The sequence below is a fragment of the Luteimonas sp. S4-F44 genome (genome assembly GCF_022637415.1).
Taxonomy (GTDB): Bacteria; Pseudomonadota; Gammaproteobacteria; order Xanthomonadales; family Xanthomonadaceae; genus Luteimonas.
Window position 1 is genome coordinate 3,286,439 of record NZ_CP093340.1, and the last position, 93,562, is coordinate 3,380,000.

89 protein-coding genes, 1 tRNA gene and 2 rRNA genes (2 of these 92 cut by a window edge) are annotated in these 93,562 nt (G+C 66.4%); 47 read left to right on the plus strand and 45 right to left on the minus strand.

Translation table 11 applies throughout. The features are described 5' to 3' along the window. Positions 1–832, plus strand: the 3' portion of a protein-coding gene (locus MNO14_RS14765) for a peptidoglycan DD-metalloendopeptidase family protein (protein ID WP_241944445.1). 644 nt of this gene lie to the left of the window's left edge; 832 of the gene's 1,476 nt are visible here — the last part of the coding sequence; its start codon lies off the left edge, out of view; it ends in the stop codon at positions 830–832. Positions 833–863: 31 nt separating this feature from the next. Next, positions 864–2,024, plus strand: coding sequence for an anhydro-N-acetylmuramic acid kinase (locus MNO14_RS14770; RefSeq protein ID WP_241944446.1), 1,161 nt, complete (start codon positions 864–866; stop codon positions 2,022–2,024). A 17-nt stretch (positions 2,025–2,041) separates the two neighbouring features. Here MNO14_RS14770 and MNO14_RS14775 read toward each other — a convergent pair whose 3' ends face one another. The 5 genes from MNO14_RS14775 to MNO14_RS14795 all read right to left on the minus strand — a co-directional run bounded on the left by MNO14_RS14775 (position 2,042) and on the right by MNO14_RS14795 (position 6,494). Then, a complete protein-coding gene (locus MNO14_RS14775) occupies positions 2,042–2,860 on the minus strand; it encodes a hypothetical protein (RefSeq protein ID WP_241944447.1) in 819 nt (272 codons plus the stop codon). A 176-nt stretch (positions 2,861–3,036) separates the two neighbouring features. Beyond that, positions 3,037–3,975 carry a heme o synthase gene (locus MNO14_RS14780; protein WP_241944448.1) on the minus strand — a complete coding sequence of 313 codons (939 nt, stop codon included), beginning with the start codon at positions 3,973–3,975 and terminating at the stop codon, positions 3,037–3,039. A 1-nt stretch (position 3,976) separates the two neighbouring features. After that, positions 3,977–5,176 (minus strand): COX15/CtaA family protein, encoded by a 1,200-nt coding sequence (locus MNO14_RS14785; protein WP_241944449.1) that lies wholly within the window; start codon positions 5,174–5,176, stop codon positions 3,977–3,979. Further along, entirely contained in the window at positions 5,176–5,760 is a 585-nt protein-coding gene (locus MNO14_RS14790) for a hypothetical protein (RefSeq protein ID WP_241944450.1), read from the minus strand. Before MNO14_RS14790 ends, MNO14_RS14785 begins: the two co-directional genes overlap by 1 nt. Continuing rightward, complete coding sequence (locus MNO14_RS14795) at positions 5,757–6,494, minus strand: SURF1 family protein (protein WP_241944451.1); 738 nt, start codon at positions 6,492–6,494, stop codon at positions 5,757–5,759. Before MNO14_RS14795 ends, MNO14_RS14790 begins: the two co-directional genes overlap by 4 nt. A 65-nt stretch (positions 6,495–6,559) precedes the next feature. Between MNO14_RS14795 and MNO14_RS14800 the strand changes: the two genes are divergently transcribed. Further along, positions 6,560–6,778 carry a twin transmembrane helix small protein gene (locus MNO14_RS14800; protein WP_183427272.1) on the plus strand — a complete coding sequence of 73 codons (219 nt, stop codon included), beginning with the start codon at positions 6,560–6,562 and terminating at the stop codon, positions 6,776–6,778. A gap of 109 nt (positions 6,779–6,887) precedes the next feature. Here MNO14_RS14800 and MNO14_RS14805 read toward each other — a convergent pair whose 3' ends face one another. Genes MNO14_RS14805 through coxB form a run of 5 tightly spaced genes read right to left on the minus strand, consistent with a single transcriptional unit; the run spans position 6,888 to position 11,099 of the window. Further along, on the minus strand, positions 6,888–7,772 hold the full coding sequence (locus MNO14_RS14805) for a cytochrome c oxidase subunit 3 (protein WP_241944452.1): 885 nt from the start codon (positions 7,770–7,772) through the stop codon (positions 6,888–6,890). Between the two features lie 47 nt (positions 7,773–7,819). Then, positions 7,820–8,404 carry a cytochrome c oxidase assembly protein gene (locus tag MNO14_RS14810; protein ID WP_241944453.1) on the minus strand — a complete coding sequence of 195 codons (585 nt, stop codon included), beginning with the start codon at positions 8,402–8,404 and terminating at the stop codon, positions 7,820–7,822. Continuing rightward, complete coding sequence (locus MNO14_RS16650) at positions 8,401–8,532, minus strand: hypothetical protein (RefSeq protein WP_256451828.1); 132 nt, start codon at positions 8,530–8,532, stop codon at positions 8,401–8,403. The genes MNO14_RS14810 and MNO14_RS16650 overlap by 4 nt, the downstream gene beginning before the upstream one ends. A gap of 22 nt (positions 8,533–8,554) precedes the next feature. Further along, positions 8,555–10,177 carry a cytochrome c oxidase subunit I gene (gene ctaD / locus MNO14_RS14815; protein WP_241944454.1) on the minus strand — a complete coding sequence of 541 codons (1,623 nt, stop codon included), beginning with the start codon at positions 10,175–10,177 and terminating at the stop codon, positions 8,555–8,557. Between the two features lie 19 nt (positions 10,178–10,196). After that, positions 10,197–11,099, minus strand: coding sequence for a cytochrome c oxidase subunit II (coxB, locus tag MNO14_RS14820; RefSeq protein ID WP_241946358.1), 903 nt, complete (start codon positions 11,097–11,099; stop codon positions 10,197–10,199). Positions 11,100–11,700: 601 nt separating this feature from the next. On the opposite strand from coxB, the gene putA reads away from it, so the two are divergent. Then, positions 11,701–14,895: a bifunctional proline dehydrogenase/L-glutamate gamma-semialdehyde dehydrogenase PutA gene (gene putA / locus MNO14_RS14825; protein WP_241944455.1), complete on the plus strand. Its 3,195-nt coding sequence runs from the start codon at positions 11,701–11,703 to the stop codon at positions 14,893–14,895. Between the two features lie 289 nt (positions 14,896–15,184). Here putA and MNO14_RS14830 read toward each other — a convergent pair whose 3' ends face one another. After that, positions 15,185–15,982 carry a polysaccharide deacetylase family protein gene (locus tag MNO14_RS14830; protein ID WP_241944456.1) on the minus strand — a complete coding sequence of 266 codons (798 nt, stop codon included), beginning with the start codon at positions 15,980–15,982 and terminating at the stop codon, positions 15,185–15,187. A gap of 129 nt (positions 15,983–16,111) precedes the next feature. Here MNO14_RS14830 and grxD point away from each other — a divergent pair, with 129 nt between their 5' ends. The 4 genes from grxD (at position 16,112) to MNO14_RS14850 (ending at position 22,961) form a co-directional block, all read left to right on the plus strand. Then, a complete protein-coding gene (gene grxD, locus MNO14_RS14835; RefSeq protein ID WP_241944457.1) occupies positions 16,112–17,041 on the plus strand; it encodes a Grx4 family monothiol glutaredoxin in 930 nt (309 codons plus the stop codon). Between the two features lie 338 nt (positions 17,042–17,379). Further along, positions 17,380–18,888 (plus strand): GGDEF domain-containing protein, encoded by a 1,509-nt coding sequence (locus MNO14_RS14840; RefSeq protein ID WP_241944458.1) that lies wholly within the window; start codon positions 17,380–17,382, stop codon positions 18,886–18,888. A 61-nt stretch (positions 18,889–18,949) separates the two neighbouring features. After that, entirely contained in the window at positions 18,950–22,420 is a 3,471-nt protein-coding gene (locus tag MNO14_RS14845) for a PAS domain-containing hybrid sensor histidine kinase/response regulator (RefSeq protein WP_241944459.1), read from the plus strand. Positions 22,421–22,619: 199 nt separating this feature from the next. Continuing rightward, a complete protein-coding gene (locus MNO14_RS14850; protein ID WP_241944460.1) occupies positions 22,620–22,961 on the plus strand; it encodes a hypothetical protein in 342 nt (113 codons plus the stop codon). Between the two features lie 121 nt (positions 22,962–23,082). Here MNO14_RS14850 and ubiA read toward each other — a convergent pair whose 3' ends face one another. From ubiA to MNO14_RS14865, 3 genes are all read right to left on the minus strand, one after another. Then, a complete protein-coding gene (gene ubiA, locus MNO14_RS14855) occupies positions 23,083–24,000 on the minus strand; it encodes a 4-hydroxybenzoate octaprenyltransferase (protein ID WP_241944461.1) in 918 nt (305 codons plus the stop codon). Positions 24,001–24,312: 312 nt separating this feature from the next. After that, positions 24,313–26,553, minus strand: coding sequence for a polysaccharide biosynthesis tyrosine autokinase (locus MNO14_RS14860; RefSeq protein ID WP_241944462.1), 2,241 nt, complete (start codon positions 26,551–26,553; stop codon positions 24,313–24,315). 70 nt (positions 26,554–26,623) lie between these two features. Further along, positions 26,624–27,061, minus strand: coding sequence for a low molecular weight protein-tyrosine-phosphatase (locus MNO14_RS14865; protein WP_241946359.1), 438 nt, complete (start codon positions 27,059–27,061; stop codon positions 26,624–26,626). Between the two features lie 219 nt (positions 27,062–27,280). On the opposite strand from MNO14_RS14865, the gene MNO14_RS14870 reads away from it, so the two are divergent. The 19 genes from MNO14_RS14870 (at position 27,281) to MNO14_RS14960 (ending at position 47,015) form a co-directional block, all read left to right on the plus strand. Beyond that, the gene (locus MNO14_RS14870) at positions 27,281–27,616 is read left to right on the plus strand and encodes a hypothetical protein (protein ID WP_241946383.1); all 336 of its coding nucleotides are present in this window, start codon (positions 27,281–27,283) and stop codon (positions 27,614–27,616) included. 118 nt (positions 27,617–27,734) lie between these two features. Further along, positions 27,735–28,838, plus strand: coding sequence for a polysaccharide biosynthesis/export family protein (locus tag MNO14_RS14875; RefSeq protein WP_241944463.1), 1,104 nt, complete (start codon positions 27,735–27,737; stop codon positions 28,836–28,838). After that, entirely contained in the window at positions 28,838–29,515 is a 678-nt protein-coding gene (locus MNO14_RS14880; protein WP_241944464.1) for a YjbF family lipoprotein, read from the plus strand. Before MNO14_RS14875 ends, MNO14_RS14880 begins: the two co-directional genes overlap by 1 nt. Beyond that, positions 29,512–30,315, plus strand: a complete 804-nt coding sequence (locus tag MNO14_RS14885; RefSeq protein WP_241944465.1) for a capsule biosynthesis GfcC family protein — start codon at positions 29,512–29,514, stop codon at positions 30,313–30,315. Before MNO14_RS14880 ends, MNO14_RS14885 begins: the two co-directional genes overlap by 4 nt. Next, complete coding sequence (locus tag MNO14_RS14890; protein WP_241944466.1) at positions 30,312–32,498, plus strand: YjbH domain-containing protein; 2,187 nt, start codon at positions 30,312–30,314, stop codon at positions 32,496–32,498. Before MNO14_RS14885 ends, MNO14_RS14890 begins: the two co-directional genes overlap by 4 nt. A 369-nt stretch (positions 32,499–32,867) precedes the next feature. Then, positions 32,868–34,301 carry an undecaprenyl-phosphate glucose phosphotransferase gene (locus tag MNO14_RS14895; RefSeq protein WP_241944467.1) on the plus strand — a complete coding sequence of 478 codons (1,434 nt, stop codon included), beginning with the start codon at positions 32,868–32,870 and terminating at the stop codon, positions 34,299–34,301. Positions 34,302–34,445: 144 nt separating this feature from the next. After that, on the plus strand, positions 34,446–35,612 hold the full coding sequence (locus MNO14_RS14900) for a nucleotide sugar dehydrogenase (RefSeq protein ID WP_241944468.1): 1,167 nt from the start codon (positions 34,446–34,448) through the stop codon (positions 35,610–35,612). A 24-nt stretch (positions 35,613–35,636) separates the two neighbouring features. Continuing rightward, positions 35,637–36,620: an NAD-dependent epimerase gene (locus MNO14_RS14905; protein WP_241944469.1), complete on the plus strand. Its 984-nt coding sequence runs from the start codon at positions 35,637–35,639 to the stop codon at positions 36,618–36,620. Positions 36,621–36,743: 123 nt separating this feature from the next. Further along, positions 36,744–37,970 (plus strand): oligosaccharide flippase family protein, encoded by a 1,227-nt coding sequence (locus MNO14_RS14910; RefSeq protein WP_241944470.1) that lies wholly within the window; start codon positions 36,744–36,746, stop codon positions 37,968–37,970. Then, the gene (locus tag MNO14_RS14915; RefSeq protein WP_241944471.1) at positions 37,967–38,479 is read left to right on the plus strand and encodes a hypothetical protein; all 513 of its coding nucleotides are present in this window, start codon (positions 37,967–37,969) and stop codon (positions 38,477–38,479) included. The genes MNO14_RS14910 and MNO14_RS14915 overlap by 4 nt, the downstream gene beginning before the upstream one ends. Continuing rightward, complete coding sequence (locus MNO14_RS14920) at positions 38,476–39,735, plus strand: UDP-N-acetylglucosamine 1-carboxyvinyltransferase (RefSeq protein WP_241944472.1); 1,260 nt, start codon at positions 38,476–38,478, stop codon at positions 39,733–39,735. The genes MNO14_RS14915 and MNO14_RS14920 overlap by 4 nt, the downstream gene beginning before the upstream one ends. Then, positions 39,732–40,673, plus strand: a complete 942-nt coding sequence (gene murB, locus MNO14_RS14925) for a UDP-N-acetylmuramate dehydrogenase (RefSeq protein ID WP_241944473.1) — start codon at positions 39,732–39,734, stop codon at positions 40,671–40,673. The genes MNO14_RS14920 and murB overlap by 4 nt, the downstream gene beginning before the upstream one ends. Then, entirely contained in the window at positions 40,673–41,677 is a 1,005-nt protein-coding gene (locus MNO14_RS14930) for a glycosyltransferase family A protein (protein WP_241944474.1), read from the plus strand. Before murB ends, MNO14_RS14930 begins: the two co-directional genes overlap by 1 nt. Before the next feature lie 27 nt (positions 41,678–41,704). Then, the gene (locus MNO14_RS14935; protein WP_241944475.1) at positions 41,705–42,148 is read left to right on the plus strand and encodes a hypothetical protein; all 444 of its coding nucleotides are present in this window, start codon (positions 41,705–41,707) and stop codon (positions 42,146–42,148) included. Further along, complete coding sequence (locus MNO14_RS14940; protein WP_241944476.1) at positions 42,145–42,642, plus strand: glycosyltransferase; 498 nt, start codon at positions 42,145–42,147, stop codon at positions 42,640–42,642. The genes MNO14_RS14935 and MNO14_RS14940 overlap by 4 nt, the downstream gene beginning before the upstream one ends. Continuing rightward, the gene (locus tag MNO14_RS14945; protein WP_241944477.1) at positions 42,639–43,820 is read left to right on the plus strand and encodes a hypothetical protein; all 1,182 of its coding nucleotides are present in this window, start codon (positions 42,639–42,641) and stop codon (positions 43,818–43,820) included. Before MNO14_RS14940 ends, MNO14_RS14945 begins: the two co-directional genes overlap by 4 nt. Then, positions 43,817–44,680 carry a glycosyltransferase family A protein gene (locus MNO14_RS14950; RefSeq protein ID WP_241944478.1) on the plus strand — a complete coding sequence of 288 codons (864 nt, stop codon included), beginning with the start codon at positions 43,817–43,819 and terminating at the stop codon, positions 44,678–44,680. The genes MNO14_RS14945 and MNO14_RS14950 overlap by 4 nt, the downstream gene beginning before the upstream one ends. A 22-nt stretch (positions 44,681–44,702) precedes the next feature. Next, entirely contained in the window at positions 44,703–45,854 is a 1,152-nt protein-coding gene (locus MNO14_RS14955) for an acyltransferase (RefSeq protein ID WP_241944479.1), read from the plus strand. A gap of 162 nt (positions 45,855–46,016) precedes the next feature. Further along, positions 46,017–47,015, plus strand: a complete 999-nt coding sequence (locus MNO14_RS14960; RefSeq protein ID WP_241944480.1) for an alginate lyase family protein — start codon at positions 46,017–46,019, stop codon at positions 47,013–47,015. A gap of 96 nt (positions 47,016–47,111) precedes the next feature. Here MNO14_RS14960 and MNO14_RS14965 read toward each other — a convergent pair whose 3' ends face one another. Then, positions 47,112–47,738: a phosphatase PAP2 family protein gene (locus tag MNO14_RS14965; RefSeq protein WP_241944481.1), complete on the minus strand. Its 627-nt coding sequence runs from the start codon at positions 47,736–47,738 to the stop codon at positions 47,112–47,114. Between the two features lie 227 nt (positions 47,739–47,965). Between MNO14_RS14965 and MNO14_RS14970 the strand changes: the two genes are divergently transcribed. The 3 genes from MNO14_RS14970 to MNO14_RS14980 all read left to right on the plus strand — a co-directional run bounded on the left by MNO14_RS14970 (position 47,966) and on the right by MNO14_RS14980 (position 48,753). Then, positions 47,966–48,042 (plus strand) — tRNA-Arg (locus MNO14_RS14970). 115 nt (positions 48,043–48,157) lie between these two features. Next, the gene (locus MNO14_RS14975) at positions 48,158–48,379 is read left to right on the plus strand and encodes a hypothetical protein (protein ID WP_241944482.1); all 222 of its coding nucleotides are present in this window, start codon (positions 48,158–48,160) and stop codon (positions 48,377–48,379) included. 134 nt (positions 48,380–48,513) lie between these two features. Beyond that, on the plus strand, positions 48,514–48,753 hold the full coding sequence (locus MNO14_RS14980; RefSeq protein WP_241944483.1) for a hypothetical protein: 240 nt from the start codon (positions 48,514–48,516) through the stop codon (positions 48,751–48,753). Positions 48,754–48,938: 185 nt separating this feature from the next. Here MNO14_RS14980 and MNO14_RS14985 read toward each other — a convergent pair whose 3' ends face one another. The 9 genes from MNO14_RS14985 to MNO14_RS15025 all read right to left on the minus strand — a co-directional run bounded on the left by MNO14_RS14985 (position 48,939) and on the right by MNO14_RS15025 (position 58,365). Continuing rightward, entirely contained in the window at positions 48,939–49,952 is a 1,014-nt protein-coding gene (locus MNO14_RS14985; RefSeq protein WP_241944484.1) for a porin, read from the minus strand. Between the two features lie 100 nt (positions 49,953–50,052). Then, entirely contained in the window at positions 50,053–50,439 is a 387-nt protein-coding gene (gene pcaC / locus MNO14_RS14990; protein WP_241944485.1) for a 4-carboxymuconolactone decarboxylase, read from the minus strand. Continuing rightward, on the minus strand, positions 50,436–51,893 hold the full coding sequence (locus MNO14_RS14995) for an NAD-dependent succinate-semialdehyde dehydrogenase (protein WP_241944486.1): 1,458 nt from the start codon (positions 51,891–51,893) through the stop codon (positions 50,436–50,438). The genes pcaC and MNO14_RS14995 overlap by 4 nt, the downstream gene beginning before the upstream one ends. Before the next feature lie 63 nt (positions 51,894–51,956). Next, positions 51,957–53,366 (minus strand): cytosine permease, encoded by a 1,410-nt coding sequence (locus tag MNO14_RS15000; protein WP_241944487.1) that lies wholly within the window; start codon positions 53,364–53,366, stop codon positions 51,957–51,959. A 165-nt stretch (positions 53,367–53,531) separates the two neighbouring features. After that, a complete protein-coding gene (locus MNO14_RS15005; protein WP_241944488.1) occupies positions 53,532–55,001 on the minus strand; it encodes an aldehyde dehydrogenase in 1,470 nt (489 codons plus the stop codon). Between the two features lie 9 nt (positions 55,002–55,010). Further along, positions 55,011–56,075, minus strand: coding sequence for an LLM class flavin-dependent oxidoreductase (locus MNO14_RS15010; protein ID WP_241944489.1), 1,065 nt, complete (start codon positions 56,073–56,075; stop codon positions 55,011–55,013). Next, positions 56,050–56,967: a flavin reductase gene (locus MNO14_RS15015; RefSeq protein ID WP_241944490.1), complete on the minus strand. Its 918-nt coding sequence runs from the start codon at positions 56,965–56,967 to the stop codon at positions 56,050–56,052. Before MNO14_RS15015 ends, MNO14_RS15010 begins: the two co-directional genes overlap by 26 nt. A 35-nt stretch (positions 56,968–57,002) precedes the next feature. Continuing rightward, entirely contained in the window at positions 57,003–57,794 is a 792-nt protein-coding gene (locus MNO14_RS15020; protein WP_241944491.1) for an alpha/beta hydrolase, read from the minus strand. Next, the gene (locus MNO14_RS15025; protein ID WP_241944492.1) at positions 57,766–58,365 is read right to left on the minus strand and encodes an amino acid synthesis family protein; all 600 of its coding nucleotides are present in this window, start codon (positions 58,363–58,365) and stop codon (positions 57,766–57,768) included. The genes MNO14_RS15020 and MNO14_RS15025 overlap by 29 nt, the downstream gene beginning before the upstream one ends. Before the next feature lie 260 nt (positions 58,366–58,625). On the opposite strand from MNO14_RS15025, the gene MNO14_RS15030 reads away from it, so the two are divergent. After that, positions 58,626–59,300: a GntR family transcriptional regulator gene (locus MNO14_RS15030; protein WP_241944493.1), complete on the plus strand. Its 675-nt coding sequence runs from the start codon at positions 58,626–58,628 to the stop codon at positions 59,298–59,300. After that, complete coding sequence (locus tag MNO14_RS15035) at positions 59,300–59,596, plus strand: DUF1330 domain-containing protein (RefSeq protein WP_241944494.1); 297 nt, start codon at positions 59,300–59,302, stop codon at positions 59,594–59,596. The genes MNO14_RS15030 and MNO14_RS15035 overlap by 1 nt, the downstream gene beginning before the upstream one ends. A gap of 149 nt (positions 59,597–59,745) precedes the next feature. Here MNO14_RS15035 and MNO14_RS15040 read toward each other — a convergent pair whose 3' ends face one another. The 4 genes from MNO14_RS15040 to MNO14_RS15055 form a co-directional block, all read right to left on the minus strand. Then, positions 59,746–61,245 carry a S41 family peptidase gene (locus MNO14_RS15040; protein WP_241944495.1) on the minus strand — a complete coding sequence of 500 codons (1,500 nt, stop codon included), beginning with the start codon at positions 61,243–61,245 and terminating at the stop codon, positions 59,746–59,748. Positions 61,246–61,375: 130 nt separating this feature from the next. Then, complete coding sequence (locus MNO14_RS15045; RefSeq protein ID WP_241944496.1) at positions 61,376–61,906, minus strand: DUF411 domain-containing protein; 531 nt, start codon at positions 61,904–61,906, stop codon at positions 61,376–61,378. Between the two features lie 171 nt (positions 61,907–62,077). Continuing rightward, positions 62,078–62,254, minus strand: coding sequence for a CsbD family protein (locus MNO14_RS15050; protein WP_241944497.1), 177 nt, complete (start codon positions 62,252–62,254; stop codon positions 62,078–62,080). Between the two features lie 87 nt (positions 62,255–62,341). Continuing rightward, positions 62,342–63,181, minus strand: coding sequence for an SDR family oxidoreductase (locus tag MNO14_RS15055; protein WP_241944498.1), 840 nt, complete (start codon positions 63,179–63,181; stop codon positions 62,342–62,344). Positions 63,182–63,490: 309 nt separating this feature from the next. On the opposite strand from MNO14_RS15055, the gene MNO14_RS15060 reads away from it, so the two are divergent. The 4 genes from MNO14_RS15060 (at position 63,491) to treA (ending at position 70,115) form a co-directional block, all read left to right on the plus strand. Further along, positions 63,491–66,130 (plus strand): TonB-dependent receptor, encoded by a 2,640-nt coding sequence (locus MNO14_RS15060; RefSeq protein ID WP_241944499.1) that lies wholly within the window; start codon positions 63,491–63,493, stop codon positions 66,128–66,130. Positions 66,131–66,345: 215 nt separating this feature from the next. Beyond that, complete coding sequence (locus MNO14_RS15065; protein WP_241944500.1) at positions 66,346–67,542, plus strand: winged helix-turn-helix domain-containing protein; 1,197 nt, start codon at positions 66,346–66,348, stop codon at positions 67,540–67,542. Between the two features lie 96 nt (positions 67,543–67,638). Then, a complete protein-coding gene (locus tag MNO14_RS15070; protein WP_241944501.1) occupies positions 67,639–68,421 on the plus strand; it encodes a transglutaminase family protein in 783 nt (260 codons plus the stop codon). Positions 68,422–68,471: 50 nt separating this feature from the next. Beyond that, a complete protein-coding gene (gene treA / locus MNO14_RS15075) occupies positions 68,472–70,115 on the plus strand; it encodes an alpha,alpha-trehalase TreA (protein ID WP_343226401.1) in 1,644 nt (547 codons plus the stop codon). 9 nt (positions 70,116–70,124) lie between these two features. Here the strand turns inward: treA and MNO14_RS15080 are convergent, their stop codons facing one another. Both MNO14_RS15080 and MNO14_RS15085 read right to left on the minus strand, forming a co-directional pair. After that, a complete protein-coding gene (locus tag MNO14_RS15080; RefSeq protein WP_241944502.1) occupies positions 70,125–71,240 on the minus strand; it encodes a catalase family protein in 1,116 nt (371 codons plus the stop codon). Between the two features lie 45 nt (positions 71,241–71,285). Further along, complete coding sequence (locus tag MNO14_RS15085; protein WP_241944503.1) at positions 71,286–72,110, minus strand: alpha/beta hydrolase; 825 nt, start codon at positions 72,108–72,110, stop codon at positions 71,286–71,288. 179 nt (positions 72,111–72,289) lie between these two features. On the opposite strand from MNO14_RS15085, the gene MNO14_RS15090 reads away from it, so the two are divergent. Beyond that, the gene (locus tag MNO14_RS15090) at positions 72,290–72,823 is read left to right on the plus strand and encodes a hypothetical protein (RefSeq protein ID WP_241944504.1); all 534 of its coding nucleotides are present in this window, start codon (positions 72,290–72,292) and stop codon (positions 72,821–72,823) included. A gap of 23 nt (positions 72,824–72,846) precedes the next feature. Here the strand turns inward: MNO14_RS15090 and MNO14_RS15095 are convergent, their stop codons facing one another. Continuing rightward, a complete protein-coding gene (locus MNO14_RS15095; RefSeq protein ID WP_241944505.1) occupies positions 72,847–73,359 on the minus strand; it encodes a hypothetical protein in 513 nt (170 codons plus the stop codon). A gap of 96 nt (positions 73,360–73,455) precedes the next feature. Between MNO14_RS15095 and MNO14_RS15100 the strand changes: the two genes are divergently transcribed. Continuing rightward, positions 73,456–73,746: a helix-turn-helix transcriptional regulator gene (locus tag MNO14_RS15100; RefSeq protein ID WP_241944506.1), complete on the plus strand. Its 291-nt coding sequence runs from the start codon at positions 73,456–73,458 to the stop codon at positions 73,744–73,746. Positions 73,747–73,925: 179 nt separating this feature from the next. Further along, on the plus strand, positions 73,926–74,195 hold the full coding sequence (locus tag MNO14_RS15105) for a hypothetical protein (RefSeq protein WP_241944507.1): 270 nt from the start codon (positions 73,926–73,928) through the stop codon (positions 74,193–74,195). Positions 74,196–74,292: 97 nt separating this feature from the next. Here the strand turns inward: MNO14_RS15105 and MNO14_RS15110 are convergent, their stop codons facing one another. Further along, positions 74,293–75,003, minus strand: a complete 711-nt coding sequence (locus MNO14_RS15110) for an outer membrane beta-barrel protein (RefSeq protein ID WP_241944508.1) — start codon at positions 75,001–75,003, stop codon at positions 74,293–74,295. A 280-nt stretch (positions 75,004–75,283) separates the two neighbouring features. Between MNO14_RS15110 and MNO14_RS15115 the strand changes: the two genes are divergently transcribed. Beyond that, the gene (locus tag MNO14_RS15115; protein ID WP_241944509.1) at positions 75,284–76,126 is read left to right on the plus strand and encodes an SAM-dependent methyltransferase; all 843 of its coding nucleotides are present in this window, start codon (positions 75,284–75,286) and stop codon (positions 76,124–76,126) included. Positions 76,127–76,199: 73 nt separating this feature from the next. Here the strand turns inward: MNO14_RS15115 and MNO14_RS15120 are convergent, their stop codons facing one another. Next, positions 76,200–77,252, minus strand: coding sequence for an MBL fold metallo-hydrolase (locus tag MNO14_RS15120; protein WP_241944510.1), 1,053 nt, complete (start codon positions 77,250–77,252; stop codon positions 76,200–76,202). Positions 77,253–77,421: 169 nt separating this feature from the next. Here MNO14_RS15120 and MNO14_RS15125 point away from each other — a divergent pair, with 169 nt between their 5' ends. Further along, positions 77,422–78,036 carry a TetR/AcrR family transcriptional regulator gene (locus tag MNO14_RS15125; protein ID WP_241944511.1) on the plus strand — a complete coding sequence of 205 codons (615 nt, stop codon included), beginning with the start codon at positions 77,422–77,424 and terminating at the stop codon, positions 78,034–78,036. On the opposite strand, the gene MNO14_RS15130 is transcribed toward MNO14_RS15125, so the two are convergent. Both MNO14_RS15130 and MNO14_RS15135 read right to left on the minus strand, forming a co-directional pair. Then, positions 78,027–79,112, minus strand: a complete 1,086-nt coding sequence (locus tag MNO14_RS15130) for a putative zinc-binding peptidase (protein ID WP_241944512.1) — start codon at positions 79,110–79,112, stop codon at positions 78,027–78,029. The two genes, MNO14_RS15125 and MNO14_RS15130, sit on opposite strands and share 10 nt — an antisense overlap. Positions 79,113–79,131: 19 nt before the next feature. Then, positions 79,132–79,491 carry a hypothetical protein gene (locus MNO14_RS15135; protein ID WP_241944513.1) on the minus strand — a complete coding sequence of 120 codons (360 nt, stop codon included), beginning with the start codon at positions 79,489–79,491 and terminating at the stop codon, positions 79,132–79,134. A gap of 133 nt (positions 79,492–79,624) precedes the next feature. On the opposite strand from MNO14_RS15135, the gene MNO14_RS15140 reads away from it, so the two are divergent. Further along, a complete protein-coding gene (locus MNO14_RS15140; protein ID WP_241944514.1) occupies positions 79,625–81,205 on the plus strand; it encodes a glucan biosynthesis protein D in 1,581 nt (526 codons plus the stop codon). Between the two features lie 82 nt (positions 81,206–81,287). On the opposite strand, the gene MNO14_RS15145 is transcribed toward MNO14_RS15140, so the two are convergent. The 4 genes from MNO14_RS15145 to MNO14_RS15160 form a co-directional block, all read right to left on the minus strand. After that, on the minus strand, positions 81,288–81,521 hold the full coding sequence (locus MNO14_RS15145; protein ID WP_241944515.1) for a DUF6289 family protein: 234 nt from the start codon (positions 81,519–81,521) through the stop codon (positions 81,288–81,290). Between the two features lie 103 nt (positions 81,522–81,624). Beyond that, entirely contained in the window at positions 81,625–82,200 is a 576-nt protein-coding gene (locus MNO14_RS15150) for a YiiX/YebB-like N1pC/P60 family cysteine hydrolase (protein ID WP_241944516.1), read from the minus strand. 10 nt (positions 82,201–82,210) lie between these two features. Then, positions 82,211–82,612, minus strand: a complete 402-nt coding sequence (locus tag MNO14_RS15155) for a DUF4878 domain-containing protein (RefSeq protein WP_241944517.1) — start codon at positions 82,610–82,612, stop codon at positions 82,211–82,213. A 140-nt stretch (positions 82,613–82,752) separates the two neighbouring features. Next, positions 82,753–83,097, minus strand: coding sequence for a hypothetical protein (locus MNO14_RS15160; protein ID WP_241944518.1), 345 nt, complete (start codon positions 83,095–83,097; stop codon positions 82,753–82,755). Positions 83,098–83,273: 176 nt separating this feature from the next. Here MNO14_RS15160 and MNO14_RS15165 point away from each other — a divergent pair, with 176 nt between their 5' ends. Next, positions 83,274–83,813, plus strand: coding sequence for a pyridoxamine 5'-phosphate oxidase family protein (locus MNO14_RS15165; protein ID WP_241944519.1), 540 nt, complete (start codon positions 83,274–83,276; stop codon positions 83,811–83,813). Between the two features lie 128 nt (positions 83,814–83,941). Here the strand turns inward: MNO14_RS15165 and MNO14_RS15170 are convergent, their stop codons facing one another. Next, entirely contained in the window at positions 83,942–84,538 is a 597-nt protein-coding gene (locus MNO14_RS15170; RefSeq protein WP_241944520.1) for a hypothetical protein, read from the minus strand. Positions 84,539–84,696: 158 nt separating this feature from the next. Between MNO14_RS15170 and MNO14_RS15175 the strand changes: the two genes are divergently transcribed. Then, entirely contained in the window at positions 84,697–85,050 is a 354-nt protein-coding gene (locus MNO14_RS15175; protein WP_241944521.1) for a hypothetical protein, read from the plus strand. Between the two features lie 62 nt (positions 85,051–85,112). Continuing rightward, a complete protein-coding gene (locus tag MNO14_RS15180) occupies positions 85,113–85,670 on the plus strand; it encodes a hypothetical protein (protein WP_241944522.1) in 558 nt (185 codons plus the stop codon). Between the two features lie 70 nt (positions 85,671–85,740). Here MNO14_RS15180 and gph read toward each other — a convergent pair whose 3' ends face one another. After that, entirely contained in the window at positions 85,741–86,415 is a 675-nt protein-coding gene (gph, locus tag MNO14_RS15185) for a phosphoglycolate phosphatase (protein WP_241944523.1), read from the minus strand. A gap of 156 nt (positions 86,416–86,571) precedes the next feature. Between gph and MNO14_RS15190 the strand changes: the two genes are divergently transcribed. Beyond that, positions 86,572–86,868, plus strand: coding sequence for a DUF2218 domain-containing protein (locus tag MNO14_RS15190; protein ID WP_241944524.1), 297 nt, complete (start codon positions 86,572–86,574; stop codon positions 86,866–86,868). A 21-nt stretch (positions 86,869–86,889) separates the two neighbouring features. Here the strand turns inward: MNO14_RS15190 and dinB are convergent, their stop codons facing one another. Both dinB and MNO14_RS15200 read right to left on the minus strand, forming a co-directional pair. After that, positions 86,890–87,939 carry a DNA polymerase IV gene (dinB, locus tag MNO14_RS15195; RefSeq protein WP_241946360.1) on the minus strand — a complete coding sequence of 350 codons (1,050 nt, stop codon included), beginning with the start codon at positions 87,937–87,939 and terminating at the stop codon, positions 86,890–86,892. A 76-nt stretch (positions 87,940–88,015) separates the two neighbouring features. Next, positions 88,016–90,727 (minus strand): bifunctional acetate--CoA ligase family protein/GNAT family N-acetyltransferase, encoded by a 2,712-nt coding sequence (locus tag MNO14_RS15200; RefSeq protein WP_241946361.1) that lies wholly within the window; start codon positions 90,725–90,727, stop codon positions 88,016–88,018. A 195-nt stretch (positions 90,728–90,922) separates the two neighbouring features. Between MNO14_RS15200 and MNO14_RS15205 the strand changes: the two genes are divergently transcribed. Next, a complete protein-coding gene (locus tag MNO14_RS15205) occupies positions 90,923–91,264 on the plus strand; it encodes a LysR family transcriptional regulator (RefSeq protein ID WP_241944525.1) in 342 nt (113 codons plus the stop codon). A 575-nt stretch (positions 91,265–91,839) separates the two neighbouring features. On the opposite strand, the gene rrf is transcribed toward MNO14_RS15205, so the two are convergent. After that, positions 91,840–91,953: ribosomal RNA gene (gene rrf, locus MNO14_RS15210) — 5S ribosomal RNA — on the minus strand. A 198-nt stretch (positions 91,954–92,151) separates the two neighbouring features. After that, a 23S ribosomal RNA gene (locus tag MNO14_RS15215) occupies positions 92,152–93,562 on the minus strand (it continues 1,468 nt past the right edge of the window).

Here is a 93,562-nt window from a genome sequence, read left to right on the forward strand (position 1 = left end):
CCGGCTGGGCCTGTCGGGCGCGAACATCAACACGCTGACCGACGAAGTCTTCAAGTACGACATCGACTTCAACACCGACGTCACCCAGAACGACCGCTTCAGCGTCGTCGTCGAGCAGGTCTGGCGCGAGGGCGAACTGATCCGCAGCGGCCCGGTGCAGGCGGCGGTGTTCACCGCCAAGGGCAAGCCGTTCTCCGCGTTCCGCTTCGAGCACGACGGCAAGGCCGAGTACTACAACGCCGAAGGCCGCCCGCTGAAGAAGAGCTTCATCCGCATGCCGATCCAGTACGCGCGGCTGAGCTCGCGCTTCGGCAGCCGGCGCCACCCGGTGCTGGGCACGATGCGCATGCACAAGGGCGTGGACTACGCCGCCGCTACCGGCACCCCGATCATGGCCGCAGGCGATGCCCGCGTGCAGTTCAAGGGCACCCAGCGCGGCTACGGCAACGTCGTGATCCTCGACCATGGCCGCGGCCACACCACGCTCTACGCGCACATGTCGCGCTTCGGCAACGTCCGCCAGGGCCAGCGCGTCTCGCAGGGCACGGTGATCGGTTATGTCGGCGCCACGGGCCTTGCGACCGGTCCGCATCTGCACTACGAGTTCCGCGTCAACGGCCAGCACCGCAACCCGCTGCAGCACACGATGCCCGAGCCCGACCCGCTGAGCGGCACGGCGCTGGCGCAGTTCCGCCAGCAGACCGGCCCGGCGCTCGCCCGCATCCGCGAGGTCGAAGACATCATCTACGCCGACGTGCCGGCGCGTCCCGACCCCGAGCGCGCCGACCGCCAGGTCGCCAGCGCCGACGCCGGTCGCAGCACCCGCGGTTGATCCCACGCCCGGCTCCGGCCGGGCGTTTCGCATGTCCCAAGCCCCTGCGCGCGCGCCCATGCCCGACCTGTTCCTCGGCCTGATTTCGGGCACCAGTGCCGACGGCATCGATGCGGCGATCGTCGGCTTTGAGACCGACGCTGCAGGCGGGCTGCAGGCCGATCTGCGCCTGGGCCGCACCTACCCCTGGCCCGACGACCTGCGCACGCAACTGGTGGCGCTGGGACAGCAGGCCGCGCCGCTGACCCTCGACGACTTGGGCGAGCTCGACAGCCGGATCGCCAAGGGCTTCGCGCAGGCGGCCAACCGGGCGCTCGCCGAGGCCGGGCTGACGGCTGCGGACATCATGGCGATCGGCTCGCACGGCCAGACGCTACGCCATCGCCCGCAGGGGCGCCGTGGCGATGGGCAGCACGGCTTCACGCTGCAGCTCGGCGACCCCTCGCACATCGCCGAGCGCACCGGCATCCGCACCGTGGCCGATTTCCGCCGCCGCGACGTCGCTGCCGGCGGCCACGGCGCCCCGCTGCTGCCGGCGCTGCACGCCGCGCTGCTGCACGCGCCCGGCGAGGACCGGGCGGTGCTCAACCTGGGCGGCATCGCCAACCTCACCCTGCTGCCGGCCGACGGCGCCGCGGTGCGCGGCTTCGATACCGGTCCGGCCAACGGGCTGATGGACGCCTGGTGCTTGCGGCACACCGGCCAGCCGTTCGACCGCGACGGTGCGCTGGCGGCCGGCGGTCGAGTCGACCCGACGTTGCTGGCGCGGCTACGTGCGGCGCCCTGGTTCGCGCTGCCGCCGCCCAAGTCTTCGGGCCGCGACCAGTTCCATCTGGACTGGGTCGAGACCGCACTGACCGGCGCCGAAGCCCCGGCCGACGTACAGGCGACGTTGCTGGCGCTGAGCGCGACGACGATCGCCGATGCGCTACGCGCCACTCAGCCGGATACCGTGCGCCTGATCGCCTGCGGCGGTGGCGTCCACAACCCGGCACTGATGGCGGCGGTGGCCGATGCCCTGCCCGGCATCGCCGTGGTGTCGAGCGCGGCGCACGGGCTCGACCCCGACCACGTCGAGGCCATGGGCTTTGCCTGGCTGGCCCGGCAGACCGTACTCGGGCTACCGGGGAATCTGCCGTCGGTGACCGGCGCCGCCGGTCCCCGGGTCCTCGGCGGCATCTACCCGGCCTGAGCGGCCGGGCACGCGCCTCAGACGGAGGCGTTGGGCGAGGCGCCCAGCACCGCGAACGCGGCCTGCCGTTCGGCCTCGGTCAGATCGATGCGCTGCAGCCCCGCATCGAGCAGCAAGGCCGGCCCGCCGGACACAGGACGCAGCGCCAGCGCCTGGCTCTCCCCCATGGGGGTGTCGACCAGCAATGGCGCCTCGTGCTTGCCGAAGCGGACGTTCTGCTTGCCGGCAGCGCGGCCCGGCAACTTGCCGTAGGCGTAGGTCACGACCGTGCCGCCGAATGAAGACTGTGTCGCCTTGACCTCGACCGGTTCGGGCGTCCAGCGCTGCGGCTGCTGCGCGGCGCGGTTGAGGCGGCCGTTGCGCACCCAGGTGACGATCGCCACGACGCCGAGGCCGGCGAAGATCCCGAACAGCACCAGGAAGAACGCCACGCGGTTCCAGAAGCGCTCCAGGCCGATGCTCAGCGCCGCCTTCGACGGATCATCGGCCGCCACCACCAGGCTCGTCGCGTAGTCACCGCGCGAGAACGACAGGAACATCAGCGAAATGTGCTTCTCATAGTCGACGCCATCGACGCGGTAGGCGACATCGGCCTCGCAATCGGTAAACACCGCTTTGCGCGTCGTGCAGCGGCCATCGCGCAGGTCGTAGTCCTCGAGCTCGAGCGGATTGGCGCGGATCTGCATGTCCTGCAGCAGCCCGGGCGCCTGCCACCAGGCGATCGCACCGGCGACCAGGAACATCAACAAGGCAAGCAGTGGACCGCCGCCCATACCGACGGCCTTGCGGGTGAAGCGCAGATCGCGCTGCGGCAGCAGCGCCTGGAGATTCGACATGAGTGTGTCCTGGGGGAGCAGGGAAAGGGGGCAATCCGCGCGGCCGCTTGACTGGCGCCGGCCGGCCCCTGCGGGCACAGGCAGGCGACGGGCATGCCCGCGCGGGCGGCGCTATGTTGCCGCATTCATGAAAACGTTTCCAGCGTTCGCAGACAGGCGGATTCCGAATCGCTTCGTCAGCCCACGCGCTGCCAGTCCATGCCGCCGCCGGTCAGTCCACCCGCCCCCGGCAGCCAGGGCAGCAGCCAGTGGTCGACCAGCAGGAACGCGAACAGCGCCATCAGGTACACCACCGAGTAATTGAACATCCGCATCGCGAAGAACTCGTCCGGCGGATCGAGCAGCCGCCAGGCGTACCAGAGGAACACCAGGCCGAGCACGACCGCACCGCCCAGGTAGAACAGCCCGCTCATGCCGATCGCCACCGGCAGCAGCGTGATCACCACCAGCAGCACGGTATAGATCAGGATCTGCCAGCGCGTGTAGGCCACGCCGTGGGTCACCGGCAGCATCGGCACCAGCGCACGGGCGTAATCCTCGCGGCGGAAGATCGCAAGCGCCCAGAAATGCGGCGGCGTCCACACGAACACGATCAGCACCAGCAGCAGCGCATGCGCCCAGTCCCACTGCCCGGTCATGCCGGTCACCGCCGCCCAGCCCAGCAGCGGCGGCGCGGCGCCGGCAATGCCGCCGATGACGATGTTCTGCGGCGTCGCGCGCTTGAGAAACCCGGTGTAGACGACCGCGTAGCCGATCAGCGAGGCGAAGGTCAGCACCGCGGTCAGCGTGTTGACCAGCAGAATCAGGATCGCCATCGACAACGCGCCGAGCACCAGCGCGAACACGAGCACCTGCCCCGGCCGCAGCGCCCCGGTCGCCAGCGGGCGATGCGCGGTGCGCGCCATGACCTTGTCGATGCGCTGGTCGATCAGGTGGTTGATCGCCGCCGCCGACGCTGCCGCCAGCCAGATGCCGAGCAGGCCGAACACGCTCTCGCGCGCCGGCGGCAGCCCCGGGACGGCGAGGAACATGCCCACCAGCGCGGTGAACACGATCAGCGCGACCACCCGCGGCTTGGTCAGCGTCCAGTACTCGCGTGCCTTGCTGCCGGCCATGTCAGTCGGGCCGCCGTAGCCGCGCCAGCAACGAGACCAGCACGAACAGCAGCAGCGCGGCGCCGCCGTTGTGCAGCACCGCCACCCACAGCGGCAGCGCGAGCTTGACGTTGAGGATGCCCAGCGCGACCTGCGCCAGTGTCAGCGCGCCCAGCGCCGCCGCCCAGCCGCGCAGCCCGGGCGTGCGCGACAGGCGCACGACGAAGGCGAGCAGCGTGACGAACACGACCACCGCCATCGCACGATGCGCCAACTGGATCGCGATGCGCGCCGCGCCGTCGAGCACGCCGCCCTCGTAGTCGACGCCGACGCCGCGCCACAGCACGAAGCCTTCGGCAAAATCGCCCTGCGGCCACCACTGGCCGACGCACTTGGGGAAATCGCCATAGTGATGGACCGCAGTTGTCCAACCACCCGCGCCACAGGCGAGCGCGGCATAGTTGGCGCTGACCCAGCCGCCGAGCGCGATCTGCACCCCGACCACCGCGATCGCCACGAGTGTCCAGCGCCGCAACGTGTGCGCCTGCGCCAGCACGATCGGCTGCATCGTGGCCCGCCAGGCCATCCACAGCAGCAGCGAGAACGTCAGCATGCCGCCGAGCAGGTGGCCCATGACGATCACCGGCTTGAGCAGCAAGGTCACCGTCCACTTGCCCAGCAGCGCCTGGAAGATCACCACCGCCAGCGTCAGCACCGCCGCGCGCGCCAGGTCGATGTTCGACCAGCGCAACGCCGCGAACAGCAGCAGCGCCTCGCCGAGCCCGGCGACCGCGAGCGCGGCCATGGTCTCGCCGCGCATGTACAGCGGGATCGCCAGCGCGACCAACAACGCTGCGCCGATCACCTGCGCCAGGCCGTGACGCCGACGGCGCACCGCCAGCAGCGCCAGGCCGAGCACGAACACGCCCAGCGTTGCCGCCAGGTGGCGGTGGACCTGCTCGCGCCAGGCCTTGTGGGTCTCGAACGGCCGGATCGCGCTCGCGGCGTGGTCGCTGACGTCGGTCGCGGCCTGCGGCCAGGTCGCGCGCCCGTAGCAGGTCGGCCAGTCCGGGCAGCTGAGGCCCGCGTCGGACAGCCGCACGAACGCGCCGAACACGATCACGCACAGCGTCAGCGCCGCCGCGAACCAGGCGATGCGGTGGAAGTGGCGGTGGACGGCCGGGCGGTAGGGCGTGGCGTTCGAGGGCGGGCTGTGGGTCATCAGCGGAGTCTGAGCAGCTTGGCCATATCCGCACGCAGATGCCCCGGATCGAAGCCGGGAGCGTAGCGCAGGATCACGAACCCGTTGGGGTCCACGATGTAGGCCGGGACGCCATTGTCCGCTTCGCCGGGGCCGCCGTCGACGCGGGGTAATGTCGCACGCAGGCCGGGGTCGGCCTGCAGCTCGCGCCACGCCGGGTTGCGCACCGCGCCTTCGGGCACCGGGCCCAGCCACAGGATGTCGACGTGGTCTGCATTGCGGCCGAACAGCTGCCACACCAGATCGAGCTCGCGCGACAGTTCGACGCACGCCTCGGCGCAGTCCGCAGGCGGCGCGACCAGGATCCGCCAGCGGCGTTCCACCGGCTGCCAGGCGTAGGCGCTGCCATCGACCAACCGCGGTGTCCTTGCGCGCAGGTCGGCCGGTGGATCGAGCAACTCGCCGTGGTTCTGCATGCCGGCCGGCCGCCAGCCCGAGAAGCGCAGCGCACCGGCAACGACCGCGCTGCCCAGGAACAGCACCACGATCAGCACCAGCAGCAGGCGGTTGCGGTCGCGCTGCGCGCGCGGGACGGGCGATGTCATCGGCGGGACTTCCGGAAGGTGAGCACCAGGGCGGTGACCAGCACGGTCAACGCCAGGCCGAACCACTGGACGGCGTAGCCCAGGTGCTTTTCGGGCGGCAAGGTGTTGGGCAGGATCTCCAGATCGCGACCATAGCCGACCGGCAGCGCAGGATCGAGCCGCAACACGCGCGGTGGCAGCGTCGGCAGACCGGCGACCGAGGCGATCGCCTGGGCGTCGAACCGGGTCATCAGCCAGGCCGGCCCCGGCCCGATCGCAGGTCCCAGCGCCAGACCGGCCGACGGCGGCGGCGCAAGCAGGCCGTGCAGGTCCAACGTCGGCCCGACCACCCCGTCACCGGCCAGCACCTCGGACGACGGCATCCGCGCGGTGCGCTCGGCGATCGGCACCCAACCCAGGTCCACCAGCAGCGGCGCCGCACCAGTCTCGGGGGCGAACAGACGATAGACGCGCAAGCCCGGACGGCCCGCGTGGATCTGGTTGTCAAGCACGAACGCCGGGGTGTCGAGGAAGCGCCCGCGCCCGGCCGCCCAATCGTAATCGCGCTGACGATGCGGGTCCGCGGCCTGCGCCAGCGGCACGGCTTGGCGGAGTGTCAGTGTCTGCTCGACGGCATCGAGCATCGCCCGCTTGTCGTGCATCCGGCCCAGCTGCCACTGACCGAGCCCGACGAAGGCCAGCGCCAATAGCACTGCCGCCGTCCATCCGACGATGCGTGCGCTGCGCCGACTCACGCAGCGCCGCCCGCGGACTGCAATAATCCGCTCATCCCCTTGGTGCCACGGAGTCCGTGATGGTCATGAACGAGTCGCTCAAGCTGCTGCTGATCATCGGCTTCGTCCTGCTGATTCTGTGGAACCTAGGCGCCGGCCTGTACTACATGCTCAACGACAAGGGCCGCAGCAACCGGACCGTGAACGCCCTGACCCGCCGTATCGGGCTGTCGGTGGCGCTGATCGCGCTGGTGCTGCTGGCGATCTGGATGGGGTGGATCAAGCCGCACGGCGTCTACGGCTGATGCCCGGATGCGTCGTTGGTGATGACGGCGGGGTGATCCGCTCACAGCAGGCATGCAGATGGCCCGCTGTTCCCGATAACGCCCCAGCCCTCGCCGTCGTCCGCTGTCCTTAGACGACGTAGACGAACAGGAACAGGATCAGCCACACCACATCGACGAAGTGCCAGTACCAGGCCACCGCCTCGAAGGCGAAGTGGTTCTCGCTGGTGAAGTGGCCGCGGAAGCAGCGCAGCCAGATCACGATCAGCATGATCGTGCCGAGCGTGACGTGGGCGCCGTGGAAGCCGGTGAGCATGAAGAACGTCGAGCCGTAGATGCCCGACCCCAGGGTCAGGTTGAGGTCGCGGTAGGCGTGGACGTACTCCTCGATCTGGAAGAACAGGAACACGCAGCCCAGCGCGATCGTCGCGCCCAGAAACACCAGCAACCGGGTGCGATGCGCAGCGCGCAGCGCATGGTGGGCGATGGTGATCGTGACGCCCGAGGCCAGCAGGATCAGCGTGTTGATCAGCGGCAGGCCCCAGGCCGGGATGGTCTGGAACACCCCGCCCACGCCGCCGGGGCCAGCGGTCGGCCACGCGGCGCTGTAGCCGTCCCACAGCACCGCGTTGGTCATCGCGCCCGAGCCCTCGCCGCCCAGCCACGGCAGTGCCAGCGTGCGGGCGTAGAACAGCGCGCCGAAGAACGCGGCGAAGAACATGATCTCCGAGAAGATGAACCACACCATCCCCATCCGGAACGACACGTCGACCTGCTTGTTGTAGTAGCCCGACACCGACTCGAGCACGACGTCGGCGAACCACTTGAACAGGATCAGCGCCAGGCCGGCGATGCCGACGAAGAACGTCGTGCGGCCCCAGCTGGCCTCGTTGAACCAGCTGGCCAGGCCCAGCATCGTCACGAACAGCGCGACCGACGCGAACAGCGGCCACTTGCTGTCGTGCGGCACGAAGTAGACGTTGGGATCCTGGTGTTCGGTCTTCACGTGGGCCATGGCGGTATCCGGGTGGCGGCGCGGTGTCGGAAGTGGAGCGGGAACGCTTACGGCGATGCGGCCAGACGCGCGTCGCGCGGCGGGGCAGCATCGGCGACCAGCCGCGAAGTCAGCACATCGTTCTTGAAGAACGTGTACGACAGCGTGACCGTGTTGACGTCCCGCGGCAACGAGGGATCGATGATGAAGCGGACCGGCATGTCGCGGGTTTCGCCGGCCTGGAGCGTCTGTGCGGTGAAGCAGAAGCACTCGGTCTTCTGGAAGAAGCCCGAGGCCCGCGCCGGCGCGACCGACGGCGTGGCGCTGCCGACGATCGGGCGCGTGCTGTCGTTGTGGGCGTAGTACGTGGTCTCGTACTGCTCGCCCACGCGCACGCGCATGCGGGTCTGGTTGGGCCGGAACGACCAGGGCAGGTGCGAGTTGACGCTGGCATCGAACTCCACCGTCACCCAGCGGTCTTCCACACCCGCGGCCGACTGTGCCGGCGCGGCGACCGCGCTGTTCTCCAGGCGGATGCCGAACACCTTCTCGCAGGCGATGCGGTAGAGCGGCACCAGCGAGAAGGTGAACGCGAACGCGGCGACCGAGACCGCCACCAGCTTGCCGATCCCCAGCGAACGCCGCGCGCTCATGCCAGCAACACGCCGCGCAGGATGAAGCCGGCATAGATGCACAGCGCGATCACCGCGATCGTCAGCGCCGTGCGTCGCGCGCGGCGGCGGCGGGCGGCCAAGTCGTCGTGGGCATCGGGCGTGGGCATCGCGGCGCGCAGCTCCCTGGCCTCAGTGGCTGATGTCGTCGTGCGCCAGGTCGCCGGGCTTGAGCACCGGCGGCGTGGCAAAGGTGTGGTGCGGCGCCGGCGACGGCACGGTCCACTCCAGGCCCTTGGCGCCTTCCCACGACCGCGCGGCCGCGGGCGCACCGCGCAGCTTGGAGTGCAGCAGGATCGCGAACATCAGGAACGGCGTGGCGAACATGCCGAACGCGCCGATCGAGCTGACCAGGTTCCAGTCCGCAAACACGACGTTGTAGTCGGGGATGCGGCGCGGCATGCCGGCCAGGCCGAGGAAGTGCTGCGGGAAGAACAGCAGGTTGACGAACACGATGGTCCACCAGAAGTGCACCTTCGCCCAGAACTGGCTGTACATCCGCCCGGTCCACTTCGGCCACCAGTAGTAGGTCGCCGCGATGATCGAGAACAGCGCGCCGGTGACCAGCACGTAGTGGAAGTGTGCGACGACGAAGTAGGTGTCGTGGTACTGGAAGTCGGCCGGCACGATCGCCAGCATCAGACCCGAGAACCCGCCGATGGTGAACAGGATGACGAACGCGACCGCCCACAGCATCGGCGCCTCGAACGTCAGCGAACCCCGCCACATCGTCGAGACCCAGTTGAACACCTTCACGCCGGTCGGGATCGAGATCAGCATCGTGGCGAACATGAAGTAGATCTCGCCGCCCAGCGGCATGCCCACGGTGAACATGTGGTGGGCCCAGACGATGAAGCTCAGGAACGCGATCGCGGCCGTGGCGTACACCATCGCCTGGTAGCCGAACAGCGGCTTGCGGCTGAAGGTCGGAATGATCTCGCTGACGATGCCGAACGCCGGCAGGATCATGATGTAGACCTCGGGATGCCCGAAGAACCAGAAGATGTGCTGGTACATCACCGGGTCGCCGCCGCCGGCGGCATTGAAGAACGAGGTCATGAAGAACTTGTCGGTCAGCAGCATCGTGACCGCACCGGCGAGCACCGGCATCACCGCGATCAGCAGGAACGCGGTGATCAGCCAGGCCCAGCAGAAGATCGGCATCTTCAGCAGGTCCACGCCCGGCGCGCGCATGTTGAGGATCGTGGCGATGACGTTGATTGCGCCCATGATCGAGCTGATGCCCATCATGTGGATCGCGAAGATCGTCAGCGACACGCTGTTGCCGCCCTGCAACGACAGCGGCGGGTAAAGCGTCCAGCCACCGGCCGGGCCACCGCCGGGCATGAACAGCGTCATCAGCAGCAGCGTGAACGCGAACGGCAGGATCCAGAACGACCAGTTGTTCATGCGCGGCAGCGCCATATCCGGCGCACCGATCTGCAGTGGGATCATCCAGTTCGCCAGGCCGACGAACGCGGGCATGACGCCGCCGAAGATCATCACCAGCGCGTGCATGGTGGTCATCTGGTTGAAGAACACCGGGCTGACGTGCTGCAGGCCCGGCGAGGCGAGCTCGGTGCGGATGATCACGCTCATGCCCGCGCCGATGATGAACATCACGAAGGAAAACAGCAGGTACAGCGTGCCGATGTCCTTGTGGTTGGTGGAGAAGAACCAGCGCTGGACGAAACCCTGTCGGTGGGCGTGATCGTCGTGGTGCGCGTCGGCAGTGGCGGTGTGCGTCGTCGACATGGCATTGAACCTCGAGCGATCAGCCGGCCGCGGGTGCGGCGGGGGCGGAAGGGGTCTGTGCGGCGGCCGCGTCGACGGCCTCCGCATCGGCCTGGGCCGGCGCGGGCTCAGGATCGGCGGCGGGCGGCGCGTTGCGCGCCTTCTCGGCGGCCAGCCAGCTGTCGAACTCGGCGCGCGGCACCGCGCGCACGACAATCGGCATGAAGGCGTGGTCCTTGCCGCACAGTTCGGCGCACTGGCCGCGGTAGATGCCCGGCTCGAGGATCTCGGTCCAGGCCTCGTTGACGATGCCGGGGATGGCGTCCTGTTTCCAGCCCAGCGCCGGCACCCACCAGGAGTGGATCACGTCGTCGGCGGTGACCACGAAGCGGACCTTGGTATCGGTCGGCAGCACCAGCGCATTGTCGACGTCGAGCAGGTAATGGCCGTGGGCGTCGAGCTCGGCGCGCGTGGTGCCGCGGTTCTGCCGCAGCCGGTCACTCTCGCGGTCCAGGCGGCTGGTCAGGGTCACGTCCTCGCCCATGTACTCGTACTTCCACATCCACTGCACGCCGGTGACCTTGACCGTCATCTCGGCATCGCGGGTGTCGTACATGGCGATGAGCTTGCGCGTGGCCGGCACCGCCATGATGACCAGCAGCACGATCGGCACCACCGTCCAGATGATCTCGGCGGTGGTGTTGTGGGTGAACTGGGCCGCGACCGCGCCGCGCGACTTGCGGAAACGGAACATCGCGATCGCCATCGCGCCAAACACCAGCACGCCGATGCCCACGCAGATCCACAGCGCGAGCATGTGGGCGTCGTAGGCGTGCTGGGACGAGGCGGTGACCCCGCGCCCCATGTTCAGCTGCCACGGCTTGGGATCGGCGGACTGCGCCCATGCATTCGCGGACAGCGCCATCGTGGCGATCCCGCACATCCACAGCTTGAAACGACCGGCTTGCTTCACATCGAACCCCAATGCCTGAGCTGGCGTTGTCTGGCGGGAACGCGTCCGTCCTCGCCCGGCCCAGGGGGCACCGGAACGACTGCGCAGGAGCGGCGGCGTACTGCGATAACCAATGAATGTTAGCTGTCCGCGTTCACCTGCGGCAACCCGTCGCAGTCCGTGCACGCTTGCCGCGCTGCGTGACCGTCGTCGGCGATCACGACATGGTGCGATGCAACATCCAGTCGGTTCACGCCAATGCCGACAAGGCGCGTCACGCGCCGAGCACCTAGGTGCACGGGCTGCACGCGGCAGACGCCACATTAATATGAATACGCGAACGCGCTCGCCTGTCCGGTCAACCGGCCAGTCCGCACATCGCGTTCCGGGTGCCGGGATGTCGGAGACCGCCAGCGCGTCGAAAGCGCCGGGCGGCGAGGCGGTCACCCCGCTCCTCGACGCGGTCGATGCCGCAGGCAGCAGGTGGGGACAAGCCCCGCCCGGACATGCTGTCAGCCCCGGCCGCCGTCCTTCCCATTTGGCCTATCGTGCGACGAGCGCGCGCCCTAGAATTCAGCTTCTGTTCCCGCCGGTGCGCCTCTTGAACGCCAGTCCGTCCCCCGCCTTCGCGGCGGCTCCTCTCCCGCCGCTGCGCGCGGCGATCACCGACGCCTGGACGCGCGATGAAACCCTGCATGTGCGCGAGCTGCTCGCGCAGGCGCGGCAGCCGGACGCCGACCGCGCCGCGATCCAGGCCACCGCCGCCGATCTGGTCCCCCGGGTGCGCCTGCGCGCTCAGGACCGCGGCGCGATCGAGGCCTTCATGCAGCAGTACGACCTCGGCAGCGAGGAAGGCGTGCTGCTGATGTGCGTGGCCGAGGCGCTGCTGCGCATTCCCGACCAGGACACCGCCGACAAGCTGATCCGCGACAAGCTCGGCGAGGCGGACTGGAAGAAGCACATGGGCCAGTCGGACTCGGTGCTGGTCAACGCCTCGACCTGGGGCCTGATGCTGACCGGCCAGCTGGTCGACCTGGCCGACGAGACCAAGCGCAACGTCCACGGCGCGTTCAAGCGGCTGGTCGGGCGCGTCGGCGAGCCGGTGATCCGGCTGGCGGTGCGCCAGGCGATGCGGATCATGGGCCACCAGTTCGTCATGGGGCGCACCATCGGCGAAGCGCTGACGCGCTCGCGCAAGGGCGCCAACGCCGCCTACCGCTACTCGTTCGACATGCTCGGCGAGGCCGCGCTGACCCAGCGCGACGCCGACCGCTATCTGAAGGCCTACCAGGATGCGATCGACGCGATCGGCCGCTCGGGCCGCTTCAGCGACGAGATCGCCGCGCCGTCGATCTCGGTCAAGCTCTCGGCCCTGCATCCACGCTACGAACACGCCAAGCACGCGCGCGTGCTGGCCGAGCTGGCGCCGCGGCTGGGTGACCTGGCGCAGCGCGCGAAGGGCTATCGCATCGGCCTGACCGTCGACGCGGAAGAAAGCGACCGCCTGGAACTGTCGCTCGATGTCATCGAGGCCGCGCTGCGCACGCCGTCGCTGGCCGGCTGGGACGGCTTCGGCATCGTCGTGCAGGCCTACCAGAAGCGGGCGCCGTTCGTGATCGACTGGATCGCCGCACTCGCCCGCGATCTGGGCCGGCGCATCCCGGTGCGCCTGGTCAAGGGCGCGTACTGGGACAGCGAGGTCAAGCGCGCCCAGGTCGAGGGCCATCCGGGCTACCCGGTGTTCACGCGCAAGCCCAACACCGACGTCAGCTACCAGGCCAACGCGCGCCGCCTGCTGTCGGCGACCGACGCGATCTACCCGATGTTCGCCACCCACAACGCGCAGACCATCGCCGCGGTGCACCGCCTGGCCGGCACGCTGCTGGGCCCGCGCACCGCCGGCACGCCGTACCGCTTCGAGTTCCAGAAGCTGCACGGCATGGGCGACGACCTCTACGCCGAAGTCATTCCGGCCGACCGCCTCGACGTGCCGTGCCGGGTGTACGCCCCGGTCGGCTCGCACGAGGACCTGCTGCCGTACCTGGTGCGCCGCCTGCTCGAGAACGGCGCCAACTCCAGCTTCGTCAACCGGATCAGCGACGAAGACGTCGCGATTGACGACCTGATCCGCGATCCGGTCGAGGTTGTCGCCGGTTTCGCGTCCATTCCCCACCCCCGCATTCCGCTGCCGGTCGATCTCTACCGCAGCCAGTCCTTCGACAGGAGCAACTCCATGGGCGTCAACCTCGCCAACGACGCGCAGCTCGCCACGCTCGCCGAGCAGATCCGCAGCGCGCCGACGTCGTGGTCGGCGACGCCGCTGGTGCCCGGCGCCACGGCGGCCGGCGCCAAGACCGAGGTCACCAACCCCGCCGACCGCCGCGTGCGCGTGGGCGAGTGGATCGCCGCCGACACCGCCACGGTCGAACGCGCGCTGACCAACGCGGTCGCCGCGCAACCAGGCTGGGACGCCACGCCGGTCGCCTCGCGCGCGGCGATCCTCGAACACGCCGCCGACCTGCTCGAGCAGCGCATGCCGCAGTTCATCGCCCTGTGCACCCGCGAGGCCGGCAAGACGATTCCAGACGGCGTCGCCGAAGTCCGCGAGGCGGTGGATTTCCTGCGCTACTACGCCGGCCAGGCGCGCAGTGCATTCGTGCCCGAAGCGCTGCCCGGCCCGACAGGTGAATCGAACGCGCTGCAGCTGTCGGGCCGCGGCGTGTTCGTGTGCATCAGCCCTTGGAACTTCCCGCTGGCGATCTTCGCCGGCCAGATCGCGGCCGCGCTGGCGGCCGGCAACAGCGTGATCGCCAAGCCCGCCGAGCAGACCACGCTGGTCGGCTTCGAGGCGGTGAAGCTGCTGCACGAAGCCGGCATCCCCAAGGACGTGTTGCAGTACCTGCCCGGCGACGGGGCCACCGTCGGCGCGGCGCTGACGTCAGACCCGCGCGTGGCCGGCGTCGCCTTCACCGGCTCGACCGATACTGCGCGCGCGATCAACCGCGCGCTCGCCGCGCGCGATGCCGCGATCGGCGTGCTGATCGCCGAGACCGGCGGCCAGAACGCGCTGATCGCCGACTCCTCGGCGCTGCCCGAGCAGTTGGTCAAGGACGCACTGGCCTCTGCCTTCACCTCCGCCGGCCAGCGCTGCTCGGCCGCGCGCGTGCTGTACGTGCAGGACGACATCGCCGACAAGGTGATCGGCATGATCGCCGGCGCGATGAAGGAACTGACCGTCGGCGACCCGGGGCTGCTGGCGACCGACATCGGCCCGGTGATCGATCCCGACGCGAAGGCGCTGCTCGACGAGCACGCCGCGCGGATGCAGGGCGCGGCCAAGCCGATCGCCGAGGCCCGGCTCGGGCCCGGCACCGAGCACGGCACGTTCTTTGCCCCGCGCGCCTGGGAACTGCAATCGCTGTCCCAGCTCACGCGCGAGAACTTCGGTCCCGCGCTGCACGTGATCCGCTGGAAGGGCGACCAGCTCGACGCGGTCGTCGACGCGATCAACGCGACCGGCTTCGGTCTGACGCTCGGCATCCACTCGCGCATCGACGAGACCGTGGAGCGGATCATCCAGCGCGCGAAGGTCGGCAACATCTACGTCAACCGCAACCAGATCGGCGCCGTCGTCGGTGTGCAGCCGTTCGGCGGCCAGGGCCAGTCGGGCACCGGCCCCAAGGCCGGCGGCCCGCACTACCTGCCGCGCTTTGCGACCGAGAAGACCGTCACCATCAACACCACCGCCGCCGGCGGCAACGCCTCCCTGCTGACGTTGGGTGAGTGAGCGCGTTTACGAAGCACTGCTTCGTGCGCGAAACGAACGCCCGCCGTGCGACGGCGGGCCGGATGAGTAGCCGCGGCTTGCGCGGCATGCCGCGCGCGGCTGCGAACGCCCGCCATGCTTTGGCGGGCCGGATGAATGAAGCGCTGGCCATCGCCGCGCAGCTCACCTCCCCCGCTCGTGGGGGAAGTCGGCGCGCATAGCGCGCCGGGCGGGGGCACGGGCCGTCCAGCAAAAGCCGCACAGCGCGCGCGTCACCTCCCTAACAACGCGGGGAACGCATCAGTCATCCTCACCGCGCGGAGTCGTCGGCCCCATCCGCCGGCGCAGCCGGCAGCACCGTCCGCAGCCCGCGGGCCTGCAGCCGCGCGAGCACCCCGGCGACCATCTCGACGTTACGGCCATGGCGCGCGCCCTCGTGCAGCAACACGATCGCGCCTGGTGCCAGGTCGGCATCGATGCGCGCGACGACCTTCGCCGTGTCGCGCTCCACCGCGTCGAAGCCGCGCGCGCTCCAGGCCACGCGCGCCAGCCCGGCGTCGCGCAATGGGGCATGCACGAACGGATTGGTGTGGCCGACCACCGAGCGAAACCACACCGGCGCCAGCCCGGCGACCGTTGTCAGCGTGCGCTGGCAATCCGCGATTTCGCGCCGCATCCGCGCCGGCCCCAGTGCCCAGAACCGGGTTTGCGGATGCTGCTGGGTGTGGTTGCCGATGCCGTGGCCGCGCGCGACGATCTCGCGCACCAACGCCGGACGCGCGGCCGCGCGTTCGCCCACGAGGAAGAACGTCGCCCGCGCCGCGTGCGCATCGAGCAGGTCGAGCAGCGGCCGGGTGTCGTCCGAGGGACCGTCATCGATGGTCAGCCAGACACCGGTCTCGCCCTCGGGCAGGCGGCGGAGCACCGGCCCGTACAGCGGCGAACCAGGCGCCAGCACACCCCACAGGCACAGCGCATGGCTGGCCAACAGCAGCGGCAAGCCGACCTGCCAGCCCCATTGCCACCACATCCACGCGACCAGCGCCTGGGAGGCGAGCAACAGCGGCAGCCACAGGTGCGGGCGACGGGGCGGACGGTGCGGCGACATGGCGCGCATCATGCCATCGCGGCCGCCGCGCACCGCAGCATTCCGCCGGCGCGACCACCGGTCGCGGGCTTGCGTTGGCGGCCCCGCGCTACCATGTCGGTCTTCCCGCCTGTTCCAGGATGTTCTGCCATGTCCCTCGACCCCGCCCTCCGCACCCGCATCGAGACCCTGCTGCAGGGCAACCGCGCCGTGCTGTTCATGAAGGGCTCGCCGATGGCGCCGCAGTGCGGGTTCTCGGCCAAGGCCGTGTCCGCGCTCGACGCGGTCGGCGTCGACTATGCCCACGTCAATGTGCTGGAAGACGGCGAGATCCGCGAAGGCATCAAGGTCTATGGCGAATGGCCGACGATCCCGCAGCTCTACGTCGACGGCGAACTGGTCGGCGGCAGCGACATCATCGAGCAGATGGCTGGCAGCGGCGAACTGCACGGGCTGTTCGGCGTCGAGGCCCCAGACCGCACGCCGCCGACGATCGCGATCACGCCGGCTGCGCGCGAGATGATCGCCAAGGCGTTGGCCGATGCCGGCGGCGACTACGCACTGCAGATCGACATCGACCGCAATTTCCGCGCCCGCCTGCAGCTGGCACCGCGCAACCCGTCGGCGATCGTCAGCGACGTCGCCGGCCTGCTGGTGCAGTTCGACCTGGCCAGCGCGCGCCGCGCCGAAGGCCTGACGATCGATTTCGCCGACGACATCCGTGGCCGGGGCCTGGTGATCGACAACCCCAACGCGCCCAAGTCGGTCCAGGAGATCGCCCCGACCGAGGCGGACGACCGGATCGCCGCCGGCACGCTCACGCTGGTCGATGTCCGGCCTCCAGAGGAGCGCGCCACGGCCTCGGTCTCGCGTCCGTTCGAAGTCCTCGACGGCGACGGCATCCAGCGGTTGCAAGCACTGCCCAAGGACACCCCGCTGGCGTTCCTGTGCCACCACGGCGGTCGCAGCCTCCAGGCCGCCGAGCACTTCCGCAATCAGGGCTTCACCCACGTCTACAACGTCACCGGCGGCATCGATGCCTGGAGCGACAGCGTCGACGGCGGCGTGCCGAAGTACTGATTCAACAGCGGCGACCGCCTGCGTGAACGCAGGTAAGCGCCGCACATCCGGTGGGCATAGGCCGCGCCGAAGCGCCCCCATCCCAAGCGTCCACCCGTGAAGGGCGCAATGCCCCGCGTTGCGGGGAAGGCGGCAAACGCATCTGGCAGGTGCTGACCTCCTCCGCTTCGCGGGGTGAGGTCAGCGCGCTCAGCGCGCGGGTGCGGGCATGGCCCGCTGCCAGCGGCACGCCACTCAAGCTCGTCGCCGCACGGTCGATATCGCTTGCGATCAGTCGCAGTCCGCCACGGCGCCCCCGGCACGTGACGACCCCGGTTGCCTTTCGATGACGTGCCTCCATGCGGAAACCGTCCAATCCGTCCGATTCCCCCGTGCGTCCGACCGGCGCGCGTGGACGTGAGGGCGCGATCGGCTCGGAGGGACTGGTCGCCTTGTTCGCGCAGGCCCATGCGCCGCATGCGCTGCTGATCGCCTTCGCCGACGGCGTCGCCGGCCTCCACGACGAGCTCGGCAGCCTCGGCCAGTACCTGCAATCAGCCTGCGCCAATAACGACTGGCCGGCCTACGGCCGCGCGATGCGGCAGCTGATCGACAAGTACATCCGCTTCGTCGATCTCGATGCGCCCGCACTGTCGGCCAGCGACCCTTCGACCCGCCTACGCGACCTGTTGCGCCAAACGCTCGGCATCGCCCTCGCGGCGTTGCTGCGCAACGAACCGGCGCTGTCGGAAGAAGCGCTCGCGCTGGCCAAGGCGTTCCGCACCACCGACGCCGGCGCGCCCGATCTCGATCGCCTGTCGCTGCGGCTCACCGACCTGTGCCGTCGCATCGACGTCCACGCCGAGGCTACCGAGGAGCAGGTCGGGCTGCTGATCGGCCTGTTCGACCTGCTGCTCGAGAACATCGGCGAATTGCTCGACGAAAAGAGCTGGCTGCATGGTCAGCTGACGCAGATCCGCGGCCTGCTCGCCGGGCCGCTGGACCGCGGCTCGATCGAGGAAGCGCGCGCAGAACTGCGCGAGGTGATCTACCGGCAGGGCGTTCTCAAACAGGGCATCGAGGCGTCCAAGGTCGCGATGAAGACGATGATGTCGACCTTCGTCGAGCGCCTGGACGGCATGGCCTTGCACACCGGCGAGTACCAGGACCGGTTGGCCGGGCATGCGCAACGGATCCGCGAGGCGCGCAGCATCGCCGGCCTCAGCACCGTCCTTGACCAGGTGCTCGACGACACCAGCCGGATCCAGGCGCAGGCGCTGCGCGCGCGCGACGACCTGATCGCCGCGCGGCGCGAGGTCGAGCAGAGCGAAAAGCGCATCCACCAGTTGGAGCAGAAGCTGCGCGATGCCGCCGGACTGGCGCGTGAGGACGAGCTCACCTCCTGCTTGAACCGGCGCGGCTTCGACGAGGCCTTCGAGCGCGAGGCGCTGCGCGCGCGCGCGGACCGGCCGCTGTGCATGGCGCTGGTGGACCTGGACGACTTCCGCCGCCTCAACGCCACCCACGGCCACCTGGGCGGCGACGCCGCGCTGCGCCATTTCGTCGACGTCGCCCGCCTCACCCTGCGCGACAACGACGTCCTGGGCCGCTTCGGCGGCGAAGAGTTCGTGATCATGATGCCGGCCACGACGCTCGCCCACGCCCTCGCCGCGCTGGCGCGCCTGCGCACCGTGCTCGTGCATCGGCCGGTCGTCCACGACGAGACCCGCATCGTGATCACCTTCAGCGCCGGCGTCGCACTGCGCCGACCGAACGAAACGCTCGAGTCACTGCTCAAGCGTGCCGACCTGGCGATGTACAGCGCCAAGCGCGCCGGCAAGGACCGCGCGATGGCCGCGCAGGTGTGAGCCGCGCGCGCCGCGGCGGGTCGGGAGGCTACACTCCCGCGATCGCGTCGAAGGATGTCGCATGCTGCCGGGCTGGATCCTGCTGCTGGTGTCGCTGGGCTACGCCGCGTTGCTGTTCGCGGTGGCGTGGTATGGCGACCGGCGGCCGCTGTATCCACAGCGGCCGTGGCTGCGCCCGCTGGTCTACAGCCTGGCGCTGGCGGTGTACTGCTCGTCGTGGACCTTCTACGGCGCGGTCGGCACTGCCGCGCGCCAGGGCATCGGTTACCTGCCGATCTACCTCGGCCCGCTGCTCGTGCTGCTGTTCGGCTGGCGCATCCTCGAGCGACTGGCGCTGATCGCGCAGTCGCAGAACACCGTCTCGATCGCCGACTTCATCGCCTCGCGCTACGGCCGCTCGCAGCGGCTGGCGGCGATGGTCGCGGGCATCGCGCTGGTGGCGGCAGTGCCGTACCTGGCGCTGCAGTACAAGGCGGTGGCGATCAGCCTGGGCGTGCTCGGCGGCCCGGATGACGCGGTCACGCCATTCGGCGACCCGGCGTTCTACGTCGCGGTGCTGATGGCACTGTTCGCCATCCTGTTCGGCACCCGCAAGGTCGATGCCACCGAGCACCGGCCCGGCCTGATGCTGGCGGTGGCGCTCGAATCACTGATCAAGCTGCTGGCGTTGGTCACGGTCGGCCTGTTCGCGACGCTGTGGCTGGGCGCGCGCGACCTGCACATGGTCGAGGCCACACGCGCGCTGATCGACAACGCGCCGCCCAGCGGCTTCGTGGCGCAGAGCCTGCTCGCGTTCGCGGCGCTGATCTGTCTGCCGCGCCAGTTCCACGTGGCGGTGGTCGAATGCGGCGACGTGCGCGACATCCGTCGTGCACGCTGGCTGTTCGGCGGCTACCTGATGATCGTCTGCCTGATGGTGCTGCCGATCGCCAGCGCCGGCGTCACGTTGTTCGGCCGCGACGGCCCGGTCGCCCCCGACAGCTTCGTGCTGGCGCTGCCGATGGCCGAGAACGCCAACGTGATCGCGCTGTTCGCCTACATCGGCGGGTTCTCGGCGGCGACCGGCATGGTCATCGTGTCGTCGGTCGCGCTGGCGACGATGCTCAGCAACGACCTGGTGATGCCGCTGCTGCTGCGCCGCGGCTACGCCGAACGCCACGGCGGCAATGTCGGCTCCACCGTGCTGTGGATCCGCCGGGTGGCGATCATCGCGCTGGCCGCATTGGCCTATGGGTACTACCGGGTCAGCGGCTCGGACACCACGCTGGCCGCTTACGGCTTGATGTCGTTCGCGGCGGTGGCGCAGTTCGCGCCGGCGCTGATCGGCGGGCTGTACTGGCGCGGTGCCAGCCGCCGCGGCGTCGAGGCCGGGCTGTTGCTGGGCTTCGCGATCTGGAGCTACACGCTGATGCTGCCCGCGCTGACCGAGTCGGGCTGGATCCAGCCGCAGTGGCTCGATGCCGGCCCGTTCGGCATCGCCTGGCTGCGGCCGCGCGCGCTGTTCGGGCTCGCCGGCTGGGACCCGCTGACCCACGGCACGTTCTGGTCGTTGCTTGGCAACGTCGGCGCGCTGCTGCTGGTGTCGGCGCGCTGGCGGCCCTCGCTCGACGAGCGCCTTCGCGCCGCACCCTTCCTCGACCCATATGCCGAGCGGCGTGCACTCGCATCGGAGGACTGGAGCGGCAACATCCGCGTTGGCGACCTGCTAACGCTGATCGGCCGCATCGTCGGCGACCGCACCGCGCGACGCGCATTCGATGAACACGCGCAGACGCAGGCGCGGCCCTTGGTGCTCAATGCCTCGGCTGACCGGACCTGGCTGCAGTTTACCGAGCGCCAGCTCGCCGCCGCGGTCGGCGCCTCGTCGGCGCGCCTGTTGATGACCAGCGCACTCAAGGGCTCGGGCATGGAGGTCGACGAGGTCGTCGCGATGCTCGACGAGGCCGGCCAGGAACTGCGCTTCAACCGCGAGGTGCTGTCCTCGACACTGGAAAACATCGACCACGGCGTGAGCGTGGTCGACCGCACCATGCGCCTGGTGGCGTGGAATCGCAGCTACCAGCGCCTGTTCGGCTATCCCGACAACATGCTCTACGTCGGCCGTCCGGTCGCCGACCTGATCCGCTACAACGCCGAGCGCGGCGAGCTTGGCCCGCGCGACGCGATCGACATCCAGACCGAGGTCGACAAGCGCATCGCCTACATGCGCGCCGGCTCGCCGCACGTCTCCGAACGCGTGCTCGGCAACGGCCAGGTCATCGAACTGCGAGGTCAGCCGCTGCCCGGCGGTGGCTATGCGACCAGCTACAGCGATGTCACCGACTACAAGCGCGCCGAACGCGAGCTGCGCGAGGTCAACGAAACACTCGAACAACGCGTGGCCGAGCGCACCCGTGAGGCCGAGGCCGCGCAGGAGTCGCGCTCGCGCTTCCTCACCGCGGTCAGCCACGACGTGCTGCAACCGCTCAATGCCGCGCGACTGTTCACCTCCGCGCTGCGCGAGACCCCCGATCCGGGCGAACAGCGCCACCTGGCCGAGCGCATCGACACCTCGCTGCGCGCCGCCGAGGAACTGCTCGACGGCCTGCTCGACGTCTCCCGGCTCGATGCCGGCGCGCTCAAGCCGGACATCGTCGACTTCGACGTCGCCGAACTGCTACGCCAGCTCGCCGGCCAATACGCGCCGATGGCCAAGGCGCGTGGCCTGGACATCCGCCTGCACGCCCCGCCCACGCCCGTACGCAGCGACCGCCGCCTGCTGCGTCGCGTGTTGCAGAACTTCCTGGCCAATGCGCTGCGCTACACCCGCAGCGGCCGCATCGTGCTGGCGGCGCGCCGGCGCGGCGACGAGGTCGCGCTGCAGGTCTGGGACACCGGGCCGGGCATTCCCGAGCACCACATGAGCCAGATCTACGACGAGTTCCACCGCTACGAGCACAGCTTCGACTGGGACGGCCGCGGCCTCGGCCTTGGCCTGTCGATCTGCCAGCGCATCTCGCGTCTGCTGGGGCATACGCTCGACGCGCGCGCGATGGTCGGCCGCGGCAGCATGTTCTCGATCACCGTGCCGCGCAGCGCATCGGCGGCGATCGTCGCTGCACCGGCGCCCGCACCACTGCGCGACGAATCGCTGCGCGGTCTGCGCGTGCTGTGCGTGGACAACGACGACGACATCCTCGCCGGCATGCGCGCCCTGCTGCGGCGCTGGGACGCGCTGCCGCTGTGCGCCAAGACCATCGACGAGGCGATCGCGGCGATGGACGAGGCGCCCGATGTACTGCTCGTCGACTTCCACCTGCACGACCGGCTTGACGGCCTCGACACCCTCGACGCCCTGCGCGGCATGGCGCCCGAGACGCCCGGCGCCCTACTGACCGCCGACGGCAGCGACGCGCTCAAGCAAACCGCCCGCATCCGTGGCTACCGGGTGCTCACCAAGCCCGTCAAACCGGCCTCGATGCGCGCCTTCCTCGCCGCCCAGCGCAGCGCGATGACCGCCCGCCGCGCCCGCGCCGAAGGCCGGCTCGTGTAGGACGGCCGTGCGCCTGCGCCGTAGCAGGTCGCGACGACTGGCCAATGCGTTGCGTGCCGGTGTGGACCGCTCGCGCCTGGCGCTCGGCGCCGCTGCCGGCGGTCGTCGCCTGCCCGCCCTTCGGGGCGCCCGCCCGCGCATGACGATTCCCTAACGCCCTCCATTGCTAGGCTGCAGCCTTTCGCAACGCAGACGCCGCATGAGCACACGCTATCTGATCCGTATCCCCGACGCCGGCAAGGCCCGCGCCTCCGGTGCCTACGCCCTGCAGTCGCAAGGCCCCGAGGGCATCGCCGCCGAACTCCAGGACGCCCTACGCGGCGACGCCCTCTTCGCACGCTGGCGCGCCGACCAGCCCGAGCCCGACGACGTCGACCCGTCGCTGGGCATTACTGACGCTGACGCACGCGTGGTGGGTGAACAGCGCGATCTCGACATCGACCTGACCGTCGACACCTCGATCTCGAGCACCGTCCTCAAGCACCGCCTGCGCCTGCTCGCCGGCAGCGCCTGGGAACTGCGCGACGTCCGCGCGGCCTGAGGCCTGCACCGCGACAGACTGTGATGCCTCTCCCACCCGGTGGGCTGCATGCATTGCCGCTCCCCACGCCCGTCTCTGTGGCGGGCTGGGAACGCTCAAGCGGTCATTGCAGCTGCAGCTCTCAGCCGATCAACCGGGTCAGCGGCGGCAGTGCGTAGTGCGCGGCGATGCCGATGAAGACCGTCATGCCGACCCAGTGGTTGTGCAGGAACGCGCGGAAGCAGGGCCCGCGCTCGCGGTTGCGCGCGATCGAGAACTCCCACAGCACCAGCCCCACCGCGACGGCGAGCGCCAGCCAGTAATAGGGGCCAAGCCCCGCCAGGTGACCGGCGATCGCAAGGGCGGCGAACATCGCCATATAGAGCAGCGCCTGCGCGAGTAGGTCGAAGCGTCCGAACAGGATCGCGGTGGAGCGCGCGCCCGCTCGGATGTCGTCCTCGCGGTCGACCATCGCGTACCAAGTGTCGTACGCGGTCGCCCAGAAGATGTTGGCCACGAACAGCACCCAGCCCACCACCGGCACCGTGTCCTGCACGGCCGCGAAGGCCATCGGGATCGCCCAGCCGAACGACAGGCCCAGGTACACCTGCGGCAGGTGCGTGTAGCGCTTGAGGTAGGGGTAGCTGGCGGCGAGCAAGACGCCGACGACGCTCATCAGCACCGTCAGCCGGTTCATCGTCAGCACCAGCGCGAACGCGACCAGCATCAACCCCGCAAACAACCACAGCGCTTCGCGCCCCCGCACGGCACCGCTTGCCAGCGGTCGATCCTTGGTGCGCTCGACGTGGGGGTCGAGCCAGCGATCGGCATAGTCGTTGATCACGCAGCCGGCCGAGCGCGTCAGCCAAACGCCGGCGCTGAAGACAGCGAGCGTCCAGAGCGGCGGCACACCCTCCGCGGCGATCCAGAGCGCCCACCAGGTCGGCCACAGCAACAGCAACCACCCGATCGGGCGGTCGCCGCGGACCAGTTTCCAGTACAGCGCCAGGCGCTGGCGCCAGCCGGGGGAGCTCAAAGAGGTGGAAAGCGATGCGGGCATGACGGGCGACAGATTAGCGGCGAGGTCCCAGCAGGGCCAGGTGTTTCGGCCCGTGTCGCGCTGCTGACCCCGTACGCCCCCATCCCAGCCTTCCACCCGTGAAGGGCGCAATGCCCCACCCGCGGGGGAAGGAGCGAAGCGGCGCAGCGCACACGTCACCTCCCCCGCCTGCGGGGGAGGTCGATGCCGCCAGGCATCGGGTGGGGGCACGAGCCTGGCGTGGGGCGCCCCCACCCCAGCCTTCCACCCATGAAGGGCGCAATGCCCCGGAAGGCGGGGGAAGGCGCAAAAGCGCGAGAGCAGCGCGGGGGGTCAGGCCTTGTCGGCCGTGTACTCGTAGTAGCCGTAGCTGTAGTAGCCGGTGGTGCGCTTCTCGACCGCGTTGAAGATCACGCCCTTGACCTGCACGCCGTTCTGCTCGAAGCGCTTCTTGGTCAGCAGGATCTCCTTGGGCTGGTTCACGCCGAAGCGCGTCACCAGCAGGCTCGAGCCGGCATGGCGGGCGATCAGCGCGGCGTCGGTGACGGCCAGGATCGGCGGGGTATCGACGATCACCAGGTCGTACTGCTTCGACAATGCCTCCAGCAACTGGCCGAAGCGCGGATGCATCAGCAGTTCCGACGGGTTCGGCGGGATGTCGCCGCGCACCATGTAGTGCATGTTCTCCACGCCATCGGTCGTGTGGATCGCATCGGCCGCCTCCAGCTTGCCGCCGAGCACATCGGATAGACCACCGGTTTGCGGCACACCCAGCACCTTGTGCAGCGTACCCTTGCGCATGTCCGCGTCGATCACCAGCACGCGTTGCCCGACCTGCGCGATCACCGCGGCCAGGTTCGCCGACACAAAGGTCTTGCCCACCGCCGGGCGCGGGCCGGAGATCGCCAGGATGTTGTTCTTGGCCTCGAGCATCGCGAAATGCAGGCTGGTGCGCAGGCTGCGGATCGCCTCGATCGCCAGGTCCGCGGGTGCATTGACCGCGAGCAGGTGCTGCCGCTTGTCGAAGCCTGGATCGCGGCGCACGCGCCCCTTGCGGTTGCGCAGCCGATCCATGATCAGCAAATCGCGCGACTCGCTGAGTGGGATGGAGGCGTAGACCGGAAGCCCGAGTTCCTCGATCTGCGCGGGATCCTCGATGCCGGCGTGCAGCATACGCTGCAGAAACACCAGGCCCACGGCAAGGAATGCGCCCAGGAATGTCCCGATCAGCACGATCAGCGGCTTGCGCGGCTTCACCGGACGCTGGGTATCGACGACCGCCGGATCGACGATCCGCACGTTGCCCACGGTACCGGCGCGTGCAACGTCGAGCTGCTGCGCCTGATTGAGTAGCCCGGTGTAGAGCTCGTTGCTGACCTGCAAGTCACGCGTCAGTGTCAGCAATTCCTGCTGGGTGTCGGGCAACTCGCCAACCTGCTTCTGGAAGCCGGCCTTACGCGCTTCGAGTTCGCCGATCTGCTTGAGCAACGCGCGGTACGCCGGGTGCTCGCGCGTGAAGCTGCGATCCATCTCGGCTTGTTGCAGGCGCAACTGCTGGATGCTGGTCTCGACCGCCACTTCCTGCTGCAGCAGCCCCTGGGTCTGCATCGTGATGTCGACCGAATTCGCGCGGGTCTGGTACGCGTTCATCGCCTTCTGCGCCGCCTCCACCTGGAGACGCACCGTCGGCAACTGCTCGCGCACGAACTCCAGCTGCGCACCGGCTTCGGCCGAGTTGCGCTCGACGTTCTGGCGCACATAAGCGGATGCGACCGCCTGCAGGAAGGTCTCGGCGAACTGCGGATCTGGATGCTCGAACGACAACTGCAGGATGCCGGACTCGCGCCCCTGTTCGGCTGCGCTAACACTCTGCTGAAAACCGGACACGACGTCGAGACGGCGCAGCTTCGTCACCTTGAACCGCGTGCCTGGATTGGCGCGTAGTGCCGCCACCTGCAGCCTGATGCCACCGCCTTCTGCATCGGTGCCGACTGTCCCTTCGAGCAACAACTGGTCGTCCGGCCCGAACAGGCTGAAACGCGAAGCGTCATCGCCCACGCGCAGCGTCAGCGGCTGGTTCTCCCACATCGACGGCACCGTCATGCCGGCGATCTCGACATGCTCGCCGCCCCAGCCGTAACGCGACAGCCCGAACCACGGCGAAGCCACCGCATCAGGCGTCTCGGGCGAGAAACGGCGCGCGAGGAAACCGCCGATCAACGGGAAGCGCACCGGCTCGATGACCACATCGGCATGCGTGCTGTCGACTGCATCGCCGATCACCGTGCGCGACGTGATCAGTGCGACTTCCGTCGTCGCTGCCGCCGACGTGACGCCACCGCCCAGCGACGACAGATCCGGCAGGCCCGGAATGCTGGGCGCCTTCGACTCCACCTGCACCATCGAGCGCGCCTGGTAGATCGGCGTCGCCAGCAGCGCGTAGGCCACGCTGACCACAAAGAACGCCGCCGTGATAACGATGATCCACCACTTTCGGTCAATCAACAGGCCCACGAGTTCGCGCAGATCGATCTCGTCCTCGCCCTTGGCGGACACTCCGGTTTCCTTGCTCATGCAGTGGCTCTGATTTCTATAGGTGGGGGCGCGATGCGCGGGGATGCGGGTGGCCGGGGAGGCCGAGGCGCTAGCGAAGGTAGCGCTGCCAAGCGGCGACCGATTCGTCGACCAGGCGCAATACGTGTTCGAAGGCGGGGCGTTGCTGTCGATACGGATCCGGAATCTCGCGTTCGCCGATCCACTTGCCCAGCAGCATCACCTTACCGCTAGCCTGTGGCACCTCACGGGCGATCCGCGCCTGGTGGGCCCGCTCCATCACCAGTACCAGGTCGGCATCGGCAAGCAGGGCGGGCGTCAACTGGCGGGCGCGATGTTGATCGGTGTCGAGGCCACGTTCCTGCAACAGCAGGCCTGCGGTCGGGTCGATCGGGCGGTCGACCAGCGCCTGCAGCCCGGCCGACGATACGGCGACGCCGGAGGTCCCGAGCACCGATCGCAACACGATCTCCGCGGTTGGGCTGCGGCAGATGTTACCGATGCAGACGAACAAGACCTTCCGAAACACCTGGACGTACTCCACTCCCGGACGCCGCCGGGGGCGGACACAAGCGCGTAGTCTAGCAAGCTCACTCTTGGTGAGCTGCACCCTCCCATTCAGCCTTGTCGAGGCCGCCTCACCAAACTATCCCCACGTGAGAATCCGCCTTGACATGAACGGCTCGCCAGCTATAGCCTCGCTACAGCCTGGACGCATAGCGTCCTTCAACACGCTTGGAGCTCCCCCATGAACATGACCTTTCGCCTGATCGGCACCATCGCCCTCGCCGGCCTGTCCGGCATCGCCTTCGCCGCGCCGCAGGCACAGGATACGGCGGCCTCCAACAACGACGCTCCGCAGGCGAGCGGCATTCCCGGTGGCACCGGCGGTGCAGTGGGCACCGGGCTGACCACCGGCGCGACCGTTGGTATCGTGGCGGGCGTTGTCGCGCTGGCTGCGGTGGCGATGGACAACAGCGGTGACAGCGAAGGCGAGTTCACCGGCGGTGGCGACGGTGGCGGCGGCACCGGCGGTACCGGTGGCACGGGCGGCACCGGCGGCACCGGCGGCACCGGCGGCTGATCGAGCTTCCGCACCTCGCGGTCATACCGATAGATCGACCCCGCCGGTGAACACCGGCGGGGTTTTTTATGGACGGCACCTCCTTATGCCGCCCACTGTAGTCAGGAGAGTTTCGTCCATGCGCGTAACGCTGCGCCCGCTCATCGCCCTCGTCGCCGTCTCCGCCCTGTCAGGGTGCATCTGGAGCCCCGGCCAGCATCTGCGCCCCGGCAGCGCCAACGATGAGGGCATCCGCACGGTCGGTAACGACCAGCTCGACCTGATCCCAATCACCCCCAAGCTGATCGCGATGGAGCGCGCCACCCAGCAGACGACCGGTGGTTTGCCGACTGCACTGGTCGAGTATCAGCCGTCCGCCTACACCATCGGGGTCGGCGATGTGCTCTACATCACGGTCTGGGACCACCCCGAACTCACGGTGCCCGCGGGCGCGCAGCAACAGCTCAACGCCGCCGGCCGCCATGTGCAGACCGACGGCACGCTGTTCTATCCCTATATCGGCAAGGTCCAGGCCGCAGGCCGCACGCCGGCCGAACTGCGCGCGGACATCGCCGGCAAGCTGGCGCGCTACATCGAATCGCCGCAGGTCGACGTCTCGGTGATGAATTACGGCAGCCAGCGCGCCTGGGTCACTGGCGCGACCGCCAATTCGACCGCCGTGCCGCTGACCATGACGCCGATGACGCTCAACGATGCGATCAGCCAGGCCGGCATCAACCCGACGGTCGCCGACCTCTCGGGCGTGCGCCTGACCCGCGACGGCCTCAGCTACACGATCGACCTGGATCGCCAGTCAGGCGATGCGATCTATCTCAAGTCTGGCGACCATCTGTACATCCCGTTCCTCGACGCCAAGGAAGTCTTCGTGGTCGGCGAGGTGACGCAACCCGGCGCGCAGAGCTTCCGCACGGGCAACATCAGCCTGAGCCAGGCGCTGGGCCGCGCGCGCGGCCTGCTGCAGACCACGTCCAACGGCAATGCGGTCTATGTGATCCGCGGGGCACGCGGTCTCGAGGCCGACGCGCCGCCGTCCGTGGTCTACCAGCTCGAAGCCAAGTCTCCGGCGGCATTCGCGGTGGCCAGTCAGTTCCAACTGCAACCCGGCGACGTGGTCTTCGTCGGTGCCGCCGGCATCACCCGGTGGAACCGCTTCATTGCCCAGCTGATTCCCTTCTCGGGCCTGATTCGCAACGCTGCTGGCACCAGCAACGACCTGGAATGATGGCCCGATCCTACCCCGCGTCCGCCATGCGGGCGCTGGCAGCGCTTTGCCTCGTCCTGCTGCTGTCGGTGCTGGCCGGTTGCAGCGGCCTGAGCCGCGGCAGTCTCGATGCCGCCCGCCTTGCGGTTTTCGGCGCCAAGCTCGAGATCACGCCGGAGCAGGTGGCCGCCAACCCGTATGCCCAGATGCTGGTGCGGGGCGACGACTTCGAAGCGTTGATGGTGCTGGGCAACGACGATGCCGGCCGCAGCGCCTGGTACAGCCCCGACCGCAGGATCGTGTTCTTGCGCGACGGTCTGTTGGCCGGGACCGCCGGACTGCCGCAGGATGCCAACGACATTCGCCTGGTGGGCGACAGTCCGTTCTCGCGGCTGGCGACCTTGCAGGGCGCGTCTCCCACGCTGCGACGCTATGACTGGATGCCGGGCTATCGCCATGGTGCGATGGTCGAAGGCGAACTGCGGCGTATCGGCCCGGAGCAGGTGGAGATCCTCGGCACGATGCACACGCTGGTGCGTTTCGATGAAGCGCTGCGCGGCGCCGGTGTCGATGCGACCAACCAGTATTGGGTGGAACCGCAGACCGGCTTCATCCGCAAGAGCCGGCAGCTCGTCGCGCCCGGCCACAGCGTGGATCTGGTGCAGCTCAAGCCGTACCGGCCGGGAGGCGCGCGATGAAGCGGATACCGCTATGTCTGGCCCTGCTGACGGCAAGCGTCGCACAGGCCGAATCCGGGACGTTACAGGTCCGCGTCGACGGCGCCGTGCAACGGCCGGCCGACTACCAGGTTCCGACCGGGACTCGTTTGGCTGACGTCCTGCTGGCAGCGATGCCGACCGATGCGGCCTACACCACCGGCGCCGCGTTGCTGCGCCCATCTGCGCTCGAAGCACAGACCCGGCTCAAGGCGGGCGTGCTGCACGACCTGCAAGCCGTGCAAGCGGGTGCCAATGTGCCGTCGTCCACAATCGCCACCGCCGCCCGACTGGAAACCGAGTTGGCCGCGCTTCCGGTCACCGGGCGCGTCAACAACGAACTCGACGCGCGCGTCGTCGAGGTGCGGCCCGAGGCCAACCTCGTCCTGCGGCCTGGCGACCGGATCACCTATCCAACGCGTCCCGCGGACGTACGCGTCACCGGCGCGGTGGTTGCCACATGCACCCTGCCGCATGTGCCGCTGCGCGATGCCGTCGACTATCTACGCGATTGCCCGGTTGCAGGCGCTGACCGCGACCTGCTGTTCGCGGTGCAGCCCGACGGCACGGTGCAGATGCTCGGCATCGCCGGCTGGAACCGCAGCCCCAGGCAGGCGCTCGCCCCGGGCGCGACGCTCTATGTCCCGCTGCCCGAGCGCGACCTGCACCGCGCCGGGGCGCCAGACCTCAACCGCGAACTCGCGGCGTTTCTGGCCACTCAACCGCTTCCTTCCTTGCCCGCCCACGCGCCGGACACTTCGAATACGGATCCCGCACCATGATCGCCCGCCATCGCCGCCGCCCCGTCCACCTGGCACCGGGGCTGCTGGCCCTGGCGATCGCCGGCAGCCTTCATGCGCAGGAGTCGGCGCATAGCCTGATCACTCAGAGCGACTGGGGCGGTGCCGGGCTGCTGCAGACCCCGACCGCGCGCATGGAAGCCGAGGGCCAGCTGAGCCTGACCGGCAGCTACACCTCGCCATATGCGCGTTACAACCTGTCGATGCAGCCGTTCCCTTGGTTCGAGGGCACGTTCCGCTACATGAACATCAACAACCGTCGCTACGGCCGACCAAGCCTGAGCGGCGACCAACACTTCAAGGACAAGTCGATCGATATCAAGGTCCGGCTTTGGGAGGAAAGTCGTTATTGGCCTGAAATCGCCTTCGGCATGCGTGATATTGGTGGTACCGGCTTGTTCTCGAGCGAGTATCTCGTTGCGAACAAGCGCTTCGGCAGCATCGATGCCAGCCTGGGCTTCGCGACCGGCTACATCGGCAATCGTGGCGATATCGCAAATCCGCTCCGCCTGATCAACGATCGCTTCGAGACGCGTCCTATCCCTCGACCTGACATCACCCAGGCCGGCGAGGCCGGACGCGACGTGTTCCGCGGACCGATCGGCGTGTTCGGCGGTATCACCTGGCAGACGCCACTCGATCAACTGCTGCTCAAGGTCGAGCTGGACGGCAATGACTACGAGCGCGAGCCCCAAGGCAACAACCAGCGACAGAGCTCACCGATCAACGTCGGCCTGGTCTACCGCCCCAGCCCGAACCTGCAGCTGACGGCAGGCCTGGAGCGCGGCAACACGGCTGTGATCGGCCTGACGCTGACCACCAACCTCGCCACGGCGCGCAGCAATGCGCCGATCCTGGATCGCCCGGCAGTGCCCTTACGCCGCCACGCCGATCCGGGGGCGGGCGTCCCCGCGTCCGCCTTCCCGTCGGCATCCGACCTGGATGACGTGACCGGCGCGCGCCCCGACTGGGAACGCATCGCTGCCGACCTCAACCAGGAAGCCGGTATCCACGTTTCGCGCATCACCCGCCGCGAGCACGAGGTCATCGTCCACGGGAGCCACAACCGCTACTTCTACCCGGCCCAAGGCATCGGCCGCGGCGCCCGCGTGCTTGACAATGCGCTCGGCGACGACGTCACGTGGTTCACCTTTGCGCACGAGCGCGCCGGCACGCCGATCGCCGAGACCAGCGTGGAGCGGCAGGCGTTCGCCGACTACGTCGACCGGCGGATCGATCTGCCCGCATTCGCCCGCAAGGTAGAGCTCGCACCACCCGCGCAGCAGCACCGCGATGAGGTCTACGAGGCCCCGTTCCGCCGCCTGCGCGGCAGCATCGCGCCCGGGTACAAGCAGATCCTGGGCGGCCCCGACGGCTTCATCCTGTACCAGCTCTCGGCGGACTTCAGCGGCAGCTACTGGTTCTCACGCAATACGTGGTTGTCGGGCCTAGTCAGCGTGGACATCGCCAACAACTTTGACAAGTTCCGCTACGACGCGCCGACACGCCTGCCGCGCGTGCGCACCTGGCAGCGTCAGTACATGACGACATCCGACGTGACCGTGCCCAACCTGCAGCTGACGACCGTGCACCAACTCGGGCGCGACTGGTACGGCATGGCCTACGCCGGCTACCTGGAGTCGATGTACGGCGGCGTCGGCGGCGAAGTGCTGTATCGCCCGTTCGGCGAGCAATGGGCGATAGGCGCGGACGTCAACCAAGTGCGGCAGCGCGACTTCGACCAGCACGCAGGCTTCCGCGACTACGAGATCACCACCGGTCACATCACCGGCTACTACACGTTCGGGCGTACACGTCGGCTACAGGCCAATGTCAGCGTCGGCAAGTACCTGGCCGGCGATATCGGCACGACGGTCAACCTGACCCGTCGCTTCAATAACGGCGTGACCATGGGCGCGTACGCCACGAAGACCAACATCTCCTCGCGCACTTTTGGCGAGGGCAGCTTCGACAAGGGCATCTACTTTTCGATCCCGATGGACTTCGTGTTGCCTCGTCCCAGCCGCGCACGCGCCGAGATCATGTGGCAGCCCCTGTTCCGCGACGGCGGCGCCAAGCTGTTCAGGACCTACGGCCTGTACCCGATGACGGGTGAGCGCAGCGGCGAGCTGTTCTTCGACAACCTGGAATGGATCGACCGCTGAACCGCATTGGGTGTTCTATTAACTGAACGGTCATCGTATTCATCCGGGCATGGAAGGAGATGAGAAGCGCCTCTCAGGCGCAAAGTCGCGATGACACATGTCTCCACGCCCGTCAGCACGCGAATTTGGACAATATTTGTCACTTCTTGCCGCATAGCAGCAAATTTTTGTTGCTCTGCGTCACCATCTATGAGAAATTTCTCACAGGTGGTGAGCTGGCGTGAAATTGGTATGCGTATCCACCTCCCAAAGGCACCACCGTGGCCATTCAGCTGCGGATGGGATGTTGAACACCGCACACAGGGTGAAGCCGGGGGTGCCCCCAGGTAGGGGCCCGGTCCGGCTCTGTGCTCGATGAAGGAGTCGGGCATGTTCTTTGCACCCAGCCGGCCGCAGGCCGAAGGGGATTGGCGCATCGCCAGCAAGCTGACCGCCCTGCTGTCATGGGGGCTGCGCGCGCTCGATTTGGTGGTGCTGCTTGTTGCCGGCCTGGTGGCCTACTGGCTGCGGTTCGACACTTTTGTCATGCCGCTCGACTATGTGCGCAACCTGGCGCGCGTGCTGCTGTTCGCGGTTCTGGTGCTCAACGGCTCCACGCTTTACCACAGCTGGCGCGGGCGCGGCGTCGTTCGCGAAGGCAGCCAACTGCTGGCACTGTGGACGCTAGTATTCGCCGCCAGCATTCTCTATGCCGTCGCCTTCAAGCTCAGCGACGATTTTTCTCGGCTGTGGTGGGCCACCTGGTTCGTCCTGACGATCGTGGCAACCGCAACCCTGCGCGTCGGCGTGCGCACGCTGGCGGACAGACTGCGTGCACGTGGTGTCGACCGCCGAACGGCCGTGATCGTTGGCGGCGGGCGGGATGCGCGGCGTCTGGCCGACCAACTCAAGGCCCAACCCTGGCTTGGCCTACAGGTGCGCGGCTGGTTCGCGCCCTCGACTTCCCGGCAACGGCTCGACGGGCTGCCCCTGCTCGGCAGCGTGGACGCGCTGGAGCAGTACGTGCACCGCCTACGCATCGACCAGGTCTGGATCGCGCTGCCCATGAGCGCCGAGTCCGAGATCAAAGATGTCCTGCATCGCCTGCGACACTCGACCGCGGACATCAAACTGGTCCCCGACCTGTTCGGCATGCAGATGCTGAACCACTCCGTGGAACAGGTGGCAGGCGTGCCGATCATCAACCTGCGCAGCAGCCCGCTGCGTGGCGATGCCTATGTGCTGAAGGCCGTTGAAGACCACGTGCTGGCGTTTCTGATCCTGCTGCTGATCTCACCACTGATGCTGGCCATCGCGCTGGGCGTGAAGCTCTCTTCGCCGGGACCGGTGTTCTTCCGTCAGCGGCGGCACGGCCTCAACGGCCGCGAGATCAAGGTCCTGAAGTTCCGTAGCATGCGCGTCCATGCCGAAGCCTCCGGCAAAGTGACGCAGGCTCGAAAAGGCGATCCGCGTGTGACCCCTTTCGGCGCCTTCCTGCGCCGGACCAGCTTGGACGAGTTACCGCAGTTCATCAATGTTCTGAAGGGCGACATGTCCATCGTGGGCCCAAGACCGCACGCCATCGCTCACAACCACGAATTCATGGACCAGGTGGACGATTACATGCAGCGCCACCGCGTCAAGCCCGGCATCACCGGCTGGGCACAGGTCAACGGCCTGCGTGGCGAGACCGACACCCTCGATAAAATGGCCCGTCGCGTCGAACACGACCTGTACTACTTGCAGAACTGGTCGCTGGCCTTCGACCTGAGAATCATCGTGATGACCATCTTCAAAGGCTTCATCGGCCGCAACGCCTATTGAAGGCCATGCGTTCTCGGACCTTCCGTCCCCCGCCTGCGGGGGAAGCCGGCCCGAAGGGCCGGACGGGGGCGCCTTTCGCTGTTCCTTTCCTCCGCTCTTCGCACCACCCTTCCAACCCACATCGCCCGCAACCAACTCCCGCCCATGAAAATCGCCATCGCCGGCACCGGCTACGTCGGTCTGTCCAACGCCCTCCTCCTCGCCCAGCACCACACCGTGGTCGCCCTGGATATCGACGCGGCCAAGGTCGACATGCTCAACCGCCGCGAATCGCCGCTGGACGATGTCGAGATCCGCGAATACCTCGCCAAGCCGGAACTGGATTTCACCGCGACGACCGATCCCCGCGTGGCCTACACTGACGCTCAATACGTCGTCATCGCGACCCCGACCGACTACGACACGACATCGAACTACTTCAACACGCGTTCGGTCGAAAGCGTCATCGCGCAGGTGCGGGAGATCAACCCTGACGCGGTGATGGTGGTCAAATCCACTGTACCGGTGGGCTTCACCGCCAAGGCCCGTGCACAGTTCGGCACTGACAAAGTGCTGTTCTCGCCGGAATTCCTGCGCGAAGGCCGGGCGCTGTACGACAACCTGCACCCCAGCCGGATCATCGTGGGCGAGCGCTCCGAACGAGCTGAGATCTTTGCCCGTCTGCTGCAGGAAGGCGCAATCAAGCAAGACGTGCCGGTGCTATTCACCGAAGCCACCGAGGCCGAGGCGATCAAGCTGTTCGCCAACACCTATCTCGCGATGCGCGTGGCGTACTTCAATGAGCTTGATACCTACGCCTGCACGCATGGCCTGGATACCCGGCAGATCATCGAAGGTGTAAGCCTCGACTCGCGCATCGGCAGCCACTACAACAACCCGTCGTTCGGGTACGGCGGCTATTGCCTGCCCAAGGACACCAAGCAACTGCTCGCCAATTACAGCGACGTGCCGCAGAACATGATCCACGCCATCGTGGAAGCGAATCGGACACGCAAGGACTTCATCGCGGACGACGTGATCCGGCGAAACCCGAAGGTGGTCGGCATCTATCGGCTCGTCATGAAGACCGGCTCCGACAACTTCCGCGCCTCGGCGATCCAGGGCGTCATGAAGCGCATCAAGGCCAAGGGCATCGAAGTCGTCGTGCACGAGCCTGTACTGGACGCGCCGGAGTTCTACCATTCACGCGTGGTCAACGACCTCGTCGCCTTCAAGGCGAAGGCCGACGTCATCATCGCAAACCGGTTGACTCGGGACCTCGAGGACGTCAGGGCGAAGGTCTACACCCGCGACCTGTTCGGCTTCGATTAATCCCGCTCTACGGGGAAATAATAGATGAATATTCTAATTACCGGCGCAGCCGGATTCGTGGGATTTCACTCGTCGCAACGACTGCTCGATAATGGGCACAGCATCGTCGGAATCGACAACCTCAATGATTATTACGATGTGAGATTGAAGGAGGCGCGCCTCTCGCAGCTTTCTGCTCGCGAAGGGTTTTCGTTCAACCGCCTGGATCTTGCAAATCGTGAAGGCATGGCAAGCCTATTTGCGGAGAACGAATTTGACGTGGTGCTCCACCTCGGGGCTCAGGCAGGTGTTCGCTATTCTATCGACAATCCGTTTGCGTATATCGACAGCAACCTCACTGGCACATTGACCGTGCTCGAGGGCTGCCGCCATCACCGCATCAAGCATCTCATCTACGCGTCCTCCTCCTCAGTGTATGGCGCCAACACCAAGCAGCCTTTCTCTATCGAAGACAGGGTAGATGCGCCGGTTTCGCTCTACGCAGCCACAAAAAAAGCTGACGAGTTGATGTGCCAAACATATGCGCATCTCTATCGATTCCCGATCACGGGCTTGCGCTTCTTTACGGTCTACGGCCCCTGGGGCCGGCCCGACATGGCGTACTTCAAGTTCGCAAATGCCATTACCGCCGGAAAGTCGATCGATGTATATAATTACGGCGACATGAAGCGAGACTTCACCTATATCGACGATATTGTGGACGGAATCCAGACCCTCGTAGAGGGCGCCCCACTGGCGGCTTCAGATGAGACCCCACACCGGATCTACAACTTGGGCAATAACAACCCCGAGCAGTTGCTGGAGATGATCTCCCTGCTTGAGGACGCGCTTGGCCGCCAGGCGAAGAAGAACATGCTAGATATGCAGCCAGGCGACGTGTATGCGACGTATGCTGACATCGATCGTAGCGCACAGGATTTCGGCTTCTCGCCCAAGACCGACCTTGCGACCGGCTTGCAGCGTTTCGCTGCATGGTATCGCGAATTCTATCCCGAACGCGCACGATGATCCTGTAGGGCCGCAATGCAATCGGCGATCGGCATGAAATTATCCCGGCTCCGCGAACGCCTCCTGGGTGGAGACGCTAGCGACGTTGTGCGTGGAATGCTGACGCTGGCTTTGGGATCGGGAATGGCCCGACTGATCGGCATCGCAGCGATTCCTCTCCTTACCCGTATCTACAGCCCTTCTGACTATGGCGCACTGTCTGTCTACAGTGCCCTTGTCGCAGTAATCGCCCCAATGCTGACGCTGCGTTATGTGCTCGCCGTTCCGCTGCCGCGCTCGGACGGCATGGCAGCCAATCTGATGATGTTGTCGGGGCTGCTGCTTATAGGTGTCACCGTCATAATCTCACTGCTGGCCTGGTTGTTCGGCGACATCGTTCTTGGCTGGATGTCCATGCAGATTCTTGCCCCTTGGTGGTGGCTCGTCATTCTTGGGGCAGTCGGACTGGCGATGTATGAAGCCCTGAGCCTGTGGGCAACACGCCGGCGAGCGTACCGAGTGATCTCGCAGACCAAAGTTCTCCAGTCAGCACTGAGCGTCCTCGTGAAAGTCTGCCTAGGCCTGGCAGCAATCAAGCCCTTCGGATTGTTACTTGGACACCTAGTAGAGCAAAGCGGGGGTATCAGCTCGTTCTGGCTGCGTTTTCGGCACGATTTCCGCGCCAATGCACACCGCATTCGACGGAGCTCCATGCGGCTGTTGGCCCGCTACTATCGCGGCTTCCCGACGTTTCGCATGCCCTCACAGTTCCTGCTGGTGTTCTCCACGCAGGCGCCCATCATGTTTGCTGCAGCTTTGTTCGGTGCCAGCGCCACTGGTCAACTTGGCCTGGCCCTTATGGCGCTGGCAATACCCAGCAACCTGATCGGGCAATCAGTCGGGCAGGCATTCTACGGCGAGATCGCACGATTACCAAAGGGCTCCGAAGTCCGCATCAAGGCACTCGCCTACTCGGTGCAGAAGAAACTTTTCCTCGTCGGCTTACCTCTGACTCTCGTACTGGTGCTATTGGGGGAGCCACTCTTCCATGTGGCGTTTGGAGCACGCTGGACCGATGCGGGGCGTTATGCGTCGATCCTAGCTCCGTTCATACTCCTGCAGCTGACTTCGGCACCGCTTGTGCAGATTCTAAATATCTACAACGCACAAGGCGCATTTCTAATCATCAACGCGATCCGAGCAGCCGGTCTTCTTGCGATTTATCAAGGCTGCCTGATTTTCTCACTCCCTCAACGCCAATTCATTTACTTGCTGAGCGGATTTCTTTTCGGTTTTTATCTCTTGATAACACTCTACATCCTCCACGTGGTCAACAAAGCCGCAGCCCGACACATGGAAGCAAAGAAATGAGGAACCTGTTACGGCTGTTCTACATGCTTGTTTTCGGAGGCGCCAAGCCACGCGTGCGATGGCATCTGCGCGTCATGATATATGCGCGAGAGAACGGCTACAGCACCCTAGGTCGATTTATCGAGACGCGATTGCAACGCAAGCACGGCCTCTTTATTTCGCGCAAAGCGACCTTCCCCGCATCAATGGACCTCAAGCATCCGACCGGCGTTGTGATTGGCGAGGGCGTGGTGATAGGTGAATCTGTCAAAATCTATCAGAATGTCACGCTCGGCGGAGCGCGCTCCGGCGATTGGAAATCCAATAATTACCCTACTGTCGGAGCCGGTACCACGATTTTCGCTGGCGCCGTCGTGGTTGGTCGTGTCAACGTCGGTCGCAATTGCATCATCGGCGCAAATGCCGTCGTGACCCGAGACGTTCCCGACAACGCCACCGCTGTCGGAATTCCGGCCCGTATTGTCACAAATTCTCCCCCCGCCTCCTTGTCCGAGCAAATGCACCCATGAGCAACAGCGCTGTCCTGCATGTAAAAAAGTCCCGCCTCGAAGGCCGCGTTTCTCTCGCCGGCGCCAAGAATTCTGCGCTTCGGCTGCTAGCTGCCAGCATTCTCACCGACGGCGTGCTGGAGCTGCGGAACTACCCGGCTGGCCTTCTGGATACCCAGGTGCATGTAGACATGCTGCGTGCGCTCGGCAAGTCTGCAGAGATCGTCGGTAAAGACGTCATCCGTATCAGCGAGACGCAATCGCTGTTGAGCCAGCTGAGATGGGAGGGCCGTTCGATTCGCAATACGCTTCTCATCTTGGGCGCGCTTACCGCGCGCTTGGGTGCCGGCAGCGTCCCGCTTCCCGGTGGCTGCAAGCTCGGAGAAAGAAAGTACGACCTGCATGTGATGCTCCTGGAACGCCTCGGCGCCCGCGTTTGGGAGGATGATGACTATTTGTATGCAGAAGCTCCCAGCGGTTTGGTGGGCGCCGATATCCACCTTCCAATGCGCTCTACGGGTGCCACCGAGAATGCAATTCTTGCCGGCACCTTGGCCAAAGGCATCACACGGGTTTGGAATCCTCACATCCGCCCGGAAATCTTGGATCTCATTGCCCTTCTCAACTCGATGGGTGCACGCATTACTGTGTTCGGACAGGAGCACATTGAAATCCGTGGAGTGGACGCCCTGCACGGCGCTGAGCATCGGGTGATTGCCGACAACATGGAGGCTATTACCTGGCTTTCTGCCGCCGTCATCACTGGCGGAGACATTGAGATCGCCGACTTCCCGCATGCGGATCTGGAAGTGGTGCTGGCCCATTTGCGATCCGCCGGTGCGCGTCTTTACGTCGGTGACGACTCACTGATTGTGAGGGGCGGTACTTGCTACCCGATCGAGATCAGCACTGGTCCACATCCTGGAATCAACTCCGACGTGCAACCGATCCTTGCGGCATGGGGAGCGATGGCCCGAGGCGAATCGCGTATCGTCGATCTTCGGTTCCCCGGCCGTTATGGATATGCCGAGGAGATGGCGAAAATGGGGGTTCGCCATGACGTGGACGGCGACATGCTGCGCATTCATGGTCAAGGCGGAGCGCTTCAGGGCGCGGAAGTGCGCGCATTGGATCTCAGAGCTGGCGCAGCATTGACACTTTGCGGCTTGGCGGCCGAGGGCGAGACCGTCGTGACGGATGCTTGGCAGATCTCGCGTGGCTATGTCGATTTTGCTGAGAAGCTTCAGGCAATGGGCGCAGACATAAGATGGGCTTGAAGAAGGCCGCTGTCGAACTAGCCCGGCTATTTCCTGGAGCTGTGCGGTGCGATGTACCACTGAGCTCTATAAGTCGCTGGCGGATCGGCGGGAACGCCGACATTCTCGTGTCTCCTCGTAGCATCGATGAGCTCTCCCATCTCCGTGGCTGGCTTTACAGCTGCGGATTGCCTTCGGTCGTCATTGGCGCCACAAGCAATCTGCTGTTCGCGGACGAGGGGCTGCGCGCCGTTGTGATCCAGATCGGTTGCGGCCTTTCTTCGGTGACTATAAGGGGCAGCCGAGTCAATGCGGAGGCCGGAACATGGGTACCGGGCCTCGCCCGACGCGCAATGATGGCGGGGCTTACCGGGATCGAACATACGTGTGGTATTCCCGGCACACTTGGAGGACTGGTTTGCATGAATGGGGGGAGTCAGCGCAAGGGTATTGGTTCCCACGTAGTCTCCGTGGTTTCGGTAGATGTCCGCGGCGAGCGAGTGGAGCGCAACCAGCAAGCATGTGGCTTCGCGTATCGTACGTCGGCGTTCCAGTCGAGCGATGAGATCATTTCCAGCGTGGAACTGGAGCTCGAAGCTGGGGCGGACCACAGAGTTCAGCGGCGGGAGATGCTCGATATCATGCGAAGCCGCCGCTCGAAGTTTCCGCAGAAGCTGCCCAATTGCGGCTCGGTCTTCGTAAGCAACCCCGCCATGTATGCGCAGTACGGACCTCCAGGCAAGGTGATCGAAGCACAAGGGCTGAAGGGACACACGGTCGGCGATGCATTTGTGTCGCATGAGCACGCGAACTTCATCATCAATGGCGGACAAGCGAGGGCCGCCGACGTACTCGCGCTGATTGCACTTGTCAAAGACCAAGTTGCTCGAGCAACGGGCTATTCGATGGCGGTGGAAGCGCGTTATGTCACGCCCGTAGGCACCATCAAGGAGATCTGATGGAAGGCCTTCCCCTCGTCTCGATCGTCTGCGCCTGGTACAACAGGGCTGACTTCCTGCACGACACGCTGCAAAGTCTGCTGACGCAGAGCTTTGATTCCTTCGAGATCGTTCTTGTCAACGATGGAAGCAAGGATCCTCGCGTCCGAGAGATCCTTGACACCTTCGACGATCCAAGGTTAATCGTCATTCACCAGACCAACGCAGGCTTCGTAGCGGCAATTCGTCATGCCATCGACGCTTCGCGCGGGCGCTATATCGCCGTACAAGGCGCTGGTGATGTTTCTGAGCCTGAACGTATTTCCAAGCAGGTTCAAGCGATGGAAGCGGATACACGCCTGGGTGTTGTTGGGTGCCTCAGGCGGCATGAGGCGTACAATGTGGCCGGCGTCTCAACTGCTCTTGGAACCCATGGCAAGGCGGGGCCTGCGTCGATCGATGACTTCCTGAAGGGCGGCAACCCATTCAGCCACGGCGAGGTCATGATCCGTCGCGAGGCGTATGAACAGGTTGGCGGCTACCGCCCATTTTTCATGTTCGCCCAGGATCGCGATCTTTGGATCCGCATAGCAGCCGCGGGCTGGAAAATGAGCAATCTTCCCGATGTTCTGTATGTAAGGCGGAATTTTGCGGGTGATGGGGTGTCGACCAATCGTTCCAAGCTCTATCTTCAGCAGGCCTTCTCCTCTTTCGCACGGCAATGCCACGATGACCGCCTTCGGGACGGCGCTGATGCGGTTGATATTTACGGTGCATCTGCGGGACTACTGCGCCGCCCACACCCGGCACTCGCCGAGGCGTCCGCAAAAATTGCGCTCCAGTCTCTTTACCTAGGAGATATGGACGAAGCGCGCCTGTACGCTCGGCGGGCCTTGGAAGAGCGGTGCAACGTGCGGACATTCGCCACCAGGTTGGCTGTCGAATCTGCAGCACATTTTCCACTCCTCCGCCGTTTTTATCTCAAGCTCCTCGGCCATCGCGCTGGCTGGGAAACGTTGAGCTGAAGCAGCTTTCGCCGAGATTTGATCAGCATGAAGATTTTAGCAGTCGCCTCCGCAGGCGGGCATTGGATTCAGTTGCTACGGCTCAGGCCAGCCTTCGATGGCGCCAAGCTGGTCTATTTGACCACGCAGCAGCCAACCCTAGATGCAGTTGGCGCTAGTCCCTGTCATACGGTTATCGACGCCAACTTCAATCGCAAGTTCAAGCTGGGTCTGATGTCCTTTCAGGTACTTCTTGTGCTTCTGCGTGAACGGCCGGACATCGTGATCTCCACGGGCGCGGCTCCTGGGTTTGTCGCTGTGGTGCTGGGTAAGCTAATGGGCGCCCGCACCATCTGGGTGGATAGCATTGCGAATGCAGAAGAGCTTTCACTTGCCGGACGCAAGGTCGCTCGGTGGGCTGATCACTGGCTTACGCAATGGCCGGAATTGGCCAGAACCTCGGGGCCGATACATCTAGGAGCGGTGTTGTGATCTTCCTGACGACGGGAACCCAGTTACCGTTCGACCGTTTGGTGCGCACGGCCGACGAATGGGCCTTGGAAAGAGGGATCGAGGGTTTCGCACAGATCGGCAACTCATCCCACGTACCTACTGCCCTCACATACGAGCGATTCATAACCCAGCATGAGTTCGAAGAGCGGATCAAGATGTGCACCTGTATAGTTTCACATGCCGGGATGGGAACTATCATTTTGGCACTTACCTACGGAAAACCGGCGATTTTGATGCCTCGCCGGTTTTCTTTGGGCGAACATCGGAACGATCATCAGCTGGCTACTGCCCGCAAACTGGCCGATCGCCCATTCCTGCGCTTCATCCAAGAGGCCGATGAGCTTGACGCGGCCTATCGCGACCTGACTTCCGGAGTCAATCTTGGAGAGCGCATATCCCCCTACGCGGACGAGCGCCTTATCCGAAACTTGCGCGGACTGATATTCGGCCAGACCACGGAGCATGCGACATGAATTATTCCGGATTGAATCCCGTGCTCACGTCCGCGCCGGCCGGCCACGCCGGCGTGCGGTTGACGCATGTCGCTGGAATGCTGGCGGTATTGATCGCAGCAACACTGCACAACTCACTCGGAATGTTGGCTGCGATTCTCTTTTCCGCAGCCAACGGCAATCTTCTACGGAGCCGCCTGAACATCGGATGGTTCTCCGGCGCGTTTTATCTGATTGCCGCTTACGTGCTTGTTCGGCTTCTATTTCCCTCCCTAGTACCGCTGGGCGTACAAGCGCAAGAAGTCCTGAGGTTCGCTGTATTCGCCATATTCGCTTATTCGCTGCGAAGCATGCGCATCCAGGAACTCGTAACCGTGCTCATGATGTTCCTGGGCTTCTTGCTCGCCCCTCTAGCGATAGACCTGGTCACTGGCGCAGTGCTGTCGGACAGTTACCGATACCGTTCGATCATGCCCCACGCCAACCACCTCGGCTACGTCTGCGCTACGATTCTTATCACCTTCTCCTATTTGCATTTCGGCAAGATCTATTCGCCGCGAGGCTTATCCCTGTTCATGGGCGCCGCTCTTGGCATGCTGCTCGCATCCAAGAGCTCCGGCGCTCTGTTCGTCTTCATCTCGGGCGTACTGACAATTTTCCTGAGCTTGCGTTTCAGCGCGGCGCGCCTTTTCTATGCGGCTATCGCGGTGACGCTGGCAGGAGTACTGATTCAGACTCCAGTCGGCCAGTACGCACTTGAGAAGATAACGGTTTCCGATCTGGATCTGATTGTCGAGAAAGCACGAAGTCACGAGTTCGGGAACCAAGGCTCATCCTTTGCTTGGCGCGCCTCCTATTGGATCGCAATGCTCGATGCCCAATTTGCCAGCGGCTGGCCGATCGTGCTTTTCGGGCAAGGCGGGGGAGCCACTGGCGGCGGTAACTACGTGTTCGATTTCATCTCCAAGGATCCTCATTCTGACTTTGTTCGCGTCTTTATTGAGTACGGTGCTCTGGGCAGCCTGCTGATTCTTCTTGCACTTGCGCGGGCCTGCATGAAATCCGGTCCTGTGGTGATCGCATTCGTTCTACTGTTTGGCCCGATGCTAACCGGAAACAGCATTATCTCCCCTCCCGTTATTTTCCCTATCCTGATTAACCTTTTCCTCATAAAGAGGCTGTCAGAGTTCCAGAAATGAGCCGAAGAATTTTTCTCAGTACACCGTTGCGCAACGAGTTCGATAACATTCCTGATCTTTACAGGGCTGTCTCATCCCAGGATGTAAGCATCTCCATATGGGTCATCGTCGAAAACGGATCAACCGATGGCTCACAGGAACTCCTCCAAACGCTCCCTAAGCCATCCAATGTGGAGCAATTGATCGTACTCAACGAAGATACCGAGTCCGGCGAGTACGCACTGGGTCAGAAGTACGCGCGGATCGTGTCTCGGGGCTTTGATGAGATCAGAGCAAGAGTGGATCTTCAACCAGAAGACCTCATTGGAATACTTGATGCGGACAGTTTTCCATCCGATGGCTACTATCGGATACTGACACTCGCTTTCGATCAAAACCCTCGGCTTGGCCTTGCGAGTGGCGTCAGCTGCGATACGGGAACAGAGAAGAAATCCATCCATGCAGCTGACTGGGTCCGGGGTAGCTGCCGTCTGTGGCGTGGGGCCTGCATGTTGCAATCGGGCTACATCGTCGGACCCTCGGCTGACACCCTTTCCTTGGCTCGCGCCGAGATCGATGGCTGGCAGGCGGACGTCGTAAAGGACGCGATGTTCAAAGCGCGTGAAGTAGGTACTCGGTCAAAGCAGCGCTACTACGGAAGCTCGGCATATTTTCGTGGAAACACGTTGACCTACGCATTGGTGCGCTTTGGAAAGTTTCTAGCTTACGGGCGTTTTTCTGACGCCCGTGACTATCTTGCCGGCTATTGCAGCGCACGCTCTGACGACGCGCCTCGTATCGACGACGAGCAGATCCGTGACTATTTCGAGCAATATCTTCCCCGGAAGATCAAGAAGCGCCTTGGTTTGACAGGCCGCTGAAAATCTCCTTAAAGGCTCGAATGTGAAGAAGAATTACTTCCCCCTCGTTGATCTCTCGCGGTTTTTTGCCGCAGTTCTCGTTCTCATCTATCACTTGGGATATTCGACCTGGCAGCCACGCAGCAACGGATATTTTATCCACGACGGGCTCTACACCATCCCACAGATGTCTTGGGCATGGTTTGGATACATAGGCGTTCAGATATTCTTCGTTATTTCAGGATTTGTAATAACGAATTCCGCGGCAAAATCTTCTATCTCCCAGTTCGTGATCGGACGCATCACGCGCCTTTACCCCACACTTTGGATATGTGCAACCATAACGCTCGGAGTTTGCATATATGCAGAGCTCTATTCTGAAAGCCAACTGTTGCGCAGGTACTTAGGTTCTCTGCTACTTCTCCCGAAGTCGCCTTGGATGGAAGGGGTATATTGGACGCTTGTACTGGAAGTTATTTTCTACGCACTAGTAGGCCTGATGATACTGCGACGGTGCATCGATCGCATCGACCTGCTGGCGTTGGGTCTTGCTGTCTACAGTGGCTCGGCAATCATCGTGTCCTGGCTTTTCCACGGCACTGATGTTGAGTGGTTGAACTCAGCTATAGCCCTCGCGCGCGGAAAGCGCCAGTTGCTTGCTTGGCACGGCGTTTTCTTTGCGATGGGAATCTACTTCTACCTTGCAGCCGTCGGCCGCTTACAACGCAGCGGTATCATCTTCGCGATTTTGACGCTGAGCTTGTGCTGCCTGCAGATCTATGTAGGAACTGCGCTACCCCGCGCCGAAGCGCTCGCGGAAATCAGTGAAGCAGAGATGACCATGCGGTCAGCGTGGGTGCCGATTGTCGCATTCCTCGGCTTCACCGCAATCATTCCGGTTTCAATCTACAAGGGCGCGTGGATTATTGAGCGTCTATCGACGAGAACCATCGCATGGCTGCGGGTGTTGGGACTTATGTCATACCCCATCTACCTTCTGCACTTTACTTTGGGCCTAGTGCTCATGCGCGAGATGGTCTCTCTCGGAGGCAACCCTCTCGCGGCACTGTTGCTCGCGTGCGCTACTGTGCTGATCCTTTCATGGTTCATCGTAAAGTTTGTTGAACCACCGATGCAGAGCTGGACCAAGAACCGCTTGCTCAAGGTGAATGCGCTGCTCAGCTCTCGGGATTGAAGATCAATCCTGACCACTGGCCTCGAATCGCAGTAGATGCGATAGTACTGATAGACGCACGAGTCTTTTTGTACACATCGCGATTTCACTATCCAAGAATCGACCGCCCATTTTCCTTGCCTTATTTGATTCCACTAAAAAATGAGAAGGCATCATTGGTCATTGACTTCATTGGCAGCAATTGCGCCGCAGGCACGCGCCCTGTTTTTTCTGGTAGCGCTTTTTTTATCCGGCGGCGCTACACAAGCGGCTGAGTGCTCCAGCTACATTCCACCGCCGGTTTCAGAACTCAAGACTGTCAGCTTTTATGGCGATGCCCGGTCATCCATAGTCAGCAAGGCAAGGATGTCCCAGTACTCTTCTGACATCGCCCGTCTTAATGATTTCTCCTTCCACGTGAGCAAAAGCGCAAACGACTTCATGGAGGGCGATGAATGCGCTGGCCTGAACGCCCTGGCGCTTCTTCGCGAATGGTCAAAATCCAACGCACTGAACAAGCTCGACGGCTTTCAAGCAAATGTTGCAGCAATGTTCATGGGCATTCCGGCTGTGGTGGCCTACGCCAAAGTTTCCACGCTTTGCCACGAAAGCGACTGCGTGGTTATCCAGCAATGGCTACTGCGCCTGGCCAGAAGGTCGAGCATCTATTTCTCATCGCCAAACCGGCCACGCAACAACCTTTACTACTGGTCTTCCACTTTCTCCATTCTCGCGGGGAAGTACGCGCATGATCCCCGACTCTTCGAGTACGGAAAAGACGGTGTCATCCGTGGCTTTTCTTCGCTCGGGCGGTCCGGATTTTCGTTAGAGAATGAGCGCGGACAGCGCGCCCAAACATACAACAGGTTTGCGTTTACCGCTCTGTCGTGGGGCGCTGCCGCAGTGTCTAAAGAGTTCATGGTCGACCTCTATCGTCAGAACCCTGAAGTGAAGGCATTCTTGGATGGCCATCGATCTCAGTCTGAAATCTCCATTGATGTTCTTCACCCCTCGAAATCTCGCCAAGTAGAAGCATCCTCAACCTGGCGTCTTCCGTGGGATATTCTTCTTCTCTCCGAGCAGAGCTGCGCTACTATGAGCTCGAAAGAGCGCTACAGAATTCTGGGGCTCGACACTCCGAAGCTTCTGACGGTGCTTTGGGAACTGGAACCATGCACCTGACTAGGTTTCGGGGCATCTAGAGTGCGTTATTGGTTTTGATTCCGTTTCTTTGATGCCAGCGCAGTCCGCCATTTTCGGCAGAAGAGTTGGATACGCTCAATCCCACCAACGCCAGCGCGACTGCGGCTTCTCCGCGCCCGACATCGCGACGCCGGCCTTCGCGAACCAGCGTTCGGTGTCAGGCCTGGTAATGTCGCGCGCAGCGCCCAGCGCGACGAGGCCGGCCAGCCCGGCAGCGAGCATGATGCCGCGCACGTCGAGCGACAGGCTGCGCAACAGACGCAGCGTGCCGAGGCAGGCGGCCAGACCCAGCGCCACGCCGGCGATCACCTCGCTCGGCGGATGCGCGCCGGTCGGGACGCGCGACCAGGCCACGAGCGCCGCAAGCCCCGCCCCGGCAAGCGTGGTCACCGCGCGCAGGGCGCGGTGGCGCGGGGGCACGAGCAGTGCGAACAGCGCCGGCCAGGCGAGCCACGCGAGCGCCGCATGACCGCTGAAGCAGGTCAGGTCCCAGTAACGGATGCCGGTGCCCCAGCCATAGAACGCGACCTTGCTGGCGGCGACGAGCGCGAGACTGCCAGCGACGAGGGCGGCCCAGTGCAGCAAGCCGCCGGTCGACAGCCGCGCGGCCCCGGGCCGGAGCCTCAGCCACAGGGCGACGGCGACCAGCAGTGGCACGACGAGCACGGCGTCGCCGAGCGGGGTCAGGGCGTTCCAGGCCATGGAAATCCATATGGGGGAACCGGGCGCCGACGGCAGTCGGGACGGATCGATTGTAGGCGCGCGAGATGGCGGGGGCCTGAAGCGTGAGCGGCGGCCGCTGCCCGGTGTCATGTGGACGCGGCCGCCTGCCGCATCGTCAGGCGAGACGGTGAGGTGCATCGCAGACGCCGCTTTGGGCTACAATCATCGGCCGCCCTCCTCCGCTTCGCGGTGGTCGGCCGGACAACGCGCCTGTAGCTCAGCCGGATAGAGTAGTGGCTTCCGAAGCCATTGGTCGGGGGTTCGAATCCCTCCAGGCGCGCCATCTTCGGTCCGATGGATTCGAGCGCTGATACGCGCAGAAGCCATGTCCACGACGCTGCCCCCCCCATCGCGCGCCGGCAGAACGGCTGGGCATGGGCCACCGCGCAGGTTACCCCTTGTTTCGCTTCCTGTCCGGTGCCTGCGACAGCGCGGATCCCGCCGCTGTCTTCGCGTCCTTGCTGCTGCCTTTGTTCTTCAGCGTGTTGGAGGCCCCAGTCGCAGCCTTGGGGCTGGTCTTCTCGTTCTTCGCCATGCCGCTGGATTCCCGGGATGCCGGCGGCTGCCGGCCGATAGAACCCGCAGATCGAGCGGCGCTGCGCCAGACCTACCACGGTTGACGACACGCGCACCGTTGGCGGCTCTTGGGTTCGCCTCACCGCCCCCGTTAAGCGCCGTCATACCAGGCTCGACTCGCCGCCTGACGTGCTCACGAGACAGATGGGCGCGTAGAGTAGGTGCGCGCGCACCACAGATGTTCGAGATGCTGTCGTCGAACTTCGAATCGCGCCTGTCCCTCGATCTGCGCAATCTTGAGACCGGGCGCATCCACCGCCGCGACTATGCCGGCAAGCGCTGTTACGGGTCGCTGGCCAAGGTCGGCAGCCGCTGGGAGCTTCCGGCGGTCACCGACCGGTACGAGGACGGGTCGCTGCGGGAGCTTCGGCGCCAACGCACTCTCACAATGCTTGTCGCTCCAACGATCAAAGCCTGATGCGTCACCACGCCACCTCAATTAAAAGTCCGGCCGTACACCCTAGACGCCTTAGCATTACTGCGATAGAAGGCACGGAACGATCGCCCGCACCGACAGGGCGGACCGGGCGACACATCACACGCCACTTGCAAGCCGTCGGGGTCAGGCGCCGATCAAACTGGCGCACTCACGACGGCACCCGCTCAAAGCATCAGTGTGAAACCGAGCTGCAGGCCACGTAGATCTGCCCCCGGTCGGTCCGGCGGCAGGCCGCCCGTGGCCGCGCCGGCGAAGCGGTAGTTCGCCTGCCCGCGATTGTGCAGAACGTTGTAGCCGGCGTAGCCGATCAGATAAGCATTGAATGTGCGCCGATAGAGCACGCCAATCTGACGTGCGTGATCACCGAGCCCGCTCCGGTCGTGCAGGATGCCGACGCCGGCACCGATAATGTCCTTATCGTTGAGCGTGTACTTCACCGAGAGCTCGGCGGCATCGATGTCGACCTCCTTCCCCCAGCGCGCCGAGTGGGTGCCGAGGTACCAGGTGAGATCGCCGCTGCGGTAGTTGCCGCCAGCGAACATCGAGAATCGACGGTTGCCGGCAGGGCCGTCGAGGGTCTGCGCAGAGATCACGCCCTGCCACGAGCCGCGATCGTAGGTGACTGCGAATTCGCGGCTGGGACCCGAGCGATGCGGGTCGTCATCGCCCCTGCCCCAGTAGGCGGACAGTTGCCAGGCACCCAGTTTCGGCGTCGTATAGGACAGCGTGTCGGGCGTGCGGTAGGTGTACCAGGCGAAGTTATTGATCGCTGATGCATGGGTTCCGCTCTCGGCGACATCGAGCCGGTCGGCGTGCACGAACATCAGGGCGTTCTGCGTGCCGTAACGCAGTTCGCCCCAACCTCCAGCAATGCCTGCCCATGCCTGCCGGTTGAACAGCGCGTTGCCGGTGCGCGCCAGGGTGCCTTCGGACGGATTGAAGCCCGCCTCAAGCTTGAAGCTGAGCTTGACTGGGCCCGCGGCGGTATCGCCCACCAGACCGAAGCGGCTGGCCAAATACCCATTGGACCCGACGTCGCTTTGCCAAGTGTCTCCGGTGTTGACGTGCTGATAGAACACGTCGACGACCGCGAACGGCTTCAGCGTGGATTGGGCGTGCGCCACCGCTGGCAACAGTGCGACGCCGATGGCACCCCACGTCATGTGCCTGACCAACATGCTCTTCCTCCACCGCGCCAGCCAAGGCCAGTGCGGTCATCGTGATGGTTACCGCGGAACATGCGCGATGCGCCGGCACGACCGATGGTCCAGCCAAGCATCAGTCCTGTTCGTCTGCGTACTCGGCCAAGGCCTCGCGTGCGATGCGGAAGCTGTCGACCGCGGCGGGGACGCCGCAATAGATCGCCACCTGCAACAGGACTTCGCGAATTTTCTCTTCGCTCACGCCATTGCGTCGCGCACCCTTGATGTGGACCTTCAGCTCGTGCGGCCGATTGAGCGCCGAGAGCAAGGCCACGTTCACCAGACTGCGCTCGGCCAACTCCAGTCCGTCGCGACCCCAGATCTCGCCCCAGCAGTACTCGGTGACCAGGGTCTGCAGCGGCTCGCCAAAGGTATCTGCACTCGCCAGCGCCTTGTCGACGTAGGCATCGCCCAGCACCCGACGACGGATAGCCAACCCTTTCTCGTAGCGTGTGTTGCTCATGTGTTGATCCCGCCGAACAGGCTGTACTTGATATCCAGGTAATCCTCAATGCCGTACTTGGAGCCCTCGCGGCCCAGGCCCGACTGCTTGATGCCGCCGAACGGAGCGACCTCGTTGGAGATCGCCCCGCTGTTGATCCCCACCATGCCGTAATCAAGCTGCTCGCTCATCCGCCACGCGCGGCCATGGTCACGGGTGTAGCAGTACGCGGCGAGACCGAACTCGGTGTCATTGGCGAGTGCGATGGCCTGTGCTTCGGTATCGAACTGGAAAATCGCGGCCAGCGGGCCAAATGTCTCGTCGCGCGCGACGTCCATATCGGGCGTTGCACCGTCGAGCAGGGTCGGCGCGTAGAAGGCGCCCCCGAGGGCGTGACGCTTGCCACCCGACACGCAGCGCGCGCCTTTTGCGAGCGCATCCTGCACCTGCGACTCGACCTTGGCCACAGCCTGTTCGCTAATCAGCGGGCCGATCTGCACATCCGGCTCACTGCCCTCGCCGACCTTCAGCTGCATGATCCGTGCGGCGAACTTCTCGACGAATGCATCGTGGATGCCGGCTTGCACCAGGAAGCGGTTCACGCAAACACAGGTTTGGCCAGCATTGCGGAACTTGGCCAGCAGTGCGCCTTCGACCGCTGCGTCGAGATCGGCGTCGTCGAACACGATGAAGGGCGCGTTGCCGCCGAGTTCCAGAGACACCTTCTTCATCGTAGCGGCGGCTCTGGCGTAGAGCTGCCTGCCGATCGGCGTGGAACCGGTGAAAGTGAACTTTCGTACCGCCTCGCTCTCGAAGAAGGCATCGCCAATGGCACGCGCATCGCCGGTCACCACGCTGAAGATGCCGGCCGGCACACCGGCCTGCAGCGCGAGGTCGGCAAGCGCCAATGCAGTGAAAGGCGTCTCCAGCGCCGGTTTGACGATGCAAGGGCATCCGGCGGCGAGTGCCGGCGCGACCTTGCGGGTGATCATCGCTGCTGGGAAGTTCCACGGTGTGATGGCCGCAACAACGCCCACCGGCTGTTTGGTCACCACAATGCGCGCGTCACGGTAGGGGCTCGGGATCACATCGCCGTACACGCGCTTGGCTTCCTCGGCGAACCACTCGATGAAGCTCGCCGCGTAGAGGACCTCGCCGCGCGCCTCCGCCAACGGCTTGCCCTGCTCGGCAGTGAGGATGCGCGCAAGCGCATCGACGTGTTCGACAATCAGGTCGAACCAGCGCTTGAGGATTCGGGCCCGTTCTTTCGCAGGCAGGCCGCGCCAGTCAGGCCAGGCCTTCGTGGCGGCAGCGATCGCACGCCCCGTCTCGCGATGGCCCATCGTCGGTACGTGACCGATCGCGGTCTGCGTGGCCGGGTTGGTGACCGCCGACACGGCACCATCGTCGGCATCGCACCACCGGCCATCGATGAGGGCTTGCTGACGGAACAGCGGACTATGCTCGAGTTGCATGGAGACTCCGGGTTCTGCGGCGCCGGCAAGCCGGCGCGTGGCAACATGGGGCTACGTGAGGCGTCAGGCCGCCGGCCGGCTTGTCGAGGCGTAGCGCGGCAGCGGGCGGATGCAGTGGAACAGTACGCAGGCGATCGCACTGGACGCGATGCCAAAGACCCAGGAGACGTCGACGCCAGCAAATGTGTCTGCCCAGATGCCTTCGAACCAGGGATTCTTCAGGAATGGCAACTGCACGACGATGCCGATGATGTACGCCGTAATCGCGCGCGAGTTGAAGCGGCCGTACACACCACCGTCAGCCGCAAAGATCGATCGGATGTCGTAGCCATTGCGGTGTAGAACGTAGAAGTCGAACAGATTGATCGAGACCCACGGCGCCATCACGAACAGGATCGCGAACACGCCACTGATGAACAGCGAGACGAAATCGCTTGATGCCCACAGCGCCGACCCGGTCGACAGCACCAGCACGATCATCGACATCGCGATGCGGGCCCGGCCCTTGGGCACCCAGTCTGTGGCGAAGGTCTGGATAGCGGTGATGAACGACAGCACCGCGCCGTAGAGGTTCATCGCGTTGTGGCCGATGATGTTGCACAGAAACAGCACCATCAGCACCGCACCGAACACACCGGTGTGCGTCTTGACCGCTTCCATGGCATCGCCATGATGACCGATGCTGACCGCGACCATACCGAAGACGAACGACAAGATCGTGCCGAGCGAAGCGCCCAGGTAGGTATAGACAAATGGCTTGACGCGGCCTTCGGCCAGCGGCAGATAGCGGGAGTAGTCCGACGTATAAGGCGCGAAGCTGATCTGCCAGACCGCGCAGATGCCGAACATCGAGAACCAGGGCGCGGCGCTGAAACGTCCCTGCTGCAGCACGTCGGGCGTCAGGTGCGGCATCATCAGTGCCAAACCGATGAGCAGTGCGCCGCCCATGAACCAGGCGCCGATACGGTTGAACACGTGGATCAGGTGGTAGCCCACCACACCGATCAACGTTGCCACGCCCGCACCGATCACTGTCGCCACCGAGACCGGGATCGCCGGCACGACCGCGTGCAGGGTCTTTCCTGACAGGATGATGTTGGAGACGAAGTACCCCAGATAGATGATGGTGGTGAACAGCACCACCAGCAGCGAGCCGTAGCGACCGAACTGCGCGCGGCTCTGGATCATCTGCGGAATGCCGGCCAGCGGTCCCTGGGCCGAAGTGAGCGCGAGCACCACAGCACCGAACAGATGCCCGGCGGCGATTGCCGACAATGCGCTGATGACATCGAGTTCGAACACCATCACCGACATTGCGCCGGTGATCACGGCCAGCGGGGCGACGTTGGTGCAGAACCACAGGGTGAACAGATCTATCGCCTTGCCATGGCGCTTGTGCGGTGGCACATAGTCGATGGCGTTGCCTTCGATCGCGAAAACGCCCTTGTCCTGCTGCTTCGGGTCCTGCTGCATACGCTGATATTCCCGTTGGCTGCCGCACCGCGGGCCCTCCCCGACGGCGTCACGCATCACCCCGAACAGGCGCTGCGGGCGTGGATGGAACAGAACGATCGGTGCCTGCGGCGAGCGGCGTGCGCACCGGAGGTGCGCGACACGTCAAGCCGCCGCACCGGCCGGCTAGCGCATCACGAACGGATCGCCCATGGGCGCGTCGGACGTCCGCAACCACACCGTCTTGGTGGTGGTGTAGTCGAGTACCGCATCGGCGCCGCCTTCGCGGCCGTGCCCGGACAGACCGTAGCCGCCGAACGGTGCGTGTGGGGACACCGCGCGATAGGTGTTGAGCCATACAACGCCGGCATGGATCGCCTGCGACATGCGGTGGGCTCGCGTCAGGTCGCGAGTGAACACACCCGCTGCCAATCCGTAATCAGTCGAGTTGGCCTTGGCGATCGCATCGGCCTCGTCGGAGAACACGTCGATCGACAATACCGGACCGAACAATTCGGTGATCTCGCTCATCGCCCGTGGAACGCCGCTGCAGTCGAGCACCGTCGGTGCGTAATAGAAGCCGTCGCGTTCGATGCGATGCCCGCCGGTCAGCAGACGCGCGCCCTGTTCGATCGACTGGGCAACCACCGTTTCGATGGTGCGCAGCTGGCGTTCGGTGCACAGCGGTCCATACTCGGTCTGCGCGTCGTCCGGTGCGCCGACGCGGATGGCATTGACCTTCTCGATCAGGCGGGCCAGGAACGCATCCTTGACGCCAGCCTCGATCAGCAAGCGTGAGCCGGCGACGCAACTCTGTCCGCTCGCGGCGAAGATTGCCGCCAACTGGGCGTTGACCGCGCTGTCGATGTCGGCATCGGCAAACACCACCAACGGCGACTTGCCGCCCAGTTCCAGCGACACCTTGGCCAGGTTGTCGGCAGTGTTACGGATGATGTGGCGCGCCGTCTCCGGCCCGCCTGTGAACGCGACCAGGCTCACCTTGGGGTGCCGGCTGAGCACGGCGCCGCACTCTGGCCCGAAGCCGGTGATGATGTTGACCACCCCCGGCGGGAACCCTGCCTCGTGGATCAGCCGCGCGAACGCCAGCAGCGGTGCAGGCGCCTCTTCCGACGCCTTGAGGACCACCGTGCAGCCGGCGGCGAGCGCCGGTCCGAGCTTCACCGCCGAGAGAAACAGCTGGCTGTTCCAGGGCACGATCGCGGCGACTACACCCAGCGGCTCACGCTTGATCCAGACCTGCATGTCCGGCTTGTCGACCGGCACCACGTGGCCCCGCACCTGGTCGGCGATGCCGGCGTAGTAGCGGTAGTAGTGGGCGACGTAGGCGATCTGTCCCCGGGTCTCGCGGACGATCTTCCCGGTGTCGCGGGTTTCGAGTGCAGCCAGCTCGGGCGCCGCATGCTCGAGCAGGTCAGCCAGGCGATACAGCAATCGCCCACGCTGCGATGCCGTCAGGCCGGCCCAGGCAGGGTCCCGCAACGCGCGCTCGGCCGCGGTAACGGCGCGCTCGACTTCGTCGATGCGCGCCTCGGGCATCTGTGCCCAGACCTGGCCAGTCGCCGGGTCGATGCTGTCGAATGTCGCGGCGCCGGCTTCGAAACGGCCGTCGATGTACAGAGCGAATGGGGCAGTCATGGCCATTGCTTACCGGAACGCCGGCATCACATCGCGGATCATGCGCTCGAGCGAGGCTTTCTTGCGCTCAAAGCTCATGCCGGTATCGATCCAGAACGCGTACTCGTCGTAGCCCATGCGCTCGTAGATCTTCAGGCGGGCAATCACTTCCTCGGGCGGGCCGATGACGTTGTTGCTGCGCATCGCCTGGGGCGAGTACATCGGATGCGCAGCGATCTCGTCTTCGCTCAGCGGCGCGATCAGGCCTTGGGTGATGTCGCGCTCGTTCTTGAACCACGCGCCGAAGTAGTTGTAGAAGACGTTGATCTCGTCGGCCGCCTGTTGCGCGTCGGCTTCGCCGTCGGCCACATAGGTGTGGCGCAGCAGCATGATCTGCGGACGCGGCACGTCGCTGAACTTTTCGCAGGCCGCATTGAAGTGACCCATCAGTTTCTCGACCTCCTCGTCGCCGAAGTGCAGCGGCGTGACCTGCACGTTGCAACCGTTCTCCACCGCGAACTCGTGGCTGTTGGGATCGCGCGCGGCCACCCAGATCGGCGGATGCGGCGCCTGCAGCGGCTGCGGTGCAGAGGTGGTCTTGGGAAACTTCCAGTACTCGCCTTGGTGCGCGTAGTCGCCCTTCCACAACGCTTTGATGGCCGGAATCAACTCGCGCAGACGGCCGCCGGCGCCCCAGGCGTCGAGGCCGGGGTGCAGGCGCTCGTACTCGAACGCGTACGCACCGCGGGCGATCCCCAGTTCCAGGCGACCATCGCTGATGATGTCGGTCATCGCCGCTTCGCCGGCGAGCTTGATCGGATGCCAGAACGGTGCGACCACCGTGCCGGTGCCCAGGCGCACATGTTTGGTTCGGCGCGCGAGGTCGACAAGGTTCAGGAACGGATTTGGCGCGATGGTGAAGTTCATGCCGTGATGTTCGCCGGTCCAGATGGCGTGCATGCCGCCTTCGTCCGCGATCCGGCACAGTTCTACCATCTCGTCGTACAGCTGCTTCTGCGTCTGCTGGTCGGAGACGCGCTCGATATGGATGAACAGCGAAAAGCGCATATCAGATCTCCTGGCCTTGGACGTCACGCACGACGCCGTTGTGGTGGTTGCCGTAGTAGACGCCGTAGCTCTTGAGCCGGCTTTCCTTGCAGTAGCGCTCGAGCATGCTTTTCACCGCCGGGTCGGCGATGTCGAGCGCAGCGACGTCGGTCAGTTCGATGTAGCTGCCTTCGCGCGGCGTCGCGTCCGGCGTGCTGCACAGAAAGGCGACGAATTGCTGCTGGCTGTCGGTGTTGCGATAGACCGAATAAACGAAGTTTGCCGATGCGCCAGGCTGGTAGCGTTCAAACAGGGCGTGCAGTGCCTCGTCCGCACCGCGGTCTGCCGCGCCGACACAGGGCAGCGCCCAGCGCCCGTCTGCATCGCGCGTCAGTAGCACGCGGTTCTCATGGGCGATGACGGCGTGGATGACCACGCTGGCGCCGCCGATCACCTCGGCCGCCATCTTCGCCGGGGTGAAGTAGCCGCCGCGGTAGTAGCCCAGGCCGGCCTGACCACTCGACGCGAAGGCCTCGATGCGCCCGATCAGGATGGCGTGATCGCCGGCCGGCACCACCGAGTGCGTCGTGCAGTCGAACCAGGCACCGACACCGGCCAGCAGTGGATTGCCGTGTTCGCTCATGCGCCATTCGATACTGCCAAAACGGTCCTCAACACGGCTGGCGAACGTGCTGGAGACCTGCTTCTGTCCTTCAGCAAGCACGTTAATCGCAAAGTGGCCGCCGTTGGCGAAAGCGTCGTAGTTGCCGGAGCTGTTGGCGATACTGACCAGCAGCAGCGGCGGGTCCAGCGACACCGAAGCAAACGAGTTGGCGGTGAAGCCCACCGGCGTGCCTGCGGTGCTGGTTGTGGTGACGACGGTGATGCCGGTCATGAACGCGCCGAACGCGTCGCGGAGTTCCTTGGTGGTGCTGTCCATCTTGTTCCCTCCCAGGTTCTTGACGGATGCCGCGCTCAGGGTGTCGCGGCCAGCCAGTCCGACATCGCACGATTGACGAGATCGGGGGCGGTGAGATTGACCATGTGGCGCTGGCCTTCGAGGACCACGGCGTGGCCGCGCGCTGCAAGGCCTGCCATGCGTTCGGCCATCGGGCCGGTGGAATTGAGGTCATCGGCGCCGGTCAGCGCCAGCGTCGGGCACTGCACCTCACACCAGCGGTCGGCATAGAGCAGGTCACCGCGCGCGAATGCACGATAGGCATCGGCGTAGCCTTGGAGATCGACCTGCTCCAGCCACCCGCGCACTGCTGCGACCAACGCGGGCGGAACATCGGGCACATCGAACCAGCGCTGCAGCGGTGTGTCGACGTCCAGATGCCCGTCGAGCAGCTGGTCGGCGCGTGCCACAACCGCAGCGCGCGCAGCTTCGCTGCGCCGGTGCACGCCGTTGACCACCGCCAGGCGACGCACCAGCGCCGGGCGCTCGATCGCGACACCAAGGGCGATGAGCGCGCCCATCGAGTGGCCCGCCAGGTTGACGTGGCCCAGGTCCAGCGCTTCGATCACTTCGATCATCCAGCGCACGTAATCCACCAGCCCCGGCGTGCCGCCAAGGCGCGAGCTGCCGCCATGGCCTGGCAGGTCCACCGCGATCACACGGTAGCGGTCCGCAAAGTAGGCGACCTGCGGCCCCCATGCGGCAGCCTGCATGCCCACGCCGTGGATCAGCACCAGCGGCTCGCCGCGGCCCTGCTCCAGCATGTGGGCCGCGCGGCCATCAGACAGCGGCAGGGTTCTTGACGTCATGACCCAGCTCTTTGAGATCCGTGTAGCGATCGCCGATGCGGTGATGAGGGCGACCGCCGGTGGATGCACCGAGCACGATCACGAGTTCGTCGGCTGCCGGCGCATCCGGGATCGAGAACTGCAGGGTCAGGTAATGCGAACGACGGCCTTCGTCGTTCTTGTCCATCATTGGGATCGAGATCGGCGCATTCGCCGGACCGCGTGTATTGGTGAATGCCAGATAAGACTTCGCCCCCACCGCGCCGCGGTAGATGTTGCCGAAGTGCAGCGTGTGGATCAGCGCCGAGGCGTGCTCGAGCTCGCCGTCCAGACCGACCACCGCGCTCTTGCCGAACGCCTCGACGGCCTCCCCGGAACCAATCTCGCCGAGGATCAGGTCGGTCAGATGCCGGCTCAGCTGCGGGCCGAGCAGACGGATTTCCGGGGACAGGTCGGCGACGTAACCGCGGCCATGCCACGGATTCTTGATGACCGCTGCCGCACCGACCATCTTCAGGGGCGTGGGGGCGTCGACCTCGCCATCCACGAATACGGTTTCGCTATGGAGCACGGACTTGCGGATGAGTTGCACGGCGCGGCCTCTGGACTAAGCGGAGATTCTTAGGTGTACGGTATGATGGTATACCATACAGGTCGCTGAGCAACCCCCGAACGGCGCCTCGCCTCAGCACAGAGGAGCCACGCGCGGCAGCGACCCACCGCGGCTGCTACCTGGCATATGGCTGCGCGCGTGCAGCCATGGTCTTTGGAATGCGGTATACCGACGGGCCTGGATGCGCGCTTCGAACCTCGGCGCCTCTTGCGACATCCCATCAAGCACCGGACATACGAATGGACCTCAGAATCGACCACGCGCCCGTCACCCTGCGCGAGAAATGCCTGGAACGGTTGCGGGACGCGATCATCACCGGGCACTTCGCCGCCGGCGCGAGGCTGGTCGAGCGCACGCTCTGCGAACAGCTCGGGGTCAGCCGTAGCGTGGTGCGCGAGGTGATCCGGCACCTGCAGGCCGAAGGCCTCGTGGACGTGCTGGCCAACAAGGGGCCGATCGTCGCGCGGCTGGACTGGCCCACTGCGCACCAGATCTACGAGATCCGCCTGCTCCTCGAGCAGAGCGCCGTCGCGGCCTGCACACGGGCGCTGACCGATGACGTCATTGCGCGCATTCGCGCCACGCAACAGGCTCTGCAAACGGCCACCGCGGCCCAGGACATGGCCCAGATCCTGCGTGCGTCCTCGCAGCTCTACGAAACCATCTTCGTCGCCGCCAGTCAGGGCATTGCCTGGGACATCGTGCAGCGGCTCAACGGCCGGATCAGTCGTCTCAGGGCGATGACGCTACGCGACAACCGTCGCGAGCAGAGCGGCCAGTCGCGGATCGATGCCATCTGCGATGCGATCTGCATTGATCGGGCCCCCGAGCTGGCGAAGACGCGCGTCGCGGAGCACATCGGTGAAGTGGCGACCATCGCACGCCGCATCCTCGTCAACGACGAACAACCCTGATGCCTGCTTACTGGATCGCACACGTCGAAGTGCTGGATGCGACCGCCTACAGCGGGTACACCGACCTGGCACCCGCCGCTTTCCAGAGGTACGGCGCGAAGTTCCTGGCGCGCGGTGGTCGCAGCGAATCGCTGGAAGGGGGCGGCTTCAGCCGCCATGTGGTCATCGAGTTCACGGACCTGGAAACGGCGACCGCGTGCTATCGATCGCCGGAATACCAGCTTGCGAAGTCGAAACGTGACGGGGCCTGTATCGCGCACATCACGATTGTCGATGGTGTCGATACATCGGGCTGACTTTGCTACCGCTGGGGCCTGCGTCGAGTTCCGCGCCACTCGGCTGTGCCTGAGTGACCCAGCCTGTCGCGATGTCCCGAAGGGCGTGGCCTTTCATTGAGGCCCCTACGCGCGATGCGACCGCGACCGCGTGCCGGACGCCAGTAGCGTCAGTTCGCGGCCGGCGTTGCCGCCGGTGTCTCGGGCGGCGGAATCGTGGGAGTCCACGGCTTCTTGAGCTCGGCCAGTGCCGCGGCGATCGGGGCGTCGCCCGGCAGGGCTTCGCCACCGGTGCTGCCGTCCTCTTCGTCGCCGCGCAGGTGGCCGGGAAGCGCGGCTTCGGTGTACGCGCTGGCAGCACGCGGGACATCGGCATCGGTGCCGGCGTTCTCGGGCCGCAGCACGACATCCGGGTCGATCCCGCGAGCCTGGATCGAGCGGCCGCTGGGGGTGAAGTAGCGCGCGGTGGTGAGCTTGACCGAGTCGCCGTTGTCGAGCGGCAGCACCGTCTGCACCGAGCCCTTGCCGAAGGTGCGACTGCCGACGACGCGGGCGCGGCCGTTGTCGCGCAGCGCGCCGGCCAGCACCTCCGAGGCGCTGGCCGAGCCGACATCGACGAGCACGACGACCGGGGCCCCGTCGAGGATGTCGCCGGGGGTGGCGCTGAACTGCGCGTCGCTGATCGGGATGCGGCCGCGGGTGCTGACGATGTCGCCGCTTTCGAGCAGGTCATCGGCGATCTGCACCGCCGAGGTCAGCAGCCCGCCGGGGTTGCTGCGCAGATCGATGACCAAGCCGCGCAGGTGCCCGCCGCTCTGGCTGGCGAGTTCGCCGACGGTGCGGCTGAAGGCAGCTGCGGTATCGACTTGGAACTGGCTCACGCGCACGTAGCCATAGCCCGGTTCGAGCATCCGGCCGCGGACACTGACCACGCGAATGGTCTCGCGTTGGACGCGGATCTCCAGCGGCGTGCGCTCGCCGTCGCGCAGCACGCCGAGCACCACGGCGGTACCCGATGCCCCGCGCAGCGGGCCATGCCCTTCGTTGTCGGCCGGCGTGAGCGCTCGGCCGTCGACGCTGACGATGATGTCGCCGGCGCGGATGCCGGCCTTCTCGGCCGGCGTGCCGTCAATCGGGGCGATCACGCGCATGCTGCCGTCGGGCAGGTACATGACCTCCACGCCGATGCCTTCGTAGGCGCCCGCCGTGCCTTCGTCGAAGGCCTCGGCTGCGTCCTTTTCCATGTAGACGCTGTGCGGATCGAGGTCGAGCAGCAGGCCACGGATGGCCGAGGCCATCAGCTTGCGGTCTTCGACCGGCTCGACATAGGCCTGGCGCACGGCGTTGAAGACGCCGACGTAGCGGCGGATCTCTTCAAGCGGCACGCGGTTGGAGGCGTGTTCGATCGCGTCCGGGTCGTCGCTGGCGGCGACCTCGCGGGCCGCCTGGGCGTCGTCGGGGGCGTCGTCGGGGGCGTCGTCGGGGGCGTCGTCGTCCGGTGCCGGCGTCGCATCCTGCCCCTCGTCCTGCGCTCCGTCCTGCGTTGCGGGCTGCGCGGTGGGTGTGTCCTGGGCCGGGGTCGCCTCTGCGGGAGGCGGCGCGGTCTCCTGCGCGAACGCCGCGGGCGACAGCAGCAACGACAGGGCCAGCGTCAGGGAACGAACACGCATGCAGGACTCCGGGCAGCGAAAACAGGCCGCGCGCAGGCTGCGCACGGCTGATGATTATGCGGCGCGGTCGTGTGAATGGGGTGCCTGCCGGACCGGCGATTCAGGTCCGTGAGACATCGCGCCGACGCGCCTACCGGGCCGGATGCTCGGCGAACGGGCGATGCGTGCCGTCGGTGGCGACCAGTTCCACGGTGTAGGCCTGGCTGCGGCCGTCGGGCATCTCCATGCCGGGCGAGCCCATCGGCATGCCCGGCGCCGCGATGCCACGCGCGTCCGGGCGCTCGGCCAGCAGGCGACGCACATCGGCAGCGGGCACGTGGCCCTCGACGAAGTAGCCATCGATCTCGGCGGTGTGGCAGGACGCCATCGCGGCGGGCACGCCCAAGCGCGTCTTGACCGCGGCAAGGTCCTCGACATCGATCGTCTCGACCTCGAAGCCGTCGCGCTGCATGTGCTCGACCCACTTGCCGCAGCAGCCGCAGGTCGCGGTCTTGTGCACACGCATGCGCGGCAGGACCTGGGTGTCGACGGCCTGCGCGACCGGCGTCGCGTCTGCTTCCATAGCCGGCACGGCAGCGGTGTCGGCCGCTGCGGGTGTTGCGCCGGTGCAGGCGACGACGGGCAGCAGCAACAGCGTCAGGGCGAGCGGATGGATGCGCATGTTCGGACTCCAGACAATCGGTCGCAAGACGCGCCGATTATGCGCGAGCGCTGTGAGCGAGCGGAACGATGGCATCAAGCGGTGGGGTTGGCCGGCATGGCGGGGACGCGCTGTTGCGAACAGCGCTCCCACGCCGGCCCTCCCCCGCGATGCGGGGGAGGGAGACAGGGATCAACGTCCCTTGCGGGCGTCGTCGTTGGCCTTGCCAACGGCGCTCTGTACCTTGCCTGCGGTCTTCTGCGCCTTGCCGGCGACTTCCTTGGTGGTGTTGCCGGTGACCTTGCCGACCACTTCCTTCGCGGTGCCCTTGACCTGGTTCTTCATGCCTTCGCTGCGGTTCTTGTCCACGACTGCCTCCTCACGCCTGCAGGATTGCAGGCTGCCAGGGGATATGCGCCTGTCGCCGCCATGCCGAGGTGAAGAAACGCAGCCTCATTACAGGATCGGCATGCCGCCGGTGACTGCATAGCGGCCACCAGTCATGTAGCTGGCTTCGTCGGAGGCCAGCAGCACGTAGATCGGCGCGCACTCGGCCGGCTGGCCCGGGCGCTTGAGCGGCGCCTGGCTGCCGAACTCGGCGACCGCATCGGGCGGCAGCGTCGAGGGGATCAGCGGGGTCCAGATCGGGCCGGGCGCGACGGAGTTAACGCGGATGCCCTGGTCGGCGAGCAGTTGCGCCAGGCCCGCGGTGAAGTTGGCGATCGCGCCCTTGGTCGTCGCATACGGCAGCAAGGTCGGATTGGGCTTGTCGGAATTGATCGAGCTGGTGTTGATGATCGACGCGCCAGGCTTCATGTACGGTACAGCCGCCTTGCACAGGTGGAACATCGCGCTGACGTTGACCTGGAAGGTGTAGTCCCACTTGTCGTCGGGGATCTCATCGAGCGATTCGTAGGTCATCTGGTAGGCGGCATTGTTGACCAGCACGTCGATGCGGCCGAAGGCCTCGACGGCCTTGCGCACGATCGCGCGGCAATGCGCGGGGTCGGCGATGTCACCGGGGACCAGTTCGCAGCGCCGGCCGGCAGCTTCGACCAGGCGCCGGGTTTCCTGCGCGTCTTCGTCCTCACTCAGGTAGCTCACCAGCACGTCCGCACCCTCGCGCGCGTAGGCCAACGCGACCGCACGACCAATGCCGCTGTCGCCACCAGTGATGATCGCGATCTTGCCCTGCAGCCGCCCACTGCCGCGATAGCTGTCTTCGCCGTGGTCTGCAGGTGGATCGAGCTTGCGCTCGACGCCGGGCACGGTCTGCTGCTGTGCGGGCTGGTTCATCGTCTGTCTCCATGGCGGGGGAAGGGCGCCACGCTAGGCGCGCGCATGTGGCGCGCCGGTGATTGCGATGCCATATGCGCGCATGGGATTGCAGGGATTGCAGCAGGTCCACGACATCGTGCTTACGACTTCTCGACATGATCCTAAGATTCACGTTGGTCTAATCCGCGCCCGTTCCCGGATGTGATGGGAACGCGAAGGGCGAGGTGGCGTGGCTGCCGGCACTGTCCGGCGGCGCGTCACTGCGCCTGCGGTCAGGCGGACAGGCGCACCTCGACGATCCACGATCACAGAGGGCTCCGCAGCACGATGACGTTCGCCGTCCATTCCCACCCCCGCCGCCTGGCCCTGGCCACGCTGACCACCGCCATCCTCGCCACGCCTGTCTTCGCGCAGACCGCAACGCCCGATGCCGAGCCACCGGCCGATGAGGTCGAAAATCTCGACGCGGTCCAGGTGCGCGGGGTCCGCGCCAGTGTCGCCGGCGCGCTCGACGCCAAGCGCGGCGCGGCGCAGATCACCGATTCGATCGTCGCAGAAGACATCGGCAAGCTGCCCGACAACAGCGTCGCGGCGGCGATGCAGCGCATCACCGGCGTGCAGGTCCAGCGCGGCGGCGCGGAAGTGGGCACGGTGCTGGTACGCGGGCTGCCGAACGTGGTCACCACGCTCAACGGCCGCAACATCTTCACCACCACCGGGCGCGGCGTTGCGCTGGCCGATATCCCGGCCGACCAGCTGCAGCAGGTCGATGTCTACAAGACCAGCGGCGCCGAGCAGATCGAGGGGGGCATCGCCGGTGCGGTCGACATCCGCCTGCGCCGGCCGTTCGACCTCGACGAGGACAGCACGCTCGCCGGCAGCGTGTCGACGCTCTATGCCGACCAGGCGCGCGAGACCGCGACCAATGGCAGCCTCACCGGCAGCCGCCAGTGGGAGACCGGGGCCGGCCGCGTGGGCGTGCTCGGCGCGGTGTCGTACCAGGAGACGCCGTACCTGGAGTCCAACACCTTCCACGGCACCTACGACCGCGTCGACGACCCGCTCGATCCGTCACGGCAGCTGCTGGTACCGTTCAATGCCGGTAACCTGCAGGCGCAGGGTTTCCGCCGGCGCAAGGCGGCGAACGTCGCGTTCCAGTGGGCGCCCAACGAGAACACCGAACTGTGGGCCGACGGCTTCTACGTCGGCTATCGCAACACGCCGCGGGTCAACTACTGGATGCCGTTCCCCGGGTCGCTGACGCCGGAGAACACCGACGCGCTGGCCACCCAGCCCGGCAACGACATCCTGCAGCGCGTCGAGCTGCGCGACAGCGACGTGCTGTCGAGCACCCAGGCGCACCAGAACAGTTCCGACACCTGGCAGGCGGCGATCGGCGGCAGTTGGAAGGGCGAGCGACTGAAGCTGTCGAGCGAGCTGGCTTACACCTACAGCGAATCGGACAACCGCTCGATGGTGCTCGATATCATGACCACGGTGCCGCGGTTGACTATCGACAGCAGCCGCGGCGTGCCGTTCACCTCGGTCACGAACGCCGACGGCAGCGCCTACGACGTCACCGACCCCGATGCCTGGCGCCTGAGCCAGTACTACGACAGCTGGAGCCGACAGGAGGGCGACGAGTGGGCGTGGCGCGCCGACGCCAATTTCGCCTTCGACGGCGGCATCATCAGTTCGCTCGACGCCGGCGTGCGCCTGGCCAGGCGCAACGCCTCCAATATCGGTGGCGACCCGGGCGCGCGCGACAACCTCAGCGGCGCGCCGATCCGGATGTCCGACATCCCCGGCCTGGCGCAGGTCACCCCCGGCAACATCCTCGACGGCGACCGCAATGTCGGCGTCGATCGCTGGCTGGGCGCCAACCGCGACTTCCTGCTCGGCCACACCGCGCTGATCCGCCAGGCCATGGGCCACGGCCCCGACCGGCCGCCTGCGAACCCGGCGGTGCAGTTCGACAACCGCGAGGACAACCACGCCGCCTACCTGCAGGCCAACTACGGGTTCGCGATCGGCACGATCCCGGTCGATGGCCGGATCGGTGTCCGCCATGTGCGGCTGGAAAGCGAACTCAACGGCACCTCGCTGGTCGACGGCGTCGAAACGCCGGTACAGACCACACGCGCGCGCAACGAATGGCTGCCGAGCTTCAGCGCGAACCTGTCGCTGCGTGAGGATCTGATGCTGCGCCTGTCGCACAGCCAGTCGATCACCCTGCCCCGCTTCGCCGACCTCAACCCGCAGCTGGCCCTGTTCGAGTCCACCGACACGCTGCCTGCGCGCGGCAGCGGCGGCAATCCGGATCTGGCACCGGTGGAGTCGAAGAACCTCGATGCGTCGCTGGAGTGGTACTTCCAGGACAACGCACTGCTGTCGCTGGCCGCGTTCCACCGCGATGTCGACGGCTATGTGCAGAACTACGCCGAGGACGAGACGATCGATGGCACCACCTACCAGATCACCCGCCCGCGCAACACCGGCAGCGGTTCGCTGCGTGGCGTGGAGATTGGCTACACCCAGTTCTACGATTTCCTGCCTGGCGCCTGGTCGGGCCTGGGCACGCAGTTGAATGCGACCTGGATCGACGCGGAGGCCGAATCGCCCGACGGCGTGATGCAGCCGCTGGCGAACGTGTCCAAGCGCGCCTGGAATGCGGTGCTGATGTACGAGTACGACGCGTTCTCCGCACGCCTGGCCTACAACTGGCGCGACGACTACGCAGTGAGCTTCAGCGCCTCAGGCGACCAGCCCAACGAGGTCTTCCATGGCCCCGAGGAATGGCTGGATCTTGCGCTCAACTACGCGATGGACGAGAACATCACCGTATTCCTGGAGGCGACCAACCTGCTGGGCAGCAAGACCTACAACTATTTCGGCAGCCCGGAGTTCCTGCGCGACCGTGCCTCGCCCGAACGCAGCTACATGCTCGGCATCCGTTTCCGGCTGTGATGCGCCCATCGCGCCGTCCCGCGACCCGCGGGATGGCGCGGTGCGGCGTGTGCACGCCGAACACCGGCATCACGCGGCACGCCAAGCTGGACCGGATCGGCCTGCACTTCTCCGCTTCTGGACCGCCAAGCACCGAAGGCGGCGTCGCTTCTGACCTGCATCGAAGCGACCACGCGACATTGCTATCGCCCACCCGCCGCTCTACCTTTTTGGCCATGACGATCCAGGTCTCGAACGCAGTCGCAAGGCGGCTATTTCTCGCGCGGCAAGGGCTTGCCGCGCCGCCGGGTCGGGCGCTGTCCAAGGCGGGGCTGCTGCAGCTCATCACCGATCTGGGCTTCGTGCAGGTGGACAGCATCGGCACGGTGGAGCGCGCCCACCACCAGATCCTGTTCTCGCGCAACCAGACCTACCGACGCGGCCATCTGACCACGCTGCTGGAGCAGGACCGTGCGCTGTTCGAGCACTGGACGCATGATGCATCGATCCTGCCGACCACGTTCTACCCGTATTGGAAGCACCGCTTCCGCCGCCGCGAGCCGATCATCCGCGAGCGCTGGCGCAAGTGGCATGGGGACGGCTTCGACGCGGCGTTCGAAGACACGCTCGCGCACATCGAGGCCAATGGACCGGTGCTCGCGCGAGAGTTGAAGGAGGCGGGGCACGCGTCGGGTGGTTGGTGGAACTGGCACCCGTCCAAGACCGCGCTCGAATACCTCTGGCACACCGGCAAGCTCGCGATCGCCGGCCGCGTGAACTTCCAGAAGGTCTACGACCTGGCCGAACGGGTGATTCCCGTCAAGTGCTACGAGCGTGAGGTCGCCCCCACCCAGTTCGTCGACTGGGCGTGTCGGGAGGCGTTGCGGCGGCTGGGCTTTGCGACACCTGGCGAGATATCCGCCTTCTTCGACCTGGTGTCGCCACAGGAGGCCAGGGACTGGATTGCATGCCATCGCGATGCGCTGTGCGAGGTCTCGCTCGTGTCCAGCGATGGCGAACGCGTGCGGTCGTCCTATGCCTTCGCCGATATCGCTACCGATCTGCAGGACGTGCCCGAGCCCTCCACGCGCGTCCGGGTCTTGAGCCCGTTCGATCCGTTGCTGCGCGACCGAAAGCGCACCGAACGGCTGTTCGGCTTCCACTACCGCATCGAGGTCTTCGTGCCGGAGTCCAAGCGGCAGTACGGCTACTACGTGTTCCCCCTTCTGGAGGGCGATCGCCTGATCGGCCGGATCGACATGAAGGCCGAACGCAAGGGCAGCACGCTGGATGTGCGTCGGCTGTGGCTCGAACCCGGCATCCGTGCCTCGGCCGGACGTCTGGACAAACTCGACGCGGAACTGACCCGGTTGGCGAGGTTCACCGGGGTTGCGCGGGTGCATTACCTAAAAGGATGGCAACGGGCGCGCTGAGGCTTTTGCGCTCGGGCGCCTGCGAGGTGTGGACACCGCCACGCGCACTGCACGCCCGCCGGGCTAGCGTGGCGCTTTCAGGACGGGGTCCCCCGCATGCGCCTGCTGGCTGGTTGCGAGATCGTGGTCGAAGCCGAGGACGACTGCGCGGTGGTTGCCATGCTGCGCCCGCGCAGCGGCGATGCGCAATGGCTGGTTAGCGAAAGCTACACGTTCGAGCCGGATGTCCGCCCGACCGAGCACGTCGATCCGTTCGGCAACCTGTGCCAGCGCTTGATCGTTCCCAAAGGCCGGATGCGCCTGCGGACCGAGCTCGAAGTCCAGACCGAACGCACGCTTGCCGTCGCGCCCTGGGCACTGCCCACGCCCGCCTCGCTGCTGGCCGATGAGACTCTGCAGTACCTACTGCCCAGCCGCTACTGCCCATCCGACCGCGCGTTCGACCAGGCCCAGGCCATCGTCGACGCCGCATCGCCCGGCACCGGCCATGTCGGCGCGATCGTGGCGTGGATCCGCCGCCACATCGTCTATCGCTACGGGGTCAGCGATGCCTGCACCGATGCGCTTGACACCATGACGCAAGGCGCGGGCGTGTGCCGCGACTTCGCCCATGTCGGGATCATGCTCTGCCGCAGCCTGCGGATTCCCGCACGCATGGTCGTGGGTTATCTGCACGGGCTCGAACCGATGGATCTGCACGCCTGGTTCGAGGCCTACCTGGACGGACGCTGGTACACCTTCGACGCCACCCAGGACGCGCCGCGTGGCGGCCGCATCGTCGTCGCGCATGGCCGCGACGCGGCCGATGTCGCCTTCCTGACCAACTACGGCTGGCTGCGGACCGTCGAGATGCAGGTCTGGGTCGGCGAGAAGACCTGAACGCGGCGGCGATGCGACACTGCCCGCATCCATCCTTGCGGAAGACCGCCATGTCGCGCGTTCGTCTTGCAACTCGCACCGCCGCCTGCCTGCTGTTCGCATTGCTGGCCGCCTGCACGTCCACCGGCCCCATGACGACTGCGGACCCTGCGCAATCCACGCTCGCCCAACCCGCGCCGGTCACGCCGGATGTCGGCTGGCCGCAGACCTTCGCCGCAGTGCAGGCTGCCTGGTTGTTCGAGGACCAGAAGACCTTCGCCGACGCGGTGCCGCGGCGCGACCCGGCGCAGATCGAGGCGGCGTTCGCCGCCGCGCACGCCCGCCCTGGCTTCGATCTGCGTGCATTCGTGGACGCCCACTTCGTGCTGCCCACGTCGCCGCCCGACACGCCGGTGGACCCGCAGCCGACGCTGCGCGCGCATATCGACGCGTTGTGGCCGCTGCTCACACGACCGCGTCCCGCGCCGCTTCCCCATGACAGCCTGCTGCCGCTGCCGCACGCCTATGTGGTGCCGGGCGGGCGCTTCCGCGAGATCTACTACTGGGACTCGTACTTCACGATGCGCGGCCTGGTCGAGAGCGGCGAGACCGCGGCGTCGCGCGCCATGCTCGACAACTTCGCGCAACTGATCGACGACTGGGGCCACGTGCCCAACGGCAACCGCAGCTATTACCTCAGCCGTTCTCAACCGCCGTTCTTCTCGCACATGGTCATGCTCGAGGCACGCGACGATCCCGCACTGGCCGTGCGCTACCTGCCGCAACTGCGTCGCGAGCATGGGTACTGGATGGACGGCGCCGAGCGGCTCGCGCCCGGCGAGGCAGCGCGTCGTGTCGTGCGCCTGGCCAATGGGCGTCTGCTCAACCGCTACTGGGACGACCGCGACGTGCCGCGACCCGAATCGTTCGAGCAGGACCGCCAGACCGCGTCCGCAACCACGTCACGGCCGGCGGCCGAGGTCTGGCGCGACCTGCGCGCCGGCGCCGAGAGCGGCTGGGATTTCTCCAGCCGCTGGCTCGACGATCCGATGCGGCTGGACACGATTCGCACCACGACGATCGTGCCGGTGGATCTCAACAGCCTGCTGTATCACCTGGAGTCTACGATCGCCACGGCCTGCGAACAGGCGCGGGATGCGGACTGTGCGCATCGCTATAAGGCCATGGCCGACGCGCGCGCCGAGGCGATCGCGCGCCATCTCTGGCATGCCGATGGCTACTACGCCGACTACGACCTGCGTACGGGTCAGCCGCGCGCGCAACTGACCGCCGCCGCGCTGTTTCCGCTGCATGCCGGCATCGCCTCGCCCGAGCGCGCACACCGCACCGCCGACGCCGTGCGTCGGCAATTGCTGCGCCCAGGCGGCCTGGTCACCACTGCGATCGACAGCGGTCAGCAGTGGGATGCGCCCAATGTCTGGGCACCGCTGCAGTGGATCGCGGTTGACGGCCTGCGGCGGTATGGCGAACACGCGCTCGCGCGCGATATCGCGCGCGGCTTCATCGGCAATGTGCAGACCGTCTTCGAGCGCGAGCGCAAGCTGGTGGAGAAGTATGACGCCGATGGCGCGCTGCAGGGCGGCGGCGGCGGCGAGTACCCGTTGCAGGACGGTTTCGGCTGGTCGAACGGGGTCACGCTGGCGCTGCTGGCCTTGTATCCCGAACTCGAACGCAGCCCGATCGAGACCGATTGACGCCTGGCGTCAGCGCTCAGCCGCGCGTGCTGCGGCCGCGAACGGGCAACCTGGATGCAGGGCGACGCCGTTCTTGCGCGCGCGAAAGTCCTGAGAGGCGGCGTAAGCCGAGCGTCGCAGGCGCATCAACTCGCCCAGCGGGCGATGCGCGTCCAGCCCGTGCCACGGGCTGAACCCCATCCCGTCGTCGATCGCCGTGCTGCGCTCGGGCGTCCACGCCGGCTGCGACGGTGCAATCACGCGGGCCACGGTCCGGAACGGGCTGCGCGCCTCATCCCAGCGCGCGGTGGCATCGTCGACCGGCATCTCCTCGAGCGAGGTGCACAGCTGCGCGCGCAGTTCCCATTCGCCGCCCTGCGCGGCGAAGAACGCGATCACAGCGTCGCGCAGGGCGTCGTCGTCGGACAGGTCGAGCCGCGTGTCGGTAAGCGCGCGCAGCGAGCTCGATACCGGCACCAGTTGCAGCTTGGCAATGTGGTCGCCGTGACGCAGCGGCAGTTGCGTGAAGAACGTCTCGCCGAGGATGTGATGCGGTGGCTCGCCGCCCATCGCCTTGAGCGTGGCGCTCTCCCCACCCATTGCCTCCAGTCCACGCTCGGTCCCGCGCAGGATCGCCGAGATCAGCTTCTTGGTGCGGTCCATGCGGTCGGTGGTCTTGGCCAGCAGCTTGAGGCTACGCAAGAACGTACGTCCATTGGGTGCGTTGAACTGCGGGCCATTGACCAGGATGAAATCCTGCGCGCCCGGCCCGGCGCTGCCGTCGAGGCGGGCGCCGGGCACGTCGCAGATCCGAAGCGCGACCCCGCGTGGTGTCGAGACGCGGTCGGCGAGGAGGTCGCCGGGCGTGGTCGACAGCCGCATCACTGCGGGGTGACGGCCGGGCCGTGCGAACAAGCCCTGTGCCAGTTCGGGCGACAGCCCCGCCGGCACCTCGACGACGGCCGACAGCAAGCCGTGGCTCTTGGCATGCACCGCGCGTAGGCCCTTGCCTTCGTCTTCCCAGGTCTTGTGGGAGATCGACAGCAAGACCTCGTCGAGTTCGGCCGCCAGCGCCGCCTCGTCGGGGCCTGGCTGCGCGAGCGCGGGATCGTAGCGTTGGAATGCCGCTGGATGGGGGGTGGACATCGGGGCTCCTGGCGTCCAGGCGAGGCTCGCGTGGCGTGGACACCGTCAGCGCGCGAGGAAATCCAGCAGCGCGCGGTTGAAGGCGTCGGCATGACTGACATTCAGACCGTGGGGCGCGTCGGGCACCACGACCAGCTCGCTGCCCCGGATCGCCGCATGGGTGCGCTTGCCCGAGCCTTCGAACGGCACGGTCGCGTCGCCGTCACCATGCAGCACCAGCACCGGCACGGTGATCGCCTTCAGGTCGGTGCGGAAGTCGGTCGTCGCGAAGGCCTCCATGCAGCCCAGCGCCGCGGTCTGATCGGACTGACGTGCGAGCGCGAGCGCGTCCTGGCGCTGGGCCTCGTCGACCTTGAGCGTGCCGTCGACACTGAAGAACTGGGTGGTGAACTCATCGAAGAACGCGTCGCGATCGCGTTCGAGCCCTGCCCGCATCTCGTCGGCCTTCTCTTCGGGCAGCGGGCCTTCGGGGTTGTCCTCGGTCTTGAGTAGATACGGCGGCACTGCGGCGGCGAACACCGCGCTGTGCACACGCGCCTCACCATGGCGGGCGAGGTAGCGGGCCACTTCGCCGCCGCCCATCGAGAAGCCGACGAGCGTGACCTTCCGCAGGTCGAGATCATCGAGCACGCCGGCCAGGTCGTCGGCGAGGGTGTCGTAGGTGTAGCCGTTGTCCGGCTTGTCGGAACGTCCGAACCCGCGGCGGTCGTAGGCGATCACGCGATAGCCCGCCGCCTTCAGGGGGCCGACCTGGGCATGCCACGAGGCGGCCGACAACGGCCAACCATGAATCAGTACGACCGGGCGACCGGCGCCACCCGAGTCCTCGATATGGAGACGCACACGGGATGAAGACGATGCACGGGTCATGGCGCCACTCGGATGTCAGTACGAAGGCCCCCATGCTGCGCACATCCACCCGATGCGGATGTGAAGCCGCAGCGCGAGTCGCAGCGTGCACATCACGTCATCGCCAGGGTCCGGGAGTCACGGAGCTTTGATCGGCGCGCTCCTAGCCTGCGGATGTCTTCCCCCTCGGAGTCCGTCCCATGAGCACGATCTCTCCGGTGACCGGCGAGGTTTCGGACAGCAAAGTCGCGGCGATCTTCGACAGCGAGCACACCGCCCGGCGCGTCGGCCAGCAACTGCAGACCGAACGCGGGTTCAAGGCCTCGCAGGTGAAGGTGGTCACCCGCCACGACCGCGAGCCGGGCCGCAAGCTCGAGCCCGAAAACCGCGGCATCCTGCGCACCCTGATCATCGCGCACTACAAGTTGGGCCTGGCTGGCGTCGCGCTCGGCGCGGCCCTGTTCGGCGTGTTATATGCGGCCAGTGTGCCGGCGGTGATCAATTCGCCGTGGTTCGCAGCTGGCCTGATCATCGGCTACGGCGGCGTGTTCGGGTTGATGGTCGGTGGCCTGGTGACCTTGCGTCCCGACCATGATCCCTACCTGTTCAAGGTGCGCGAGGCCTTGGCCGAAGGCCGCGCGGCGGTCGTGGTGCACGTCTTCGATGCCGCGCAGCGCGACCGTGCCAGCGACGCGCTGTCGAGCGCCAGCGGCGAGACCATCCGCACTCTGTGACGCGTGACGCATTGCGGCCACCCTCATGCCTGGGCCGGAACGCCGGGCGTTCCGGCGAGGTCGCTCGCCAGCCGGCGCGCGATCTGCGGATGCTCGCTGTAGAACGCGGCATTGCCCGCGAGTTCGCGCCAGATCTCGGCATCGGTGATCAGCCGCGCCGCGTGCTGCGTGACTTCCGCAATCTGGTGCGGCGCGGGCGCGGTCCGCGCCATCGACAGTTCGAGCAGATGCAGCAGGGTACGCGACTGCGCCACGCAGGTCTCGGCCTCGCGCAAAGCGAGTTGGCCAAGCATCTGCATCTGGTCGTGATCAAGCGTGGCCGCGCGGGCGTCGGCGAGCACCGCGTCGGGTGTGCCCGCCACGAGATCGAGGAGCCGGCGTAGCGGGCCCTGAGTGGACGCGCAGCGCGCGATGTCGTCGATGCGCGTACCGCGTCGCGCGGGGTGACGGGCTTCGTCCATGGTCGCTCTCCTTGAGATAGGCCGCCGGCGGACCGGCGCGTCGCACACGCATGCCGCCTTCCGGCGCAGCGACATGCGAGCAGCCACCGCCAAACTACGTTTAACGTAGTATCGGAGTCAAGCGACGTTTCGGAAGCTTCCCGACGCCGAAGTCCGGGATGCGATGCACGCGTGGCTGTCAAGAAGGAACCCCTGCCTGTCTTCAGCCGTCGGTTGCGCGAAGCGCGCACCGCGGTGGGCATCTCGCAGCGCACGCTGGGAATCGAAGCCGGACTCGACGACTTCGTCGCCAGTACCCGGGTCAACCGCTACGAGACCGGCGTGCACCAGCCCGACCTGCAGACTTTTCGCCGCATGGCCGAGGTGCTCGATCTGCCGGTGGCGTACTTCTACGCAGACGACGATGCGCTGGCTGGCCTGATCGCCGACCACCACCGTCGCGGCCGCACGCCGACGCGCTGAACGCGACCAACGCCGCGGTATGGCCCCAGCGTGCATGCAGCTGCGGCTTCAGGCTGCAGCCCTTGCAGGCACGTGGTTGCGCGGTTCACGCATCGCCGATGCCTGCGTTCGCACAATCGCTTGCATTCCCCCTCCTCCCTGCGCTCGCGCGCACGGCTGCCTGTTCGAGGACGCGATCGATGAACAACAGTTTCACTCTGGAGTACGACATGAGCCTGCGCCTGTGGGTGCTGCGGCAGGACGGCTCGGGGCGCCTGGTCGCCTCGTTCCTCAGCCGCCAGAGCGCCACCGAAGGTTCGACGTTGCGCGATCTCATCGGTCCAAAGGCGCGTCTGCGGATCCGCAATGCCGACGGCAGCTATCAGGACGGGCTTGCCGACAGGCTGGACCCCGCGCTGTCGACATCACCGACGCCGCGCGCCGTACGGCCGCTGCACCCGACGAACTGATTCACGCACACCCATAACGCACATGGGCGCCCGAGGGCGCCCATGTGCGTCGAACCCCTCGATACGGACCGGGCAACGCCCGGTCCGTACGTCGGCATCAGAACGCGTATTCGGCCGTCAAGCCGAGCAGCGCGGTCGAACGCTTGGGACCTTCGAACTTCACACCGGTGACCGGATCGCGCAGGTCGCCCGACTTGGCGCGGAAGTAGTCGTAATGCACACCAATGCTGAAGTTCTCGGTGGCGTTCCAACCGGTGCCGACACCGGCGTACCAGCTGTTGCGACCATCGCGACCGCCGCTTTCGAGGCCCAGATCCTGGCCGACGTCGTTGTAGTAGCGCGAGTTGTTGTCCGAGGCGCGGAAGAAGCCACCACGTGCACCCACGTACCACTCCGGCGTGATGTTCAGACGGGCATTACCGCCCGCGATCCAGCCGCGCAGCGCATTGGTGTCCTCGCGCTGGTTGACGCTGTCGTCGCGGAATGCGTTCTTGACCACCAGGTTGCCCAGGTCGGTGTAGCCGCCTTCCACGCCCAGGCCGAAGTTCTGCGCCAGCTTCCAGCGATAGCCGCCGACCAGGCCGTAGCCGGTCTTGCGGCCGTCACGGCTCTCGAACACGTGAAAATTACCGGTGCCGAATCGACCGGCCGTGCCACCGTCCGTACGACCGACGTTACCAGCAATGAAGGCGTTGCCCTGGCCGACCTGCAGGTCGGGGCGATAGGTATCGCCGCCCATGCCCTGGGCGAATGCGGACGGGGCACACAGGGCAGTGGCAATTGCGGCAGGAATCAGGACAGTTCTCATCGGGGCGTTTCCTTTTTTTTCTTGGATGCGCAGCGCGCGCATCCGTGGACATACGGGGTTGGGGGTGGCCCCGGGGCGCAGTAGAGACGCTATTGCCTGAAGCGCGCGCAAACGTTCACGCCGGTTCGACGCGATCGCGCGTTTCGCGTTCAAGTCGGGTTTACGCGAGTGAGGAACCTGCGAGTGCGGGCACGAATGCAGATCGATTGCAAGCCGCGGCGAACCCCATTCGTGTAGGGCACCTCGGCTACGATGCCTGCCCATTCTTTCGGTGCTTGCCGTGGCTCACCTTACCGGCCCCCTGTTGACGCGCGATACCGCCGACGCGCTCACTGCGGCGCGCGATGCCGGCATGGCAACATGGACCGGTTCGCTGGACCTGGATCGCAGCACCGACACCGCGACGCTGCACGCGACGCACTGGACGTGGCAGGGCGCGGACTATCCTTGGCCTGGGCCGCTGCGCGAGCGCACCATATACCAACACGACGGCGAGGCCTGGGTCGCCATCTCGCGCTACGGCAATGCCTTGATCAAGCTCGTGCCCACGCCGTGGGGGCCGCCGACATTCGAGATCGACGGCATCAAGATGTTGCCCACCGCGCAGACATCGCCTCTGGACGATGCTCGCCGCAAGGTCGCGCTGGTCGCGCCGCAGGGCGCGCGCGTCCTCGACACCTGTGGCGGCCTGGGCTATTTCGCCGCGTGCTGCCTGGACGCGGGCGCGGCGCACGTGCGTTCGTTCGAGAAGAACGCCGACGTGCTGTGGCTGCGCACCTGCAATCCGTGGTCGCCCGATCCCGAGGCCGCGCCGTGGCAGGGACGTCTGTCGCTGGCGCATGCCGATGTCGTCACGGCTATCGCCGACCTCGCCGACGCCTCGGTGGATGCGATCCTGCACGACCCGCCGCGCTTCGGGATCGCCGGCGAGCTCTACGCGCGGACGTTCTACGACCAACTGGGCCGGGTCCTTCGGCGCGGTGGCCGGTTGTTCCACTACACCGGCAGCCCGAACCGCCTCACCAGTGGCCGCGACGTGCCGCGCGAGGTCGCGCGGCGGCTCGAGGCAGCGGGCTTTCGCGCGGCCCCCGCGCTTGATGGCGTGCTCGCGACGCGACGTTGAGCAGCCGCCATCCCCCAGAACGCCGGCGCGGGCCGTCTGCCCGCGCGTCCCGCGTGAGCTGCACGCGGCTTCGTTAGTCGCGCCACCAAGCGGTCGACGCCTGCGGCGCGGTCAGGTCCACGCGCTCGCCCATGCGCGGCGTTGCCAGCGTGACCCCGCGCTCGGCGGCGATCGCCACAACACGCTCGAACGGCTCGTCCCAGTCATGCATCGCCAAGTCGAAGGTGCCGTTGTGCACCGGCAGCAGCACGCGCGCGCCCAGGTCGACATGCGCCTGCACGGTCTGCTCGGGCTGCATGTGCACGAAGGCCCAGCGACGGTCGTAGGCGCCGGTCTCGACCATCGCCACATCGAACGGTCCGAAGCGCTGGCCGATCTGGGCGAATCCGTCGAAGTAGCCCGTGTCACCGCTGAAGAACAGCCGCAGGCCCGGGTCGCCATCCGCCGCGCGGTCCTCGATCACCCACGAGGCCCACAGCGTGCGGTCGCTGTCGAACGGCCCGCGACCGGAGAAGTGCTGGGCCGGCGTAGCCGTGAAGCGCAGATCGCCGATCGTGGTGCCCTGCCACCAGTCGAATTGCTGCACCTTGGCCGCCGGCACGCCCCAGGCGATCAACCGATCACCCACGCCCAACGGCGTCAGGAACACTGCCGCGCGGTCGGCCAAGGCGCGCACGGTGTCGCGGTCGAGATGGTCGTAGTGGTCGTGCGACAGCACCACGCCCCGCAGCGGCGGCAACGCATCGAGCGCGATCGGCGGGGCGTGGAAGCGTTTGGGTCCCATCCATTGCACCGGCGAAGCGCGCTCGGAGAAGACTGGGTCGGTCAGCCAGAAGTCGCCGCGAAGCTTCAGCAGCACGGTCGAGTGGCCCAGCCGCCAGGCACTGCGGTCCGGTGCAGCCTCGAGATCGGCCGCTGTCAGCGGCGACACCGATGGTGCCCGCGCGGGCACGGTCGTGACCGGCTTTTCGAACAGCATTTCCCACAGCAGTCGCGCGGTCTTGGCCGCCCCCATCGGCGGGCGCGGTACAGGGTTGCGGAACCGGCCGGCCTCGGCCTGCGGCGATGCCGAATAGTCGGCGATGGGGCGATTGGTCCGGAAGTACGACAGCAGGCTGGCGCTCACGATGCAGGCTCCAAGGATGGAGAGGGCGATGACGACGATGCGCCGTCGGCGATGCGGCCGTGCGGACGAGGACGAAGGGACGGCGGGCATCGATGGATTCCATAAGAACTACACCGTGCAGTGTAGTTATCCCAGGCTGAATGTAAACCCGTCGGTGTAGAATCCTCGGATGGACCGTCCCCCGCCCCTCGCCCGGCTCACCGACCGCAAGCATGCGGCGATCCTGGAGGCGGCAGTGGCCGAGTTCCGCGCCGCCGGCTTTGAGGCGACCAGCATGGATCGCATCGCCAGTCGCGCCGGCGTCTCCAAGCGCACCGTCTACAACCATTTCCCCGGCAAGGACGCGCTGTTCCTGCGCATCCTCGAGTCGATGCTCGAGCGCGGCGTCTGCGGACCGGACCTCGCCTACCGGGCCGATCGCGCACTGCGTCCACAACTGCTCGAACTTGTGGGCCAGAAACTGCGGCTCCTCCACGACCCGGAGTTTGTGGACCTGGCGCGGGTGGCCATCGCCGCGGGCATCCACTCGCCCGCGCTGGCGCGCGACCTGCTCTCCCGCCTGGGCGATCGCGAGGAAGGGGTGACGGTCTGGGTCCGGGCCGCGGCCGCCGATGGCCGGCTGCGGACGGACGATCCTGCATTCGCGTCGATGCAGCTCCAGGGCCTGGTCAAGAGCTTCGCGCTGTGGCCGCAGTTGTCGATGGGCCAACCACCGCTGACGGCCGCGCAGCAAACGCGCGTGGCCGAATCGGCGGTCGACATGTTCCTGGCCTACTACGGCTGAGCAACCGCGCCGCGCCCGCCCGCGCGCCGGATCAGGCCGTGGATGTAGGCCATCTTCTCCAGCACCGGCGGGACGATCGAGAATGGGTACAGGTCGGGTTGGCCCATCGCGCGGTTGAGGCTGTTGACCGCGTAGGTCAGCGGCAGCCAGGCGTCGATCAGCGGTTGCAGGTTGGCCACGTGATGGGGGTCGAAGGTGATCTCGGCCTCCATCGTCGCGCTCTCGGCGATATCGGGCGCGATGCGGATGCCGAACGCGGCGGCCATCTCCAGCGTGTCGACAATGTGCAGGTAGTGCGCCCAGGTCTCGGCCCAGTCTTCCCACGGGTGCATCGTCGCGTAGGGGCTGACGTGGCCGTCCTGCCAACGCGCGGGCGCGCCGTTCGCGTAGTAGCGCTGCAGGGCCTGGCCGTAATCTTGCCGATCGTCGCCGAACAGCGCGCGACATCGGGCGAGCTCGGCCTGTCCGGCGTCGCGCACCAGCCGGTCCCAGTAGTAATGACCGATCTCGTGGCGGAAATGGCCCAGCAGGGTGCGGTAGAGCTCGCCCATCGACACCCGCGCCGCCTCGCGGCGGGCATCGTCGGCTTCCGACAACGCGATGGTGATGTGCCCGTTGTCGTGCCCGGTCATCACCCGGGGCCCGTGCGGCGGGTCGGCCAGGAAATCGAACGACAACGGCTCGGGATCGCCGCTGCCGACGGTCGGCGTGGGCAGGCGCAGGCGCAGCAGGCTGTAGAACAGCCGGCGCTTGGCGACTTCGAGCCGCCGCCAGGCCTGTAGCCGGTCATCGTCGGACAGGTCCGGAATCGTGCGGTTGTGACGACAGGCGCGGCAATAGCGCTGCGAATCGTCCGCAGGCAGCAGCCAGTTGCAGGCCGAATGCGTGGCGTTGGCGCAGAACCGGTAGCGCGGACCGGCGGGCGCGGCCTGCAGCCGCCAGGCCGCACCGTCAGGGATCAGCGCGCCCAGTGTGACCTGTTCGGGCACAAACCCCAGCCGCGCGCCGCAGCGCAGGCACTCGGTGTTCTCGAAATATAGAACCTGCTCGCAACGGTCGCACTTGAACAACTGCATGGACGGGGTTCCAGTGGGCTCACGCTGCGGCGTCGAGTTCGGTCCAGACCTGGATCGACACCGTGCGCAGCAGCTGGTCGCTGGTGAGAAAGGCAACGTCGGCCGCATCGCGCCCATGTGCGATCACCACGCGTCCGCCGCGTGACGTCGCCTGCGGGGCATCGAAGGGGCGCCAGGCGTCGCCCAGGTACGCCTCGAACCAAGCGTGTATGTCCATCGGCTTGAGGTCGGCAACCACCCCACGACTATCCGCGCCGAGATCTCGAGCGCGCGGCACAACGTCATGCCGACATGCGCGAAGTCGCGCGGGCATCGCCTCGGGATCGGGCGCGACGACGGCGGGCTCGATGACGAGTTCGCAGCCTGCGCGGACGTGCATGCGGGGGAACTCGTCTCGGCGGTACGCCAGCCTAGGAGCATCGATGTGCAGCGGCCGTGCAGGCCCGGGCACACTAACGGCACGTTGCCTTGGGTTGGATAGGATGCGCGCTCCACAACCGGACCTCGCCCGCATGCAACGACGCTCGTTCCTGCAAGGCGGCCTGGCGGCCCTCTGCGCGGCCGCTCTGCCGACCTCGGTTTTAGCCGCCCTGCGCATGGGCGCACCGGCCCCGTTCGACTTCGCCGCGCTCAAGGGGCGCGCCCGCGCGCTGGCCGGCCAGGCATACACCGCGCGGCCGGGCGCACTGCCCCAGTCGGTCGCCGCGCTCGACTGGGACGCCTACCAGGCGCTGCAGTTCCGCCAGGACCATGCGCTGTGGCGCGAGGACGACACCCGTTACCTGGCCCAGTTCTTCCACCTGGGCCTGTATTTCAAGCGGCCGGTCCGCATGCACGCGCTGGCCGACGGCCAGGCGCGCGAGATCGCCTACGATCCGGCCATGTTCGACTACGGCGCCTCGGGCCTGGACGGCACCGCACTGCCGACCGATCTGGGCTTCGCCGGCTTCCGGCTCAACCGGCGCAGCGATCCCAAGCGCGACTTCGCCGCGTTCCTGGGCGCAAGCTACTTCCGCGCCGTCGGTGCCAGCGGCCAGTACGGCCTGTCGGCGCGCGGCCTGGCCGTGGATACGGGCTTGCCGCGGCCGGAGGAGTTTCCCGACTTCACCGACTTCTGGCTCGAGCGTCCGGCGCCCGGTAGCGACACCGTGGTCGTCTATGCCCTGCTCGACTCGCCCTCGGTCGCCGGCGCCTACCGGTTCGCGATCACCCCGGGCGAACCGCTGGTGATGGAGGTCGACTGCGCACTATACCCGCGCACCGCGATCGAGCGCCTGGGCATCGCGCCGGCGACCAGCATGTACCAGACCGGTGAAAACGACCGCCGCATGGCCTGGGACTGGCGCCCCGAAATCCACGACAGCGATGGTCTGGCGCTGCACACCGGCAGCGGCGAGTGGCTGTGGCGACCGCTGGAGAATCCGCGGGCGCTGCGGTTCAACGCTTTCGCCGACGACAACCCGCGCGGCTTCGGCCTGCTGCAACGCGATCGCAACTTCGAGCACTACCAGGACGACGGCGTCTTCTACGAGCGCCGGCCCTCGCTGTGGGTGGAGCCGCGCGACGGCTGGGGGCGCGGCGAGGTGCAGCTGATCGAGATCCCGACGGTCGATGAGACCTTCGACAACGTGGTCGCGTTCTGGCATCCGGCCCAGCCGATCGAACCCGGTCGCGAACTGCTGTTCGGCTACCGGCTGTTCTGGGGCGAGGCGATGCCGGCGCGTCCGCCGCTGGCCACCTGCATCGCCACGCGCACGGGGCTGGGCGGCCGCATCGGCTTCGCGCGCAAGGCCTGGTCGCAGCGCTTCGCAGTCGACTTCGCCGGCGGCGCGCTCGCCGCGCTGGCTGGGCGCAATGCCACGGTCGAGCCGGTGCTGCAGACCACCGCCGGCCAGTTGGAAACCGTCTCGGCACGCCCGCTGCACGCAGTCGAAGGCTACCGCGTGATGTTCGACATCGTCCCGCCCGGGCCCGGCACTGAGCAGTTGGACCTGCGCCTGTTCCTGCGCGATCCGGCCACCGGCGATGCGCTGAGCGAGACCTGGCTGTACCAGTGGAACCCGCCCCCGCCGGAGGCACGGCAGGTCTACTAGCGCCTAGCGTGTGCGCCGCCGTGGCAGCGACGGCGCTGCGCACGTGACGGCGGGCGGACCGTGTGTCCGCCCGCCGCAGCCCTTACGGACAGGGATAGAGCGTGAAGCCGTTCGCCCCGCCCGCCTCGCCCCAGGTCTGGACCGTGCCGTCGCATTCGATCCGGCCACCGCCGATCGCATTGCCAGCCGCGTCGTAGCGCGTCCATTCCGCCCACTCCACGCCGAGGATCGGCCAGCGCGCGGCGGCGCTGCCCACGACCACGATCCCCAGCACCAGCGACACCATCGCCGCGATCACGCGTCCACGTCTGCTCATCGTGCTTGCCTCCAGTCCGTCGGAAGAATCCCCCCCGCGCCAGCCTAGTGGCCTGTGGGGCCGGCGAATGGGGCGCCGGTCACAGCCCGCCCTGGGGCCGCGTTCAGCCCTCGGCATCCGCCGGCAACGCCAGGCGTCGCAGCCTGGGCGAACGGCTGAGTGGCGTGGGCAGTAGATAGTCGCCCTGCATCAGCGGCAGGGCGAGCCGGGTGAAGCGTACCTGCAGATCGACGCCGGCACGGCGCCAGGCCTCCCAGACCAGCCGCGTGCAGTAAGTGCCGGCCGGATCGGCGATCCGGAAGCGGGCGCCGCGCTGGCCCAGCGCCTCGCCGACCGCGGCGGCGCGCAGGGCATCGGGGGCATCGACTCGATAGACCGCATAGCCGCGGCTGCGCACGGGATCGAGGAAGAAGCTGAGGGTGTCGACAACCACGCCGTCGGCGCGGCCGGGCACTTCAGCGGGCGTTGCATGCACGACCTGCCAGGCGCCGGGACGCCCGACCAGCATGCCGACGTGGCTGAACTGCCCGCCGTCGATCGCCAGCACCATCGCGCTGACCGACTCGGTCCCGCGCCGGAACACCAGGTCGCCGGGCTGCGCATCGATCGGCAGCGCAGGGCCGGCCAGGCAGGCGCTGGCCGCGCACAACGCCAGCAGCGCACTCACCCAGCGTCGCATCGCCTCGTCCTCAGCGCAGACGGATCTTCCACTTGCCGTCGTCGCGGACCATACGGTGCGTCTCGGTCAGGTCCTTGCCGTTGTCGAAGACCACCCGGACCTGCACGCGCGCAGTTTCGCCGTCGTCGTCGATGCTCGACTCGATCACCTCGACCTTGTCGAGACCGTCGTTGGCATCGATCCGCGCCTGCATCTCGCCGACGATCATCTGCACCTTGCCCTTGGCCTGCACCATTCCGTTGGCGGGCACGTCGGCGAACGACACCTGCGCGGTGGCCTTCTCGACATCGCCCTTGGCCGCCGCCTCATAGAACGCCTCGACCGCCGCTTCGGGCTTGGCGGACGAACACGCCGCCAGGGCCAGCGTGGCGAGCACCAGGAAACAGACAGTCGACAGACGGAATCGGGACATGACGCGCTCCTCGCGCTCAGGGAACCGGAAGTTTACCGCCCGTGCCATGCCGCGGTTCGTGGGCATGCCGTGCAGGAACGTCACGGCACCCGGGCGCGGCCTTAGCAACGGACCGACGTCCGCGCGGTCAAAGTCGCCGACTACTCAGCTGTCCCCACGGCTCGGAGGAGCTTGCCGTGCTGCAAACACTGCTCGACTACGCCCCATTGATCGCCGCGGGCATGAGCGGGCTGACCGCGCTGATCTGGATCGTCTATCTCAATGTGTTCCTGTCGAGCTACCGGCGGCAGCACCGTCCGTCGATCCTGATCACCTCGGGCGCCGGGCGCGGCATGCACGCGCATTGCGTCGTGACCAACCTGGGCCTGGAGCCGGTCTATCTGCAGGAGCATGCCGACCAGCAGGCCGGCCCAGGTGAACGCTTCGATCGAGGCGACCGCCGCGAAGACGCGGCCGATGGGCGACAGCGTGGGCGATCTCGTCATCCGGGGCACGGGCGCAGCCCGGGCACCAGGACGCAAGCCGGCCATCGCTCGGCCCAGCGTGGAGAGGCGATGCGGCCGTCGGAGTCACACCCGGATCACCGCCGCACTTCCACGCTATCGCATCGACCGCCGCGCCCCCCTCGCGCGACGGCGTGCCCAACCGATGGAGACGCCCCATGGATTCGATCAACCGCAACCAGCCCGAGGACAACCGCCAGGATCTGGCGGCCACGGCGGCAGCCACCCGCATCCGCGACATGTCCAAGGAGGCCGGCGCTTGTTTCTTCTGCACCACACCGCTGGCCGGCAGCGACACCGGCGGCACCCGTCCGATGTCGATCGAGCAGGCCGACGACGATGGCGTGCTGTGGTTCCTCAGCGCGGCCGACAGTCATAAGAACGCCGAGATCCAGGCCGACCCGAAGGTGCGGCTGTACCTGCAGGCGTCCAAGCACTCCGGCTTTCTGGTGCTCGACGGCCACGCCACGGTGAGTCGGGACCGCGACCGGATCGAGGCACTGTGGAGCCCGATCATGAAAACCTGGTTCACCGAGGGCAAGGACGACCCGCGGATCACCGTGATCCGGGTGCAGCCGCAGGCGGGTTACTACTGGGACAACAAGCACGGCGACTTCGTCGCGGCGACGAAGATGGCGCTCGGCGCCGCGATCGGCAAGACGCTCGACGATTCGATCGAAGGCAACGTCGCACCGTGATCGCGCACTGGTGGCGGGAGGACCCCGCCACCAGTGCGGCCGAGCGGACGCTGCGCGCCGGATTGGATGGAATGGCCGGATGGACTGACCGACCGGGATGATCGAGTGGAATCAGGGCGCGCGGCGACTCACGGCCCGCACTGCCACATCCCCTCGAAGCTGCGGCTCGCGCCATCGCCGCGCTGGTAGGTCAACGTCGCCGGGCGTGGAGGCGACTCGCCGCCGCCGGGCGCCGTGCCGGTTTCGACGATGTGGATCGTTGTCCCCCGTCCTGTGAACGTGGGGTTCTTGTTCATGCCCTCGAAGCCACCGGGCGCGCGCACCTGCTCCACGACATCGCTCACTTTCACCACGCCCTGCGCAGGCTCGGCGGCGCCGACCACGCCCTTGGCGAACAACAACGGCGCCTGGCCTTCTTCAGCGAAGCTGCATGCGAGTTCGCCGGCCAATGCGGCATCGGCGATGTCGCGTTCGCTCAACGGACCGAGTTGGATCTGCGACCCGTCGCCACCTTCGGTGCCGCCCGCTGCACTGGGCGCGGGGGCGTCGGCGGCAGGCGCCTGCTCCGGTGCCGGGGTCGGCGTGGTCGCTTCGGGCTGCTGCGCGGCCGTCGGCGCGTCCCCAGCGGGCGCGCAGGCGGCGAGCAGCATGCCGGACATCAGACCCAGGACGGTGGCCTGGGCCGCGGCACGCACACGCGGTGGGGTGAAAAAGCGTGTGGACATCGTGACCTCCTGTTGGACGACCGCGCATGCACGCAGTCGGGACCCTGGATGCTCGCCAACACGGTCTTGGCATTGTGTGAAACAGACGTCATGCGATCGTGTGCGTTGCGCGACCGCCATGACGCGAACATCGTGATGACCTGCTAGCCGGAGACCGCATGACCCGCACCGCGCCGCCACTGAAGACCCCCGACGGCCGTTACTTGGTGGTGCGTGGACGTCTCTGGCGCAGCACCAATCCACACCTGGATGCACGCGCGCGCCAGCGACTGGTGTCGGCGCTGATGGACGCGCGTCGCGCGGTCAAGGCGGCGCGGGCGGCGGACGACGCCGAAGCGCTCGCCCACGCACGCCAACAGGTGGATGAGGCCAAGCGCGAGCTGGGCGAACGCGGTCCGGTGTGGTGGACCGACGGCGCCCCCGACTACAACCGGCACCTGGTCCGCAATTCGCCGTACGCTGCGTGGTTCGAGGCGCTCGCGGACGGCGCGCCGCCATCCGCGACGGCGTGACCGCCATGCCCGCGCGCGCCGCGCCGGCACGTCCACCATGCCGGCCGCGGTAACATGGTCGGATGCACGACCCACATGCTTCGCTGCCGTTCGTCCCCGAGCGCGTGCTCGTCGCCGGCGTCACCGGAAGTGGCAAGACCACGCTGGCGCAACGCCTGGCCGCGCACTGGGGCCTGCGCCATATCGAGATCGACAGCCTGTATCACGGCCCTGACTGGGTACCACGACCGACGTTCCTCGACGATGTCCGCGCCTTCGCCGCAGAGCCGCGTTGGGTCACCGAGTTCCAGTACATCAGCCACGGCACCGACCGCATCCTGGGGCCGCGTGCGCAGTTGCTACTGTGGCTCGATTACCCGGTAGCGCTGGTGCGTCGCCGGCTGCTGCGCCGCACACTGATGCGCAGCGTGATGCGCACGCGGTTGTGGAACGGCAACGTCGAGGGGCCGCCGTGGCGGCTGCTGTCGCGCGATCCGAATGTCAGCATTCTGCGCTGGCAGACGGTGACCCTGCACAAGTGGGCCGAACGCATGCCCAGCATCGAGGCAGCCTATCCGCACCTGACGGTGGTGCGGCTGCGCAATCCGGCCGAGACCGAGAGCTGGCTGCAGGCGCAGTAGCGCCGGCAACCCGACACCGCGCCGAACCGCGAGGTTGCCACGCATGGGCCGGCGCCCACTTCGCGCCCGCTCAGAGTTCGAGCAACTGGCCGAAGCGGTCGATGACCGCATGCGCGCCGCAACCGTGCAGATCGAAGTCGCGCCGATAGCCGTAGCTCACCAGCACCAACGGCGCCCCCGCGGCGATTGCCGCGCCGGCATCGGCCGACGAATCGCCGACCATCAGGCACTGCCCGATGTCGACGCCGAAGTGCGCGGCCAGATGCAGCAGCGGCAGCGGATGCGGCTTGCGTTCGGGCAACGCGCCGGCGCCGAGCACCGCATTGAAGTACTGCGCCAGATCCAGCGCCTTGAGCAGTGGGTCGACGAACGGCGCCGGCTTGTTGGTGCACACCGCCATCCGCACGCCGGCCGCGCGCAGCGCCTGCAGGGTCTCGGGCACCTCCGGATAGACCTGTGGGTCGAGCAGCAGGCAGTCGCGGTAGTGCTGCATGAAACGCGGCATCACGGTCTCGACATCGCGTCCGTCGCCGGCGTGCCGCAACGCCGCGGTGATGAGCTGGCGGGCACCGTCGCCGATCCAGCTACGCACGGTGGCTTCGTCGACCTCGGCATGGCCGAGCTCGGCCAACAGGCGATTGACCGATGCGGCGATGTCCGACGCGCTGTCGACCAGGGTGCCGTCGAGATCGAACAGCGCCACCGGCCAGGGAAAACCGGCCGCCTTCGCGGATGCATCGTTCACGCCTGTGCCTCGTCGTGCAGGGGAGGCCGCCTAGTGTGGGCCATCGCGTCGCGGCTTGCCGCCTGCAACGCTGCGTTCGCCCGATTCCATGTGCAAGGCGTGCGGTGCGCGCCTATGCTCGCTCCGCGGCGATGCCGCCCGCTCTGGAGTCCTGCGATGCCGATCACCACAACCGCCACCTCCCGATCCAACGATGCCCCGCGCCTGCTGCGCACGCTGTGCAACCACTGGCGGCACAAGTTCGAGATCCGCCGCGACCACGACGCGCACGCATTCGTTCCGTTCGCGGGTGACGATGCGGGTGCGGATTTCGTCGTCGAGGGCGATGCGCTGCGGATCGTATTGACCCAGCCCGATGCCGAGTCGATCGCCCGCTACCAGCAGGTCATCGAGAACCATCTGCAGCGCTTCGCGCGCGACGAGACGCTGGCCTTCGACTGGCAGCCGGCCTGACGCCGGCTAGAGCGAGGCCGGCTAGAGATCGGCCTCGCCGAATAGGCCGGCCTGCTGCGGCAGCTCTTCCGGCTCGCGGAAGCCGCCCAGCCCGACGCCGACGAGCCGGTAGCGGGTCGAGGCCGGCAGATCCACGCGCTCGCGTAAGGCCAGCGCGATCCGCGTGAGTTCGGCCTGTGAGGTCGGCGGCGTATCGGGCGTGAAACTACGCGTGAGGATGCGGAACTGCGCGGTCTTGAGCTTGAGCACCACCGTCCGCCCCACGCGCGCGGTCTTGCGCGTGGCCGCCCAGGTCTTCTCCGCCAGATGTTCGATCATCGGCCCCAGCGCCTCGAGCGGCAGGTCGGTCTCGAAGGTATCTTCCGACGAGATCGACTGCACCGGCTGATCCGGCTCGACCGGCCGCTCGTCGATGCCGCGTGCGCGCTGGTAGAGCCGCGCGCCGAAGGTGCCGAAACGCCGCTCGAGCGCATCGAGCGACAAGCCGCGCAACTCGCCGACCGTGGTCACACCGAGTTCGGCCAGCTTCTTCTCCATCACCTTGCCGACGCCGGGAATCAAGCCGACCTTCAACGGCGTCAAGAACGCCTCGACCTGACCCGGCTTGACCACGAACAGGCCGTCGGGCTTGCGCCAGTCCGAGGCGATCTTGGCCAGGAACTTGTTCGGCGCCACGCCCGCCGACGCCGTCAGCTGCGTCGCCTCGCGGATCTGCGCGCGGATCGCCTGCGCGGTCGCGGTCGCACTGGGGGAGGGAATCTTGGGGGCGGTGACGTCGAGATAGGCTTCATCGAGCGACAACGGCTGCACCAGATCGGTGTGTTGCAGGAAGATCTCGCGCACCTGGCGCGAGACGGCCTTGTAGCGCGGGAAATCCGGCGGCACGAACACCGCATCCGGGCACAGCCGCTCGGCGGTCACCGCCGGCATCGCCGAGCGCACGCCGTAGGGCCGGGCCTCATAGGAGGCCGCGCAGACCACCGAGCGCGCGCCGCGCCAGGCCACGACGACCGGCCGCCCACGCAGCGACGGATCGTCGCGCTGCTCCACTGACGCGTAGAACGCATCCATGTCGATGTGGAGGATCTTGCGCACGCGCCATTATCGCCGGCGCGGTGGGCGCCGGCACGAGGCCGGCGGCCGGCGTTCAGATCGCCGGCGGCGACTCGGCCACGATCGGCAAGCGCACGATCGCCACGGTCGCATCGTCGGGGTCTGCGGTGATCGCAAACCCCAGCTGGCGGCACATCGCCAGCATCGTGGTGTTCTCCCGCAGCACCTGGCCCTCGACCATCCGCAGCCCCTGCCAGCGGGCGTACTCGATCATGATCCGCATCAACCGCCAGCCCAGACCTGCGCCCTTGAGGTCGGAGCGCACCATGATCCCGTACTCGCCGGTGTCGTAGTTGGCATCGGCCAGCAGACGCACCGCGCCGAGCATCTCGCCGCTGGCCGGGTCGATCGCCGCCAGCGCGATCGAGCGCGCATAGTCGAGCTGGGTGAGCCGGGCGATGAATTCGTGGCTGAAGTGGCGCACTGCGCTGAAGAAGCGCAGCCGCAGGTCGTCGGTGCTGACCCGTTCGAAGAAGCGCAGGAACATGGCTTCATCTTCTGGCCGTACTGGACGCACGAACACATCGCTGCCGTTGCCCAGCGCGATTGTGCGCTCCCACTCCTTCGGGTAGGGGAACACCGCAAAGCGCGGGTGCCCGCGGCCGCGGTGCAGCCGTTGCACCGGACCGACCGCGACCCGCGCATCGACCGCGATCACGCCGTCGCGGTCGGCCAGCAGGGGATTGACGTCGACCTCCTGGATCTCGGGAATGTCGGCGGCCATCTGCGCCAGTTTCACCAGCAGCAGCGCCACCGCCCGTTCGTCGGCCGCCGGTACGTCGCGGTAGGCGTTGAGGATGCGCGCCACCCGCGTGCGTCCGATCAACTCGTGGGCCAGGCGCAAGTCCAGCGGCGGCAACGCCAGCGCCTTGTCGTCGATGATCTCGGCTGCGGTGCCGCCGCGTCCGAACACCACCACTGGTCCGAAGGTCGGGTCGTCGGCGATGCCGGCGATCAGTTCGCGCGCTTTGGGCCGCACGATCATCGGATGCACGGTCACGCCATCGATCCGCGCCTGCGGACGGGCAGCGCGGGCGCAGCGCAGCAGCTCGTCCGCGGCCTCGCGCACCGCATCCACGCTGGCCAGATTCAGGCGCACGCCGTCGATGTCGGACTTGTGCGGGATGTCGCGCGACCAGATCTTCACCGCCACCGCGCCGCCGCGCTCGAGCAGGGTCGCCGCAACCTCAGCCGCCGCGTCGGCGTCGGACGCCGGGATCGCCTCGGCGAGCGGGATATCGTAGGCCGAGAACAGCTTGGCGATCGCCGGCGGATCGAGCCAGCGCTGACCATCGGCGAGCGCCGCCTCGACAACCGCACGCGCGCCCGCGGCATCGACATTGAAGTCGTCGGGCAGGCTCGGCGGCGTCTCCATCAACGCGCGCTGCGCCTGCTGATGCCGCACCAGGTACATGAAGCCGCGCACGGCGCCGGCTTCGCTGGTGAAGGCATGCACGCCGGCATCGGCCAGGATCCGCCGCGCCTCGGGATGCTCGCCCACCAGCACGCCGAACACTGGCTTGCGCGCGGCCTCACGCGGATGCGCGCGCAGCGTCTCCACGACCGCCCGCGCGACCTCGGGCGGCGAGGACAGCACTGTGGGCACGTTCATGACCAGGATCGCGTCGTTGGCCCGGTCCTGCAGCAGCGCGGCCAGGGTCGCGGCGTAGCGCGGGCCGTCGGCGTCGCCGAGCATGTCGACCGCATTGCGGCGCGACCAGCCGCGCGGCAATGCGGCATCAAGTGTCTCGAGCGTGGCGTCCGACAGCGTGGCGCGTTCGCCGCCCAGGTCGACCAGGCGATCGAGTGCGAGCATGCCCACGCCGATGCCGTTGGTCATCACCGCCAGGCGGTTGCCAGGCGGCATCCGCAGCCGCGACAGCGTCGCGGCCGCAGCGAACAGTTCGTCGAGCGCATGCACGCGCAGCAACCCTGCGCGCCGGAACGCCGCGTCGTAGACTGCATCGGGACTGGCCAGCGCGGCGATGTGGGTCTGCGACGGCTCGGCGCTGCGCGCATGCCGGCCGGGCTTGACCACCACCACGGGCTTGGCGCGTGCAGCGGCGCGCGCGGCCGACAGGAATTTGCGGGCATCGCGCACGCGCTCGACGTAGAGCAGGATCGCGCGGGTGTGGCGGTCGGTAGCGAAATAGTCGAGAAGGTCGGCGAAGTCGACATCCAGACCGTCGCCGAGCGAGGCCACGGCCGAGAATCCAATCCCGCGCGAGCGGCCCCACTCGATCATGCCAGCGGCCACGGCGCCCGACTGCGAGATCAGCGCCAGTTCGCCCGGTGCCGGCGCATGCGCGGCGAAACTCGCGAACAGCCGCGCATGCGGCGCGATGACGCCCAGGCAGTTCGGCCCGACGATGCGCAGGCCGCGGCTGCGCGCGACGTCGGCCAGCGCCGCATTGTGCGAGCCCGGTCCGCTGCCCATATCGCGCGTGAGCACGATCGCGGCCTTGGCGCCCCGATCGGCCGCGGCGCGGGCCACGTCGGCGACGTCGGCCGGCGGTGCGGCGATGATCACCAGTTCGGGCGCGAACGGCAGCGCCTCGAGCGAGGTCACCGCCTCTACGCCGTCGATCTGCGCGTGACGCGGATTGACCAGTCCGATGGGTCCGGCGAACCCGCCGTCGCGCAACTGCCGCAGCACCAACCGCCCAAGCGAACGCGGCCGTGGGCTGGCGCCGACGACGGCGACCGAAGCCGGCCGGAACACCGATTCCAGTGCATAGATGCTCATCGGCGTGCGTCTGGCCTCCCGCTGGACGAGCCCCTGACGATACACGAGGCCAGGCGCACGCCGCCTGGGGCGAACCGACGCAGGCGACGCGCGACTCGCGAGCGCGTCACCGCGCCAGACGGCATGCGGCGAGGACAGTGGGCATCTCGCCATACCTCGCTTCTCGTGCGTGACGGCGTCCACTAAGCTGGACGCATGCACGCGCCTTCCGATTTCCAGCTGAGAATCCGCCTCGACAGCGTCATGCTCGGGCCGGGCAAGGCGGACCTGCTGGCGGGTATTCGCGAGACGGGATCGATCTCGGCAGCCGGTCGCCGCATGGCGATGAGCTACCGGCGCGCCTGGCAGCTGGTCGAGGAGATGAATCTCTATTTCGGTGCGCCGGTCGCATCGACGCTGACCGGCGGCAAGGGCGGCGGCGGCGCGGCGTTGACACCGTTGGGGGACCAGGTCCTGGCGCTCTATCGCAGCATGGAGGCGAACTGCCGTAACGCGATCGCCGACGACCTGGCGCAACTGCGCCGCCTGCGCCGCTGAAACGATTCCACGAGTATCTAGCGGACGCCGTTAGAGGCGTTCTGACATCCCTCCAGCGACACCGCCTCATTCGCGGCGATGGAGTACGACTCCGGATAGGCAGCCGCCTGGCGGCCGGAAGCCGCTCTCCCCTCGGCAAGGCATCCTGCCTTGACTCGGGCGCGCGCCATCCATGGCGCGCTTGACGCGGCCACCGGCCACCAATCTGCTGCTCTGGGGCGTTTGCAACTCATCTCCTGGAAGCCCAGCGCCGCTCCATCAAACAAAGCTGCGGACCTTCAACCTCAGTGCGACGCGCTGTTCGGCGATTGCGATGGCGGAACGGATGAGGGGAGGTCTTTTGTGCTGCAGTGCCTCGCGACCTCAGCAATGCCCAGCACGCGGCTCTAGGCTGCGAAGCGGCACGGTGTTCTGACTCAGGCGTGCCCGCTCCGCGTCTCGGATCGGTCCAGCCCATGGCAGAAAACCGGGGTCAGAGTGCAATTTCGAGCCACGAAATTGCACTCTGACCCCGGTTTTCGCAACACGCAAAGAAAAACCCCCGCCGGATAACCGGCGGGGGTTTAGGGTAAAAACCCTGGCGATGACCTACTCTCGCATGCTAGATGCACACTACCATCGGCGCATGTACGTTTCACTTCCGAGTTCGGAATGGGATCGGGTGGTTCCATACAGCTATTGTCACCAGGGAGAGGGTGGAGGGTCGCCAGGATGTGGGGAGTCTTCGCATTTTTGGACAGTCCGCACATGGAAGTGCGGGCTTATGCGAGGGACTCGCCATACCGGCGCTCACGCTCTCAGAGGTTGGGAAGTAGCGAACATTTTATGACGACTGTACGTGTCGTAGGGCCAAGGATGCTTCGGGTTGCGAAGCAACTTGAGGTTATATGGTCAAGCCACACGGATCATTAGTACTGGTTAGCTCAATACATTGCTGTACTTACACACCCAGCCTATCAACCACCTGGTCTTGATGGTTCCTTCAGGGGAGTCAAGCTCCCGGGAGATCTCATCTTGAGGCGCGCTTCCCGCTTAGATGCTTTCAGCGGTTATCGCTTCCGAACATAGCTACCCGGCAGTGCCACTGGCGTGACAACCGGAACACCAGAGGTTCGTCCACTCCGGTCCTCTCGTACTAGGAGCAGCCCCTCTCAAATCTCCAACGCCCATGGCAGATAGGGACCGAACTGTCTCACGACGTTCTGAACCCAGCTCGCGTACCACTTTAAATGGCGAACAGCCATACCCTTGGGACCGACTACAGCCCCAGGATGTGATGAGCCGACATCGAGGTGCCAAACACCGCCGTCGATATGAACTCTTGGGCGGTATCAGCCTGTTATCCCCGGAGTACCTTTTATCCGTTGAGCGATGGCCCTTCCATACAGAACCACCGGATCACTAAGTCCTAGTTTCCTACCTGCTTGATCCGTCGATCTTGCAGTCAAGCACGCTTATGCCTTTGCACACAGTGCGCGATGTCCGACCGCGCTGAGCGTACCTTCGAGCTCCTCCGTTACTCTTTGGGAGGAGACCGCCCCAGTCAAACTACCCACCATACACGGTCCCCGATCCGGATAACGGACCTAGGTTAGAACGTCAAGCACGACAGGGTGGTATTTCAAGGTTGGCTCCGCTGCAGCTAGCGCCACAGTTTCATAGCCTCCCACCTATCCTACACAGACGAACTCAACGTTCAGTGTAAAGCTATAGTAAAGGTTCACGGGGTCTTTCCGTCTTGCCACGGGAACGCTGCATCTTCACAGCGATTTCAATTTCACTGAGTCTCGGGTGGAGACAGCGCCGCCATCGTTACGCCATTCGTGCAGGTCGGAACTTACCCGACAAGGAATTTCGCTACCTTAGGACCGTTATAGTTACGGCCGCCGTTTACCGGGGCTTCGATCAAGAGCTTCGCCTTGCGGCTGACCCCATCAATTAACCTTCCGGCACCGGGCAGGCGTCAGACCCTATACGTCCACTTTCGTGTTTGCAGAGTCCTGTGTTTTTGATAAACAGTCGCAGCGGCCTGGTCACTGCGGCCCTCGATCGCTATAGCTCGCACGAGCCACGATCAAGGGCGCACCTTCTCCCGAAGTTACGGTGCTATGTTGCCTAGTTCCTTCACCCGAGTTCTCTCAAGCGCCTGAGAATTCTCTTCCTACCCACCTGTGTCGGTTTACGGTACGGTCTGCTTAAGCTGAAGCTTAGGGGCTTTTCCTGGAAGCGTGGTATCAGTCACTTCGCTCTAATGAGCTCGTCTCGGTGCTCGGAGTTAAAGGGTCCCGGATTTGCCTA

Bases quoted from the DNA above. Each gene is read 5' to 3' on its own strand.
- MNO14_RS14775 (WP_241944447.1), bottom strand. From the start codon at position 2,860: ATGTCGAATCTCCAGGCGCTGCTGCCGCAGCGCGATCTGCGCTTCACC.
- MNO14_RS15170 (WP_241944520.1), bottom strand. From the start codon at position 84,538: ATGTCCACACGCTTTTTCACCCCACCGCGTGTGCGTGCCGCGGCCCAG.
- MNO14_RS14810 (WP_241944453.1), bottom strand. From the start codon at position 8,404: ATGAGCGCGCGGCGTTCGCTGGGGATCGGCAAGCTGGTGGCGGTCTCG.
- MNO14_RS15040 (WP_241944495.1), bottom strand. From the start codon at position 61,245: ATGCGTGTTCGTTCCCTGACGCTGGCCCTGTCGTTGCTGCTGTCGCCC.
- MNO14_RS14770 (WP_241944446.1), top strand. From the start codon at position 864: ATGTCCCAAGCCCCTGCGCGCGCGCCCATGCCCGACCTGTTCCTCGGC.
- MNO14_RS14995 (WP_241944486.1), bottom strand. From the start codon at position 51,893: ATGCAACTCGAGCATAGTCCGCTGTTCCGTCAGCAAGCCCTCATCGAT.
- MNO14_RS15080 (WP_241944502.1), bottom strand. From the start codon at position 71,240: ATGTCCACCCCCCATCCAGCGGCATTCCAACGCTACGATCCCGCGCTC.
- MNO14_RS14850 (WP_241944460.1), top strand. From the start codon at position 22,620: ATGAGCACACGCTATCTGATCCGTATCCCCGACGCCGGCAAGGCCCGC.
- MNO14_RS15015 (WP_241944490.1), bottom strand. From the start codon at position 56,967: ATGGACAGCACCACCAAGGAACTCCGCGACGCGTTCGGCGCGTTCATG.
- grxD (WP_241944457.1), top strand. From the start codon at position 16,112: ATGTCCCTCGACCCCGCCCTCCGCACCCGCATCGAGACCCTGCTGCAG.
- MNO14_RS15065 (WP_241944500.1), top strand. From the start codon at position 66,346: ATGACGATCCAGGTCTCGAACGCAGTCGCAAGGCGGCTATTTCTCGCG.
- MNO14_RS15165 (WP_241944519.1), top strand. From the start codon at position 83,274: ATGGATTCGATCAACCGCAACCAGCCCGAGGACAACCGCCAGGATCTG.
- ubiA (WP_241944461.1), bottom strand. From the start codon at position 24,000: ATGCCCGCATCGCTTTCCACCTCTTTGAGCTCCCCCGGCTGGCGCCAG.
- pcaC (WP_241944485.1), bottom strand. From the start codon at position 50,439: ATGAGCAACACACGCTACGAGAAAGGGTTGGCTATCCGTCGTCGGGTG.
- MNO14_RS14985 (WP_241944484.1), bottom strand. From the start codon at position 49,952: ATGTTGGTCAGGCACATGACGTGGGGTGCCATCGGCGTCGCACTGTTG.
- MNO14_RS15095 (WP_241944505.1), bottom strand. From the start codon at position 73,359: ATGTCGCTGCGCCGGAAGGCGGCATGCGTGTGCGACGCGCCGGTCCGC.
- MNO14_RS15060 (WP_241944499.1), top strand. From the start codon at position 63,491: ATGACGTTCGCCGTCCATTCCCACCCCCGCCGCCTGGCCCTGGCCACG.
- MNO14_RS15045 (WP_241944496.1), bottom strand. From the start codon at position 61,906: ATGCGCATCCATCCGCTCGCCCTGACGCTGTTGCTGCTGCCCGTCGTC.
- treA (WP_343226401.1), top strand. From the start codon at position 68,472: ATGTCGCGCGTTCGTCTTGCAACTCGCACCGCCGCCTGCCTGCTGTTC.
- MNO14_RS14930 (WP_241944474.1), top strand. From the start codon at position 40,673: ATGGAAGGCCTTCCCCTCGTCTCGATCGTCTGCGCCTGGTACAACAGG.
- MNO14_RS15090 (WP_241944504.1), top strand. From the start codon at position 72,290: ATGAGCACGATCTCTCCGGTGACCGGCGAGGTTTCGGACAGCAAAGTC.
- MNO14_RS15000 (WP_241944487.1), bottom strand. From the start codon at position 53,366: ATGCAGCAGGACCCGAAGCAGCAGGACAAGGGCGTTTTCGCGATCGAA.
- MNO14_RS14805 (WP_241944452.1), bottom strand. From the start codon at position 7,772: ATGGCCCACGTGAAGACCGAACACCAGGATCCCAACGTCTACTTCGTG.
- MNO14_RS14830 (WP_241944456.1), bottom strand. From the start codon at position 15,982: ATGTCGCCGCACCGTCCGCCCCGTCGCCCGCACCTGTGGCTGCCGCTG.
- MNO14_RS14935 (WP_241944475.1), top strand. From the start codon at position 41,705: ATGAAGATTTTAGCAGTCGCCTCCGCAGGCGGGCATTGGATTCAGTTG.
- MNO14_RS14890 (WP_241944466.1), top strand. From the start codon at position 30,312: ATGATCGCCCGCCATCGCCGCCGCCCCGTCCACCTGGCACCGGGGCTG.
- MNO14_RS14895 (WP_241944467.1), top strand. From the start codon at position 32,868: ATGTTCTTTGCACCCAGCCGGCCGCAGGCCGAAGGGGATTGGCGCATC.
- MNO14_RS15070 (WP_241944501.1), top strand. From the start codon at position 67,639: ATGCGCCTGCTGGCTGGTTGCGAGATCGTGGTCGAAGCCGAGGACGAC.
- MNO14_RS14920 (WP_241944472.1), top strand. From the start codon at position 38,476: ATGAGCAACAGCGCTGTCCTGCATGTAAAAAAGTCCCGCCTCGAAGGC.
- MNO14_RS15155 (WP_241944517.1), bottom strand. From the start codon at position 82,612: ATGTCCCGATTCCGTCTGTCGACTGTCTGTTTCCTGGTGCTCGCCACG.
- MNO14_RS15030 (WP_241944493.1), top strand. From the start codon at position 58,626: ATGGACCTCAGAATCGACCACGCGCCCGTCACCCTGCGCGAGAAATGC.
- MNO14_RS15180 (WP_241944522.1), top strand. From the start codon at position 85,113: ATGCACGACCCACATGCTTCGCTGCCGTTCGTCCCCGAGCGCGTGCTC.
- MNO14_RS15130 (WP_241944512.1), bottom strand. From the start codon at position 79,112: ATGCAGTTGTTCAAGTGCGACCGTTGCGAGCAGGTTCTATATTTCGAG.
- MNO14_RS16650 (WP_256451828.1), bottom strand. From the start codon at position 8,532: ATGCCCACGCCCGATGCCCACGACGACTTGGCCGCCCGCCGCCGCCGC.
- MNO14_RS14965 (WP_241944481.1), bottom strand. From the start codon at position 47,738: ATGGCCTGGAACGCCCTGACCCCGCTCGGCGACGCCGTGCTCGTCGTG.
- MNO14_RS15140 (WP_241944514.1), top strand. From the start codon at position 79,625: ATGCAACGACGCTCGTTCCTGCAAGGCGGCCTGGCGGCCCTCTGCGCG.
- MNO14_RS15145 (WP_241944515.1), bottom strand. From the start codon at position 81,521: ATGAGCAGACGTGGACGCGTGATCGCGGCGATGGTGTCGCTGGTGCTG.
- MNO14_RS14875 (WP_241944463.1), top strand. From the start codon at position 27,735: ATGCGCGTAACGCTGCGCCCGCTCATCGCCCTCGTCGCCGTCTCCGCC.
- MNO14_RS15150 (WP_241944516.1), bottom strand. From the start codon at position 82,200: ATGCGACGCTGGGTGAGTGCGCTGCTGGCGTTGTGCGCGGCCAGCGCC.
- MNO14_RS14900 (WP_241944468.1), top strand. From the start codon at position 34,446: ATGAAAATCGCCATCGCCGGCACCGGCTACGTCGGTCTGTCCAACGCC.
- MNO14_RS14915 (WP_241944471.1), top strand. From the start codon at position 37,967: ATGAGGAACCTGTTACGGCTGTTCTACATGCTTGTTTTCGGAGGCGCC.
- MNO14_RS14860 (WP_241944462.1), bottom strand. From the start codon at position 26,553: ATGAGCAAGGAAACCGGAGTGTCCGCCAAGGGCGAGGACGAGATCGAT.
- MNO14_RS14950 (WP_241944478.1), top strand. From the start codon at position 43,817: ATGAGCCGAAGAATTTTTCTCAGTACACCGTTGCGCAACGAGTTCGAT.
- MNO14_RS15160 (WP_241944518.1), bottom strand. From the start codon at position 83,097: ATGACGAGATCGCCCACGCTGTCGCCCATCGGCCGCGTCTTCGCGGCG.
- MNO14_RS15200 (WP_241946361.1), bottom strand. From the start codon at position 90,727: ATGAGCATCTATGCACTGGAATCGGTGTTCCGGCCGGCTTCGGTCGCC.
- MNO14_RS15105 (WP_241944507.1), top strand. From the start codon at position 73,926: ATGAACAACAGTTTCACTCTGGAGTACGACATGAGCCTGCGCCTGTGG.
- dinB (WP_241946360.1), bottom strand. From the start codon at position 87,939: ATGGATGCGTTCTACGCGTCAGTGGAGCAGCGCGACGATCCGTCGCTG.
- MNO14_RS14880 (WP_241944464.1), top strand. From the start codon at position 28,838: ATGGCCCGATCCTACCCCGCGTCCGCCATGCGGGCGCTGGCAGCGCTT.
- MNO14_RS15035 (WP_241944494.1), top strand. From the start codon at position 59,300: ATGCCTGCTTACTGGATCGCACACGTCGAAGTGCTGGATGCGACCGCC.
- MNO14_RS15135 (WP_241944513.1), bottom strand. From the start codon at position 79,491: ATGCACGTCCGCGCAGGCTGCGAACTCGTCATCGAGCCCGCCGTCGTC.
- MNO14_RS14845 (WP_241944459.1), top strand. From the start codon at position 18,950: ATGCTGCCGGGCTGGATCCTGCTGCTGGTGTCGCTGGGCTACGCCGCG.
- MNO14_RS15190 (WP_241944524.1), top strand. From the start codon at position 86,572: ATGCCGATCACCACAACCGCCACCTCCCGATCCAACGATGCCCCGCGC.
- MNO14_RS14905 (WP_241944469.1), top strand. From the start codon at position 35,637: ATGAATATTCTAATTACCGGCGCAGCCGGATTCGTGGGATTTCACTCG.
- MNO14_RS14790 (WP_241944450.1), bottom strand. From the start codon at position 5,760: ATGACATCGCCCGTCCCGCGCGCGCAGCGCGACCGCAACCGCCTGCTG.
- MNO14_RS14840 (WP_241944458.1), top strand. From the start codon at position 17,380: ATGCGGAAACCGTCCAATCCGTCCGATTCCCCCGTGCGTCCGACCGGC.
- MNO14_RS15205 (WP_241944525.1), top strand. From the start codon at position 90,923: ATGCACGCGCCTTCCGATTTCCAGCTGAGAATCCGCCTCGACAGCGTC.
- MNO14_RS14780 (WP_241944448.1), bottom strand. From the start codon at position 3,975: ATGGCCGGCAGCAAGGCACGCGAGTACTGGACGCTGACCAAGCCGCGG.
- MNO14_RS15110 (WP_241944508.1), bottom strand. From the start codon at position 75,003: ATGAGAACTGTCCTGATTCCTGCCGCAATTGCCACTGCCCTGTGTGCC.
- ctaD (WP_241944454.1), bottom strand. From the start codon at position 10,177: ATGTCGACGACGCACACCGCCACTGCCGACGCGCACCACGACGATCAC.
- coxB (WP_241946358.1), bottom strand. From the start codon at position 11,099: ATGTGCGGGATCGCCACGATGGCGCTGTCCGCGAATGCATGGGCGCAG.
- MNO14_RS14785 (WP_241944449.1), bottom strand. From the start codon at position 5,176: ATGACCCACAGCCCGCCCTCGAACGCCACGCCCTACCGCCCGGCCGTC.
- MNO14_RS14980 (WP_241944483.1), top strand. From the start codon at position 48,514: ATGTTCGAGATGCTGTCGTCGAACTTCGAATCGCGCCTGTCCCTCGAT.
- MNO14_RS14945 (WP_241944477.1), top strand. From the start codon at position 42,639: ATGAATTATTCCGGATTGAATCCCGTGCTCACGTCCGCGCCGGCCGGC.
- MNO14_RS15055 (WP_241944498.1), bottom strand. From the start codon at position 63,181: ATGAACCAGCCCGCACAGCAGCAGACCGTGCCCGGCGTCGAGCGCAAG.
- MNO14_RS15020 (WP_241944491.1), bottom strand. From the start codon at position 57,794: ATGACGTCAAGAACCCTGCCGCTGTCTGATGGCCGCGCGGCCCACATG.
- MNO14_RS15005 (WP_241944488.1), bottom strand. From the start codon at position 55,001: ATGACTGCCCCATTCGCTCTGTACATCGACGGCCGTTTCGAAGCCGGC.
- MNO14_RS14800 (WP_183427272.1), top strand. From the start codon at position 6,560: ATGAACGAGTCGCTCAAGCTGCTGCTGATCATCGGCTTCGTCCTGCTG.
- MNO14_RS15085 (WP_241944503.1), bottom strand. From the start codon at position 72,110: ATGACCCGTGCATCGTCTTCATCCCGTGTGCGTCTCCATATCGAGGAC.
- MNO14_RS14885 (WP_241944465.1), top strand. From the start codon at position 29,512: ATGAAGCGGATACCGCTATGTCTGGCCCTGCTGACGGCAAGCGTCGCA.
- MNO14_RS14910 (WP_241944470.1), top strand. From the start codon at position 36,744: ATGGCCCGACTGATCGGCATCGCAGCGATTCCTCTCCTTACCCGTATC.
- MNO14_RS15125 (WP_241944511.1), top strand. From the start codon at position 77,422: ATGGACCGTCCCCCGCCCCTCGCCCGGCTCACCGACCGCAAGCATGCG.
- MNO14_RS14870 (WP_241946383.1), top strand. From the start codon at position 27,281: ATGAACATGACCTTTCGCCTGATCGGCACCATCGCCCTCGCCGGCCTG.
- MNO14_RS15175 (WP_241944521.1), top strand. From the start codon at position 84,697: ATGACCCGCACCGCGCCGCCACTGAAGACCCCCGACGGCCGTTACTTG.